General features: G+C 58.3%; 112 protein-coding genes, 6 tRNA genes and 4 rRNA genes (2 of these 122 running past the window's edge). 36 read left to right on the forward strand and 86 right to left on the reverse strand.

The window, feature by feature from the left end:
* On the forward strand, positions 1–312 hold the 3' portion of the coding sequence (locus ACSPX5_RS20400) for a lysylphosphatidylglycerol synthase domain-containing protein (RefSeq protein WP_439820168.1). The gene continues 675 nt to the left of window position 1, outside the view; only the last 312 of its 987 coding nucleotides appear in the window; its start codon lies off the left edge, out of view; the stop codon is at positions 310–312.
* A 49-nt stretch (positions 313–361) separates the two neighbouring features.
* Here the strand turns inward: ACSPX5_RS20400 and ACSPX5_RS20405 are convergent, their stop codons facing one another.
* The 3 genes from ACSPX5_RS20405 to ACSPX5_RS20415 form a co-directional block, all read right to left on the reverse strand.
* Positions 362–1120, reverse strand: coding sequence for an alpha/beta hydrolase family protein (locus tag ACSPX5_RS20405; RefSeq protein ID WP_039771958.1), 759 nt, complete (start codon positions 1118–1120; stop codon positions 362–364).
* Positions 1110–2219, reverse strand: a complete 1110-nt coding sequence (locus ACSPX5_RS20410; protein WP_439820169.1) for a DUF3182 family protein — start codon at positions 2217–2219, stop codon at positions 1110–1112. Before ACSPX5_RS20410 ends, ACSPX5_RS20405 begins: the two co-directional genes overlap by 11 nt.
* Before the next feature lie 178 nt (positions 2220–2397).
* A complete protein-coding gene (locus ACSPX5_RS20415) occupies positions 2398–3393 on the reverse strand; it encodes a GlxA family transcriptional regulator (RefSeq protein ID WP_207864569.1) in 996 nt (331 codons plus the stop codon).
* Between the two features lie 100 nt (positions 3394–3493).
* On the opposite strand from ACSPX5_RS20415, the gene ACSPX5_RS20420 reads away from it, so the two are divergent.
* From ACSPX5_RS20420 to ACSPX5_RS20450, 7 genes are all read left to right on the forward strand, one after another.
* Positions 3494–4048 (forward strand): cysteine hydrolase family protein, encoded by a 555-nt coding sequence (locus ACSPX5_RS20420; protein ID WP_439820170.1) that lies wholly within the window; start codon positions 3494–3496, stop codon positions 4046–4048.
* Between the two features lie 241 nt (positions 4049–4289).
* A complete protein-coding gene (locus tag ACSPX5_RS20425; protein ID WP_439822048.1) occupies positions 4290–4871 on the forward strand; it encodes a YjfI family protein in 582 nt (193 codons plus the stop codon).
* 17 nt (positions 4872–4888) lie between these two features.
* Positions 4889–5587: a PspA/IM30 family protein gene (locus ACSPX5_RS20430; protein WP_439820171.1), complete on the forward strand. Its 699-nt coding sequence runs from the start codon at positions 4889–4891 to the stop codon at positions 5585–5587.
* A gap of 124 nt (positions 5588–5711) precedes the next feature.
* Positions 5712–6350 (forward strand): DUF2491 family protein, encoded by a 639-nt coding sequence (locus ACSPX5_RS20435; protein WP_207864565.1) that lies wholly within the window; start codon positions 5712–5714, stop codon positions 6348–6350.
* Between the two features lie 13 nt (positions 6351–6363).
* Complete coding sequence (locus tag ACSPX5_RS20440; RefSeq protein ID WP_169432128.1) at positions 6364–6789, forward strand: DUF350 domain-containing protein; 426 nt, start codon at positions 6364–6366, stop codon at positions 6787–6789.
* Between the two features lie 17 nt (positions 6790–6806).
* The gene (locus ACSPX5_RS20445) at positions 6807–7493 is read left to right on the forward strand and encodes a DUF1190 domain-containing protein (RefSeq protein WP_207864561.1); all 687 of its coding nucleotides are present in this window, start codon (positions 6807–6809) and stop codon (positions 7491–7493) included.
* Positions 7493–8650, forward strand: a complete 1158-nt coding sequence (locus tag ACSPX5_RS20450; RefSeq protein ID WP_439820172.1) for a glutathionylspermidine synthase family protein — start codon at positions 7493–7495, stop codon at positions 8648–8650. The genes ACSPX5_RS20445 and ACSPX5_RS20450 overlap by 1 nt, the downstream gene beginning before the upstream one ends.
* Positions 8651–8725: 75 nt before the next feature.
* Here the strand turns inward: ACSPX5_RS20450 and ACSPX5_RS20455 are convergent, their stop codons facing one another.
* Positions 8726–9244, reverse strand: coding sequence for a single-stranded DNA-binding protein (locus ACSPX5_RS20455; RefSeq protein ID WP_003228709.1), 519 nt, complete (start codon positions 9242–9244; stop codon positions 8726–8728).
* 9 nt (positions 9245–9253) lie between these two features.
* Complete coding sequence (locus tag ACSPX5_RS20460) at positions 9254–10651, reverse strand: MFS transporter (RefSeq protein ID WP_169432131.1); 1398 nt, start codon at positions 10649–10651, stop codon at positions 9254–9256.
* 191 nt (positions 10652–10842) lie between these two features.
* Here ACSPX5_RS20460 and uvrA point away from each other — a divergent pair, with 191 nt between their 5' ends.
* Positions 10843–13677 (forward strand): excinuclease ABC subunit UvrA, encoded by a 2835-nt coding sequence (gene uvrA / locus ACSPX5_RS20465; protein WP_323161137.1) that lies wholly within the window; start codon positions 10843–10845, stop codon positions 13675–13677.
* Between the two features lie 65 nt (positions 13678–13742).
* On the opposite strand, the gene bfr is transcribed toward uvrA, so the two are convergent.
* The 57 genes from bfr to tyrS all read right to left on the reverse strand — a co-directional run bounded on the left by bfr (position 13743) and on the right by tyrS (position 57644).
* Positions 13743–14210, reverse strand: coding sequence for a bacterioferritin (bfr, locus tag ACSPX5_RS20470; RefSeq protein WP_065259514.1), 468 nt, complete (start codon positions 14208–14210; stop codon positions 13743–13745).
* A gap of 149 nt (positions 14211–14359) precedes the next feature.
* Positions 14360–15814: a catalase gene (locus ACSPX5_RS20475; RefSeq protein WP_323161136.1), complete on the reverse strand. Its 1455-nt coding sequence runs from the start codon at positions 15812–15814 to the stop codon at positions 14360–14362.
* Between the two features lie 237 nt (positions 15815–16051).
* Positions 16052–16438: a 50S ribosomal protein L17 gene (gene rplQ / locus ACSPX5_RS20480; protein WP_007955635.1), complete on the reverse strand. Its 387-nt coding sequence runs from the start codon at positions 16436–16438 to the stop codon at positions 16052–16054.
* Positions 16439–16480: 42 nt separating this feature from the next.
* Positions 16481–17482, reverse strand: coding sequence for a DNA-directed RNA polymerase subunit alpha (locus ACSPX5_RS20485; RefSeq protein WP_003186012.1), 1002 nt, complete (start codon positions 17480–17482; stop codon positions 16481–16483).
* A 22-nt stretch (positions 17483–17504) separates the two neighbouring features.
* Positions 17505–18125, reverse strand: coding sequence for a 30S ribosomal protein S4 (gene rpsD / locus ACSPX5_RS20490; protein WP_003176404.1), 621 nt, complete (start codon positions 18123–18125; stop codon positions 17505–17507).
* Positions 18126–18143: 18 nt separating this feature from the next.
* Positions 18144–18533: a 30S ribosomal protein S11 gene (gene rpsK, locus ACSPX5_RS20495; protein WP_002555466.1), complete on the reverse strand. Its 390-nt coding sequence runs from the start codon at positions 18531–18533 to the stop codon at positions 18144–18146.
* A 30-nt stretch (positions 18534–18563) separates the two neighbouring features.
* Entirely contained in the window at positions 18564–18920 is a 357-nt protein-coding gene (gene rpsM / locus ACSPX5_RS20500) for a 30S ribosomal protein S13 (protein ID WP_003186020.1), read from the reverse strand.
* A gap of 130 nt (positions 18921–19050) precedes the next feature.
* Entirely contained in the window at positions 19051–19167 is a 117-nt protein-coding gene (gene rpmJ, locus ACSPX5_RS20505; protein ID WP_002555468.1) for a 50S ribosomal protein L36, read from the reverse strand.
* Between the two features lie 27 nt (positions 19168–19194).
* Entirely contained in the window at positions 19195–20523 is a 1329-nt protein-coding gene (gene secY / locus ACSPX5_RS20510; protein ID WP_003228718.1) for a preprotein translocase subunit SecY, read from the reverse strand.
* On the reverse strand, positions 20524–20961 hold the full coding sequence (rplO, locus tag ACSPX5_RS20515) for a 50S ribosomal protein L15 (protein WP_003228720.1): 438 nt from the start codon (positions 20959–20961) through the stop codon (positions 20524–20526). It lies immediately after the preceding gene.
* Between the two features lie 3 nt (positions 20962–20964).
* Complete coding sequence (gene rpmD, locus ACSPX5_RS20520; RefSeq protein ID WP_003176408.1) at positions 20965–21141, reverse strand: 50S ribosomal protein L30; 177 nt, start codon at positions 21139–21141, stop codon at positions 20965–20967.
* 2 nt (positions 21142–21143) lie between these two features.
* The gene (gene rpsE, locus ACSPX5_RS20525) at positions 21144–21644 is read right to left on the reverse strand and encodes a 30S ribosomal protein S5 (RefSeq protein ID WP_007955637.1); all 501 of its coding nucleotides are present in this window, start codon (positions 21642–21644) and stop codon (positions 21144–21146) included.
* Between the two features lie 3 nt (positions 21645–21647).
* Complete coding sequence (gene rplR / locus ACSPX5_RS20530; protein ID WP_022641372.1) at positions 21648–21998, reverse strand: 50S ribosomal protein L18; 351 nt, start codon at positions 21996–21998, stop codon at positions 21648–21650.
* A 10-nt stretch (positions 21999–22008) separates the two neighbouring features.
* Positions 22009–22542 carry a 50S ribosomal protein L6 gene (gene rplF, locus ACSPX5_RS20535; RefSeq protein WP_065259511.1) on the reverse strand — a complete coding sequence of 178 codons (534 nt, stop codon included), beginning with the start codon at positions 22540–22542 and terminating at the stop codon, positions 22009–22011.
* Between the two features lie 12 nt (positions 22543–22554).
* Entirely contained in the window at positions 22555–22947 is a 393-nt protein-coding gene (rpsH, locus tag ACSPX5_RS20540; protein ID WP_011336171.1) for a 30S ribosomal protein S8, read from the reverse strand.
* Between the two features lie 208 nt (positions 22948–23155).
* Positions 23156–23461 carry a 30S ribosomal protein S14 gene (rpsN, locus tag ACSPX5_RS20545; protein ID WP_003228726.1) on the reverse strand — a complete coding sequence of 102 codons (306 nt, stop codon included), beginning with the start codon at positions 23459–23461 and terminating at the stop codon, positions 23156–23158.
* 13 nt (positions 23462–23474) lie between these two features.
* Positions 23475–24014, reverse strand: a complete 540-nt coding sequence (rplE, locus tag ACSPX5_RS20550; protein WP_003210069.1) for a 50S ribosomal protein L5 — start codon at positions 24012–24014, stop codon at positions 23475–23477.
* A 20-nt stretch (positions 24015–24034) separates the two neighbouring features.
* Complete coding sequence (gene rplX / locus ACSPX5_RS20555) at positions 24035–24349, reverse strand: 50S ribosomal protein L24 (RefSeq protein ID WP_003186046.1); 315 nt, start codon at positions 24347–24349, stop codon at positions 24035–24037.
* Between the two features lie 11 nt (positions 24350–24360).
* Complete coding sequence (rplN, locus tag ACSPX5_RS20560; RefSeq protein WP_002555479.1) at positions 24361–24729, reverse strand: 50S ribosomal protein L14; 369 nt, start codon at positions 24727–24729, stop codon at positions 24361–24363.
* A gap of 23 nt (positions 24730–24752) precedes the next feature.
* Positions 24753–25019, reverse strand: coding sequence for a 30S ribosomal protein S17 (gene rpsQ / locus ACSPX5_RS20565; protein WP_003194644.1), 267 nt, complete (start codon positions 25017–25019; stop codon positions 24753–24755).
* Positions 25020–25021: 2 nt separating this feature from the next.
* A complete protein-coding gene (gene rpmC, locus ACSPX5_RS20570) occupies positions 25022–25213 on the reverse strand; it encodes a 50S ribosomal protein L29 (protein ID WP_002555481.1) in 192 nt (63 codons plus the stop codon).
* Positions 25213–25626: a 50S ribosomal protein L16 gene (gene rplP / locus ACSPX5_RS20575; RefSeq protein WP_003228729.1), complete on the reverse strand. Its 414-nt coding sequence runs from the start codon at positions 25624–25626 to the stop codon at positions 25213–25215. The genes rpmC and rplP overlap by 1 nt, the downstream gene beginning before the upstream one ends.
* 12 nt (positions 25627–25638) lie before the next feature.
* Positions 25639–26325: a 30S ribosomal protein S3 gene (gene rpsC, locus ACSPX5_RS20580; RefSeq protein ID WP_085688068.1), complete on the reverse strand. Its 687-nt coding sequence runs from the start codon at positions 26323–26325 to the stop codon at positions 25639–25641.
* 13 nt (positions 26326–26338) lie between these two features.
* Entirely contained in the window at positions 26339–26671 is a 333-nt protein-coding gene (gene rplV, locus ACSPX5_RS20585; protein ID WP_003103908.1) for a 50S ribosomal protein L22, read from the reverse strand.
* A gap of 11 nt (positions 26672–26682) precedes the next feature.
* Positions 26683–26958, reverse strand: a complete 276-nt coding sequence (rpsS, locus tag ACSPX5_RS20590) for a 30S ribosomal protein S19 (protein WP_011336172.1) — start codon at positions 26956–26958, stop codon at positions 26683–26685.
* Positions 26959–26974: 16 nt separating this feature from the next.
* A complete protein-coding gene (gene rplB, locus ACSPX5_RS20595; protein ID WP_016772943.1) occupies positions 26975–27799 on the reverse strand; it encodes a 50S ribosomal protein L2 in 825 nt (274 codons plus the stop codon).
* A gap of 14 nt (positions 27800–27813) precedes the next feature.
* Complete coding sequence (gene rplW, locus ACSPX5_RS20600; RefSeq protein ID WP_002555488.1) at positions 27814–28113, reverse strand: 50S ribosomal protein L23; 300 nt, start codon at positions 28111–28113, stop codon at positions 27814–27816.
* Positions 28110–28712 carry a 50S ribosomal protein L4 gene (rplD, locus tag ACSPX5_RS20605; RefSeq protein ID WP_003228735.1) on the reverse strand — a complete coding sequence of 201 codons (603 nt, stop codon included), beginning with the start codon at positions 28710–28712 and terminating at the stop codon, positions 28110–28112. The genes rplW and rplD overlap by 4 nt, the downstream gene beginning before the upstream one ends.
* A 12-nt stretch (positions 28713–28724) precedes the next feature.
* On the reverse strand, positions 28725–29360 hold the full coding sequence (rplC, locus tag ACSPX5_RS20610) for a 50S ribosomal protein L3 (protein WP_007955641.1): 636 nt from the start codon (positions 29358–29360) through the stop codon (positions 28725–28727).
* A gap of 80 nt (positions 29361–29440) precedes the next feature.
* Positions 29441–29752 carry a 30S ribosomal protein S10 gene (gene rpsJ, locus ACSPX5_RS20615; protein ID WP_003186070.1) on the reverse strand — a complete coding sequence of 104 codons (312 nt, stop codon included), beginning with the start codon at positions 29750–29752 and terminating at the stop codon, positions 29441–29443.
* Between the two features lie 157 nt (positions 29753–29909).
* A complete protein-coding gene (tuf, locus tag ACSPX5_RS20620) occupies positions 29910–31103 on the reverse strand; it encodes an elongation factor Tu (protein ID WP_010220303.1) in 1194 nt (397 codons plus the stop codon).
* A 31-nt stretch (positions 31104–31134) separates the two neighbouring features.
* Positions 31135–33240, reverse strand: a complete 2106-nt coding sequence (fusA, locus tag ACSPX5_RS20625; protein WP_085712351.1) for an elongation factor G — start codon at positions 33238–33240, stop codon at positions 31135–31137.
* A 30-nt stretch (positions 33241–33270) separates the two neighbouring features.
* Entirely contained in the window at positions 33271–33744 is a 474-nt protein-coding gene (gene rpsG / locus ACSPX5_RS20630; protein WP_007957592.1) for a 30S ribosomal protein S7, read from the reverse strand.
* A 109-nt stretch (positions 33745–33853) separates the two neighbouring features.
* Positions 33854–34225 (reverse strand): 30S ribosomal protein S12, encoded by a 372-nt coding sequence (gene rpsL, locus ACSPX5_RS20635; protein WP_003186084.1) that lies wholly within the window; start codon positions 34223–34225, stop codon positions 33854–33856.
* Between the two features lie 215 nt (positions 34226–34440).
* Entirely contained in the window at positions 34441–38640 is a 4200-nt protein-coding gene (rpoC, locus tag ACSPX5_RS20640; protein WP_169432134.1) for a DNA-directed RNA polymerase subunit beta', read from the reverse strand.
* A gap of 63 nt (positions 38641–38703) precedes the next feature.
* Positions 38704–42777 (reverse strand): DNA-directed RNA polymerase subunit beta, encoded by a 4074-nt coding sequence (gene rpoB, locus ACSPX5_RS20645; protein WP_169432135.1) that lies wholly within the window; start codon positions 42775–42777, stop codon positions 38704–38706.
* A gap of 221 nt (positions 42778–42998) precedes the next feature.
* The gene (gene rplL, locus ACSPX5_RS20650) at positions 42999–43364 is read right to left on the reverse strand and encodes a 50S ribosomal protein L7/L12 (protein WP_007957596.1); all 366 of its coding nucleotides are present in this window, start codon (positions 43362–43364) and stop codon (positions 42999–43001) included.
* Between the two features lie 79 nt (positions 43365–43443).
* Positions 43444–43944, reverse strand: a complete 501-nt coding sequence (gene rplJ, locus ACSPX5_RS20655) for a 50S ribosomal protein L10 (protein ID WP_169432136.1) — start codon at positions 43942–43944, stop codon at positions 43444–43446.
* A 198-nt stretch (positions 43945–44142) separates the two neighbouring features.
* Complete coding sequence (rplA, locus tag ACSPX5_RS20660) at positions 44143–44838, reverse strand: 50S ribosomal protein L1 (protein WP_011336175.1); 696 nt, start codon at positions 44836–44838, stop codon at positions 44143–44145.
* Complete coding sequence (rplK, locus tag ACSPX5_RS20665; protein WP_003228756.1) at positions 44838–45269, reverse strand: 50S ribosomal protein L11; 432 nt, start codon at positions 45267–45269, stop codon at positions 44838–44840. Before rplK ends, rplA begins: the two co-directional genes overlap by 1 nt.
* A gap of 117 nt (positions 45270–45386) precedes the next feature.
* Positions 45387–45920 (reverse strand): transcription termination/antitermination protein NusG, encoded by a 534-nt coding sequence (nusG, locus tag ACSPX5_RS20670; protein ID WP_007957598.1) that lies wholly within the window; start codon positions 45918–45920, stop codon positions 45387–45389.
* 9 nt (positions 45921–45929) lie between these two features.
* Positions 45930–46298, reverse strand: coding sequence for a preprotein translocase subunit SecE (secE, locus tag ACSPX5_RS20675; protein ID WP_007916493.1), 369 nt, complete (start codon positions 46296–46298; stop codon positions 45930–45932).
* Between the two features lie 45 nt (positions 46299–46343).
* Positions 46344–46419, reverse strand: a tRNA-Trp gene (locus tag ACSPX5_RS20680).
* A 53-nt stretch (positions 46420–46472) separates the two neighbouring features.
* Positions 46473–47666: an elongation factor Tu gene (tuf, locus tag ACSPX5_RS20685; RefSeq protein ID WP_010220303.1), complete on the reverse strand. Its 1194-nt coding sequence runs from the start codon at positions 47664–47666 to the stop codon at positions 46473–46475.
* Positions 47667–47750: 84 nt separating this feature from the next.
* A tRNA-Thr gene (locus tag ACSPX5_RS20690) sits at positions 47751–47826 on the reverse strand.
* A gap of 26 nt (positions 47827–47852) precedes the next feature.
* Positions 47853–47926, reverse strand: a tRNA-Gly gene (locus ACSPX5_RS20695).
* 25 nt (positions 47927–47951) lie between these two features.
* A tRNA-Tyr gene (locus ACSPX5_RS20700) sits at positions 47952–48036 on the reverse strand.
* Positions 48037–48178: 142 nt separating this feature from the next.
* Entirely contained in the window at positions 48179–48616 is a 438-nt protein-coding gene (locus tag ACSPX5_RS20705) for a hypothetical protein (protein WP_169432137.1), read from the reverse strand.
* Between the two features lie 7 nt (positions 48617–48623).
* Positions 48624–49373, reverse strand: a complete 750-nt coding sequence (locus ACSPX5_RS20710) for a pantothenate kinase (RefSeq protein WP_439820173.1) — start codon at positions 49371–49373, stop codon at positions 48624–48626.
* Positions 49363–50316: a bifunctional biotin--[acetyl-CoA-carboxylase] ligase/biotin operon repressor BirA gene (gene birA, locus ACSPX5_RS20715; protein ID WP_169432139.1), complete on the reverse strand. Its 954-nt coding sequence runs from the start codon at positions 50314–50316 to the stop codon at positions 49363–49365. Before birA ends, ACSPX5_RS20710 begins: the two co-directional genes overlap by 11 nt.
* Before the next feature lie 131 nt (positions 50317–50447).
* Positions 50448–50563 (reverse strand): 5S ribosomal RNA (gene rrf / locus ACSPX5_RS20720).
* Positions 50564–50669: 106 nt separating this feature from the next.
* A 5S ribosomal RNA gene (gene rrf, locus ACSPX5_RS20725) occupies positions 50670–50785 on the reverse strand.
* Positions 50786–50950: 165 nt separating this feature from the next.
* Positions 50951–53844 (reverse strand): 23S ribosomal RNA (locus ACSPX5_RS20730).
* Positions 53845–54091: 247 nt separating this feature from the next.
* Positions 54092–54167: transfer RNA gene (locus ACSPX5_RS20735), tRNA-Ala, on the reverse strand.
* A gap of 30 nt (positions 54168–54197) precedes the next feature.
* Positions 54198–54274 (reverse strand) — tRNA-Ile (locus tag ACSPX5_RS20740).
* 81 nt (positions 54275–54355) lie between these two features.
* Positions 54356–55891: ribosomal RNA gene (locus tag ACSPX5_RS20745) — 16S ribosomal RNA — on the reverse strand.
* Together the 16S, 23S and 5S rRNA genes with 2 tRNA genes alongside form the textbook arrangement of a ribosomal RNA operon.
* Positions 55892–56444: 553 nt before the next feature.
* Positions 56445–57644: a tyrosine--tRNA ligase gene (gene tyrS, locus ACSPX5_RS20750; protein WP_439820174.1), complete on the reverse strand. Its 1200-nt coding sequence runs from the start codon at positions 57642–57644 to the stop codon at positions 56445–56447.
* A 210-nt stretch (positions 57645–57854) separates the two neighbouring features.
* Between tyrS and ACSPX5_RS20755 the strand changes: the two genes are divergently transcribed.
* Both ACSPX5_RS20755 and ACSPX5_RS20760 read left to right on the forward strand, forming a co-directional pair.
* Complete coding sequence (locus ACSPX5_RS20755) at positions 57855–59279, forward strand: peptidoglycan DD-metalloendopeptidase family protein (RefSeq protein ID WP_207863689.1); 1425 nt, start codon at positions 57855–57857, stop codon at positions 59277–59279.
* Positions 59280–59282: 3 nt separating this feature from the next.
* On the forward strand, positions 59283–60374 hold the full coding sequence (locus ACSPX5_RS20760; RefSeq protein WP_439820175.1) for an anhydro-N-acetylmuramic acid kinase: 1092 nt from the start codon (positions 59283–59285) through the stop codon (positions 60372–60374).
* 74 nt (positions 60375–60448) lie between these two features.
* On the opposite strand, the gene erpA is transcribed toward ACSPX5_RS20760, so the two are convergent.
* Both erpA and argC read right to left on the reverse strand, forming a co-directional pair.
* The gene (erpA, locus tag ACSPX5_RS20765; RefSeq protein ID WP_003228776.1) at positions 60449–60799 is read right to left on the reverse strand and encodes an iron-sulfur cluster insertion protein ErpA; all 351 of its coding nucleotides are present in this window, start codon (positions 60797–60799) and stop codon (positions 60449–60451) included.
* Between the two features lie 166 nt (positions 60800–60965).
* Positions 60966–62000, reverse strand: a complete 1035-nt coding sequence (argC, locus tag ACSPX5_RS20770) for an N-acetyl-gamma-glutamyl-phosphate reductase (protein ID WP_115079390.1) — start codon at positions 61998–62000, stop codon at positions 60966–60968.
* 135 nt (positions 62001–62135) lie between these two features.
* Between argC and hemJ the strand changes: the two genes are divergently transcribed.
* The 6 genes from hemJ (at position 62136) to coq7 (ending at position 66633) form a co-directional block, all read left to right on the forward strand.
* Positions 62136–62564, forward strand: a complete 429-nt coding sequence (gene hemJ / locus ACSPX5_RS20775) for a protoporphyrinogen oxidase HemJ (protein WP_169432142.1) — start codon at positions 62136–62138, stop codon at positions 62562–62564.
* Between the two features lie 33 nt (positions 62565–62597).
* A complete protein-coding gene (locus tag ACSPX5_RS20780; RefSeq protein ID WP_169432143.1) occupies positions 62598–63566 on the forward strand; it encodes an NAD(P)H-dependent flavin oxidoreductase in 969 nt (322 codons plus the stop codon).
* A 93-nt stretch (positions 63567–63659) separates the two neighbouring features.
* Positions 63660–64610: a DUF805 domain-containing protein gene (locus ACSPX5_RS20785; RefSeq protein ID WP_439820176.1), complete on the forward strand. Its 951-nt coding sequence runs from the start codon at positions 63660–63662 to the stop codon at positions 64608–64610.
* Between the two features lie 61 nt (positions 64611–64671).
* Positions 64672–65460, forward strand: a complete 789-nt coding sequence (locus tag ACSPX5_RS20790; RefSeq protein ID WP_007956321.1) for an SDR family NAD(P)-dependent oxidoreductase — start codon at positions 64672–64674, stop codon at positions 65458–65460.
* Positions 65461–65540: 80 nt separating this feature from the next.
* The gene (locus ACSPX5_RS20795; RefSeq protein ID WP_003228789.1) at positions 65541–65879 is read left to right on the forward strand and encodes a histidine triad nucleotide-binding protein; all 339 of its coding nucleotides are present in this window, start codon (positions 65541–65543) and stop codon (positions 65877–65879) included.
* 106 nt (positions 65880–65985) lie between these two features.
* The gene (gene coq7 / locus ACSPX5_RS20800; protein WP_007956317.1) at positions 65986–66633 is read left to right on the forward strand and encodes a 2-polyprenyl-3-methyl-6-methoxy-1,4-benzoquinone monooxygenase; all 648 of its coding nucleotides are present in this window, start codon (positions 65986–65988) and stop codon (positions 66631–66633) included.
* 61 nt (positions 66634–66694) lie between these two features.
* Here the strand turns inward: coq7 and speD are convergent, their stop codons facing one another.
* Both speD and ACSPX5_RS20810 read right to left on the reverse strand, forming a co-directional pair.
* Positions 66695–67489, reverse strand: coding sequence for an adenosylmethionine decarboxylase (gene speD, locus ACSPX5_RS20805; protein WP_007956315.1), 795 nt, complete (start codon positions 67487–67489; stop codon positions 66695–66697).
* A gap of 237 nt (positions 67490–67726) precedes the next feature.
* On the reverse strand, positions 67727–68149 hold the full coding sequence (locus ACSPX5_RS20810) for an OsmC family protein (protein ID WP_003228794.1): 423 nt from the start codon (positions 68147–68149) through the stop codon (positions 67727–67729).
* 236 nt (positions 68150–68385) lie between these two features.
* Between ACSPX5_RS20810 and crp the strand changes: the two genes are divergently transcribed.
* On the forward strand, positions 68386–69030 hold the full coding sequence (crp, locus tag ACSPX5_RS20815; protein WP_169432146.1) for a cAMP-activated global transcriptional regulator CRP: 645 nt from the start codon (positions 68386–68388) through the stop codon (positions 69028–69030).
* A 10-nt stretch (positions 69031–69040) separates the two neighbouring features.
* On the opposite strand, the gene ACSPX5_RS20820 is transcribed toward crp, so the two are convergent.
* From ACSPX5_RS20820 to ACSPX5_RS20835, 4 genes are all read right to left on the reverse strand, one after another.
* Positions 69041–69739 carry a lipoate--protein ligase family protein gene (locus ACSPX5_RS20820; RefSeq protein ID WP_169432147.1) on the reverse strand — a complete coding sequence of 233 codons (699 nt, stop codon included), beginning with the start codon at positions 69737–69739 and terminating at the stop codon, positions 69041–69043.
* A 135-nt stretch (positions 69740–69874) separates the two neighbouring features.
* Positions 69875–70711, reverse strand: coding sequence for an indole-3-glycerol phosphate synthase TrpC (gene trpC, locus ACSPX5_RS20825; RefSeq protein ID WP_439820177.1), 837 nt, complete (start codon positions 70709–70711; stop codon positions 69875–69877).
* Positions 70708–71757: an anthranilate phosphoribosyltransferase gene (gene trpD / locus ACSPX5_RS20830; protein WP_169432148.1), complete on the reverse strand. Its 1050-nt coding sequence runs from the start codon at positions 71755–71757 to the stop codon at positions 70708–70710. Before trpD ends, trpC begins: the two co-directional genes overlap by 4 nt.
* A 9-nt stretch (positions 71758–71766) precedes the next feature.
* Positions 71767–72360 (reverse strand): aminodeoxychorismate/anthranilate synthase component II, encoded by a 594-nt coding sequence (locus ACSPX5_RS20835; protein ID WP_025113531.1) that lies wholly within the window; start codon positions 72358–72360, stop codon positions 71767–71769.
* Between the two features lie 403 nt (positions 72361–72763).
* Between ACSPX5_RS20835 and estP the strand changes: the two genes are divergently transcribed.
* A complete protein-coding gene (gene estP / locus ACSPX5_RS20840; protein ID WP_439820178.1) occupies positions 72764–74674 on the forward strand; it encodes an esterase EstP in 1911 nt (636 codons plus the stop codon).
* Between the two features lie 69 nt (positions 74675–74743).
* Here the strand turns inward: estP and trpE are convergent, their stop codons facing one another.
* The 10 genes from trpE to ACSPX5_RS20890 form a co-directional block, all read right to left on the reverse strand.
* The gene (gene trpE, locus ACSPX5_RS20845; protein ID WP_323159849.1) at positions 74744–76222 is read right to left on the reverse strand and encodes an anthranilate synthase component I; all 1479 of its coding nucleotides are present in this window, start codon (positions 76220–76222) and stop codon (positions 74744–74746) included.
* 71 nt (positions 76223–76293) lie between these two features.
* The gene (locus tag ACSPX5_RS20850; protein WP_169432151.1) at positions 76294–77112 is read right to left on the reverse strand and encodes a phosphoglycolate phosphatase; all 819 of its coding nucleotides are present in this window, start codon (positions 77110–77112) and stop codon (positions 76294–76296) included.
* The gene (rpe, locus tag ACSPX5_RS20855; protein ID WP_003228808.1) at positions 77109–77783 is read right to left on the reverse strand and encodes a ribulose-phosphate 3-epimerase; all 675 of its coding nucleotides are present in this window, start codon (positions 77781–77783) and stop codon (positions 77109–77111) included. The genes ACSPX5_RS20850 and rpe overlap by 4 nt, the downstream gene beginning before the upstream one ends.
* 114 nt (positions 77784–77897) lie before the next feature.
* A complete protein-coding gene (locus tag ACSPX5_RS20860) occupies positions 77898–79046 on the reverse strand; it encodes an iron-containing alcohol dehydrogenase (protein ID WP_011336197.1) in 1149 nt (382 codons plus the stop codon).
* A gap of 108 nt (positions 79047–79154) precedes the next feature.
* Positions 79155–79979: an ABC transporter permease gene (locus ACSPX5_RS20865; protein ID WP_085688449.1), complete on the reverse strand. Its 825-nt coding sequence runs from the start codon at positions 79977–79979 to the stop codon at positions 79155–79157.
* A 12-nt stretch (positions 79980–79991) separates the two neighbouring features.
* Positions 79992–81239: an ABC transporter permease gene (locus ACSPX5_RS20870; RefSeq protein WP_085709229.1), complete on the reverse strand. Its 1248-nt coding sequence runs from the start codon at positions 81237–81239 to the stop codon at positions 79992–79994.
* 165 nt (positions 81240–81404) lie between these two features.
* On the reverse strand, positions 81405–82448 hold the full coding sequence (locus ACSPX5_RS20875) for an ABC transporter substrate-binding protein (RefSeq protein ID WP_322845005.1): 1044 nt from the start codon (positions 82446–82448) through the stop codon (positions 81405–81407).
* Between the two features lie 48 nt (positions 82449–82496).
* Positions 82497–83621, reverse strand: a complete 1125-nt coding sequence (locus ACSPX5_RS20880; RefSeq protein ID WP_007959931.1) for an ABC transporter ATP-binding protein — start codon at positions 83619–83621, stop codon at positions 82497–82499.
* 218 nt (positions 83622–83839) lie between these two features.
* Positions 83840–84469 carry a response regulator gene (locus ACSPX5_RS20885; protein ID WP_007959929.1) on the reverse strand — a complete coding sequence of 210 codons (630 nt, stop codon included), beginning with the start codon at positions 84467–84469 and terminating at the stop codon, positions 83840–83842.
* Entirely contained in the window at positions 84470–86869 is a 2400-nt protein-coding gene (locus tag ACSPX5_RS20890) for a PAS domain-containing sensor histidine kinase (protein ID WP_169432153.1), read from the reverse strand.
* 73 nt (positions 86870–86942) lie between these two features.
* Here ACSPX5_RS20890 and ACSPX5_RS20895 point away from each other — a divergent pair, with 73 nt between their 5' ends.
* Positions 86943–87932 (forward strand): alpha/beta hydrolase family protein, encoded by a 990-nt coding sequence (locus tag ACSPX5_RS20895; RefSeq protein WP_439820179.1) that lies wholly within the window; start codon positions 86943–86945, stop codon positions 87930–87932.
* A 48-nt stretch (positions 87933–87980) separates the two neighbouring features.
* Here the strand turns inward: ACSPX5_RS20895 and ACSPX5_RS20900 are convergent, their stop codons facing one another.
* From ACSPX5_RS20900 to ACSPX5_RS20910, 3 genes are read right to left on the reverse strand one after another with little or no spacing between them, the layout of a single operon-like run.
* Positions 87981–88748 (reverse strand): TerB family tellurite resistance protein, encoded by a 768-nt coding sequence (locus ACSPX5_RS20900; protein ID WP_169432155.1) that lies wholly within the window; start codon positions 88746–88748, stop codon positions 87981–87983.
* Between the two features lies 1 nt (position 88749).
* The gene (gene murU / locus ACSPX5_RS20905) at positions 88750–89421 is read right to left on the reverse strand and encodes an N-acetylmuramate alpha-1-phosphate uridylyltransferase MurU (protein WP_439820180.1); all 672 of its coding nucleotides are present in this window, start codon (positions 89419–89421) and stop codon (positions 88750–88752) included.
* Positions 89418–90437: an aminoglycoside phosphotransferase family protein gene (locus ACSPX5_RS20910; RefSeq protein WP_169432157.1), complete on the reverse strand. Its 1020-nt coding sequence runs from the start codon at positions 90435–90437 to the stop codon at positions 89418–89420. Before ACSPX5_RS20910 ends, murU begins: the two co-directional genes overlap by 4 nt.
* 130 nt (positions 90438–90567) lie before the next feature.
* On the opposite strand from ACSPX5_RS20910, the gene ACSPX5_RS20915 reads away from it, so the two are divergent.
* The 11 genes from ACSPX5_RS20915 (at position 90568) to ACSPX5_RS20965 (ending at position 104774) form a co-directional block, all read left to right on the forward strand.
* Entirely contained in the window at positions 90568–93390 is a 2823-nt protein-coding gene (locus ACSPX5_RS20915) for an LPS-assembly protein LptD (RefSeq protein ID WP_439820181.1), read from the forward strand.
* Entirely contained in the window at positions 93371–94687 is a 1317-nt protein-coding gene (gene surA / locus ACSPX5_RS20920; RefSeq protein WP_169432159.1) for a peptidylprolyl isomerase SurA, read from the forward strand. The genes ACSPX5_RS20915 and surA overlap by 20 nt, the downstream gene beginning before the upstream one ends.
* Positions 94684–95673, forward strand: coding sequence for a 4-hydroxythreonine-4-phosphate dehydrogenase PdxA (gene pdxA / locus ACSPX5_RS20925; protein ID WP_119427644.1), 990 nt, complete (start codon positions 94684–94686; stop codon positions 95671–95673). Before surA ends, pdxA begins: the two co-directional genes overlap by 4 nt.
* On the forward strand, positions 95670–96488 hold the full coding sequence (rsmA, locus tag ACSPX5_RS20930; RefSeq protein WP_207863701.1) for a 16S rRNA (adenine(1518)-N(6)/adenine(1519)-N(6))-dimethyltransferase RsmA: 819 nt from the start codon (positions 95670–95672) through the stop codon (positions 96486–96488). Before pdxA ends, rsmA begins: the two co-directional genes overlap by 4 nt.
* 113 nt (positions 96489–96601) lie before the next feature.
* Positions 96602–96982, forward strand: coding sequence for a Co2+/Mg2+ efflux protein ApaG (apaG, locus tag ACSPX5_RS20935; RefSeq protein ID WP_169432162.1), 381 nt, complete (start codon positions 96602–96604; stop codon positions 96980–96982).
* Positions 96982–97863 carry a symmetrical bis(5'-nucleosyl)-tetraphosphatase gene (locus ACSPX5_RS20940; protein ID WP_439820182.1) on the forward strand — a complete coding sequence of 294 codons (882 nt, stop codon included), beginning with the start codon at positions 96982–96984 and terminating at the stop codon, positions 97861–97863. The genes apaG and ACSPX5_RS20940 overlap by 1 nt, the downstream gene beginning before the upstream one ends.
* A gap of 33 nt (positions 97864–97896) precedes the next feature.
* A complete protein-coding gene (glpE, locus tag ACSPX5_RS20945) occupies positions 97897–98226 on the forward strand; it encodes a thiosulfate sulfurtransferase GlpE (RefSeq protein WP_007959911.1) in 330 nt (109 codons plus the stop codon).
* Positions 98227–98524: 298 nt separating this feature from the next.
* The gene (locus ACSPX5_RS20950) at positions 98525–100447 is read left to right on the forward strand and encodes a PrkA family serine protein kinase (protein WP_064599839.1); all 1923 of its coding nucleotides are present in this window, start codon (positions 98525–98527) and stop codon (positions 100445–100447) included.
* 203 nt (positions 100448–100650) lie between these two features.
* Positions 100651–101922, forward strand: a complete 1272-nt coding sequence (locus ACSPX5_RS20955; RefSeq protein ID WP_169432164.1) for a YeaH/YhbH family protein — start codon at positions 100651–100653, stop codon at positions 101920–101922.
* Positions 101919–103481 carry a SpoVR family protein gene (locus ACSPX5_RS20960; RefSeq protein ID WP_169432165.1) on the forward strand — a complete coding sequence of 521 codons (1563 nt, stop codon included), beginning with the start codon at positions 101919–101921 and terminating at the stop codon, positions 103479–103481. Before ACSPX5_RS20955 ends, ACSPX5_RS20960 begins: the two co-directional genes overlap by 4 nt.
* Positions 103482–103544: 63 nt before the next feature.
* Positions 103545–104774: a multifunctional CCA addition/repair protein gene (locus ACSPX5_RS20965; protein WP_207863703.1), complete on the forward strand. Its 1230-nt coding sequence runs from the start codon at positions 103545–103547 to the stop codon at positions 104772–104774.
* A gap of 41 nt (positions 104775–104815) precedes the next feature.
* On the opposite strand, the gene folK is transcribed toward ACSPX5_RS20965, so the two are convergent.
* Together folK and folB are read right to left on the reverse strand one after the other, a co-directional pair.
* Positions 104816–105337 (reverse strand): 2-amino-4-hydroxy-6-hydroxymethyldihydropteridine diphosphokinase, encoded by a 522-nt coding sequence (gene folK / locus ACSPX5_RS20970; RefSeq protein ID WP_439820183.1) that lies wholly within the window; start codon positions 105335–105337, stop codon positions 104816–104818.
* Positions 105328–105684, reverse strand: a complete 357-nt coding sequence (folB, locus tag ACSPX5_RS20975; RefSeq protein ID WP_034155079.1) for a dihydroneopterin aldolase — start codon at positions 105682–105684, stop codon at positions 105328–105330. The genes folK and folB overlap by 10 nt, the downstream gene beginning before the upstream one ends.
* 74 nt (positions 105685–105758) lie before the next feature.
* Between folB and plsY the strand changes: the two genes are divergently transcribed.
* The gene (gene plsY, locus ACSPX5_RS20980) at positions 105759–106328 is read left to right on the forward strand and encodes a glycerol-3-phosphate 1-O-acyltransferase PlsY (RefSeq protein WP_207863705.1); all 570 of its coding nucleotides are present in this window, start codon (positions 105759–105761) and stop codon (positions 106326–106328) included.
* Positions 106329–106348: 20 nt separating this feature from the next.
* Here plsY and tsaD read toward each other — a convergent pair whose 3' ends face one another.
* On the reverse strand, positions 106349–107377 hold the full coding sequence (gene tsaD / locus ACSPX5_RS20985) for a tRNA (adenosine(37)-N6)-threonylcarbamoyltransferase complex transferase subunit TsaD (protein ID WP_207863706.1): 1029 nt from the start codon (positions 107375–107377) through the stop codon (positions 106349–106351).
* A 199-nt stretch (positions 107378–107576) separates the two neighbouring features.
* Here tsaD and rpsU point away from each other — a divergent pair, with 199 nt between their 5' ends.
* From rpsU to ACSPX5_RS21005, 4 genes are all read left to right on the forward strand, one after another.
* Positions 107577–107792 (forward strand): 30S ribosomal protein S21, encoded by a 216-nt coding sequence (gene rpsU, locus ACSPX5_RS20990; RefSeq protein ID WP_002551877.1) that lies wholly within the window; start codon positions 107577–107579, stop codon positions 107790–107792.
* Between the two features lie 484 nt (positions 107793–108276).
* Positions 108277–110244, forward strand: coding sequence for a DNA primase (gene dnaG / locus ACSPX5_RS20995; protein WP_323159844.1), 1968 nt, complete (start codon positions 108277–108279; stop codon positions 110242–110244).
* A gap of 67 nt (positions 110245–110311) precedes the next feature.
* The gene (rpoD, locus tag ACSPX5_RS21000) at positions 110312–112159 is read left to right on the forward strand and encodes an RNA polymerase sigma factor RpoD (RefSeq protein ID WP_039768067.1); all 1848 of its coding nucleotides are present in this window, start codon (positions 110312–110314) and stop codon (positions 112157–112159) included.
* Positions 112160–112284: 125 nt separating this feature from the next.
* Positions 112285–114696: the 5' portion of a bifunctional diguanylate cyclase/phosphodiesterase gene (locus tag ACSPX5_RS21005; RefSeq protein ID WP_439820184.1), read on the forward strand. 1335 nt of this gene lie beyond the right edge of the window; 2412 of the gene's 3747 nt are visible here — the first part of the coding sequence; its start codon is at positions 112285–112287; its stop codon lies beyond the right edge, outside the window.

Raw genomic sequence — 114696 nt, forward strand, 5'->3', positions numbered from 1 at the left:
CTGAACTGGTCGCTGATGGCAGCGGTGATTTTCACTTTGCTGCCGAGCAAGCTCGACTACCCGCTGGTGCTCGGGGTGCTGTTGATCAGCGCGATTGCCGGCGTCATCACCCACATTCCCGCCGGGCTCGGCGTGCTGGAAGCGGTGTTCGTGGCGCTGCTGCAACACGAGGCTTCGCGCGGCAGCCTGGTGGCGGGGCTGCTGGCGTATCGGGCGATCTATTTCCTGTTGCCGCTGCTGATCACCGTGCTGATGTACCTGGTGGTGGAAGCCAAGGCCAAGGCGCTGCGGATCGAGAAGAAGCCGTCCTGATTTTTTTGTTATGGCTTGCTCGCGAAGGCGTCCGAAGAGACACCACAAATCATGTGGACTGAATGATGCTCAACCGCTCGCCCACCACCATTTCGGTGATCCAGTCGACGAGGATCGAGGTGTAGGCCTGCTGTGAGGTTGGATCGCTCAGGGCATGGTCGGCGCCGTCGATGATGCGGTGGGTCAGCGAGTGGGTCTGCTGGCACGCAGCGCGGTAACTCATGATCGTCGCGTGGGGCACGTAGTCATCGGTTTCCGACTGCACCAGCAGCACATCCCCGGTGAATTGCGAGCAGGCGTGCAAGGCGCGGTTGCTGTCGGCGCGTATCAGCGTGCTGCGATAATCGCGCAGGTCGGCCTTGTCCAGGTCGCGTTTGGGCGTGTGCCATTGCTCGTCGCGATACAGCGCCGGCACTCGCAGCGCCAACCAGCGCACCGGGCGCAATGAAGTCAGGATCGAGGCGAGATAACCGCCATAGCTGGTGCCCACCACCGCGATGGCCGAAGTGTCCAGCGCCGGGTGGGCGAGCAGCCGGTCATAGGCCGCCAGCAAGTCACGCAGGTTATCTTCGCGGGTGACCCGGCTCAGCGGAATGCCGGTGCCGCCGGTGTGCCCGCGCAGGTCGAACGTCAGGCACACACAGCCCAGGCCGGCGATGCCTTTGGCCCGTTCCAGATCCCGCTCCTGACTGCCGCCCCAACCGTGCACGAACAATACGCCGGGGACTTTCGATTTGGGACTGAGGAATGTCCCGCTCATCTGCTCGTCATCAATGTCGATTTGAATGCTTTCGCTTCTAGCCGTCATAGGATTGGACCGTTACGTATTTGAGAAGAAAGTCGCTGTTCTCGGCCGGGCCGCGATAGACCTCGATGGCGTCCGCCGGCAGGGCACGGTCGATATAGGTTTCCACCGACGAGACGCGGATCGCGCGCATCGAAGGGTCATTGACGAAACTCTGCAACGCCGCCACTTCCGCGCTGCTGGCGCCGCCCATGCGCCAGGACTGTTCGAGGACGCCGCTGCGCGGCTGGCCTTCATTGTCCAGGCCCTGGGCGATGTCATAGTTGCGTCGCGAAGCGTAGAACCGTGGATAGGCTTCATCCGCCGCCCGGTCAAAAACCTGTGCCTGCTCGATGGCCAACCGCACATCGTCCGGCAGATCCAGTTTCAGCAAGTCGTCATAACCGCCCTGCACCACCAGCAGGTTTGAACCGCCATAGACCTCTTCGCCGCGGGCATCTTCGGTCAAGTATTGATCACCACAGTAACTGAGCACCCGGTCGCCGATGAACGACTGGCCGACGCTGTGGGTGACGACCTGGCTCAGGTCCTGCTCCAGCACCACGCCTTCGCTGAACAGCGTTGCAGCCTCGGGTCGGGCGAGGATTTCGTCGAACGCATCCAGGCTCTTGACCACTTCCTGACCGCGACCGGCACAGGCGTGGATCGGCTTGAGGCGAATCGGCCCGCTGTAGAGCAAATGTTCGGCGGCAGGTCGTGCATCTTCCAGGGCAAACACACTGAGCCCGTCGAGCACGACATTGCGAATGCGTTCGGAAAACAGCGGCGACCAGCCTTGCGGTGCGTTGGCCTGATGGCTGCGCAAGCCATGGCTGATGGCTTTGGTGCAGATGAAATCGTGTTCGACGAAACCGCCCCACAGATCGTCCGGGCCCTTGATCCCCATTTCCAGAGCTTTGGCGGCGCCGACGATGGTTTGGGTCGGCAACAGATACAGGTCACGGCCCTTGTGCTTTTGCGCGTCGTAACTGCCGCCGAATTTCAACCCGAGAATCTGCGCCAGCCAACGGGCCAGCGCCTTGTTGGTCTGCACTTCGTGTTGCGGCGCGTCGGGGCGTACGGAATGGGCGACCACTATTTTGTTGCGAGGTATCGGGGTCATGCGCCCCCCTTCCAGCGGCTCGGTGAATGTAGGTGAGAGGGTGCAGAGATCAGGCCAACCGACGGCAGCGGCAAAACCCTTGCAGATCAGTCATTTAGTCTTTTCGTACTGGCCTTGCGCCCGTTTCAATCTGCACGATGGCCGCCATGATCGCGGCATTTTGCACGACCGCGTGGTGCTATCTCGCCAGCGCCGGCGGCGGGCTCACGCCGAACCGATTGCGGTAGTCACTCGGCGCCAGCCCGGTGATTTTCTTGAAGATGGCGCGAAACGCTCCCGGATCCTGATACCCCACCGTCCACGCGATGTGGTCGATGGTGCCGTTGGTGAACTCGAGCATTTCCCGGGCCTTGCCAACCCGCAGGTGCTGGCAGTACTCGGTGGGTTTCAGGCCGGTCGCGGCCCGGAACCGGCGCAGAAAGGTGCGTTCTTCCAGGCCCGAGCGCCCGGCCATCGCCGCCAGCGACACGTCGGTCGCGCCAGTACTTTGCAGCCAGTGCTGGACCTTGAGAATCGCGGCATCGCCATGACTGAGAATCGGCGCAAAATTGCTGCCGCAGGCACTGGCGCTGTCGCTGTGATCCATCACCAGAAACCGCGCGGTGGCGCTGGCGATGCTCGGCCCCAACAAACGATCAACCAGCCGCAACCCCAATTCCGACCAGGCCATCAGACCGGCCGTGGTGATCAGGTCGCCATCATCGACAATCGGTGTATCCGCCTTGAGATTGATATCCGGATAGCGCTCGGCAAAGGCCTTGGCCGAGGTCCAGTGAGTGGTGGCACTGCGACCATTGAGCAGTCCGCTTTCAGCCAGCAACCACGAGCCTACGCAAACGCCGCCCAGCGTCGCACCACGGGCATGCTGGGCGCGCAGCCATTGCAGCAGCCCAGCCGATGCCTGCTCTGCGCTGAACCCGGCGATCGAAGGTGGGATCAGCACCGCCAGCAAACCCGTTTCTTCCGCGGGATGACTGTCGTAAACCCTGACCGGAGCCTGCTCGTTCTCGACCTGCCAGTGACTCACGCGCAGCCGCGGCAATTGTACGGTCTGATGCTCGACAGCGATCCGGTCGGCCACGCCGAACAGGTCGGTCAAGCCATGCACCGCCGCCATTTGCGCGCCGGGATAAATCAGCACGCCCAGCTCGGCAACGGCCCTTTCAACGCCCATTGTCAGTTTTCCCCTGTCTATTGTCGGTGCGGCCAATCCTCGAAACCGTGACCAGCGCCAATACTCAATCCACTGCCAACAACACTTCGAGGACACCCCCATGGCCAAGCAAGCACTCATCGTAGTCGATATCCAGAACGACTACTTCCCCCAAGGCAAGTGGCCGCTGACAGGCGTCGATGCCGCCGCCGACAATGCCGCCCGGCTGATCGCCGCGTTCCGTGAAGCGGGTGATCTGGTGATCCACATCCGTCACGAATTTACCTCGGCGGATGCCCCGTTCTTTACCCCGGGCTCCGAGGGCGCAAGGCTGCACCCCAAGGTACTCAACCGCGCCGATGAACCCGTGGTGCTCAAGCACTTTGTCAACGCGTTCCGCGAAACCGAGCTGCAATCGATCCTGGACGAACAAGACATCAAGGAACTGGTGGTGGTCGGCAGCATGAGCCACATGTGCATCGACGGCGTGGTCCGGGCAGCGGCAGACCTGGGCTATACGGTCACAGTGATCCACGATGCCTGCGCCACCCGCGACCTGGAATTCAATGGCCTGACCGTGCCGGCCGCTCAGGTGCATGCGGCATTCATGTCTTCGCTGGCGTTCGCCTACGCCAGCGTGGTTTGCGCGCAGGAGTTCCTCTCCAACAGTCGTTGAGCGCCTGTCGCACGTTTGTGAAATGAAACCCGGCCCGCCCTGTTGCGGGCTTTTTTTCGTGGGCTGAGAAAATCTCACGCGTGAGCCATTGATGGCACTTTGAATTGATTGTAGTGTGGCTCACGCGTGAGATGTTCATAACGGAGTCATCGCCATGAAAAGCAACTCCCCGCCAACAAAATCGGAGAGCCCGAAGGGAGTGCGCTCGACAACGTCCGTGAAAAAACCATCCAGCTTCTACATGAAGCAGATGCGCGCGGGCCTGGCTGCCGCCGGTTATGTGAAACACGAAACTTGGGTGCTTCCCGAAAACCGAAGCTTGCTCAAGCAAATGGAGCAACAGCTACGCCAACCGATTCTGGCTGGCTCATTCATGTCGGAGAATTACATGAGCGCAGGCAACAACTGGAACATCGATAGCCTCTACAACGCTTTCAAGGCACTGGACGAGGTGGTTTCCCAGGAGATCACGCTGTCCCTGATCCAGAGCTCCGAACCCAGCCTCAAGCTGGAAATGAACGAATTCGGCGGCCTGCCGATTCATATCGCCATCGCGGGTCAGCAGATCATCGTCGACACCGTACTGGTGGACATCGATTCGATCACCGACGTGCGCGCCTTCAACGACGCGGTACTGCGCAGCCGGGAAATGTTCCCACTGTCGTCGATCGGCATCGAAACCATGCCCAACGGCCAGACCGTCTACAACATGTTCGGCGCGCTGAGTGCGGATTCGAGCCTGACCAACGTGGTCACCGAGGTGAAAACCCTGGTCGATAACGTGCAGCGCGCCAGCGAAGCCTTCGAACACTTCTTCAAGTAATCAACAGGGAAAATCCAATGACTCAGTCCATCTGGAGCAAGTTGTTCACCGCACTGCGCGGCGGCGCCAATGAAGTCGGCGAAGCGATTGTCGACCAACAAGCCCTGCGCATCCTCGATCAGGAAATCCGTGACGCCGACAGCGCGCTGTCCAACGCTCGTCGCGAACTGGTCACCATCATGGCCAAGCACAAACTGTCCGCCGATCGCGTGAGCGAGTACGACGCCAAGATCAAGGACCTGGAAGCCAAGGCGGTCTCCGCCCTGAATGCCGGCCGTGAAGACCTGGCGATGGACGTGGCCGAAGCGATTTCGACCCTGACCAACGACCTGGCCACCGAGAAAGCCCAGAGCGACGAGTTCGGTACCTACGCCGACAACATGCGCAAGGACATCAACAAGGCCGAAGCGCGGATCAAGAGCCTGCGTCAGCAAGTGGACATGGCCAAGGCCCGTGACAGCGTGCAGAAAGCGCAGGTCAGCGCATCCATCGCCAGCGGCGGCGCCAATGGCAAGCTGGAAACGGCGGTCGGCACCCTGAACCGTCTGCAAGAAAAGCAAAAGCAGCGCGCCGCCGAGCTGAACGCTCAGGACGAACTGGCCGATGCCACAACCGGCAACGATCTGGAGCGCAAACTGCGCGAGGCCGGCATCACGCCGAACGAGGGCAGCGCCAACGCAATCCTCGAACGCCTGAAGCAGAAGTCGGCCCAGTAAGGGCAGCCAGAAGAAAAGAAGGGCACCGGGTGCCCTTCTTTTTTGCCTGCTCGTTCGTCGCGAGGCCGGTACACTAGCGGCGTTTTGCCAACGAACACTTCCACCCGCTTCAAGGAATGTACCCATGGGATGGTTAAAGAACTTGCTCGGCACCGGCTCGACACCCGCACGCGAGGCGGCCAGCGGCCCGCTGGGTCTGGCGCAGGGCAAGGCGATCCGCTTCGATACGACCCTCGCTCTGCTGCTCGACGGCAGCACCTCGGTACGGGTTCCCGATGCCCAGGCGATCTGGAGCGCCGGCTGGATCGACCTCGGCCAGTCGAACAAGCTGTATCGCTATTACCTGAACAACGAAGACTTCTGGCTGCAGGTCCATGTCACCGGCGACGATCAGATCGAATCAGTGACGCTGTTCAATTACCTCAGCTACGTCACGGTCAACAGCGATGCCGAGCTGCAGCGCCTGGCGGGCCCGAACAGCCTGATCGGCCTGCCGGCCTACACCCATGACGGCGTGTCCTTCACCCGGGAATGGGGCACCGAACGCGGCCAGACCGAACTGGTCCCGCTCACCGAGCAGGTGATCAATCCCGACGAGTCCTACACCATCGAACACCATTCGATGCTGTATGCCCGGGAAACCGGCCTGACCGACCGTCGCGAACTGTTGCTGTTCTCCGTCGAACAGGATGAAGAAGGCACTGTCAGCCTGAGCACATCGCTGGGCATCTCGCTGTACACCACCGATCTGAGCACCATTTAAAAGGAAGTTCCCCATGCTGGAAGTGTTGTCCGTTTCCCTGAACAAGGCCGCGCTGGTCGGATTCGCCGCCTACCTGATAGGCGCCGTGCTGCTGTTCATGCTGTTTCAATTCGTCTACACGCGCATTACGCCGCACAAGGAATTCGAGCTGATTCGCTCCGGCAACAACGCAGCGGCCATTGCCCTGTCGGGCGCGATCATCGGTTTCGCGATACCGGCAAGCAACATCATCGCCCACTCGATCAACGTCCTCGACTTCGTCCTCTGGGCCGTGATTGCGGCCGCGGTGCAACTGCTGGCATTTCTGGCCACCGGGCTGGTGCTCAAGGGCACGTCCCAGCGCATCGCCAACGGTGAAGTGGCCGCCGGCATCTACGTGGCAGCGGTGGCGATCAGCGTCGGCATGCTCAACGCCGCCTGCATGACCCCGTCCTACTGATCGGCAGGAAGCCCGAGATGAAACGAAGCAAGTACGTTCAACTGTCCCTGGCCGCTTCGGTGGCCCTGGCGATTTCCGGTGAAGCGGCCGCGCAGGAACAACAGCGCACCTTCCAGAGCGTGGAACAGTGCGTCGACGCCGAAGTGGCAGCCGATGCCTGCTCGAATGCCTACGTCGCAGCCCTGGCCGAGCACCGGCGCATCGCTCCGGCCTATGACGACAAAGCGAAGTGCGACGCAGACTTTGCCGCCGGCTGGTGTCAGAAGAATTCCGACGGCCGCTTTGCACCGAAACTCGGTGGTTTCAAGGTGGCGCAAAATTCCGAACCGGCACAGAACCTCGATGCGATTGCCAATGCGCAGATGCCGGCGGGCAATGCCGAACCTGCCCAGACAACTCAGAGCACGACCCACGTTTCCAGCGGTGGCGGGTCGAGCAACGGCTGGCTCACCGGATGGCTGATCGGCAATGCCATGAGCAACAACTCGCGGACGGTGTATCGCGACCGCGATACGCGCCAGACGTACGACACTTCGACGCTGAACCGGCGTATCGAATCGGCGCCGACCACTCGCAGCAATTCGGACTACACCAGCTCCCGGAGCAAACCGGTCAACGTGGCGTCCTCTACTTCCCGTGGTGGTTTCGGCAGCCAGTCCAGCGCACGCAGCGGTTGGGGCGGCTGGGGCAGTTCGAGCAGCTGATGAAGAAGATCCATTGCGCCGAGCGCCACGACTGGAAACAGACGGCCGAAAGCCTCGGCTTTCTGTTCCACACCATCGACGATGAGCCTTACTGGGACGAGCGCGCGTATTATCAGTTCACGCTCGCACAGATCGAAAACGATCTCGAGGATCCGACCGCCGAACTGCACGAGATGTGCATGGATCTGGTGGACCGGGTCGTGCACAGCGAGGAACTGCTCGATCGCCTGAGCATCCCCACGCCGTACTACGACATGATCCGAACGTCGTGGCTGGAAGGTCATCCGCATCTGTATGGGCGCATGGACTTCTCCTACAACGGCACCGGGCCGGCGAAGTTGCTGGAGCTCAACTACGACACCCCCACCAGCCTGTACGAGGCCGCGGCGTTCCAGTGGGGCTGGCTGGAACAATGCATCGAGCGCGGGATGCTGCCGCGCCATGCCGACCAGTTCAACAGCATCGATACCCGACTGCATGAAGCCTTTGCCGCGCTGAAACTCAAGCGCCCGTTCTACTTTGCCTCGATGAAAGGCTCCGTCGAGGACAAGGGCACCACCGACTATCTGCGCCTGATCGCGGAGAAGGTCGGCATCGAATCCCGACACATCGATATCGAAGACATCGGCCTGACAGCCGATGGACGCTTCGTCGATCTCGAAGATCGCTGGATCCCGCATCTGTTCAAGCTGCATGCCTGGGAGTTCATCTTCCACGAACCGTTCGGTGCGGCCATTGCCGATTGCGATACGCAGTTTTTCGAACCGGCGTGGAAGGCCATTCTTTCCAATAAAGGCGCCCTGCCTCTGCTCTGGGAATTGCACAAGGGCCATCCGAATCTGCTGGCCGCCCATCTCGATCCGAATCCGGGCAGCGCTGTACCGAAAGGCTGGGTGCGCAAACCGTACTTCTCCCGGGAAGGTGCCAACATCGAGTTGCAAACAGCCGAAGGCCTGATCGTCAAAGAGGACGGCCCCTACACGGATGCGCCTTTCATCCTGCAGGAATTTGCGCCGCTGCCGAAGTTCGATGACAGCTACACGCTGATCGGTTCCTGGGTTATAGGCGATCAGGCGGCGGGGATTGGCGTGCGCGAAGACAACAGCTTGATCACCAAGGATTCGAGCCGGTTCTTGCCGCACCTGATTCTTGACTGAAAAACCTGCGCCCATGAAAAAGGCCCGTCGTGTTCAGCGACGGGCCTTTTTATTCAAAGCGGATACAGCGAAGAATCAGAACGGAATGTCGTCATCGAAGCTGTCGAAATCCGGGGCTGGTTGCGGTGCGGCTTGCTGTGGAGCCGGGGCCGAACGCTGCTGAGGAGCCGACTGCTGCGGACGCGGAGCCTGTTGGCGTGGCGCCTGCTGCTGATAGTTGTTGCCACCGCCTTGCTGGTCGCCCTGTTGCGGACGGCCGCCCAGCAGTTGCATGGTGCCTTGCATGTCGACCACGATTTCGGTGGTGTAACGCTTGATACCGTCTTTTTCCCACTCGCGGGTCTGCAGCTTGCCTTCGATGTACACCTGCGAACCCTTGCGCAGGTATTCGCCGGCGATTTCGGCAACCTTGCCGAACATCGATACGCGGTGCCACTCGGTCTTCTCGACCTTCTGACCAGTCTGCTTGTCGGTCCACTGTTCGCTGGTTGCCAGACTCAGGTTGGTCACGGCGTTACCGTTAGGCAAGTAGCGAACTTCGGGATCCTGGCCGCAAGTGCCGACCAATATGACTTTGTTAACCCCACGGGCCATAACGTTCTCCTAGGCTTCGCAAGCAGCCTCGGCCGGGTTGTTCACCAGGCGTTCGAGGGTGTCGCGATCCACTAATTCTTTATCCAGTTTGATGTAAACAGCCGCTTCATCGGCGACTATCACTGCATCTGTTACCCCCACGAGGGCCCTGAGGCGCTCGACCAGACCCGCTTCGCGGATCGCCTCGGGCGACAACGGCAAGCGCAGGCTCGTCACGTAGGGAGGTTCGCGCATGGTAACAGCAAAGGCCAGCCAGATGGCAGCCAGCCCGGCACATCCGAGGAACACAACCGACAGACCGCCATGCTGGAACATCCAGCCGCCGAGAATCCCGCCGAGTGCCGAACCGAGGAACTGGCTGGTGGAGTACACGCCCATCGCCGTGCCCTTGCCACCTGCCGGTGAAACCTTGCTGATCAGCGACGGCAGCGAAGCTTCCAGCAGATTGAACGCGGTAAAGAACACCACCGTCCCGATCACCAGAGCCCGCAGGCTGTCACCGAACTGCCAGAAGAATAGCTCAGTGAGCATCAACGTCATGACGGCGCCGAGCAAAACTCGTTTCATTTTGCGTTTCTTCTCGCCATAGATGATGAACGGGATCATGGCGAAGAACGAGATCAGCAAGGCTGTGAGGTAGACCCACCAGTGCTGTTCCTTGGGCAGCCCGGCTTTTTCCACCAGGGCCAGGGGCAGTGCGACGAAGCTCGACATCAACATCGCATGTAATACAAAAATGCCCAGATCCAGGCGCAGCAGGTCCGGGTGCTTGAGCGTCGGCATCAATGCCTGACGCGCAACACCGGATTCCCGATGACTCAGCGGCCCGGTGGACTTCGGCACCATGAACAGCACGATCACGATCCCGACCAGCGCCATGCCGCCGGTGGCCAGGAACAGGCCGGAAAGTCCAAATGCGCGAGTCAGCAACGGGCCGACCACCATGGCCACGGCAAACGACAGGCCGATGGTCATGCCGATCATCGCCATCGCTTTGGTGCGGTGCTGTTCGCGGGTCAGGTCGGAAAGCAGTGCCATGACCGCAGCGGAAATCGCCCCGGCGCCTTGCAGGACACGACCGGCGATCACGCCCCAGATCGAATCGGCCTGGGCCGCCAGCACGCTGCCGAGGGCGAAGACGATCAGTCCCAGGTAAATCACCGGACGACGGCCGATACGGTCGGAAATGATCCCGAACGGAATCTGGAAAATCGCCTGGGTCAGGCCGTAAGCGCCAATCGCCAGCCCGATGAGGGCCGGGGTCGCTCCCGCCAGATCCATGCCATAGGTTGCCAGCACCGGCAGCACCATGAACATGCCAAGCATACGGAAGGCGAACACCAGGGCCAGACCGCTCGCCGCGCGGGTCTCGCTGCCACTCATGCGTTCGCTGTGGGGATCGTGCATGGAAAAACCTCGTGTGAACCGGCGGCGATTCTACCAGTCCCATCGAAAGACGGGGTATATCGCGACGCTATGACGCGTATAGATGAAACTCTCTTCATGCAAGGCAGAAAACCCTTCATTTGATAGTGTGCATCCATCCAGTATTTGGCCGTATACTCCTGTGTTTTCGACGCCCGCCGAGCGAGGCCATTTTGGACAAGATCCTGATTCGTGGGGCCCGCACCCACAACCTGAAGAACATCGACCTGACCCTGCCACGGGACAAACTGATCGTCATCACCGGCCTGTCCGGATCCGGCAAGTCGTCCCTGGCCTTCGACACGCTGTACGCCGAAGGTCAGCGCCGCTATGTCGAATCCCTGTCGGCCTATGCCCGGCAGTTCCTGTCGATGATGGAAAAACCCGACGTCGACACCATCGAAGGCCTGTCGCCGGCGATCTCCATCGAACAGAAGTCGACCTCGCACAACCCGCGTTCCACGGTCGGCACCATCACCGAAATCTACGACTACCTGCGCCTGCTTTATGCCCGCGTCGGTACGCCGCGCTGCCCGGATCACGACATTCCGCTGGAAGCGCAGACCGTCAGCCAGATGGTCGACCTGGTGCTGGCACAGCCGGAAGGCAGCAAGCTGATGTTGCTGGCGCCGGTGATCCGTGAGCGCAAGGGCGAGCATCTGTCGGTGTTCGAAGAGCTGCGTGCCCAGGGATTCGTCCGGGCCCGGGTCAACGGCCGGCTCTGCGAGCTGGACGAGCTGCCGAAACTGGACAAACAGAAGAAGCACTCGATCGAGGTGGTAGTCGACCGTTTCAAGGTTCGCGCCGATCTGCAGCAACGTTTGGCCGAATCCTTCGAGACCGCACTGAAACTGGCGGACGGCATCGCTCTCGTGGCACCGATGGACGACGAGCCGGGCGAAGAGATGATCTTCTCCGCGCGCTTCGCCTGCCCGATCTGCGGCCATGCGATCAGCGAGCTGGAACCCAAGCTGTTTTCCTTCAACAACCCGGCCGGTGCCTGTCCGACCTGCGACGGTCTGGGGGTGAAACAGTTCTTCGACATCAAGCGTCTGGTCAACGGTGAACTGACGCTGGCCGAAGGCGCAATACGCGGCTGGGACCGGCGCAACGTCTATTACTTCCAGATGCTCGGCTCATTGGCCGCGCACTACGGTTTCAGCCTGGAAAAACCCTTCAACGAACTGCCGGCCGATCAGCAGAAATATATTCTGCATGGCAGCGGCTCGCAGAATGTCGACTTCAAATACCTCAATGACCGCGGCGATATTGTCAAACGTTCGCACCCATTCGAGGGCATTGTGCCGAACCTCGAGCGTCGCTACCGCGAAACCGAATCGGCGAGCGTACGCGAAGAACTGGCGAAGTTCCTCAGCACCCAGTCGTGCCCGGACTGTCGCGGCACGCGCCTGCGTCGTGAAGCGCGACATGTGTGGGTTGGCGAGAAAACCCTGCCGGCGGTGACCAACCTGCCGATCGGCGATGCCTGCAACTACTTCGGCGAGCTGAAGATGACCGGCCGCCGTGGCGAAATCGCCGACAAGATTCTCAAGGAAATCCGCGAGCGTCTGCAGTTCCTGGTCAACGTGGGCCTGGACTACCTGTCGCTGGATCGCAGCGCCGACACACTGTCCGGCGGCGAGGCACAGCGGATTCGTCTGGCCAGTCAGATCGGCGCGGGCCTGGTCGGGGTGCTGTACATCCTCGATGAGCCGTCCATCGGCCTGCACCAGCGTGACAATGATCGCCTGCTCGGCACCCTCAAGCATCTGCGCGATATCGGTAACACGGTGATCGTGGTCGAGCACGATGAAGACGCAATCCGTCTGGCCGACTACGTAGTGGATATCGGCCCTGGCGCCGGGGTCCATGGCGGGCAAATCGTCGCCGAAGGCACACCGGACGAAGTCATGGCCCACCCGGACTCGCTCACCGGCAAATACCTGTCGGGCCGAGTGAAGATCGAAGTGCCGGCCAAGCGCACACCGCGCAACAAGAAGCAGGTGCTGTCGCTCAAGGGCGCGCGGGGCAACAACCTGCGCAATGTCGACCTGGAGATCCCGATCGGCTTGCTGACTTGCGTGACCGGCGTTTCCGGCTCAGGCAAATCGACATTGATCAACAACACGCTGTTCCCGCTGAGCGCCACGGCACTCAATGGCGCGACCACTCTCGAAGCAGCAGCCCACGACAGCATCAAGGGCCTGGAGCATCTGGACAAGGTCGTCGATATCGACCAGAGCCCGATCGGTCGTACGCCACGCTCCAACCCGGCGACCTACACCGGCCTGTTCACGCCGATTCGCGAACTGTTTGCCGGCGTGCCGGAATCCCGCTCTCGTGGTTATGGCCCGGGGCGCTTTTCGTTCAACGTCAAGGGCGGTCGTTGCGAGGCTTGCCAGGGCGACGGTCTGATCAAGGTTGAAATGCACTTCCTGCCGGACATCTACGTCCCGTGCGACGTGTGCAAGAGCAAGCGCTATAACCGCGAAACCCTGGAGATCAAATACAAGGGCAAGAGCATCCACGAAACCCTCGAGATGACGATCGAGGAAGCGCGGGAGTTCTTCGACGCGGTGCCGGCGCTGGCGCGCAAACTGCAGACGCTGATGGATGTGGGCCTGTCGTACATCAAGCTCGGGCAATCAGCCACGACACTGTCTGGTGGCGAAGCACAGCGGGTCAAGTTGTCCCGTGAGCTGTCCAAGCGCGATACCGGCAAGACCCTGTACATCCTCGACGAGCCGACCACCGGTCTGCACTTCGCGGATATCCAGCAACTGCTCGACGTACTGCATCGCCTGCGCGACCACGGCAACACCGTGGTGGTGATCGAGCACAACCTCGACGTGATCAAGACCGCCGACTGGCTGGTGGACCTTGGCCCCGAGGGAGGTTCGAAAGGTGGACAGATCATCGCCACCGGTACGCCGGAGGAAGTGGCCGAGATGAAACAGTCTCATACAGGTCATTACCTCAAGCCGCTGCTGATCCGCGATCGGGCCTGATCACCGGGCATGAAAAAGCCCCTGTCACTTCGTCAGTGATAGGGGCTTTTTTATATCTGACGCAATCAGGATGTGTGAGATTGCAGGTAGTTCTGAATGCCGATCAGCTTGATCAGGCCCAACTGCTTTTCAAGCCAGTAGGTATGATCTTCTTCAGTGTCGTGCAACTGAAGCTTGAGGATGTCACGGCTGACGTAGTCGCCATGCTTCTCGCACAGTTCAATGCCTTTGCACAGTGCAGCACGCACCTTGTACTCAAGACGCAGATCCGCTTCGAGCATGGTTTCCACTGTGGTGCCGACATCCAGGTCATCCGGACGCATGCGCGGGGTGCCTTCGAGCATCAGAATCCGGCGCATCAGCGCATCGGCATGACCGGCTTCCTCTTCCATCTCGTGGTTGATTCGTTCGTAGAGCTTGGTGAATCCCCAGTCCTCATACATCCGCGAGTGAACGAAATATTGGTCACGGGCGGCCAGTTCGCCGGTCAGCAACGTGTTGAGGTAATCGATAACGTCTGGGTGGCCTTGCATCGCCCTACATCTCCCTTCTTGAAAGTCTGTAGTTTGAACCAACATGACTGCAAGGTCACTCACTTCGCGCAATAAAAGCGAAGATATTCTGAGAAAAGCAGGTTAAATAACGCAAAAACCGCCCCAATGAGGGCGGTTCTGCTTCTCGTTTAGACTTCGTTAAGCTGTACGTTGAGCAGCTTTGCGATTGCTTCTCCATACGCCGGATCGGCCTTGTGGAAATGCTGTAACTGGCGGTCGATGACATCACTGGAAACACCCGCCATGGCACCTGCGATATTGCCCACCAGCAAAGCTTTCTGCTCGTCGCTCATCAAACGGAACAGCGCGCCCGCATGGCTGTAGTAGTCGGCGTCTTCGCGATGATCGTAACGGTCAGCCGCACCGCTCAAGGCCAGTGCAGGTTCGGCGTAGTGTGGCGCTTGTTTCGGCGACTCTACGTAGCTGTTCGGCTCGTAATTCGGTGCCGCGCCACCGTTACTGCCAAAAGCCATCGAACCATCACGCTGGTAGGTGTTGACCGGGCTGCGCGGGGCGTTCACCGGCAGTTGCTGGTGATTGGTGCCTACGCGATAGCGATGCGCATCGGCATAGGCGAACACGCGACCTTGCAACATGCGGTCCGGTGAAAGACCGACACCCGGAACCATGTTGCTTGGACCGAACGCCGCCTGCTCGACTTCTGCAAAGTAGTTCAGCGGGTTGCGATTCAACTCCAGCTCACCGACTTCGATCAGCGGGAACTCTTTCTGCGACCAGGTCTTGGTCACGTCGAACGGGTTCTCGTAATGCGCCGCGGCCTGGGCTTCGGTCATGATCTGGATGCACACACGCCATTTCGGAAAATCACCGCGCTCGATAGCCTCGAACAGGTCACGCTGCGCGTAATCCGGATCAGTGCCCGCCAGGCGCGCTGCGTCAGCCGGCGCAAGGTTCTTGATCCCTTGCTTGGTCTTGTAATGCCACTTCACCCAGTGACGCTCGCCTTGAGCGTTGATCAGGCTGTACGTGTGACTGCCGAAACCGTGCATGTGGCGATAGCCGTCAGGAATGCCTCGGTCAGAAAACAGAATGGTGACCTGATGCAGCGCCTCGGGCGAGTGCGACCAGAAATCCCACATCATCTGCGCACTTTTCAGGTTGCTTTGTGGCAGGCGTTTCTGGGTGTGGATAAAGTCAGGGAATTTCAGCGGATCGCGAATGAAGAACACCGGTGTGTTGTTGCCAACAATGTCCCAGTTGCCTTCTTCGGTGTAGAACTTCAGAGCGAATCCACGAGGGTCACGCTCGGTGTCGGCCGATCCGCGCTCACCGCCTACTGTGGAGAATCGCAGGAAAGTCGGGGTCTGCTTGCCTACGGCAGAGAACAGCCTGGCGCTGGTGTACTGCGTGATATCGCGAGTGACGGTGAAAGTACCGTAGGCGCCCGAACCCTTGGCATGCACGCGGCGCTCAGGGATGTTTTCGCGGTTGAAATGGGCAAGCTTCTCGATCAAGTGAAAGTCATCGAGCAACAACGGACCACGCGGCCCAGCGGAGCGGGAGTTCTGGTTGTCGGCGACTGGCGCGCCGCTGGCAGTCGTAAGCGTCTTGTTCTGGCTCATGCGATCTTCGTCCTCTGTAGTCTTGAACTGCCGGCTAATCGGCTTGTTGGGGAGTATCGATCATCAACATGACAGCCACAAATTCATTAACTTATGGCAGTCAATAGAAAAAAACTAACGAAAGATCCCCACACATAGTGCAGACCCAGACAGGGTAGAAGCTTGTACGAACCGCGCATTTCTTACGGGCACAAAAAACCGGGCACTAGGCCCGGTTCTTTGTTTCAGACTGACGTCTTACTCAGCGGATACAGCTTCACCGCCAACAGCACGATCAACCAGTTCGACGTACGCCATAGGCGCGTTGTCGCCAGCGCGGAAACCGCACTTGAGGATGCGCAGGTAGCCACCCTCACGGGTAGCGTAACGCTTGCCCAGGTCGTTGAAGAGCTTACCAACGATAGCTTTCGAACGAGTACGGTCGAAAGCCAGACGACGGTTAGCAACGCTGTCTGTCTTGGCCAGAGTGATCAGCGGCTCGGCAACGCGGCGCAGTTCTTTGGCTTTTGGCAGAGTAGTTTTGATCAGCTCGTGCTCGAACAGCGACACAGCCATGTTTTGGAACATGGCCTTGCGGTGCGAGCTGGTGCGGCTCAGGTGGCGACCACTTTTACGATGACGCATGGTTCATTCCTTACCAAACACTACGTTCGGTGATTACGACGATCAGGCAGTCGCCTTGTCGTCCTTCTTAAGACTTGCAGGCGGCCAGTTGTCGAGGCGCATGCCGAGGGACAGACCGCGGGAGGCCAGAACGTCCTTGATTTCAGTCAAGGATTTCTTGCCCAGGTTCGGAGTCTTCAACAGCTCTACTTCGGTACGCTGAATCAGGTCACCGATGTAGTAGATGTTTTCCGCCTTAAGGCAGTTAGCCGAACGTACAGTCAGTTCCAGATCGTCAACCGGGCGAAGCAGGATCGGATCGATCTCGTCTTCCTGCTCGACAACCACTGGCTCACTGTCACCTTTGAGATCGACGAACGCAGCCAACTGCTGTTGCAGAATGGTTGCAGCACGACGGATAGCCTCTTCAGGATCCAGAGTACCGTTGGTTTCCAGATCAATAACCAGCTTGTCCAGGTTTGTACGCTGTTCGACACGGGCGTTTTCCACCACGTATGCGATACGACGAACCGGGCTGAACGAAGAGTCGAGCTGCAAGCGACCGATGCTGCGGCTTTCGTCTTCATCGCTCTGACGCGAGTCGGCTGGTTCATAACCACGACCACGAGCTACGGTGAGCTTCATGTTCAGGGCGCCGTTAGACGCCAGGTTAGCGATTACGTGATCGGGATTAACGATCTCGACATCATGATCCAGCTGAATATCGGCAGCGGTAACCACCCCCGAACCCTTCTTCGACAAGGTCAGCGTAACTTCGTCACGGCCGTGCAGCTTGATAGCCAGACCTTTAAGGTTCAACAGGATTTCAATTACGTCTTCCTGTACACCTTCGATGGCGCTGTACTCGTGGAGCACACCGTCAATCTCGGCCTCGACTACTGCGCAGCCGGGCATTGAGGACAACAGGATGCGGCGCAGCGCGTTGCCCAGGGTGTGGCCGAAACCACGCTCGAGAGGCTCGAGAGTGATCTTGGCGCGGGTTGGACTGACAACCTGCACATCAATATGGCGGGGTGTCAGGAACTCATTTACCGAAATCTGCATGGATGCACCTATTTTCTAGCCCTTACTTGGAGTAGAGCTCGACAATCAGGCTTTCGTTGATGTCGGCGGACAGATCACTGCGAGCAGGAACGTTCTTGAAAACGCCCGACTTCTTCTCAGTGTCTACTTCTACCCACTCTACGCGGCCACGTTGAGCACACAGATCGAGAGCTTGGACAATGCGAAGTTGATTTTTTGCTTTCTCGCGAACAGCGACCACGTCACCAGCACGAACCTGGTACGAAGGAACGTTTACGGTCTGACCGTTAACGCTGATCGACTTGTGCGATACCAGCTGACGGGATTCGGCACGAGTCGAACCAAAGCCCATACGGTATACGACGTTGTCCAGACGGCATTCGAGCAGTTGCAGCAGGTTTTCACCGGTTGCACCTTTCTTGCCAGCAGCTTCTTTGTAGTAGCCGCTGAACTGACGCTCGAGAACGCCGTAGATACGACGAACCTTCTGCTTCTCACGCAGTTGGGTGCCGTAGTCGGACTGGCGACCGCGGCGTTGGCCGTGGATACCAGGTGCTGCTTCAATGTTGCACTTCGATTCGATCGCGCGCACGCCGCTCTTCAGGAAGAGATCGGTGCCTTCGCGACGAGCGAGTTTGCATTTTGGACCAATGTAACGAGCCATTCTTTACAATCTCCTGGATTACACGCGGCGCTTCTTCGGCGGACGGCACCCGTTGTGCGGGATTGGCGTCACGTCGGTGATGCTGGCGATCTTGTAGCCACAGCCGTTCAAAGCGCGGACTGCGGATTCACGACCTGGACCTGGGCCCTTGACGTTTACGTCGAGGTTTTTCAGGCCGTATTCCAGCGCAGCTTGACCAGCACGCTCAGCAGCTACTTGAGCAGCGAACGGGGTGGACTTGCGGGAACCGCGGAAACCCGAACCACCGGAGGTAGCCCAGGAAAGAGCGTTACCTTGACGGTCGGTAATGGTCACGATGGTGTTGTTAAAAGAAGCATGGATGTGGGCGATGCCATCAACCACTGTCTTTTTAACTTTTTTACGAGGACGAGCAGCAGGTTTTGCCATGATTAAATTCCTGTCGATTCGCTGGGGCGATTACTTGCGGATCGGCTTACGCGGACCTTTACGGGTACGCGCGTTGGTCTTGGTACGCTGACCGCGTACTGGCAGACCACGACGATGACGCAGACCGCGATAGCAACCGAGGTCCATCAAGCGCTTGATTTTCATGTTGATTTCGCGACGCAGGTCACCTTCAGTGGTGAACTTCGCCACTTCGCCACGCAGCTGTTCAATTTGCTCGTCGCTCAGATCCTTGATCTTTGCTGCTGGGTTTACCCCAGTCACTGCACAGATTTTCTGCGCAGTAGTGCGACCAACACCATAGATGTAGGTCAGCGAGATAACAGTATGCTTGTTATCTGGAATGTTAACGCCTGCAATACGGGCCATTCAGTGGGACTCCAATTGACAGCTACCTACGCCCCGGAAGCCAAGAAATAGGGCGCGAGATAATATCGCTGTAATAACAAATAATCAACCCGGCAGCGCACTAGCTGCCGGGCTTGAAGCACAATCACACTCAGCCTTGGCGCTGTTTGTGACGCGGTTCCGCGCTGCAAATTACTCGAACAACACCTTCGCGGCGAATAATCTTGCAGTTACGGCACAGCTTTTTCACCGATGCACGAACTTTCATCACCAACTCCTCGAACCTTATGGGTACTCAGCGCAACATGCCGCTGCCGTAACCCTTCAGGTTGGCTTTCTTCATCAGGGATTCGTACTGGTGCGAAACGAGGTGCGATTGTACTTGGGACATGAAGTCCATCACAACCACGACCACGATCAGCAACGAGGTCCCGCCAAGGTAGAACGGAACGTTTGCTGCAACCACCAGGAACTGGGGCAACAGGCACACGGCCGTCATGTAAAGAGCACCGAACATGGTCAAGCGAGTCAGAACGCCATCAATGTAGCGCGCAGACTGCTCACCTGGACGGATGCCCGGAATAAAGGCACCGGACTTCTTCAGGTTTTCCGCTACGTCTTTCGGATTGAACATCAACGCCGTATAGAAGAAGCAGAAGAAAATAATCCCTGCACTAAACAGCAGAATATTCAACGGCTGACCAGGAGCGATCGACTGCGAGATGTCCTGCAACCAGCCCATACCTTCAGACTGACCAAACCAGGCACCCAACGAAGCCGGGAACAGCAAAATGCTGCTCGCGAAAATAGCCGGAATAACACCGGCCATGTTCACCTTCAGCGGCAAGTGGCTAGTCTGCGCAGCGAAAACCTTGCGGCCTTGCTGACGCTTGGCGTAGTGAACAGCGATACGACGCTGACCACGCTCAATGAACACCACGAAACCGATAATCGCTACTGCCAGCAAACCGATGGCAACCAGGGCGAAGATATTGATATCACCCTGACGCGCAGACTCGAAAGACTGCCCGATTGCTCTCGGAAGACCGGCGACGATACCCGAAAAAATCAACATCGAGATACCGTTGCCTACACCACGCTCAGTAATCTGCTCACCCAGCCACATCATAAACATCGCACCAGCCACAAACGTGGATACCGCGACGAAATGGAAGCCAAAGTCACCAGTGAACGCAACGCCCTGCCCTGCCAGACCAATGGACATGCCAATGGCCTGGACGAGAGCGAGGACGACGGTGCCGTAGCGGGTGTACTGGCTGATCTTGCGACGGCCAGCTTCACCTTCCTTCTTCAACTGCTCCAGCTGCGGGCTGACGGCAGTCATCAGTTGCATGATGATCGATGCCGAAATGTACGGCATGATCCCCAGTGCAAAGATGCTCATCCGCTCCAGCGCGCCGCCGGAAAACATGTTGAACAAGCTAAGAATGGTCCCCTCATTCTGTCGAAACAGGTCCGCGAGTCGGTCCGGGTTGATACCTGGAACCGGGATGTGTGCGCCTATTCGGTAGACGATAATCGCCAGGAACAGAAAACGCAGACGAGCCCAGAGTTCAGACATACCGCCTTTGCCGAGCGCAGAGAGAGCACCTTGCTTAGCCATTTATTCCTCGAACTTGCCGCCAGCTGCTTCGATAGCCGCACGCGCACCTTTGGTGGCGCCGATTCCCTTGCCGATAGTGACAGCGCGAGTCACTTCACCGGACAGCATGATTTTCACACGCTGTACGTTGACGTTGATCACGTTGGCATCTTTCAGGGACTGCACAGTGACGATGTCGCCTTCCACTTTAGCCAGCTCGGACAGACGCACTTCTGCGCGATCCATGGCCTTCAGGGAAACGAAACCGAACTTCGGCAGGCGACGATGCAGCGGCTGTTGACCGCCTTCAAAGCCTGGAGCAATGGTGCCACCGGAGCGAGAGGTCTGACCTTTGTGACCACGGCCACCAGTCTTACCCAAACCACTACCGATACCACGGCCCGGACGATGCTTTTCGCGACGGGAACCCGGCGCTGGACTCAGATCATTGAGTTTCATCGATTAACCCTCGACACGCAGCATGTAGTAAGCCTTGTTGATCATCCCGCGATTCTCGGGAGTATCCTGGACTTCTACAGTGTGACCGATGCGACGCAGACCCAGACCCTTAACGCACAGTTTGTGGTTAGGGATGCGGCCGGTCATGCTTTTGATCAGCGTAACTTTAACGGTAGCCATGATTACTTGATCTCCTCAACACGCAGGCCACGCTTGGCTGCAATGGATTCAGGAGACTGCATGGCTTTCAGACCCTTGAAAGTGGCGTGAACCACGTTTACAGGGTTAGTCGAGCCGTAGCACTTGGCCAGAACGTTCTGAACGCCAGCAACTTCGAGGACAGCACGCATAGCGCCGCCAGCGATGATACCGGTACCTTCAGAAGCAGGCTGCATGTACACCTTCGAAGCGCCGTGAGCGGACTTCATTGCGTACTGCAGGGTAGTGCCGTTCAGATCAACCTGGATCATGTTGCGGCGAGCAGCTTCCATTGCCTTCTGGATCGCAGCAGGCACTTCACGCGACTTGCCACGGCCGAAGCCAACACGGCCCTTACCATCACCAACCACGGTCAACGCGGTGAAAGTGAAGATACGGCCACCTTTAACGGTTTTGGCTACGCGGTTAACTTGAACCAGCTTCTCGATGTAACCTTCGTCGCGCTTTTGGTCGTTATTTGACATAACTTAGAACTCCAGCCCAGCTTCACGAGCAGCCTCAGCCAGCGCTTTTACGCGGCCGTGGTACTTGAAGCCAGAGCGGTCGAAAGCCACCTGCGAGACGCCAGCGGCCTTAGCACGCGTAGCGACCAGCTGGCCAACCTTAGTGGCCGCGTCGATGTTGCCAGTGGCGCCATCACGCAGTTCTTTATCCAAAGTCGAGGCACTTGCCAGGACTTTGTTGCCGTCGGCCGAAATGACCTGGGCGTAGATGTGCTGCGAAGAGCGGAACACGCAGAGACGCACGACTTCGAGTTCGTGCATTTTCAGGCGTGCTTTGCGAGCGCGACGCAGTCGAGTAACTTTTTTGTCGGTCATTTGCTATGCCCTACTTCTTCTTGGCTTCTTTACGACGGACGACTTCGTCCGCGTAGCGCACACCTTTGCCTTTGTACGGCTCTGGTGGACGGAAGTCGCGGATCTCGGCGGCCACTTGACCTACCAGCTGCTTGTCGATGCCCTTGATCAGGATATCGGTCTGGCTAGGAGTCTCAGCGGTGATGCCTTCCGGCAGTTCGTAATCCACTGGGTGCGAGAAGCCAAGAGCCAGGTTCAGCACCTGACCTTTTGCTTGCGCCTTGTAACCAACACCGACCAGCTGGAGCTTGCGCTCGAAGCCTTGGCTTACGCCCTGGACCATGTTGTTTACCAACGCACGAGTGGTACCGGCCATTGCGCGAGTCTGTTGATCGCCATTGCGAGCAGCAAAACGCAGCTCACCGGCTTCTTCAACGATCTCAACGGACGAATGGACGTTCAGTTCAAGAGTACCCTTGGCACCCTTCACCGAAAGCTGTTGGCCTGCGAATTTTACTTCGACACCGGCTGGCAGCTTAACGGGGTTCTTAGCGACGCGAGACATGCTTATCCCCCCTTAGAACACAGTGCAAAGAACTTCGCCGCCGACACCGGCAGCGCGCGCAGCACGATCAGTCATCACACCTTTGTTGGTGGAGACGATAGACACGCCGAGACCGCCACGTACTTTTGGCAGCTCTTCGACGGACTTGTACTGACGCAGGCCTGGACGGCTAACGCGCTTGACTTCTTCGATAACCGGACGGCCTTCGAAATATTTCAGCTCGATAGACAGCAGTGGTTTGGTTTCGCTGCTGATCTGATAACCCGCGATGTAACCTTCGTCCTTCAGGACTTTAGCTACAGCCACCTTCAACGTGGAAGAAGGCATGCTTACGACGGACTTTTCAGCCATCTGGGCATTACGGATTCGAGTTAGCATGTCCGCTAACGGGTCCTGCATACTCATGGGCTAGACGCTCCTAATACAGAAAAATTAGCCTTGCGGCTACTACTTGTCGCCGAGAAATTCCGGGCAGAAAAACACGGGCTCAGGCGAGCCGGTCATTCTAGACACACCCCAGAAATGAATCAAGCCCCAAAAGGGGCTTGATTCATTTTCAAGGCCACCGATGGTCAGGTTCTTGCGATCCTGACCATCGAGACTTTGACAGCAATTACCAGCTGGCTTTAACCAGACCTGGAACGTCACCACGCATGGCAGCTTCACGCAGCTTGTTACGGCCCAGGCCGAACTTGCGGTAAACGCCGTGCGGACGACCAGTCAGGCGGCAGCGGTTACGCATGCGCGAAGCGCTTGCGTCACGTGGCTGCTTCTGCAGAGCTACGGTAGCTTCCCAACGCGCTTCTGGACTTGCGTTCAGATCAACGATGATAGCTTTCAGCGCTGCACGCTTGGTGGCGTACTTGGCAACGGTGAGCTGACGCTTCAGCTCACGGTTTTTCATGCTCTTCTTGGCCATTTTCCTACTCCAATCAGTTGCGGAACGGGAATTTGAAAGCACGCAGCAGAGCGCGGCCTTCGTCATCGTTCTTGGCAGTGGTGGTCAGGGTAATGTCCAGACCGCGGAGAGCATCGATCTTGTCGTAGTCGATTTCCGGGAAAATGATCTGCTCTTTCACGCCCATGCTGTAGTTGCCACGACCATCGAAGGACTTGGCATTCAGGCCGCGGAAGTCGCGAACCCGAGGCAGGGAGATCGACAGCAGACGATCCAGGAACTCGTACATACGCTCACGGCGCAGGGTCACTTTGACGCCGATCGGCCAACCTTCACGGACTTTAAAGCCAGCGATGGATTTGCGAGCGTAGGTCACAACGACTTTCTGGCCGGTGATCTTTTCCAGGTCAGCAACAGCGTGCTCGATGACTTTTTTGTCGCCGATCGCTTCGCCCAGACCCATGTTCAGGGTGATTTTGGTAACGCGCGGAACTTCCATCACGTTCGAAAGCTTAAGTTCTTCCTTAAGTTTCGGTGCGATTTCCTTCCGGTAAATCTCTTTTAGTCGTGCCATGGTCTTCTACCTAGCAGTGTTCAAGCATCAACCGCTTTTTGGGTCGACTTGAAGACACGAATTTTCTTACCGTCTTCTACTTTGAAACCAACGCGGTCAGCCTTGTTGGTTTCGCCGTTGAAGATGGCGACGTTGGAAGCGTGCAGTGGCGCTTCTTTCTCGACGATACCGCCCTGTACGCCCGACATCGGGTTAGGCTTGGTATGACGCTTGACCAGGTTCAGACCACCAACAACCAGACGGTTGTCAGCAAGAACCTTCAGCACCTTACCGCGCTTACCTTTGTCTTTGCCGGCGATCACGATGATCTCGTCGTCACGACGAATCTTTTGCATGTCGGATCTCCTTACAGCACTTCTGGGGCGAGCGAGACGATCTTCATGAACTTCTCAGTACGAAGTTCACGGGTCACTGGCCCAAAGATACGGGTGCCGATCGGCTCTTGCTTGTTGTTCAGAAGAACAGCAGCGTTGCCATCAAAGCGGATAATGGAGCCATCAGCACGACGTACGCCGTGACGAGTGCGGACTACGACAGCAGTCATCACTTGGCCTTTTTTCACCTTACCGCGAGGAATTGCTTCCTTCACGGTAACTTTGATGATGTCACCGATACCAGCGTAACGACGATGGGAGCCACCCAGCACCTTGATGCACATAACACGGCGAGCGCCGCTGTTATCGGCCACATCGAGCATGGATTGAGTCTGAATCATATAATTTCTCCGACCCCTAGCCCTTAGACTTCCACAGCGCGTTCGAGAACATCAACCAGCGCCCAAGACTTGGTCTTGGCCATCGGACGAGTTTCACGAATAGTGACTTTGTCGCCGATGTGGCACTGATTGGTTTCGTCGTGCGCGTGCAGCTTAGTCGAACGCTTAACGTATTTACCGTAGATCGGGTGCTTAACGCGACGCTCGATCAGAACGGTGATGGTTTTGTCCATCTTGTCGCTGACAACACGGCCAGTCAGCGTACGGACAGTTTTTTCGGCTTCAGCCATGATCACTTACCTGCCTGCTGGTTGAGCACAGTCTTCACGCGAGCGATGTCACGCTTAACTTGCGAGAGCAGATGAGACTGCCCCAACTGGCCAGTTGCTTTCTGCATGCGCAGATTGAACTGGTCGCGCAGCAAGCCGAGCAGTTGCTCGTTCAGCTGCTGTGCGGATTTTTCACGAAGTTCATTCGCTTTCATCACATCACCGTCCGTTTAACAAAGGAGGTGGCGAGCGGCAGCTTTGCAGCAGCCAGGGCGAAAGCCTCACGCGCCAGCTCTTCAGAAACACCCTCGATTTCATACAGGACTTTGCCTGGCTGAATCTGGGCAACCCAGTACTCCACGTTACCCTTACCTTTACCCATACGAACCTCGAGAGGTTTCTTGGAGATCGGCTTGTCCGGGAATACACGGATCCAGATCTTGCCGCCACGTTTTACGTGACGGGTCAGAGCACGACGCGCTGACTCGATCTGACGAGCGGTGAGACGACCACGAGCAACAGACTTCAGCGCGAACTCGCCGAAGCTGACTTTGCTACCGCGCAGTGCCAGACCACGGTTGTGGCCGGTCATCTGCTTGCGGAACTTCGTACGCTTTGGTTGCAACATTTGGCGTACCCCTTACTTAGCAGCTTTTTTACGAGGCGCTGGTGCTTGTGGTTTAAGTTCTTCTTGGCGACCACCAATTACTTCGCCTTTGAAGATCCAAACCTTTACACCGATCACACCGTAAGTGGTGTGAGCTTCGTAGGTGGCATAGTCGATATCGGCACGCAGGGTGTGCAGTGGCACACGACCTTCGCGATACCATTCAGTACGTGCGATTTCAGCACCGCCGAGACGACCGCTCACTTGGATTTTGATGCCTTTGGCACCAATGCGCATGGCGTTCTGTACGGCGCGCTTCATGGCGCGACGGAACATCACACGACGCTCCAGCTGCTGAGCTACGCTCTGGGCAACCAGCATACCGTCGAGTTCCGGCTTGCGGATCTCTTCGATATTGATGTGCACAGGCACACCCATTTGCTTGGTCAGGTCCTGACGCAGTTTTTCAACATCTTCACCTTTCTTCCCGATAACGATACCTGGACGAGCGGTGTGGATGGTGATGCGTGCAGTTTGAGCCGGACGATGGATATCGATACGGCTTACGGACGCGCTTTTTAGTTTGTCTTGGAGATACTCACGCACCTTCAGATCTGCGAGCAAATAGTCCGCATAAGTCCGACCGTCTGCGTACCAGACGGAGGTGTGCTCCTTGACGATTCCCAGGCGAATGCCAATGGGATGTACTTTCTGACCCATCTCTTCGACTCCGTTACTTGTCAGCAACCTTGACAGTGATATGGCAAGACCGCTTGACGATGCGATCAGCACGGCCTTTGGCACGTGGCATGATGCGCTTCAGCGAACGCCCTTCGTTGACGAAAACGGTGCTGACCTTCAGGTCATCAACGTCTGCGCCTTCGTTATGCTCGGCGTTGGCTACGGCCGACTCCAGCACTTTTTTCATGATCTCGGCGGCTTTCTTACTGCTGAAAGCCAACAGGTTGAGCGCTTCGCCCACCTTCTTCCCGCGGATCTGGTCGGCGACCAAGCGGGCTTTCTGGGCGGAGATTCGAGCGCCCGACAACTTAGCGGCTACTTCCATTTCCTTACCCCTTAACGCTTGGCTTTCTTGTCTGCCACGTGCCCGCGATAGTTGCGGGTACCGGCGAACTCGCCCAGTTTGTGGCCGACCATGTCTTCGTTAACGAGAACTGGGACGTGCTGACGACCGTTGTGTACTGCGATGGTCAGACCGACCATTTGTGGCAGGATCATCGAACGGCGCGACCAAGTCTTAATTGGTTTGCGATCGTTCTTTTCCGCCGCCACTTCGATCTTCTTCAGTAGGTGAAGATCAATAAAAGGACCTTTTTTCAGAGAACGTGGCACTGTCGTATCCCTCTATTTACTTGCGACGACGGACGATCATTTTGTCGGTACGCTTATTACCACGAGTCTTCGCGCCCTTAGTCGGGAAGCCCCATGGCGATACCGGATGACGACCACCAGAGGTACGACCTTCACCACCACCATGTGGGTGGTCAACCGGGTTCATGGCAACACCACGAACGGTTGGGCGAACGCCACGCCAGCGCTTGGCACCAGCTTTACCCAGCGAACGCAGGCTGTGCTCGGAGTTCGAGACTTCGCCCAGGGTCGCACGGCACTCAGCCAGCACTTTACGCATTTCACCGGAACGCAGACGCAGGGTAACGTACACACCTTCACGAGCGATCAGCTGAGCCGAAGCACCAGCGGAGCGAGCGATCTGTGCGCCTTTACCTGGCTTCAGTTCGATGCCGTGTACGGTAGAACCGACTGGAATGTTGCGCAGTTGCAGAGCGTTGCCTGGCTTGATTGGAGCCAGAGCGCCTGCGATCAGCTGGTCGCCAGCACTCACGCCTTTAGGGGCGATGATGTAGCGGCGCTCGCCGTCTGCGTAGCACAGCAGTGCGATGTGAGCAGTACGGTTTGGATCGTATTCGATACGCTCGACAGTGGCGACGATGCCATCTTTGTCGTTGCGACGAAAATCGACCATACGGTAATGCTGCTTATGACCACCACCGATGTGACGAGTGGTAATACGGCCATTGTTGTTACGACCACCAGACTTCGATTTTTTCTCGAGCAGCGGTGCGTGAGGAGCGCCTTTATGCAGCTCCTGGTTGACCACCTTGACCACAAAACGGCGGCCAGGGGAAGTCGGTTTGCATTTAACGATTGCCATGATGCACCCCTTCCTTACTCAGCACTGCTGCTGAAATCGAGATCTTGGCCTGGCTGAAGGGAGATAACTGCCTTCTTCCAGTCATTACGCTTGCCCAGACCGCGAGCGGTGCGCTTGCTCTTACCCAGAACGTTCAGGGTAGTAACACGCTCAACTTTCACGCTGAACAGGCTTTCGACGGCCTTCTTGATTTCCAGCTTGGTTGCATCAGTAGCAACCTTGAAAACGAACTGGCCTTTCTTGTCTGCCAGAACCGTAGCCTTCTCGGAAACGTGCGGGCCAAGCAGAACTTTAAATACGCGTTCCTGGTTCATCCCAGCAGCTCCTCGAATTTCTTCACGGCCGACACGGTGATCAACACCTTGTCGTATGCGATCAGACTAACTGGATCGGAACCTTGCACGTCACGTACATCTACGTGTGGCAGGTTGCGAGCAGCCAGGTACAGGTTCTGATCAACAGCGTCAGACACGATCAGAACGTCGGTCAGGCTCATGTTGTTCAGTTTGCCCAACAGGTCTTTGGTTTTCGGAGTTTCAACTGCGAAATCCTGAACCACGACCAGACGATCAGTACGCACCAGCTCAGCAAGGATGGAACGCATTGCTGCGCGATACATCTTCTTGTTCAGCTTCTGGGAGTGATCTTGTGGACGAGCTGCGAAAGTGGTGCCGCCGCCGCGCCAGATTGGGCTACGGATAGTACCGGCACGAGCACGGCCAGTACCTTTCTGACGCCATGGGCGCTTACCGCCACCACGAACGTCGGAACGGGTCTTTTGCTGCTTGCTACCTTGACGGCCGCCAGCCATGTAGGCCACGACTGCTTGGTGAACCAGCGTCTCGTTGAACTCGCCGCCAAATGTCAGTTCGGAAACTTCGATCGCTTGAGCGTCATTTACATTTAATTGCATGTCAGCTTCCCCTTAACCGCGAGCCTTGGCTGCTGGACGTACAACCAGGTTGCCGCCAGTAGCGCCAGGAACAGCACCCTTGACCAACAACAGATTGCGTTCAGCGTCCACGCGCACTACTTCCAGGGACTGCACGGTCACGCGCTCAGCGCCCATATGACCGGACATTTTTTTGCCCTTGAATACACGACCAGGAGTCTGGCACTGGCCGATAGAGCCTGGGACGCGGTGGGATACGGAGTTACCGTGGGTGTTATCTTGCCCGCGGAAGTTCCAACGCTTGATCGTACCCTGGAAGCCTTTACCTTTGGACTGACCGGTTACATCAACCAGTTGACCAGCAGCGAAGATTTCAGCGTTGATCAGATCGCCGGCCTGGTACTCGCCTTCTTCAAGACGGAATTCCATTACGGTACGACCAGCGGCAACGTTCGCCTTGGCGAAGTGGCCAGCCTGAGCAGCTGTTACACGGGAAGCACGACGCTCGCCGACAGTGACTTGCACTGCACGATAGCCATCGGTTTCTTCAGTTTTGAACTGGGTGACGCGATTCGGCTCGATCTCAATGACCGTGACCGGAATGGAGACACCTTCTTCGGTGAAAATACGGGTCATACCCGCTTTACGACCGACTACACCAATAGTCATGTTGTAAACCTCATGAGTGTACGGGGCTTTCACCCGCTATGGCCGCCCATTTCAGAGCGTTACACGACCAAGACCGAGTCTTAGCCGAGGCTGATCTGCACTTCCACACCGGCCGCAAGATCAAGCTTCATAAGTGCATCAACGGTTTTATCCGTTGGCTGGACGATGTCCAGAACGCGCTTATGAGTGCGGATTTCGTACTGGTCACGCGCGTCTTTGTTGACGTGCGGGGAAACCAGAACGGTGAACCGCTCTTTACGGGTAGGCAGTGGAATTGGACCACGCACTTGAGCACCAGTACGTTTCGCGGTTTCCACGATTTCCTGGGTTGATTGGTCGATCAGGCGATGGTCAAAAGCCTTCAACCTGATACGGATTTGCTGATTTTGCATTGGATTTCAGACTCCGGCTGCTATTCCCACCGGGCGCAATACGCCCGTTAAAAGGAGGCGCAATTCTATAGACGCCCCAGATAGGTGTCAACCCAATAAAAAAGCCCCCGCTAAGCGGGGGCTTTTTCAACTCATCGAAGCTATCTCAAAAAAGAGATTACTCGATGATTTTGGCTACGACGCCAGCGCCGACGGTACGACCGCCTTCACGGATAGCGAAACGCAGACCGTCTTCCATCGCGATGGTTTTGATCAGGGTAACAGTCATCTGAATGTTGTCACCTGGCATTACCATTTCAACGCCTTCTGGCAGCTCGCAGTTACCGGTCACGTCAGTAGTACGGAAGTAGAACTGCGGACGGTAGCCTTTGAAGAACGGAGTGTGACGACCGCCTTCTTCCTTGCTCAGAACGTAAACTTCTGCGGTGAACTTGGTGTGCGGCTTAACCGAACCCGGCTTAACCAGAACCTGACCACGCTCAACGTCGTCACGCTTGGTACCACGCAGCAGAACGCCGCAGTTCTCGCCAGCACGACCTTCGTCCAGCAGCTTGCGGAACATCTCAACACCGGTGCAGGTGGTGGTGGTGGTGTCACGCAGACCAACGATTTCCAGGGCGTCTTGAACGCGAACGATACCGCGCTCGATACGACCGGTCACAACAGTACCGCGACCCGAGATCGAGAACACGTCTTCGATTGGCATCAGGAAAGGCTTGTCGATAGCACGCTCTGGCTCTGGGATGTAGCTGTCCAGAGTTTCCACCAGCTTCTTAACAGCAGTGGTGCCCATTTCGTTGTCGTCTTTGCCTTCCAGCGCCATACGAGCCGAACCGATGATGATCGGAGTGTCGTCGCCTGGGAAGTCGTAGGTGGACAGCAGGTCGCGAACTTCCATCTCAACCAGTTCCAGCAGCTCAGCGTCGTCTACCAGGTCTGCCTTGTTCAGGAAAACCACGATGTACGGAACGCCTACCTGACGGGACAGCAGGATGTGCTCACGGGTTTGTGGCATCGGACCATCAGCGGCCGAGCAAACCAGGATCGCGCCGTCCATCTGGGCAGCACCAGTGATCATGTTCTTCACGTAGTCAGCGTGACCTGGGCAGTCAACGTGAGCGTAGTGACGAATGTTCGAGTTGTACTCAACGTGCGCGGTGTTGATGGTGATACCGCGAGCTTTTTCTTCTGGAGCGCTGTCGATCTTGTCGAATTCAACTACGGCCGAACCGAAAACTTCGGAGCAGACGCGAGTCAGAGCAGCGGTCAGAGTGGTTTTACCGTGGTCAACGTGGCCGATGGTGCCAACGTTTACGTGCGGTAGGGAACGATCAAATTTTTCTTTAGCCACGACAATTAACTCCTAGCCTAAAGGGGCTGAATCAGCCTTGTTTTTTGGTAACGGATTCGACGATGTGCGACGGAGCCGTATCGTATTTTTTGAATTCCATAGAGTAGCTTGCGCGACCCTGGGACATGGAGCGAACGTCGGTCGCATAACCGAACATCTCACCCAGTGGAACCTCGGCACGGATAACCTTGCCGGACACTGTGTCTTCCATACCCTGGATCATGCCGCGACGACGGTTAAGGTCGCCCATCACATCACCCATATAGTCTTCAGGCGTAACAACCTCTACCGCCATGATCGGCTCGAGCAACTCACCACCGCCCTTCTGGGCCAGTTGCTTGGTCGCCATGGAAGCAGCCACTTTAAACGCCATCTCGTTGGAGTCGACGTCGTGGTAAGAACCATCGAACACGGTAGCCTTCAGGCCGATCAGCGGATAGCCGGCAACAACGCCGTTCTTCATCTGCTCTTCGATACCCTTCTGGATAGCCGGGATGTATTCCTTAGGAACCACACCACCCACTACTTCGTTCAGGAATTGCAGACCTTCCTGACCTTCGTCAGCAGGAGCAAAGCGAATCCAGCAGTGACCGAACTGGCCACGACCGCCGGACTGACGAACGAACTTGCCTTCGATTTCGCAGTTCTTCGTGATGCGCTCACGGTACGAAACCTGTGGCTTGCCGATGTTGGCTTCGACGTTGAACTCACGGCGCATCCGGTCAACCAGGATGTCCAGGTGCAACTCGCCCATGCCGGAGATGATCGTTTGACCAGTCTCTTCATCAGTTTTGACGCGGAAAGACGGGTCTTCCTGAGCAAGCTTGCCCAGAGCGATACCCATTTTCTCCTGGTCATCCTTGGTCTTAGGCTCTACGGCAACCGAAATAACCGGCTCCGGGAAGTCCATGCGAACCAGGATGATTGGCTTGTCAGCGTTGCAGAGGGTTTCACCAGTGGTGACGTCCTTCATGCCGATCAGGGCCGCGATGTCGCCAGCGCGCACTTCCTTGATCTCTTCACGGGCGTTTGCGTGCATTTGCACCATACGACCCACGCGCTCCTTCTTGCCTTTAACCGAGTTGATCACGCCGTCGCCGGAGTTCAACACGCCCGAGTAAACGCGGACGAAGGTCAAGGTACCCACGAATGGGTCGGTAGCGATCTTGAACGCCAAGGCCGCGAACGGCTCGTCGTCGCTTGCATGACGCTCCATCTCTTCTTCCTCGTTATCAGGGTTGGAACCCTTGATAGCAGGAATGTCGGTCGGAGCAGGCAGAAAGTCGATAACGGCGTCGAGAACCAGGGGAACACCCTTGTTCTTGAACGAAGAACCGCAAACAGCCAGAACGATTTCGCCAGCGATAGTACGCTGACGCAGAGCTGCCTTGATCTCGGCGATCGACAGTTCTTCACCTTCCAGGTACTTGTTCATCAGCTCTTCGCTGGCTTCGGCCGCAGCCTCAACCATGTTGCTGCGCCACTCAGTAGCCAGCTCGAGCATGTCCGCAGGGATTTCCTTGCGAACCGGAACCATACCCTTGTCAGAGTCGTTCCAGTAGACAGCTTGCATGTTGATCAGGTCGATCTGGCCCTGGAAGTTGTCTTCCGAACCGATAGCCAGCTGGATCGGCACCGGAGTGTGACCCAGACGCTGTTTGATCTGACCGATCACGCGCAGGAAGTTGGCACCAGCACGGTCCATCTTGTTTACGTAAACAAGACGTGGAACGCCGTATTTGTTGGCCTGACGCCATACGGTTTCCGACTGAGGCTCAACACCCGAAGTACCGCAGAACACAACGACAGCGCCGTCGAGTACGCGCAGGGAACGCTCTACTTCAATGGTGAAGTCTACGTGGCCCGGGGTATCGATTACGTTGAAGCGATGCTCGTGAGGGTACTGCTTCTCGGAACCTTTCCAGAAGGCGGTAATGGCAGCAGAAGTAATGGTAATACCACGCTCCTGCTCCTGAACCATCCAGTCTGTGGTCGCGGCGCCGTCATGCACCTCGCCCATTTTGTGACTTTTGCCAGTGTAAAAAAGGACGCGCTCGGTGGTGGTGGTTTTACCAGCATCCACGTGAGCGACGATACCGATGTTACGGTAGCGACTAATCGGAGTAGTACGAGCCATAAAGCCCTCGCAAAATTAGTGAAGCTAAAATTAGAAGCGGTAGTGCGAGAAAGCTTTGTTAGCTTCGGCCATACGGTGCACGTCTTCACGCTTCTTAACAGCAGCACCTTTACCTTCAGCAGCATCCAGCAGCTCGCCAGCCAAGCGCAGAGCCATAGACTTCTCGCCACGCTTGCGGGCGAAGTCTACCAACCAGCGCATTGCCAGAGCGTTACGACGGGACGGACGAACTTCGACCGGAACCTGGTAAGTAGCACCGCCAACGCGGCGCGACTTCACTTCGACCAGCGGAGCGATGGCGTCGAGTGCTTTTTCGAAGAGTTCCAGGGGATCGGTGCCGGTCTTGCGAGCCGCAACGGTTTCCAGGGCACCATAAACGATACGCTCGGCAACGGCTTTCTTGCCGCTTTCCATAACGTGGTTCATGAATTTGGCGAGGATTTGGCTTCCGTATTTCGGATCGTCCAGAATCTCACGCTTTGCTGCTACGCGACGTCTTGGCATTGATAAGCCCTCAAACGGTCTTCAGGTTAGTTCGGGACAGATCCTTGAGGATTCGCGCCCGACCTTACTCTTATCGACTCAATAAAATGAAAATCTGCAAAACGGCCGATTACTTCGGACGCTTGGTACCGTACTTCGAACGACCCTGGTTACGGCCTTTAACGCCGGAAGTATCCAAGGAGCCGCGAACGGTGTGGTAACGAACACCTGGCAAGTCTTTTACACGACCGCCGCGGATCAGTACCACGCTGTGCTCTTGCAGGTTGTGGCCTTCACCACCGATGTACGAGGAAACCTCGAAACCGTTGGTCAGACGCACACGGCATACTTTACGCAGTGCCGAGTTAGGTTTTTTCGGCGTAGTGGTGTACACACGGGTGCACACGCCACGACGTTGCGGGCAGTTCTGCAGCGCAGGTACGTCGGATTTCTCGACGATACGCTTACGCGGCTGACGTACCAGCTGGTTGATAGTTGCCATCTACTAGCTCCACTGTTGTCTTGCGACGCTATTGTCTTGCAAGAAAAGCAAAATGGCAGGAACGGATTCCCGCCAAATTTAGGGGATCAAGAGTCTAAAGAGGATCTTGCCCCCAGTCAAGGCAAGGCCCCGACCTCCCCGCTCGTCGAACCTCGACAAATTGTCTCGATTCGATGAACGGCGCGATCAGGGCCTCAGCTCACTTATCGCAGAACTCAGTTACCGCTCGAGTTCAGCGCTTCGGTCAGTGCAGCTTCCACTTCACTGGCGCTTACGCGCAACGGTTTGTCTGCATCACGACGACGCTTGCGCTCGCTGTGATAAGCCAGACCGGTACCGGCCGGGATCAGACGACCCACGACCACGTTTTCCTTCAGGCCGCGCAGGTAATCGCGCTTGCCGGTTACGGCCGCTTCGGTCAGTACACGGGTGGTTTCCTGGAAGGAAGCCGCCGAGATGAACGATTCGGTCGACAATGACGCCTTGGTGATACCCAGCAGAACGCGGGTGAACTTGGCGACAAACTTGTCTTCCGCGTTCAGACGCTCGTTCTCTACCAGCACGTGAGTCAGTTCCATCTGGTCGCCCTTGATGAAGCTGGAATCGCCGGATTCGGAGATCTCAACCTTACGCAGCATCTGACGCAGAATGGTCTCGATGTGCTTGTCGTTGATCTTCACGCCTTGCAGACGGTAAACGTCCTGGATCTCGTTCACGATGTACTTGGCCAGCGCGCTAACACCCAACAAACGCAGGATGTCGTGCGGATCGCTCGGACCGTCGGAGATAACTTCGCCGCGGTTTACCTGTTCGCCTTCGAACACGTTCAGGTGACGCCACTTCGGAATCAGCTCTTCGTACGGATCGCTACCGTCGTTCGGGGTGATGACCAGACGGCGCTTGCCCTTGGTCTCTTTACCGAACGCGATGGTGCCGCTGACTTCAGCCAGAATCGACGCCTCTTTCGGACGACGGGCTTCGAACAGGTCAGCAACACGCGGCAGACCACCGGTGATGTCACGAGTCTTCGAAGTTTCCTGCGGGATACGAGCGATAACATCACCGATCGCAATCTTCGCACCGTCCGCAACGCCGACCAGGGCGTTGGCTGGCAGGAAGTACTGAGCAATAACGTCAGTGCCTGGCAGCAACAGATCCTTGCCGTTGTCATCGACCATCTTCACGGCAGGACGAATGTCTTTGCCGGCAGCCGGACGATCTTTCGGATCAAGTACTTCAATGTTGGTCATACCGGTCAATTCGTCAGTCTGACGCTTGATCGTGATGCCTTCTTCCATGCCCACGTAGGTCACGGTACCTTTCATTTCGGTAACGATCGGGTGAGTGTGCGGATCCCACTTCGCCACGATGGCGCCAGCGTCGACCTTGTCACCTTCTTTAACCGAAATCACGGCACCGTACGGCAGCTTGTAACGCTCGCGCTCACGACCGAAGTCGTCAGCAATCGCCAGCTCACCGGAACGGGACACGGCAACCAGGTTGCCATCCACACGCTCAACGTGCTTCAGGTTGTGCAAACGGACGGTACCGCCATTCTTCACCTGAACGCTGTCGGCTGCGGAAGTACGGCTTGCCGCACCACCGATGTGGAACGTACGCATCGTCAGCTGAGTACCCGGCTCACCGATGGACTGGGCAGCGATTACGCCGACCGACTCACCGATGTTCACCTGGTGACCACGAGCCAGGTCACGGCCGTAGCACTTGGCGCAGATGCCGTAGCGGGTTTCACAGCTGATCGGCGAACGCACGATCACTTCGTCGATGCTGTTCAGCTCGATGAACTCGACCCACTTCTCGTCTACCAGAGTGCCTGCAGGAACGATGACGTCCTCGGTACCCGGCTTGAATACGTCACGGGCAATGACACGACCCAATACGCGCTCACCCAACGGCTCTACAACGTCACCGCCTTCAATGTGCGGAGTCATCAGCAGGCCGTGTTCGGTGCCGCAATCGATCTCGGTCACGACCAGATCCTGCGCCACGTCTACCAGACGACGAGTCAGGTAACCGGAGTTCGCGGTTTTCAACGCGGTATCCGCCAGACCTTTACGAGCACCGTGAGTCGAGATGAAGTACTGGAGTACGCTCAGACCTTCACGGAAGTTCGCAGTAATCGGCGTTTCAATGATGGAACCGTCCGGCTTGGCCATCAGACCACGCATACCGGCCAGCTGACGAATCTGTGCTGCGGAACCCCGCGCACCCGAGTCGGCCATCATGTACATCGAGTTGAACGATTCTTGATCGACTTCGACGCCGTGACGGTCGATGACTTTCTCTTTCGAGAGGTTGGCCATCATCGCCTTGGAGACTTCGTCGTTCGCTTTCGACCAAAGGTCGATCACTTTGTTGTACTTCTCGCCCTGGGTTACCAGGCCGGAGGCGTACTGGCTCTCGATCTCTTTCACTTCGTCGGTGGCTGCACCGATGATGCGGGCTTTTTCATCCGGGATTACGAAGTCGTTAACACCGATGGAAACGCCGGAAATGGTCGAGTAGGCAAAACCGGTGTACATCAACTGGTCGGCAAAGATCACGGTCTCTTTCAGACCAACCACGCGGTAGCACTGGTTGATCAGCTTGGAGATCGCCTTCTTCTTCATCGGCAGGTTGACGACGTCGAACGACAGACCTTTTGGCACAACCTGGAACAGCAGCGCACGACCGACAGTAGTGTCGACGATACGAGTGTTGTTCACGCTGTTGCCGTCACGATCGTTCACGGTTTCGTTGATACGAACCTTGACCTTGGCGTGCAGTGCGGCTTCGCCGGCACGGAACACACGGTCAACTTCCTGCAGATCCGCGAACACACGACCTTCGCCCTTGGCGTTGATCGCTTCGCGAGTCATGTAGTACAGACCCAATACAACGTCCTGCGACGGAACGATGATTGGCTCACCGTTGGCTGGCGACAGAATGTTGTTGGTCGACATCATCAACGCACGTGCTTCGAGCTGGGCTTCCAGCGTCAGCGGTACGTGCACGGCCATTTGGTCGCCGTCGAAGTCGGCGTTGTACGCGGCGCAGACCAGAGGGTGCAGCTGGATAGCCTTGCCTTCGATCAGTACCGGCTCAAACGCCTGGATACCCAGACGGTGAAGGGTTGGTGCACGGTTGAGAAGAACCGGGTGTTCGCGAATCACTTCAGCGAGAACGTCCCAAACTTCCGGCAGCTCGCGCTCGACCATTTTCTTGGCCGCTTTGATGGTGGTCGCCAGACCACGCATTTCCAGCTTGCCGAAAATGAACGGTTTGAACAGCTCGAGAGCCATCTTCTTCGGCAGACCGCACTGATGCAGACGCAGGGTCGGACCTACGGTAATTACCGAACGACCGGAGTAGTCAACACGCTTACCGAGCAGGTTCTGACGGAAACGACCTTGCTTACCCTTGATCATGTCAGCCAGGGATTTCAGAGGACGCTTGTTGGAACCGGTGATAGCGCGGCCACGACGACCGTTGTCGAGCAGTGCATCGACAGCTTCCTGCAACATGCGCTTTTCGTTGCGCACGATGATGTCCGGAGCGGACAGATCCAGCAGGCGCTTCAAACGGTTGTTACGGTTGATCACTCGACGATACAGATCGTTGAGGTCGGAAGTCGCGAAACGACCGCCATCCAGCGGAACCAGTGGACGCAGATCCGGCGGCAGAACCGGCAGAACGGTCAGTACCATCCACTCTGGCAAGTTGCCGGAACCCTGGAAGGCTTCCATCAACTTCAGACGCTTGGACAGCTTCTTGATCTTGGTTTCGGAGTTGGTTTGCGGAATTTCTTCACGCAGACGGCCAATCTCGTGTTCCAGGTCGATAGCGTGCAGCAGTTCGCGGACAGCTTCGGCACCCATGCGGGCGTCGAAATCGTCACCGAACTCTTCCAGCGCTTCGAAGTACTGCTCGTCGTTCAGCAGCTGACCTTTTTCAAGAGTGGTCATGCCCGGATCGATAACGACATAGCTCTCGAAGTAGAGAACGCGTTCGATATCACGCAGGGTCATGTCCATCAGCAGGCCGATACGGGACGGCAGCGATTTCAGGAACCAGATGTGGGCAACCGGCGAAGCCAGTTCGATGTGCGCCATGCGCTCACGACGAACCTTGGCCAGTGCAACTTCAACGCCGCACTTCTCGCAGATCACACCACGGTGCTTCAAGCGCTTGTACTTACCGCACAGGCACTCGTAATCCTTTACCGGGCCAAAGATCTTGGCGCAGAACAGACCGTCACGCTCAGGCTTGAACGTACGATAGTTGATGGTTTCCGGCTTTTTAACTTCACCGAACGACCACGAGCGGATCATCTCAGGCGAGGCCAATCCGATACGGATGGCGTCGAACTCTTCGACTTGACCCTGGTTTTTCAGCAAATTCAGTAGGTCTTTCAAGGCCTTTCCTCCTGGCGGAGCAGAGAGCGGGCAATCCTGCCCCGCTCTCGATCGCGTCACGTGTTATTCGGTTTCCAGATCGATATCGATGCCGAGGGAACGAATTTCCTTGATCAACACGTTGAAGGACTCGGGCATGCCCGGCTCCATACGGTGATCGCCGTCCACGATGTTTTTGTACATCTTGGTCCGGCCGTTCACATCGTCCGACTTCACTGTGAGCATTTCTTGCAGAGTGTAAGCAGCACCGTATGCTTCCAGTGCCCAGACCTCCATCTCCCCGAAACGCTGACCACCGAACTGCGCCTTACCACCCAGCGGCTGCTGGGTAACCAGGCTGTACGAACCGGTAGAACGCGCGTGCATCTTGTCGTCTACCAAGTGGTTCAGCTTCAGCATGTACATGTAGCCAACGGTAACTGGACGCTCGAACTTGTTGCCGGTACGACCGTCGGTCAGCTGCATCTGGCCGCTTTCTGGCAGGTCCGCCAGTTTCAGCATGGCCTTGATTTCGCTTTCCTTGGCACCGTCGAACACTGGAGTGGCCATTGGAACGCCGCCACGCAGGTTCTTCGCCAGATCGAGGATTTCCTGATCGGAGAAGCTGTCCAGATCTTCGTTACGACCGCCGATCTGGTTGTAGATCTCGTCCAGGAAGGTGCGCAGTTCAGCGACCTTGCGCTGCTCTTCGACCATCCGGTTGATCTTCTCGCCCAGACCTTTGGCCGCGAGACCCAGGTGGGTTTCAAGGATCTGACCAACGTTCATACGCGAAGGTACGCCCAGCGGGTTGAGGACCACGTCGACCGGGGTGCCATTGGCATCGTGCGGCATGTCTTCAACCGGCATGATCACAGAGACCACACCCTTGTTACCGTGACGACCGGCCATCTTGTCGCCCGGCTGGATGCGACGACGGATTGCCAGGTAAACCTTGACGATCTTCAGCACGCCTGGAGCCAGGTCATCGCCCTGCTGCAGTTTGCGCTTCTTGTCTTCGAACTTGTCGTCCAGCAGACGGCGACGATCAACGATATAGGCCTGAGCCTTCTCGAGCTGCTCGTTCAGAGCATCTTCAGCCATGCGCAGTTTGAACCACTGACCATGCTCAAGACCGTCGAGTACTTCGTCGGTGATGTCCTGACCTTTCTTCAGACCTGCGCCGCCTTCAGCCTTGTGGCCTACCAGAGCGGAACGCAGACGTTCGAAGGTCGCGCCTTCAACGATGCGGAACTCTTCGTTCAGATCCTTGCGGATCTCGTCCAGCTGGGACTTCTCGATCGACAGTGCACGAGCATCACGCTCAACGCCGTCGCGAGTGAAGACCTGCACGTCGATGACCGTACCTTTGGTACCGGTAGGTACGCGCAGGGAAGTGTCTTTAACGTCGCTGGCTTTTTCACCGAAGATCGCACGCAGCAGTTTTTCTTCCGGGGTCAGTTGGGTCTCGCCTTTCGGAGTGACCTTGCCTACCAGGATGTCGCCTGCGCCAACTTCGGCACCTACGTAAACGATACCGGCTTCGTCCAGCTTGTTCAGTGCAGCTTCACCCACGTTCGGGATGTCCGCAGTGATTTCCTCTGGGCCAAGCTTGGTGTCACGAGCCACACAGGTCAGTTCCTGGATGTGGATCGTGGTAAAGCGGTCTTCCTGAACCACACGCTCGGACAGGCAGATGGAGTCTTCGAAGTTGAAGCCGTTCCACGCCATGAACGCGATGCGCATGTTCTGACCCAGAGCCAGCTCACCCATGTCGGTGGACGGGCCGTCAGCCATGATGTCACTACGCTGAACGCGATCACCTTTGCTCACCAGCGGACGCTGGTTGATGCAGGTGTTCTGGTTCGAGCGGGTGTACTTGGTCAGGTTGTAGATGTCGACACCAGCCTCACCGGTTTCAACTTCGTCATCGGCAACACGAACCACGATACGGCTGGCATCAACGGAGTCGATCACGCCGCCACGACGAGCCACGACGCAAACGCCGGAGTCGCGAGCCACGTTACGCTCCATGCCGGTACCTACCAGCGGCTTGTCGGCACGCAGGGTTGGTACAGCCTGACGCTGCATGTTCGAACCCATCAACGCACGGTTGGCGTCGTCGTGCTCGAGGAACGGAATCAACGACGCTGCAACCGAAACTACCTGCTTCGGCGAAACGTCCATCAAGGTGACTTCTTCAGGCGCCTTGACGGTGAATTCGTTCAGGTGACGTACAGCTACCAGTTCGTCGACCAGGACTTTCTGCTCGTTCATGGTCGCCGAAGCCTGCGCGATCACGTGATCGGCTTCTTCAATAGCGGACAGGAACACGATATCGTCGGTGACCACACCCTCTTTCACCACACGGTACGGGCTCTCAAGGAAGCCGTACTGGTTGGTACGCGCATAAGCGGCGAGGGAGTTGATCAGACCGATGTTCGGACCTTCCGGCGTTTCAATCGGGCAGACACGACCGTAGTGAGTCGGGTGTACGTCACGGACTTCGAAGCCTGCGCGCTCACGAGTCAGACCGCCAGGGCCGAGTGCGGAGACACGACGCTTGTGGGTGATCTCGGACAGCGGGTTGTTCTGGTCCATGAACTGCGACAGCTGGCTGGAACCGAAGAACTCTTTCACCGCCGCAGCCACTGGCTTGGCGTTGATCAGGTCTTGCGGCATCAGGCCTTCGCTTTCTGCCATCGACAGACGCTCTTTGACCGCACGCTCAACACGTACCAGGCCAACGCGGAACTGGTTCTCGGCCATTTCGCCTACGCAGCGAACACGACGGTTACCCAGGTGGTCGATGTCATCGACGATGCCTTTACCGTTACGGATGTCGACCAGAGTCTTCAGTACCGCGACGATGTCTTCCTTGCACAACACGCCCGAACCTTCGATCTCGGTACGACCGATACGACGGTTGAACTTCATCCGACCGACCGCAGACAGGTCATAGCGCTCAGGGCTGAAGAACAGGTTGTTGAACAGGGTCTCGGCAGCATCCTTGGTTGGCGGCTCGCCCGGACGCATCATGCGATAGATTTCGACCAGCGCTTCCAATTGGTTGCTGGTGGAGTCGATCTTCAGTGTGTCGGAGATGAACGGACCGCAGTCGATATCGTTGGTATACAGAGTTTCGATACGAACGACACCGGCCTTGGCGACCTTCGCCAGAACTTCAGTGCTCAGTTCGGTGTTGCACTCTGCCAGGATCTCACCGGTAGCCGGGTGCACGATGGCCTTGGCGGTGGTACGACCCAGAACGTAATCCAGAGGCACGTCCAGCTCTTTGATCCCGGCTTTTTCCAGCTGGTTGATGTGGCGGGCAGTAATACGACGACCCTGCTCGACAATCACCTTGCCTTTGTCGTCCTGGATGTCGAGAACAGCAACTTCACCACGCAGGCGCTGAGGCACCAGCTCCAGGCTCAGGCCTTCGCCTTTCACGTGGAATACGTTGGTGGTGTAGAACGCGTCCAGCACTTCCTCGGTGGTATAACCGAGCGCGCGCAGCAGTACCGAGGCCGGCAGCTTGCGACGACGGTCGATACGCACGAATACGCAGTCTTTCGGGTCGAATTCGAAGTCCAGCCACGAACCGCGGTAAGGAATGATGCGCGCGGAGTACAGCAGTTTGCCGGAGCTGTGCGTCTTGCCACGGTCGTGGTCGAAGAACACGCCCGGGGAGCGGTGCAACTGGGAAACGATCACACGCTCGGTACCGTTGATTACGAAGGTACCGTTCTCAGTCATCAATGGGATTTCACCCATGTAGACTTCTTGCTCTTTGATGTCCTTGATCGCTTTGTTCGACGATTCTTTGTCGAAAATGATCAGGCGCACTTTTACCCGCAAAGGTACGGCGAAAGTTACACCGCGCAATACGCATTCTTTGACATCAAATGCCGGTTCGCCCAGGCGATAACCGACGTACTCCAGCGCAGCATTGCCGGAGTAGCTGATGATCGGGAAAACGGATTTGAAGGCCGCATGCAGGCCCACGTCGCGGAACTGATCTTTAGTCGCTCCCGCTTGCAAGAATTCACGATACGAATCCAGCTGGATGGCCAGGAGGTAAGGCACATCCATGACGTCCGGCAACTTGCTAAAGTCCTTGCGGATACGTTTTTTCTCAGTATATGAGTAAGCCATCAGCGTTCCCCAGCTTGGTCACCTGCTTGTTTGGCCCCTCCCGACGGGAGCAGCCAGAAAATCGTGCAAACCCCATGGTTTGCGCCACCGCATCGGGTGGTTACAGCGCCTTTATCAGCACCGACCCAGTCGGCTGCCAATAACGGAAAAAGGCCGGTGGCAAGAGCCACCAGCCATCAGCCTGTCGCTTGACGCTCGGGCTGGAGGAGCAAAGTCGATGCTTACTTCAGCTCGACTTTAGCGCCTGCTTCTTCCAGCTTCTTCTTGGCGTCTTCAGCAGCTTCTTTCGAAACGCCTTCAGCTACAACCTGAGGAGCGCCGTCGACTTTCTCTTTGGCTTCTTTCAGGCCCAGACCGGTCAGCTCACGAACTGCCTTGATCACGTTTACTTTCTTCTCGCCGGCTTCAACCAGAACAACGTTGAACTCGGTTTGCTCTTCAACAACAGCGGCAGCAGCAGCTGGACCAGCAGCAGCAACAGCAGCGGTCACGCCGAAGGTTTCTTCCATTGCTTTGATCAGCTCAACAACTTCCAGAACGGTTTTCTGGCCGATTGCTTCGATGATTTGTTCGTTAGTCAGAGACATGACTCAATTCCTGATTTGGTGGACAGCCTGTACGGCCGTCGAAATAAACAAAAATACGCGAGAGTGGAAACGCTCAGCCTCAGGCTGCAGCTGCTTCTTTCTGATCGCGAATTGCCGCCAGAGTACGAGCCAGCTTGCTGGTAGCGCCTTGAATCACGCTCATCAGTTTCGCAATAGCTTCGTCGCGAGTTGGCAGGCTTGCCAGCACGTCGATCTCATTCGCTGCGAGGAACTTGCCCTCGAACGAAGCTGCCTTGATCTCGAACTTGTCCTGACCCTTGGCAAATTCCTTGAACAGACGAGCAGCAGCGCCCGGGTGTTCGTTGGAGAATGCAATCAGGGTCGGGCCGGTGAACACGTCATTGAGGACACTGTATTGAGTGTCAGCAACAGCGCGCTTGAGCAGGGTGTTACGTACAACACGTACGTAAACGCCAGCTTCACGAGCCTCTTTACGGAGTCCGGTCATTGCGCCTACTGTTACGCCACGGGCATCAACCACGACAGCGGACAGAGCGACTTTGGCAGCCTCGTTGACTTCAGCGACGATGGCCTTCTTGTCTTCGAGATTAATTGCCACGGGTTTAACTCCTGCTTGTTACCGTTTCATTCGATCGAAACCGAATGTCGTTTTGGTGTCTGATTCGGTAAGGAACCGGGAGCACCATCTGCGTAGGCTTGAGGTTTAAGACTTGCGTCGCCTACGGTCTTGGATAGCCCCCGCCAGGCAGGGACCCCAATCTTTCAATTGGCGCAGTCAACTGCGCCAATTTTTGTCTTACGCGTCCAGCGAGCTCTGGTCGATGACCAGACCTGGGCCCATAGTGGTGCTCAGGGTAACGCGCTTGACGTAGATACCTTTCGAGGAAGCTGGCTTGATACGCTTCAGATCAGCGATCAGGGCTTCAACGTTTTCCTTCAGCTTGACGGCATCGAAGCCGATCTTGCCAACGGAAGTGTGGATGATGCCGTTTTTGTCGGTGCGATAACGAACCTGACCAGCCTTGGCATTTTTAACCGCGGTAGCGACGTCTGGGGTAACAGTGCCGACTTTCGGGTTAGGCATCAGACCACGTGGACCGAGGATCTGACCCAGCTGACCTACAACGCGCATGGCATCCGGGGATGCGATCACTACGTCATAGTTCAGGTCGCCGCCTTTCATTTCGGCGGCCAGTTCGTCCATACCTACACGGTCAGCGCCGGCAGCAAGAGCGGCCTCAGCAGCTGGACCCTGGGTGAACACAGCAACGCGAACAGTCTTGCCAGTACCGTGTGGCAGCACAGTAGCGCTACGAACGACCTGGTCGGATTTACGCGGGTCTACACCCAGGTTTACAGCTACGTCGAACGACTCGACGAATTTGGCAGCTGGCAGCGAAGCCAGCAGAGTTGCGGCCTCTTCGAAGTTGTAGGACTTGCCCGCTTCGATTTTTTCAGCGATAGCCTTTTGGCGCTTGGTCAGCTTAGCCATTACACACCCTCCACGTTAAGGCCCATGCTACGAGCAGAACCGGCGATAGTGCGCACGGCTGCATCCATATCAGCTGCAGTCAGATCCGCGTTTTTGGTTTTCGCGATTTCTTCCAGCTGAGCACGGGTAACAGTGCCAACCTTAACGGTGTTCGGACGAGCGGAACCGCTGGTCAGACCGGCCGCTTTCTTCAGTAGAACCGAAGCAGGGGTGGATTTGGTTTCGAAAGTGAAGCTACGGTCGCTGTAGACAGTGATGATCACTGGAGTCGGCAGACCAGCTTCCAGACCCTGGGTACGGGCGTTGAAAGCTTTGCAGAATTCCATGATGTTCACGCCGTGCTGACCCAAAGCAGGACCAACAGGTGGGCTTGGGTTAGCCTGAGCGGCCTTCACTTGCAGCTTGATGTAAGCGGTAATCTTCTTGGCCATGAGGCACTCCAATTACGGGTTCGAACGCCTCGAAAGGCTCCCCGGTTACTTGCGCGTTTATCCCAGTGACGACAAAACCCCACAGCCTAGGGCTGCGGGGTTGGGATGCTTGCTCAGCTAGACCTTTTCGACCTGACTGAACTCCAACTCTACCGGAGTAGAGCGTCCGAAAATGAGCACCGCCACTTGGATCCGGCTCTTTTCGTAGTTAACTTCTTCAACAACACCGTTAAAGTCAGCGAACGGGCCGTCATTGACTCGAACGGTTTCGCCTGGCTCGAACAACGTCTTCGGCTTCGGCTTGTCGCTACCGTCAGCAACGCGACGCAGGATCGCCTCTGCTTCTTTATCAGTGATTGGCGCAGGCTTGTCAGCAGTACCGCCGATAAAACCCATCACCCGAGGAGTATCCTTGACCAAGTGCCAAGTACCCTCGTTCATATCCATCTGTACCAGCACATAACCAGGGAAGAACTTACGTTCGCTTTTGCGCTTCTGGCCATTACGCATCTCAACCACTTCTTCAGTGGGAACCAGAATTTCGCCGAAGCCATCTTCCATGCCAGCCAGCTTTACGCGCTCGATCAACGAACGCATGACATGCTTCTCGTAACCCGAGTAAGCATGCACAACGTACCAACGCTTAGCCACGGGACACCCTTAGCCGACAATCAAGGAAACAAGCCAGCCGAGCAGGGAATCGAGCCCCCACAACAGCAACGCCATAACCAGAACAACAGCCACAACAATAAGCGTGGTCTGCGTGGTTTCTTGGCGAGTTGGCCATACGACTTTACGAATCTCGGTACGAGCTTCCTTAACCAGTACAAAGAAAGACTTGCCCTTGGCAGTCTGCAGACCTACAAAGGCAGCTACAGCAGCAATGACAAGCAATGCGAGTACACGGTACAGGATCGGCGAAGCAGAGTAATACTGATTGCCTACAACGCCAACCACCACCAAAGCGACCACTACAAGCCACTTGAGCAGATCGAAGCGAGAGCCTTGAGCTTCAGCCTTAGGAGTCATCTATGAAGATCCTGTGAAAAGAAAGCCAGACACACCGAGTGAATCTGGCAGGTCAGGAGGGAATCGAACCCCCAACCTACGGTTTTGGAGACCGTCGCTCTGCCAATTGAGCTACTGACCTAAAACAAAATCAGGCCGACCATTATGCCGGCCCGAAAAATACATTACAACTACTTACTCGATGATTTTGGCTACGACGCCAGCGCCGACGGTACGACCGCCTTCACGGATAGCGAAACGCAGACCGTCTTCCATCGCGATGGTTTTGATCAGGGTAACAGTCATCTGAATGTTGTCACCTGGCATTACCATTTCAACGCCTTCTGGCAGCTCGCAGTTACCGGTCACGTCAGTAGTACGGAAGTAGAACTGTGGACGGTAGCCTTTGAAGAACGGAGTGTGACGACCGCCTTCTTCCTTGCTCAGAACGTAAACTTCTGCGGTGAACTTGGTGTGCGGCTTAACCGAACCCGGCTTAACCAGAACCTGACCACGCTCAACGTCGTCACGCTTGGTGCCACGCAGCAGAACGCCGCAGTTCTCGCCAGCACGACCTTCGTCCAGCAGCTTGCGGAACATCTCAACACCGGTGCAGGTGGTGGTGGTGGTGTCACGCAGACCAACGATTTCCAGGGCGTCTTGAACGCGAACGATACCGCGCTCGATACGACCAGTCACAACAGTACCGCGACCCGAGATCGAGAACACGTCTTCGATTGGCATCAGGAAAGGCTTGTCGATAGCACGCTCTGGCTCTGGGATGTAGCTGTCCAGAGTTTCCACCAGCTTCTTAACAGCAGTCGTGCCCATTTCGTTGTCGTCTTTACCTTCCAGCGCCATACGAGCCGAACCGATAATGATCGGAGTGTCGTCGCCTGGGAAGTCGTAGGTGGACAGCAGGTCGCGAACTTCCATCTCAACCAGTTCCAGCAGCTCAGCGTCGTCTACCAGGTCTGCCTTGTTCAGGAAAACCACGATGTACGGAACGCCTACCTGACGGGACAGCAGAATGTGCTCACGGGTTTGTGGCATCGGACCATCAGCGGCCGAGCAAACCAGGATCGCGCCGTCCATCTGGGCAGCACCAGTGATCATGTTCTTCACGTAGTCAGCGTGACCTGGGCAGTCAACGTGAGCGTAGTGACGAATGTTCGAGTTGTACTCAACGTGCGCGGTGTTGATGGTGATACCGCGAGCTTTTTCTTCTGGAGCGCTGTCGATCTTGTCGAATTCAACTACGGCCGAACCGAAAACTTCGGAGCAGACGCGAGTCAGAGCAGCGGTCAGAGTGGTTTTACCGTGGTCAACGTGACCGATAGTTCCGACGTTGACGTGCGGTAGGGAACGATCAAATTTTTCCTTAGCCATCGATATCACCCCTAACAGAAGAAATAAGCAAACAACCCTAGCCATTAAAACAAAGGCAGATATTTTCATATCTGCCTTGTTATATGGAGCTCTTGAGCGGATTTGAACCGCTGACCTCACCCTTACCAAGGGTGTGCTCTACCAACTGAGCTACAAGAGCGTAACGCCTTGCACAACCTGCAAACTTGGAGCGGGTAGCGGGAATCGAACCCGCATCATCAGCTTGGAAGGCTGAGGTTTTACCACTAAACTATACCCGCGGAGCCTGCAGCTCACGCTAAAATCTGGTGGAGGGAGAAGGATTCGAACCTTCGAAGTCGTAGACGTCAGATTTACAGTCTGATCCCTTTGGCCGCTCGGGAACCCCTCCTAATCAGGCCGGCATTCTATACTATGCCAAACCCCTGTCAAGCATTTTCTCATTTAAAAACCTGAGGTTAGCTGCATTGACATCGCTCTGCCGCGTTAACCTATTTGGTCTTCGCTGTGGAGCGGGCGCCATTCTATGCAAACTATTCCGCAGGTGCAACCCCCTCGCACAGCATTATTTTGTGTTTTAACTCATTGAATTCCTTGGAAAGGTTTTGCAATTGGACATCCCCCAACAAACGCTGGGTTTCGGACGAAACTCGGAACCAGTACAGCCCCCCGGAAAGCTCTCTGGATACCGGCAACGCCTTCGCCCCAAGTTCTGTCAAACGCTGCTCCAACGCCTGAGCGGAGTCAGGGCGCGCCAAACCACCTATATATAGACACTGCCCGTCGACCTTCCCGCCAGATCGTCTTTCACGCGAAGCATCGCTTGTCTCGCTCAACAAACGAATATCCTGCTGCGAACCCCGATAGAGACTGAGAGGTGTCACATCCTTTGCGCGCAGAGGTGCTTCTTGCTGATGCCAGACGTAATAAAAAATATTGAGTACCAGAAGCAGGAGGAACAACCAACGCATACAAACCTCAGGATAAAGGACACGCCATAGCCAAACCCACGAACACCAGATCGGAGACGACCCGAGCCCCTGGCGCAACATCAGAAACCAGCTCTGCGTCCCCACCAGTGATGAAAACAGTGAAGGAGTCCCCCCAATAGGACCGCGCCATTTCCAGTTGAGTCAAAACGAACCCTCTCAACATCAGCAAACAACCGCGCTCCACTGCTTCAACCGTGTTTCGCCCTGGAGCCTGACTGGCCAATGCCTGCTCCGCAGCTTGATCCCCATAGCGAATCTTGCGCGTGTGCGTACGTAACTGGTTTCGCATCAGCGGCATGCCAGGACAAATGAACCCCCCCAGATGCTCACCATCCGGCGAAATGAAATCTGCCGTCACTGCAGTTCCGAAATCCAGGACCACACAAGCGCCATTGGCCAAATGAAAACCACCCAGCATAGCCAGCCAGCGATCGAGTCCAAGACGCTCGTAGTCTTCATAACCATTCTTGACACCGGACATCTCACGGGCGGGCGCCGCACAAACAACGGAAATACCGAACTCCCGCTTGAGTAGCGCAATAAGATCACCGGTCTCCTCGTCCGCTCTTACGCTGACAAGGCGGCACTTACTCAACGAGAGCTTCACTGGCGAGCGAAGCGCATCGACCAATGCCTTATCAGTGTCAACCACACCCTCAGCGATCAAAGCACCGACTTCAGCGTGCAACACCCGCCATTTGATAAAGCTGTTACCGCAATCGAGCTCAAGAATCATCACGCAACCTCAAGCTGAGCTCACCGCCACTAAAGACTTTTTCCACTCCATCAACCTTCAGCCGCAACGCACCCTGATTATCGATACCCAGGACCACACCATCCACCTGAGTGACACCCGCCGTTAGCGAAACTGGCTGTGCTTGCCAGAGATGATTCGCTTCCCACTCTGCCTGAAGCGAAGTAAAACCATCTGACTGATGGCGCTGCAAATAGAGCTGCAACTGCTTGCTCAACTCCACCACCAGATTATTACGATCGCAATTTCGACCCGATTCCAAGCGAACCGAAGTCCACTGCTGATCGACCTCATCAGTGGCCTGCATATTCACGTTGATACCAACCCCCAGTACCACGTGACACACATCTGCCGGATCCCCTACGAGCTCGAGCAGAATCCCGGCGATCTTTTTTCGACCGACGAGAACGTCATTAGGCCATTTCAACCCGGCACCAGAGACCCCAACCGAGCGCAGGGTTTGCATGACAGCGAGCCCCACAACCAGGCTTAAGCCCTCGAGCTGACGCATTCCGCCATCAATGCGCAATACGAGACTGTAATAAAGGTTTTCGGCAAATGGGCTGACCCACTTTCGCCCCCTGCGCCCACGCCCGGCAATCTGTCGCTCAGCTAAAACTAGAAAAGGCGCCACTTGGCCACGATCGACCGCGCGTAATGATTCGGCGTTAGTAGAGTCGATTGAGTCAAAGAGGCTGATAGGCCAGCCGGCAAGATTCGCCTCAATTCTGTGCAAATCAAGCAAGGTGAGAGGCGCAGCCAATTGGTAACCCCGACCTCGAACTTTATGTATGGTCAATCCGAGCTCGGCCTCCAAGTGCTGTAGCTGCTTCCAGACTGCACTTCGACTAATACCCAGGGCAACTCCCAGAGCCTGACCAGAATGGAATCGACCATCCTTCAGAAGGTTCAACAACGTCAGCATGCAGGTCTCGCCTCACAATGAGGCCCGAATAATAGCCATGCACCGAGCCGTTGCATAGAAATCAAACGGCTGTTTTTTTGCGGACAAAACAAAACCCCAACTGCTTTCGCAATTGGGGTTTCGGAATTTAATCTTGACGATGACCTACTCTCACATGGGGAAACCCCACACTACCATCGGCGATGCATCGTTTCACTTCTGAGTTCGGGATGGGATCAGGTGGTTCCAACGCTCTATGGTCGTCAAGAAATTCTGTGACCAGCCCGTTACCACAGTAACGTTCCGGCAAAAAACGGTGACTTCTACTAAAACAAAACCCCAACTGCTTTCGCAATTGGGGTTTCGGAATTTAATCTTGACGATGACCTACTCTCACATGGGGAAACCCCACACTACCATCGGCGATGCATCGTTTCACTTCTGAGTTCGGGATGGGATCAGGTGGTTCCAACGCTCTATGGTCGTCAAGAAATTCGGGTACTGACTCGTGACCGGACGGCCTCGCTTCAGCAAATTGGGTATGGGATAGTTTTCGGTGCTTTGTGAGCGTCGAACTTTCGGTTCGTTTCGTCTTCACACACCGCAATCTGGTTGCTCTGGTTTAGAGAGCCGACGCAAATTGCTTGGGTGTTATATGGTCAAGCCTCACGGGCAATTAGTATTGGTTAGCTCAACGCCTCACAGCGCTTACACACCCAACCTATCAACGTCGTAGTCTTCGACGGCCCTTCAGGGAACTCAAGGTTCCAGTGAGATCTCATCTTGAGGCAAGTTTCCCGCTTAGATGCTTTCAGCGGTTATCTTTTCCGAACATAGCTACCCGGCAATGCCACTGGCGTGACAACCGGAACACCAGAGGTTCGTCCACTCCGGTCCTCTCGTACTAGGAGCAGCCCCTCTCAAATCTCAAACGTCCACGGCAGATAGGGACCGAACTGTCTCACGACGTTCTAAACCCAGCTCGCGTACCACTTTAAATGGCGAACAGCCATACCCTTGGGACCGGCTTCAGCCCCAGGATGTGATGAGCCGACATCGAGGTGCCAAACACCGCCGTCGATATGAACTCTTGGGCGGTATCAGCCTGTTATCCCCGGAGTACCTTTTATCCGTTGAGCGATGGCCCTTCCATACAGAACCACCGGATCACTAAGACCTACTTTCGTACCTGCTCGACGTGTCTGTCTCGCAGTCAAGCGCGCTTTTGCCTTTATACTCTACGACCGATTTCCGACCGGTCTGAGCGCACCTTCGTACTCCTCCGTTACTCTTAGGAGGAGGAGACCGCCCCAGTCAAACTACCCACCATACACTGTCCTCGATCCGGATAACGGACCTGAGTTAGAACCTCAAAGTTGCCAGGGTGGTATTTCAAGGATGGCTCCACGCGAACTGGCGTCCACGCTTCAAAGCCTCCCACCTATCCTACACAAGCAAATTCAAAGTCCAGTGCAAAGCTATAGTAAAGGTTCACGGGGTCTTTCCGTCTAGCCGCGGATACACTGCATCTTCACAGCGATTTCAATTTCACTGAGTCTCGGGTGGAGACAGCGCCGCCATCGTTACGCCATTCGTGCAGGTCGGAACTTACCCGACAAGGAATTTCGCTACCTTAGGACCGTTATAGTTACGGCCGCCGTTTACCGGGGCTTCGATCAAGAGCTTCGCGTTAGCTAACCCCATCAATTAACCTTCCGGCACCGGGCAGGCGTCACACCCTATACGTCCACTTTCGTGTTTGCAGAGTGCTGTGTTTTTAATAAACAGTCGCAGCGGCCTGGTATCTTCGACCGGCATGAGCTTACGGAGCAAGTCCTTCACCCTCACCGGCGCACCTTCTCCCGAAGTTACGGTGCCATTTTGCCTAGTTCCTTCACCCGAGTTCTCTCAAGCGCCTTGGTATTCTCTACCCAACCACCTGTGTCGGTTTGGGGTACGGTTCCTGGTTATCTGAAGCTTAGAAGCTTTTCTTGGAAGCATGGCATCAACCACTTCGTGTTCTAAAAGAACACTCGTCATCAGCTCTCGGCCTTAAGATCCCGGATTTACCTAAGATCTCAGCCTACCACCTTAAACTTGGACAACCAACGCCAAGCTGGCCTAGCCTTCTCCGTCCCTCCATCGCAATAACCAGAAGTACAGGAATATTAACCTGTTTTCCATCGACTACGCTTTTCAGCCTCGCCTTAGGGACCGACTAACCCTGCGTCGATTAACGTTGCGCAGGAAACCTTGGTCTTTCGGCGTGGGTGTTTTTCACACCCATTGTCGTTACTCATGTCAGCATTCGCACTTCTGATACCTCCAGCAAGCTTCTCAACTCACCTTCACAGGCTTACAGAACGCTCCTCTACCGCATCACTTACGTGATACCCGTAGCTTCGGTGTATGGTTTGAGCCCCGTTACATCTTCCGCGCAGGCCGACTCGACTAGTGAGCTATTACGCTTTCTTTAAAGGGTGGCTGCTTCTAAGCCAACCTCCTAGCTGTCTAAGCCTTCCCACATCGTTTCCCACTTAACCATAACTTTGGGACCTTAGCTGACGGTCTGGGTTGTTTCCCTTTTCACGACGGACGTTAGCACCCGCCGTGTGTCTCCCATGCTCGGCACTTGTAGGTATTCGGAGTTTGCATCGGTTTGGTAAGTCGGGATGACCCCCTAGCCGAAACAGTGCTCTACCCCCTACAGTGATACATGAGGCGCTACCTAAATAGCTTTCGAGGAGAACCAGCTATCTCCGAGCTTGATTAGCCTTTCACTCCGATCCACAGGTCATCCGCTAACTTTTCAACGGTAGTCGGTTCGGTCCTCCAGTCAGTGTTACCTAACCTTCAACCTGCCCATGGATAGATCGCCCGGTTTCGGGTCTATTCCCAGCGACTAGACGCCCTATTAAGACTCGCTTTCGCTACGCCTCCCCTATTCGGTTAAGCTCGCCACTGAAAATAAGTCGCTGACCCATTATACAAAAGGTACGCAGTCACAGAACAAAGTCTGCTCCCACTGCTTGTACGCATACGGTTTCAGGATCTATTTCACTCCCCTCTCCGGGGTTCTTTTCGCCTTTCCCTCACGGTACTAGTTCACTATCGGTCAGTCAGTAGTATTTAGCCTTGGAGGATGGTCCCCCCATATTCAGACAAAGTTTCTCGTGCTCCGTCCTACTCGATTTCATGACTAAGAGACTTTCGCGTACAGGGCTATCACCCACTATGGCCGCACTTTCCAGAGCGTTCCGCTAATCTCAAAGCCACTTAAGGGCTAGTCCCCGTTCGGCCCCAACTACTAAGGGAATCTCGGTTGATTTCTTTTCCTCAGGGTACTTAGATGTTTCAGTTCCCCTGGTTCGCCTCTTGCACCTATGTATTCAGTACAAGATAACCATCTTATGATGGCTGGGTTCCCCCATTCAGACATCTCCGGATCAAAGTCTGTTTGCCGACTCCCCGAAGCTTTTCGCAGGCTACCACGTCTTTCATCGCCTCTGACTGCCAAGGCATCCACCGTATGCGCTTCTTCACTTGACCATATAACCCCAAGCAATCTGGTTATACTGTGAAGACGACATTCGCCGAAAATTCGAATTTCTCAACTAAGAGAACTCACAAATTTTACCTTAGCCTGATCCGTTACCAGTGAAAGTAACGTTCAGTCTATCTTTCTATCACATACCCAAATTTTTAAAGAACGATCTAGTCAAAGACTAGAAATCAACATTCATCATCACACTGATGGAATGCTCATTTCTAAGCTTTCAAACTTCAGAAGCAGTAGTGGTGGAGCCAAGCGGGATCGAACCGCTGACCTCCTGCGTGCAAGGCAGGCGCTCTCCCAGCTGAGCTATGGCCCCGTATTTCTACAGGCGTTTCCCACACAAAATTGGTGGGTCTGGGCAGATTCGAACTGCCGACCTCACCCTTATCAGGGGTGCGCTCTAACCAACTGAGCTACAGACCCAATTTCGGGCTGCTTCTATCGTCTTCTTCAATGAATCAAGCAATTCGTGTGGGAACTTATGGAGCAGCTGATGTCGTCGATTAAGGAGGTGATCCAGCCGCAGGTTCCCCTACGGCTACCTTGTTACGACTTCACCCCAGTCATGAATCACACCGTGGTAACCGTCCCCCCGAAGGTTAGACTAGCTACTTCTGGTGCAACCCACTCCCATGGTGTGACGGGCGGTGTGTACAAGGCCCGGGAACGTATTCACCGCGACATTCTGATTCGCGATTACTAGCGATTCCGACTTCACGCAGTCGAGTTGCAGACTGCGATCCGGACTACGATCGGTTTTATGGGATTAGCTCCACCTCGCGGCTTGGCAACCCTTTGTACCGACCATTGTAGCACGTGTGTAGCCCAGGCCGTAAGGGCCATGATGACTTGACGTCATCCCCACCTTCCTCCGGTTTGTCACCGGCAGTCTCCTTAGAGTGCCCACCATTACGTGCTGGTAACTAAGGACAAGGGTTGCGCTCGTTACGGGACTTAACCCAACATCTCACGACACGAGCTGACGACAGCCATGCAGCACCTGTCTCAATGTTCCCGAAGGCACCAATCCATCTCTGGAAAGTTCATTGGATGTCAAGGCCTGGTAAGGTTCTTCGCGTTGCTTCGAATTAAACCACATGCTCCACCGCTTGTGCGGGCCCCCGTCAATTCATTTGAGTTTTAACCTTGCGGCCGTACTCCCCAGGCGGTCAACTTAATGCGTTAGCTGCGCCACTAAGAGCTCAAGGCTCCCAACGGCTAGTTGACATCGTTTACGGCGTGGACTACCAGGGTATCTAATCCTGTTTGCTCCCCACGCTTTCGCACCTCAGTGTCAGTATCAGTCCGGTGGTCGCCTTCGCCACTGGTGTTCCTTCCTATATCTACGCATTTCACCGCTACACAGGAAATTCCACCACCCTCTACCATACTCTAGCTCGCCAGTTTTGGATGCAGTTCCCAGGTTGAGCCCGGGGATTTCACATCCAACTTAACGAACCACCTACGCGCGCTTTACGCCCAGTAATTCCGATTAACGCTTGCACCCTCTGTATTACCGCGGCTGCTGGCACAGAGTTAGCCGGTGCTTATTCTGTCGGTAACGTCAAAATTGCAGAGTATTAATCTACAACCCTTCCTCCCAACTTAAAGTGCTTTACAATCCGAAGACCTTCTTCACACACGCGGCATGGCTGGATCAGGCTTTCGCCCATTGTCCAATATTCCCCACTGCTGCCTCCCGTAGGAGTCTGGACCGTGTCTCAGTTCCAGTGTGACTGATCATCCTCTCAGACCAGTTACGGATCGTCGCCTTGGTGAGCCATTACCTCACCAACTAGCTAATCCGACCTAGGCTCATCTGATAGCGCAAGGCCCGAAGGTCCCCTGCTTTCTCCCGTAGGACGTATGCGGTATTAGCGTTCCTTTCGAAACGTTGTCCCCCACTACCAGGCAGATTCCTAGGCATTACTCACCCGTCCGCCGCTGAATCCAGGAGCAAGCTCCCTTCATCCGCTCGACTTGCATGTGTTAGGCCTGCCGCCAGCGTTCAATCTGAGCCATGATCAAACTCTTCAGTTCAAACATCTTTGGGTTTTTAAGAAACCCTAAACTTGGCTCAGCAATCGTTGGTTACATCTTTGATTTCTCGCGGAGTAACTTGTGATGCTGATAATCTTGTTGACTATCAGTCTGACTCCACAAGCACCCACACGAATTGCTTGATTCAGTTGTTAAAGAGCGGTTGGTTAAGAGCTTTCGTCTCAACCGAGGCGCGCATTCTACAGCAGCCTCATTTGCTGTCAAGTGATTATTTTCAGAAGTTTTCGAAGATTTCCTCAACAACTTCAACCACTTGCGCTTCCGATCTCTCGTCAGCGGGAGGCGAATTCTACAGCGTTACACGCTGCTGTCAACACCTCTTTTTCTCCGCTTTCGACCGAGAAGATCGAACCGTTGAAAGCGCCAGAAAAACCGGCATTTTCAACTCCTTCCAGGCTTCGATGACCTGAAGCAAACCGCTATCGAAAACCGTGTAACTCATTGAATCTCAAGGAGTTTTCCGTTTCGACTGCGCCGGAAGTGGGGCGAATTATAGACCTCCAGAATCTGCCGTCAACCCCTATTTTCAACTTTACTCGGATTTCAGCGTAATCCGTGCAAATGCCTTCTTCCCAGCCTGGCAGACGTGAGTCGCGCCCAGTACATATATAAAGGAGCGATCAACAACCTCACCATCTATACGCACACCACCGGAAGCCAACAGATCACGAGCAGCCGCCGAGTTTCTCACCAGGCCTGCCTTATTAAGGACAGCAGCAATCGGCATATCTTCGGTAGCAGTCAGCTCGACCTCTGGCAAATCATCCGGCAGCTCGCCATCCTTCATCCGGTTACCCGCACCACGGTGAGCATTGGCAGCAGCTTCTTCCCCATGGAAACGGGCAACAATTTCTTCAGCCAGCTTGATCTTGATGTCGCGAGGATTGGCACCCACCTCCACGTCAGCACGGAAGGCATTGATCTCATCCATCGAACGGAAGCTGAGCAACTCGAAATAGCGCCACATCAACGCATCCGGAATCGAAACCAGCTTGCTGTACATGACACCCGGCGCTTCCTGGATACCGACGTAGTTGCCCAACGATTTGGACATCTTCTTCACACCATCAAGACCTTCGAGCAACGGCATCGTCAGAATGCACTGCGCCTCCTGACCGTAACCACGCTGCAACTCGCGCCCCATCAGCAGATTGAACTTCTGATCGGTGCCACCCAGTTCCACATCAGCGCGCAAGGCAACCGAGTCATACCCCTGAACCAGCGGATAGAGGAACTCGTGAATGGCGATTGGCTGATTAGTGGTGTAGCGCTTGTCGAAGTCGTCACGCTCGAGCATGCGAGCAACGGTGTATTGAGAAGTCAGGCGAATGAAATCCGCAGGCCCCATCTGATCCATCCAGGTGGAGTTGAACGCCACCTCGGTTTTCGCCGGATCAAGAATCTTGAATACCTGAGTCTTGTAGGTTTCAGCGTTTTCCAGAACCTGCTCACGAGTCAGCGGAGGACGAGTTGCACTTTTGCCGCTCGGATCACCGATCATTCCAGTGAAATCACCAATAAGGAAGATCACCTGATGCCCCAATTCCTGGAACTGGCGCAGCTTGTTAATGAGCACAGTGTGTCCAAGGTGCAGATCCGGCGCTGTTGGATCGAAGCCAGCCTTGATTCGCAGCGGCTGGCCACGCTTGAGCTTTTCGATCAGCTCGGACTCGACCAACAGTTCTTCCGCACCACGTTTAATCAGCGCTAGCTGCTCTTCAACCGACTTCATAACAGACCCGCAAGGCTCAGATTCAAAGGGAACCAACCATACAAGATCGCGCACCAATTACAAGTTTTGCCCGGCACACGGACACTAATCCATAGACGAGACGCCTGCGGACTTGCCTCAGAGATGATTTGGTTATATTTTATACAGTTATTTCATCTTCATCATGTCATTCATCTTTTCCAATTCATCTTTTCAAAGCCAAAATTACTTATGACCACTGAACCGTCTAAAGCGCCACCGCTTTACCCGAAGACCCACCTGCTCGCCGCAAGTGGGATCGCCGCCCTTCTCAGCCTGGCGCTCCTGGTGTTCCCTTCCAGTGATGTTGAAGCCAAAAAGACGACCCTGAGCCTTGAACTGGAAAGTCCCGCTGAACAACTGACACAAGATCAAGACGCTGCTGACGCGGCTCAAGCCACAAATGAACCAGTAGCTTCGCCCTTCGCACAAGTCGAAAACAGTGCAGACGATGCACCCGAAACCGCCCAGGCCGCGCCGGCGCCGGCACCGGTTACTCCTGAAAAGAAAGCTCCAGGCCACAGGGAGGTGATCGTATCCAAGGGTGACACCCTTTCGACATTGTTCGAGAAGGTCGGCCTCCCTGCCGCTGCCGTGCACGAAGTACTGGCAAGCGACAAACAGGCCAAGCAGTTCAGCCAGCTCAAACACGGCCAGAAACTCGAATTCGAACTCAATCCGCAAGGCCAACTGACCAACCTGCACAGCAAAGTCAGTGACGTCGAAACCATTACCCTGACCAAGAATGACAAGGGGTATGTCTTCAATCGCGTTACCGCCAAACCCACCGTTCGTACCGCCTATGTCCACGGCGTGATCAACAACTCGCTGTCCCAGTCCGCCGCGCGCGCCGGTCTGTCCCACAGCCTCACCATGGATATGGCCAGTGTGTTCGGCTACGACGTCGACTTCGCCCAGGATATCCGCCAGGGTGACGAGTTCGACGTGATCTACGAACAGAAAGTGGTCAATGGCAAAGCCGTCGGCAACGGCCCGATCCTGTCCGCCCGCTTCACCAACCGCGGCAAGACCTACACCGCCGTGCGCTACACCAACAAACAGGGCAACAGCAGCTACTACACCGCCGATGGCAACAGCATGCGCAAGGCGTTCATCCGTACTCCGGTGGACTTCGCCCGCATCAGCTCCAAGTTTTCCATGGGCCGCAAACATCCGATTCTCAACAAGATCCGCGCCCACAAAGGTGTCGACTATGCCGCTCCACGCGGCACGCCAATCAAGGCGGCCGGCGACGGCAAAGTGTTGTTGGCCGGTCGCCGTGGTGGTTACGGCAACACCGTGATCATTCAGCACGGCAACACCTACCGCACGCTGTACGGTCACATGCAAGGCTTCGCCAAAGGTGTGAAAACCGGCGGCACGGTCAAGCAGGGCCAAGTCATCGGCTACATCGGCACTACCGGCCTGTCTACCGGTCCGCACTTGCACTATGAGTTCCAGGTCAACGGCGTTCACGTCGATCCATTGGGCCAGAAGCTGCCGATGGCCGACCCGATCGCCAAATCCGAGCGAGCTCGCTTCCTGGCGCAGAGCCAGCCGTTGATGGCTCGCATGGATCAAGAGAAGGCCACCATGCTGGCCTCGAGCAAGCGTTAAGCCATGGCTCTCTACATCGGCGTGATGTCCGGAACCAGCCTCGATGGCCTGGACATCGCCCTGATCGAGCAGACCTCGGCGATCCACCTGATCGCCACACACTACATTCCCATGCCTGAATCCCTGCGCGCCGAGCTGCTTGGCTTGTGCGCCAGCGGCCATGACGAGATCGCCCGTTCGGCCATCGCCCAACAGAATTGGGTGAAGCTTGCGGCCGAAGGTATCCACGTCCTGCTCGAACAGCAACAGCTCAAACCCGCAGCCATTCGCGCGATCGGCAGCCACGGCCAGACCATTCGCCACGAACCGGCACGTGGTTTTACCGTACAGATCGGCAACCCTGCCCTGCTGACCGAGCTGACCGGGATCACCGTTGTCAGTGACTTCCGCAGCCGTGATGTAGCCGCCGGCGGCCAGGGAGCTCCTCTGGTTCCAGCCTTCCATGAAGCCTTGTTCGAAGAGCGTACCGGCAACCGCGCCGTTCTGAATGTCGGCGGTTTCAGCAATCTAAGCCTGATTGAGCCGAACAAACCTGTAGCCGGATTCGACTGTGGGCCTGGGAATGTTCTGATGGACGCGTGGATTCATCGGCAGCGTGGCGAGAACTATGATCGTAACGGTCAATGGGCAGCCAGCGGCAAGGTGGATCCAACCCTCCTCAAGGCATTGCTCAGTGACCCCTTCTTCTCGACCAAAGGCCCAAAGAGCACCGGCCGGGAAGTGTTCAACCTGCCCTGGCTTGAACAGCAACTGTCCCACCAGCCGAGTTTCGCACCCGAAAACGTACAGGCAACGCTGCTCGAACTGACAGCGCTGACCATCGTCGAATCGCTGCAAAGCGCTCAATCGAATACTGAAGAGCTTCTGGTCTGCGGCGGCGGCGCCCACAACGCTACGCTGATGAAGCGCCTGGCCGACCTCCTGCCCAACGCGAAAGTCGCCAGCACCGTGACCCACGGCGTAGATCCAGACTGGGTTGAAGCCATGGCCTTCGCCTGGCTGGCCCATTGCTGCCTGGAGGGCATCACCGCCAATCGCCCCAGCGTCACCGGTGCAAGAGGCCTGCGCGTACTTGGCGCCATCTACCCCAACTAAGACAAAACACAGATGACAAAACGCCGCAGAAGCCTGAGGCTCTGCGGCGTTTTGTTGTGTTCGGTGAGGCGGAATCAGATCGAGAACGAAGAGCCACAGCCACAAGTCGTGGTTGCGTTCGGGTTCTTGATCACGAACCGCGAACCTTCCAGACCTTCCTGGTAGTCCACCTCGGCACCTGCCAGATACTGGAAGCTCATCGGATCAACCACCAGACTCACACCTTCGCGCTCGACGATGGTGTCGTCCTCGGCCACATCTTCATCGAAGGTGAAGCCGTACTGAAACCCTGAACAACCGCCGCCCGTAACGAATACGCGCAGCTTCAAGCGATCATTCCCCTCTTCATCGACCAGGCTCTTCACCTTGTGCGCGGCACCCTGGGTGAATTGCAAAGCCGTGGGGGTGAAGGATTCGACGCTCATGCTGACTTTCTCCCGGCGTTACGCCGCCATAATGCGTGATGACGCGCATTATCCGCTTGTCCTAGAAAATCGGTCAACTATTGTTACGGTATATCAATCAAGCTGATCAACCACCAGAATGCAAAAAGGCCCATTCAACGGGCCTTTTCACGAGTACAACAAGCCGTTACGGCAGCATGCCCGCGTGGGACAGACCAAAGCGCTCATCCAGACCGAACAGAATGTTCATGTTCTGCACCGCCTGACCCGACGCGCCCTTGACCAGATTGTCGATCACCGACAGCACCACCACCAGATCACCATCCTGTGGACGATGAACCGCGATACGGCAAACGTTCGCGCCACGCACACTGCGGGTTTCCGGGTGGCTGCCAGCCGGCATCACATCGACGAACGGTTCATTGGCATAACGCTTCTCGAACAACGCCTGCAGATCCACCGAGCGATCAACCACGGTCGCATAAAGCGTGGAATGAATGCCGCGAATCATCGGCGTCAGGTGTGGAACGAAGGTCAGGCCGACATCCTTGCCCGCCGCACGACGCAGCCCCTGACGAATTTCCGGCAGATGACGGTGACCTTTCACCGCATAGGCCTTCATGCTTTCCGACGTCTCGGAGTACAGCGAGCCTACGGCAGCACCACGACCGGCACCGCTGACGCCGGATTTGCAGTCAGCGATCAGGTGAGAAGCATCGGCAATGCCCGCCTCGAGCAATGGCAGGAAACCCAGCTGGGTTGCGGTCGGGTAGCAACCCGGCACCGCGATCAGGCGTGCTTTCTTGATTTGCTCACGATTGACTTCCGGCAAGCCGTAAACGGCCTCGTCCAGAAGCTCCGGCGCACCGTGCGGCTGGCCGTACCACTTGGCCCACTCATCGGCATCCTGCAGACGGAAGTCCGCGGACAGGTCGATGACCTTGGTGCCCGCTGCCAGCAATTCACCGGCCAATGCGTGGGCAACGCCGTGCGGAGTCGCGAAGAACACCACGTCGCAAGCGCCCAGGGTCTTGATGTCAGGCACACTGAACGCCAGGCCATCGTAGTGGCCGCGCAGGTTCGGGTACATGTCAGCCACGGCCAGCCCGGCCTCGGATCGGGAAGTGATCACAACCACTTCTGCCTGCGGATGCTGTGCCAACAGACGCAGCAGTTCGACACCGGTGTAACCCGTGCCGCCGACGATACCGACCTTGACCATAAACCTGCCCTCAACGAACCCACTGGAAAGGCGTCGATAATAGGGGCCGCGCGTCCCTGCGACAACCGTCAAGGTGACGTGCGGATGCTCAAGCCTCTACTATCCGGCCTACCGTGAATGAGGGAATAACCAAAAATGCTCTATCTATGGATCAAAGCGCTTCATATCGTCAGCATCGTTTGCTGGTTTGCCGGACTGTTCTACCTGCCGCGACTGTTCGTTTATCACGCACAAAGTGAAGACTCGATCAGCAAGGAACGCTTCAGCGTCATGGAACGCAAGCTGTATCGCGGCATCATGGGCCCGGCGATGATCGCCGCGCTGATCTTCGGCGGCTGGCTGATTTACCTGAACCCGAGCATTTTCAGCACAGGTGGCTGGATCCACGCCAAGCTGACCCTGGTCGTACTTTTGATCGGCTATCACCACATGTGCGGCGCGCAGGTAAAACGTTTTGCCCGTGGCGAGAACACCCGCAGCCATGTCTTTTATCGCTGGTTCAATGAAGTGCCGGTTCTGATATTGCTGGCTATCGTAATTCTGGTCGTGGTCAAGCCGTTCTAACTCCAACGAGTTCAACTTTCCGGGGTACTTCCGATGTCGCTGCCCGCTCTGCTCGAACAACGTCTGCGTTTGCCCGTCGTGGCCGCGCCGATGTTCCTGATTTCCAATCCAGAACTGGTGCTCGCCTGCTGTCGCAATGGCGTGGTCGGCAGCTTTCCGGCGCTCAACCAACGCGAGAGCAGCGGGTTCAAGGCCTGGCTGGAACAGATCGAAGCGGGACTGGCGACATTGGATAACCCGGCGCCTTATGCCGTGAACCTGATTGTTCACAAGAGCAACCCGCGTCTGGAGGCGGATCTGAACATCTGCGTCGAGCACAAAGTCCCCATCGTGATCACCAGCCTCGGCGCGGTGAAGGAAGTGGTGGATGCAGTGCACAGCTACGGCGGCCTGGTATTCCACGACGTGACGACTCGCCGCCATGCGGAAAAAGCCGCCGAAGCCGGCGTCGATGGTTTGATCGCCGTTGCGGCCGGCGCTGGTGGACATGCCGGTACCTGGAGCCCGTTCTCGCTGATCGCCGAGATTCGTCAGTTCTTCGACAAGACGCTGCTGCTTGCAGGATGTTTGAACCACGGCCATGAGATTCTCGCCGCACAACTGCTCGGCGCGGATTTGGCCTACTTCGGTACGCGATTCATCGGTACGACTGAAAGCCATGCGCCCGACGCCTACAAGGAGATGCTGCTGACAGCCAAGGCTGCGGACATCATTCATACTCCTGCCGTGTCTGGAGTCCCGGCCAGCTTCATGCGCCAAAGCCTGGAAGCTGCCGGTTTCGATATGGCGGCATTGCAAGGCAAGGGTGAAGTGAACTTCGGCGACAAACTCAAACCGATCAACGATGAAGCCAAAGCCTGGAAAACCGTGTGGTCGGCGGGTCAGGGGGTAGGCGAAATCGAAGATCTGCCGAGTGTGGACCAACTGGTGGCGCGCCTTGATGCCGAGTATCGCCAGGCCCTGGAACACGCAGCACAGCTCCCGGACCGCTGGCCGCGTTGAGAAAATTCCGGCCGGTCGCTGCCTGACTGGCCTTACACTCGGCGGCTGCGACACGTATCAACCCCATTTTTTCGCGACAAGGATGCCTCGGCCATGAGCGAAACCCGCTACAAGATCGTTTTCGACGGAGCCCTGCAGCCCGGTGTCGATATCACCACGGCCAAACTCAATCTGGCCGAGCTGTTCAAGAGCGACGTGGCCGCCATCGAACGCCTGTTCAATGGCCGCGCGGTTGCCCTCAAACGCGACCTGTCACACAGCGATGCCCAGACTTATCTGCAAGCGCTAAACAAAACAGGGATCGACGCCCGGATCGAGACGGAAACAGCCATCGAACTGAATCTGGCCGATGTCCAGGAACATTCCGCCACCGTGACCGAGCCTGATTCGCCTTATGCACCGCCTCGAGCCAGTGTTGGAGAGCAACTGCCGGAGTTCGCCGCGCTCAAGCCATTGAGTGTCGAGGGACGAATCGGACGTCTGCGCTACCTGGCATGGTCAATGGTCCTGAGTCTGGTGACCCTGCCAATCATCGGTGTGTTTGCGCTGATCGGTCTGGGCCTGGTGAGCGCCGACTCGACGTCGGGGCTGATCATTGGCGGTATCTTCGCCTTCTTCCTGTTCCTGGCCTTCGCAATCATCGGCATCCTGTTCAGCGTTCAGCGTCTGCACGATATCGGCTGGTCGGGCTGGCTCTGGCTGCTGACCCTGGTACCGTTCGTGGGCAGTTTCTTCCCGCTGGTGATCATGGTCATGCCGGGCAATACCGGCGCCAATCGCTATGGCCCGCCACCTCCACCGAACAGCACCGCCGTCAAAGTACTGTGTTCCCTGTGGATCGTCTTTATCGGTCTGTTCTTCGTCGGCGGCATGCTGGGCGGGATCTCCGCCATCCAGCAGGAGTACGAAACCAGCCTCGAAAGCAGTTATGAGAGTGGTTCGGTGACCGCCGATGAAGTCGATGTCGAAGTCGAGCCCGTGCCGAATTCGGTGGACGATGCAGCCGAAGCCGCACCGGCCCCTGTAGACTCTGCGAAAGAATGAACAGCGCTCCCCGCCGTGACACCTGCGTCCACGGCGCGGAGCTGTTGCGATGGAGAACTGCATGACCCGTTACGCTCTGATCACTGGTGCCTCCAGCGGCATCGGTCTGGCCATGGCCGAAGCTCTGGCCCGCCGTGGCCGCAGCCTGATTCTGGTGGCCCGACAGCGTGATCAGCTGGAAAGCATTGCGATTGAACTGACCCAGCGTTTCGGCGTGGAGGTACTGTTCCGGGCCTGCGATCTGGGCGAGCCGCTGCGCCTGTCCGGATTCCTGCTGGAGCTTGAAGAAGGCGACCGGCAGATCGATCTGCTGGTGAACTGTGCCGGCATCGGAACCTGCGGGCCTTTCCTGGCCCAGGACTGGATGACCGAGCAGGACCTGATCGAGGTGAACATCCTCGCCCTCACCCGCCTGTGCCACGCGATCGGCAACAGCATGGCCCTGCAGGGTGGCGGGCAGATTCTCAACGTGGCGTCGGTCGCCGCGTTCAATCCCGGCCCGTGGATGAGCACTTACTACGCCAGCAAGGCCTACGTCCTGCACTTCTCCGAAGCGCTGCGGGTGGAACTGAAAAAGTGTGCCGTGAAAGTCTCCGTGCTCTGCCCAGGCCCGACGCGCACGGCGTTCTTTCGCACAGCGCAACTGAACAACGACAAACTCAACGCCAGCAAACTGCTGATGAGCCCCGAAGAGGTCGCGCTATACACCGTGCGCGCCCTGGAGAAAAACCGCGCAATCATCATTCCCGGGCGCCGGAACCGCTGGTTCGCCTTTCTGCCGCGACTGGGTTCGCGCTGGCTCAACCGCACCATCGTCGGCATGGTCAACAAAGCTTACTGCCCCCGCTGAAGGGCCGGCAGGCAAATGGCTGGGCGCGGTGTTCCCTCGTGGGTACACTCAGCCCAGCTCACACAACGGAGAAAACAGCTGTGGATACTCTGTTCACCAAGATCATCAACCGGGAGATCCCGGCGAAGATCATCTACGAGGACGACCAGGTTCTGGCGTTCCACGACATCGCCCCACAGGCACCGGTGCATTTTCTGGTGATCCCGAAGAAACCGGTGCGCACCCTCAACGACCTGACCGAAGACGACAAGGCACTGGCCGGGCATATCCTGTTCACCGCCCAGCGTCTGGCGCTGGAGCTGGGTTGCGAAGAAGGTTTCCGGGTGGTGATGAACTGCAATGAAAAGGGTGGGCAGACGGTCTACCACATTCATATGCACGTACTCGGTCAACGCCAGATGAACTGGCCACCGGGCTGATCCACCTCAAAATCTGTGGGGGCGCCCTGCTCCCACATGACCCAGCGCAAACCTTCCCCGGCCGATTCGGTTAAACTGGTCGCCGAGATTCTTCCCGGAGGTCAGCATGACTACCCAACGTCACTATTCGCCAATTGACCGTCTTCTGCTGCAAGCCGATGCCGCGATGCGAACCCTGCTGCCCTTCAGCGGCCAACCGTACCGTCCGTCGCCCGCCATCGTGCAGCCCGACGTGCAGATGAGCGACGAAGACACCCGCCACGTCGCCGGCCTGATGCGCATCAACCATACCGGTGAAGTCTGTGCCCAGGCGCTGTATCAAGGTCAGGCACTGACCGCCAAGCTGCCGCAGGTGCGCGAAGCCATGGAACATGCGGCCGAAGAAGAGATCGATCATCTGGTCTGGTGTGAACAGCGCATTCATCAGTTGGGCAGCCACACCAGCGTACTCAACCCGCTGTTCTACGGCATGTCGTTCGGGATTGGCGCGGTTGCGGGGCTGATCAGCGACAAGGTCAGCCTCGGTTTTGTCGCAGCTACCGAGCATCAGGTGTGCAAGCACTTGAACGAGCATCTGGAGCAACTGCCGGCCGAGGACGAAAAGTCCCGGGCAATTCTTGAGCAGATGCGTATCGATGAAGAACATCACGCGGAAAGTGCACTGGAGGCCGGCGGATTCCGCTTCCCGGCGCCGGTGAAGTTCGGCATGAGCCTGTTGGCCAAAGTGATGACCAAGAGCACCTACCGAATCTGAAAAACGCCCATAAAAAAGGCGACTGCCGCAAAGCAGTCGCCTTTTTTTGTGCCTGGATTTCTTAGCTCGGCATATTGCGCGCGTAGAAGATTTCCAGCATTTCGTGTTTCACGCGCTCGGTCACCTGGGCGCGTTGCTCGGACGACAGGTTACTGGTGGCATCGCCGAACAGGTAGTTATCCAGTTCGAAGTTCTTCAGTAGCATTTTGGTGTGGAACAGGTTTTCCTGATACACGTTCACGTCGGTCATCTGGTACGCGTCGCGAGTGTCTTCGGAGAGGTAGTTCTGGATCGAATTGATCTCGTGGTCGATGAAGTGCTTGTTGCCTTCAACGTCACGGGTGAAGCCGCGCACACGGTAATCCACGGTCACGATGTCCGAATCGAACTGGTGAATGAGGAAGTTGAGCGCTTTGAGCGGTGAAATGACGCCACAGGTCGACACGTCGATGTCCACACGGAACGTCGCAATACCGGCGTCCGGATGGATTTCCGGGTAGGTATGCACCGTGATGTGACTCTTGTCGAGGTGGGCCAGGATGATTTCCGGCAGCGGCCCCGGGGACTCTTCGATCTGGCTTTCGGTCGGGGTCACCGGCTCTTCCGAGATCAGAATCGTGACGCTGGCACCCTGAGGCTCATAGTTCTGACTCGCAATGTTCAGAATGTTGGCACCAATGATTTCGACAACTTCCGTGAGGATCTGCGTCAGGCGTTCGGCGTTGTACTCTTGATTGATGTACTCGACGTAAGCCTGCTGGTCTTGCGGGGTTTCCGCGTAGCAGATGTCATAGATGTTGAAGCTCAAGGTCTTTGTCAGGTTATTGAACCCGTGGAGCTTGAGTTTGCTTTTCACCGTTAAAAACTCTCTATGTATGCGGCCCGGCCGCGTGATCAAGCATGCCCGTCAAGTGCGAACGACGCACCTGCGTAGGACGGTTAACACCTCTTCGCGATGGCGATTTTGGTTATCTGTTCAGGCGGATGACCCGTCGGCTGACCGATCACTGCCCTGAAAAAAGTGGCGCATTATGCAGACGTCAGCGGGGGATCGCCAGAGTCTGCACTGCTTTTATGATAGTTGAATGTCGGTTCAGCCGAGTTCGACGATTTCATAGTCATGGGTGATTGCCACGCCGGCCGCGCCGAGCATGATCGAGGCCGAGCAATACTTCTCGGCAGACAGTTCGATGGCGCGTTTGACCTGGGCTTCTTTCAGGCCACGACCCTTGACCACGAAGTGCATGTGGATCTTGGTGAATACCTTCGGATCTTCGGTCGCGCGTTCGGCTTCCAGGAAAGCTTCGCAGCTTTCAACGGCCTGACGGGACTTCTTCAGGATGCTGACCACGTCGAAATTGCTGCAACCGCCAACGCCCAGCAGGAGCATTTCCATCGGGCGAACACCCAGATTACGACCACCGGCGTCCGGCGGACCGTCCATGACCACGACATGACCGCTGCCGGATTCGCCGAGGAACATGGCTTCGCCAGCCCATTGGATGCGTGCCTTCATCGCCAAGACTCCACTGTAGAAAAAAGGGTCGCCAGCTTAGCACAGGGCCCCGGTTGGACTGCGAGCGGTGATCCTAGGACGGATACCCTTACTGCGTAGGTAATTTCTCGAATTTTCGACGAAGTGTCTGGTAAGCTGGCGCCAATTCACTGGCGCCCAGTCAGTATTTGTAGCGATCGCCTCAGCGCCTCATATAAAAACCAAATATAACCGTGCAGTCTTTTCGGGATACAACCATGGTTGGTATTACCCCCACACCCAAAATCAAGAACCTCGACAAGCTGCTGATGCATTGCCAGCGCCGGCGTCATGCGGCCAAGAGCAACATCATCTGCGCCGGGGACCGCTCGGACACGCTGTACTTCATCATCCGCGGTTCGGTCACGATCCTGATCGAGGATGACGACGGCCGCGAAATGATCATTGCGTATCTGAATGCCGGGGACTTCTTCGGTGAACTGGGCCTGTTCGAACAGGCCGGCCAGGAACAGGAGCGCAGTGCCTGGGTACGGGCCAAGGTCGAGTGCGAAGTCGCAGAAATCAGCTACACCAAATTCCGTGAGTTGTCGCAGCAGGATCCAGACATTCTTTACGTGCTCAGCGGACAAATCGCACAACGCCTGCGCAACACCACGCGCAAGGTCGGCGATCTGGCGTTCTTCGACGTCACTGGCCGTGTCGCTCGCTGCCTGCTGGAGCTGTGCAAACAGCCTGACGCGATGACCCACCCGGACGGTATGCAGATCAAGGTCACCCGCCAGGAGATCGGGCGGATTGTCGGTTGTTCGCGGGAGATGGTCGGTCGCGTGCTCAAGGATCTTGAAGAACGCAACCTGGTAGATGTGAAAGGCAAGACCATGGTGGTCTTCGGCACTCGCTGAGTTCGAAAGCTCAGACGGCGTAGATCTGCGCCAGCCTCAAACGAAAGAGTTCATCGAGTCGCGCCAATGCATGGGGCGCCGGAAATTTTTCATGCAGCGCGATGTGGCTGGCAGCACGTACCCGCTGCTCCAGGCCACACGCCTCATTGAAGCGGTTGACCGCCGCGACCATCGATTCGCGCTCGTCATCCAGCAGCATCGCACCGTGCACCAGGCCCACCGGGCGCTGACCGCCTTGACTCTGGCGCCAGCGCTGCGCGGTGCCAACCATCTTGCGGCCGTCGAGGTTGACGTTGAAGCGACCGTCGCAGAATGCACCGTCAATTTCACCCAGCGAAGACACGCCGCCCAACTCATCCAGCAACTGACAGATCGGATCACACAGGCGCCGGTAACCGGTTTCGATGCGATTCAGATCGCCTTCGCTGCGAGGCGGTGCGTAGACCAGTGCAATGTTGATCGTCGACGCCGATTGCGGAACAGGTTCACCGCCGGTTTCGCGCAGCAACACCGGCCAGCCGGCCGCAGCGGAGACTTCGCAAGCGTGATCGAATCCGGGGAGGCGATTCAAGCGGCGGGGCATGACCAGCGCTCGATCACTGGGCTGCCAGAACAGCAGGCCGCACTCTGCATCGCCGGCGCAGACCGAGGCCAGCAGATCCTGTTCGGCTTGCAGGCCGGCTTCGATGGGCAGGGAAACTGGAGTCATAAAGAAGTCCGTTAGACGATCAGTCTGTGGTGAATCTTATGGCCTCTTCGCGAGCAAGCCCGCTCCCACATCAGGAATGCATTTCTCCTGCGGGAGCGGGCTTGCCCGCGAACGAGTCGACTCGGTCTGAAGGAATCAGTCGAGGGTCGAACCGCTCACCGGAACGCCGCGCTCAGGGAAGAACAGACGTTGCAGTTCAATGCCCGGGCTTTCGGCGCGCATGAACGCTTCACCGACCAGGAAGGCATAAACATCACTGATTTCCATCAGTTCGACATCGGCACGGTTGAGAATCCCGCTCTCGGTGATCACCAGACGATCGCGCGGAATCCGTGGCAGCAGGTCGAGGGTGGTTTCCAGACTCACGTCGAAGGTGTGCAGGTTACGGTTGTTGACCCCGACCAGCGGCGTGTCCAGGGTCTTCAATGCGCGTTCGAGTTCATCGCCGTCGTGGACTTCTACCAGTACATCGAGGCCGACGTCTTTGGCCACCGACGCCAGTTCGGCCATCTTCACATCATCCAGCGCGGAAACAATCAGCAGCACGCAATCGGCGCCCAGCGCACGGGCTTCGACGATCTGGTACGGATCGATCATGAAGTCCTTGCGAATCACCGGCAGCGAGCACGCGGCGCGGGCCTGTTGCAGGTAGGCATCGGCGCCCTGGAAGTAGTCGATGTCGGTCAGTACCGACAGGCAGGTCGCCCCGCCCTTCTCGTAGCTCTTGGCGATGTCGGCGGGAACGAAGTTTTCGCGGATCACGCCTTTGCTCGGCGAAGCCTTCTTGATTTCGGCAATCACGGCCGGCTGTTTCTTCTTGGCCTGCGCCAGCAATGCCTGGGCAAAACCACGGGGTGCATCGGCCGCCTTGGCCAGACTTTCCAGCTCGCTCAGGCTCACACGGGAGCTACGCTCGGCGACCTCCTGAACCTTGCGGGCCAGAATGTTTTCCAGAACCGTCGGTACACTCATCCCTCATTCTCCACTTTGAATACCGCGGTAAAGGCACCCAACTCCTCGAGCTTTTCCCGAGCAAGACCGGTGTGCAGAGCGTCGTGGGCCAGTGCCACGCCTTCTTTCAGACTTGTTGCCAGATCGGCTGCGTACAGCGCCGCACCGGCATTGAGCACGATCATTTCCGCAGCCTTCTGGCCGTTCTCGGTCTTGCGCTTGCCCAGTGCATCGCGGATCAGCGCCAGCGACGCTTCCGGACCTTCGACCGACAGGCCGTGCAGACTCTGGCTCTTCATGCCCAGATCTTCCGGCTCGACCCAGTATTCGGTGATTTCGTTGTTCTTCAGCTCGGCCACGTAGGTCGGCGCGGCGAGACTGAACTCGTCCAGACCGTCCTTCGAATGCACCACCAGCACATGCTGGCTGCCCAGACGTTGCAAGACTTCGGCCAATGGCCGGCACAGGGCCTGGGTGAAAACGCCGACTACCTGATGTTTAACGCCGGCCGGATTCGTAAGCGGGCCGAGCATGTTGAACAGGGTACGCAGGCCCAGATCGCGGCGTGGACCGGCGGCGTACTTCATGGCTTTGTGATGAGTCTGGGCAAACATGAAACCGATGCCGACGTTGTCGATGCAGCGTGCCACCTGAACCGGCGTCAGGTTGAGGTAGATGCCGGCGGCTTCGAGCAGGTCGGCGCTGCCGCTCTTGCCCGACACCGCACGGTTGCCGTGTTTGGCCACGGTGCAGCCGGCAGCGGCAACGACAAAAGCCGAAGCCGTGGAAACGTTGAAAATGTTGGCCCCGTCACCACCGGTGCCGACCACGTCGACCACGCCGTCGAGGGTCTTGAGTTCAACCTGGTCCGCCAGCTCGCGCATCACCGACACCGCGCCGACGATTTCGTCGATGCTTTCGCTCTTCATGCGCATGGCCATCATGAACGCGCCGATCTGCGCGTCGCTGCATTGGCCGGTCATGATTTCGCGCATCACGTCGCGCATTTCTTCGGTGCTGAGGTCGAGGTGATCGACGATACGGCTCAAGGCTGTCTTGATATTCATGGAGAGTCCTTAGCGCGTGCCGCCGGTTTGTTTGAGGAAGTTGGCGAACAGTTCATGGCCCTGCTCGGTGAGGATCGATTCCGGGTGGAACTGTACGCCCTCGATGTTCAGGGTCTTGTGACGCAGGCCCATGATTTCGTCGACCGAGCCGTCATCGTGTTGCGTCCACGCGGTCAGTTCCAGGCAATCGGGCAAAGTATCGTGCTTGACGATCAACGAGTGGTAACGAGTGACGGTCAGCGGATGGTTCAAGCCGGCAAAAACACCCTTGTCCTCGTGGAATACCGGGCTAGTCTTACCGTGCATCACCTGGCGGGCACGCACCACGTCGCCGCCAAAAGCCTGGCCGATGGACTGGTGACCGAGGCAGACGCCGAGGATCGGCAGTTTGCCGGCAAAGTGTTTGATGGCTTCGATGGAGATACCGGCTTCGGTCGGTGTGCACGGACCGGGGGACACCACGATGCGCTCAGGATTGAGCGCTTCGATTTCGGCGATGGTCAGCTCGTCGTTGCGCACAACCTTGACCTCGGCACCCAGCTCGCCGAGGTATTGCACAACGTTGTAGGTAAAGGAGTCGTAGTTGTCGATCATCAGCAACATGGCGTTTCGAACCTCTTGAATTCTGACTTGAAACAGCCTTCGGAAGACTTGCCGCGACGCTGCGCGATGTCGGACGCGCAAGTGGCGACGGCAAGGCGGCATTTCAAACGGGCAAGGAAGGCAAAGCGATACAGATCCGGCGGGGCCGGCAGAAAAGATTCAGGCGCGCCAACGCCAGCGGGCGTGGGCCTTGATGACTTGATCCAGAAGTTTGCTGGTGATCAACACGGGGAAGGTCTCATTCATACGTCTCGGCACAGTAACTTAGCTGGGCAGAGCGTGCAATATGGCCGGGCCTGAAGGGGGGGAAAACTATGGGAGGGTTGACGACCGATGGCAAAACGCCGGAAGTTTTTGGTACTGTCGTTTCGTTCCATACAACAATAAATAAACGGACTTGCTCATGATCAAACAGACGTTGTTTGTACCGCTTGCCGGATGCCTGCTCGCGATGGCCTGCGCCCAGGCGAACGCCGCACCCAATCCTTATTCGAATTTCGTGGTCTTCGGCGACAGCCTGAGCGATGCGGGGACTTTCACCGACAGCGGCGGCCCGGCCGGCGCCACCCAGCGCTACACCAACCGCACCGGCCCGGTCTATCTGGACGGCAGCGGTGAACTGCGCTCGTTGAATTCGACGCAACTGCTTGGAGGCCGCCTCGGCTTCACACCGGATCAGACCGCCTCCTCGTCCTCAGCGGTACGTGCCGGCCAAGGCCAGCCGGACGGTAACAACTGGGCCGTGGGCGGTTACCGCACCGACCAGATTCTCGACTCGATCACCAGCCAGTCCGCCACCGGGGAACGCACCCGCGCCGGTTATCTGCCGTCGAACGGTTTCCGTGCCGACCCCAATGCCCTGTATTACCTCAGCGGGGGCGGCAACGACTTCCTCCAGGGCCGCGTCACCAGCCTGCCTCAGGCCAACGCCGCCGCCGACCGCCTGGTCGACAGCGTACGCACACTGCAAGGCGCCGGTGCCCGCTACATCATGGTCTGGCTGCTGCCGGACATCGGCCTGACGCCAGCCATCAACGGCTCGCCGCTGCAAGCCTTCACCTCGCAACTCAGCGCCCAGTTCAACACCGAACTGGTCAGCCAGTTGCAGAGCGTCAACGCCAACGTCATCCCGCTGAACGTTCCGGTATTGCTAAAAGAGGCGTTCGCCAATCCGGCACAGTTCGGTCTGGCAACCGACCAGAATCTGGTCGGCACCTGCTTCAGCGGCAGCGGCTGCACCGAGAACGCCCGTTACGGGATCAACAGCGCCACACCGGATCCGACCAAACTGATCTACAACGACGCTGTGCACCCGACCGAAGCCGGGCAACGTCTGATTGCCGATTATGCCTACTCGCTGCTGGCCGCCCCATGGGAACTGACCCTGCTGCCGGAAATGGCCCAGGGCACGTTACGTGCGCATCAGGATGAACTGCGCAATCAATGGCTGGCCGACTGGGAGAACTGGCAAGGTGTTGGCCAATGGCGGGCGATTGTCTCCGGCGGCGGTCAGCATCAGGATTTCGATGACCAGCACGCCGCGGCAAGCGCCGACGGCAACGGATATAACCTGAACATCGGCGGCAGCTACCGCCTCGACGATGCCTGGCGCGTCGGTGTGGCAGCCGGTCTCTACCATCAGAAAATCGAAGCCGGCGACAACGACTCCGAGTACAAACTCAACTCCTACATGGGCACCGCGTTCGCCCAGTACCAGCAGAACCGCTGGTGGGGTGACCTGGCCGTTACCGCCGGACATCTGGACTACGACAGCCTGAAGCGCAAGTTCCAGCTGGGGGTCAACGAACGTGGCGAGAAAGGCGATACCGACGGCTATGTGCTGGCCATCGGTGGCCGCGTCGGCTACGACATCGCGCCAGAGGCCAGCAGTCCGTGGCACTTGTCGCCCTTCGTCAGCGCCGATTTCGGCAAGGTGGAAGTCGATGGTTACTCGGAAAAAGGCGCGGACTCTACTGCGCTGACCTTCGATGACCAGTCGCGCAACTCCCGTCGTCTCGGCCTCGGCATCCAGGGCAAATACCAGATCACCGCACAGACCCAGGTCTTCGGCGAATTCGCCCACGAGCGCGAATACAACGACGACGCGCAGGATCTGACGATGAACCTCAACAGCCTGCCGAACAATCGCTACACCCTGGAAGGCTACACACCGCAAACCAACCTCAACCGCCTGAACCTGGGCGTCAGCCACAACCTCACCAAGGAGGTGGCCCTGCGCGCCAGCTACAACATTCGCAAGGATGACGACTTTTCCCAGCAAGGGGTCAATGTTGGCGTAAGTCTGGACTTCTGATCAGAAGGCAATAAAAAACGCGGCGCCCTCACAGGCGCCGCGTTTTTTTGTGGCTGAGTCCCACGTCACTCAGTCCGGGGTTTGCTCGGCCAGTGCAACAGCACGGAACATCGCACGACGCTTGTTGATGGTTTCTTCCCATTCCAGCGCCGGCACCGAGTCGGCAACGATGCCGCCACCGGCCTGCACGTGCAGCTCGCCGTTCTTGATCACCGCGGTGCGGATCGCAATGGCCGTATCCATGTTGCCGTTCCAGGCGAAGTAACCGACCGCACCGCCATAAACGCCACGCTTGACCGGTTCCAGCTCGTCGATGATTTCCATCGCACGGATCTTTGGTGCGCCGGACAAGGTACCGGCCGGCAGGATCGCCCGCAGCGCGTCCATCGCCGTCAGCCCGGCCTTCAACTGGCCGGTGACGTTGGACACGATGTGCATCACGTTGGAATAACGCTCGATGACCATCTTCTCGGTGAGTTTCACCGAACCGATTTCCGAAACACGACCGGTGTCGTTGCGACCGAGGTCGATCAGCATCAAGTGCTCGGCGATCTCCTTGTCGTCGGACAGCAGGTCTTCTTCCAGCGCCACATCTGCTTCTTCGGTAGCCCCACGAGGGCGGGTGCCGGCAATCGGGCGCACGGTGATCAGATTGTCCTCTACCCGCACCAGCACTTCCGGCGAACTGCCGACGACGTGGAAATCGCCGAAGTTGAAGAAGTACATGTACGGCGTCGGGTTGAAGCAACGCAGCGCGCGGTACAGATCGATCGGGGCAGCCTTGAAGTCGATCGACATGCGCTGGGACGGCACGACCTGCATGCAGTCGCCGGCGAGGATGTATTCCTTGATGGTGTCGACGGCTTTTTCGTAGTCGTCCTGGGTGAAACTGGAGCGGAACACCGGCTCGGCCGCCTGCTGCTTGCTGAAGTCCAGGCCACGGCGCGGGGTGATCGGCTGACGCAGTTTTTCCAGCAGTTGCTGCAATTGCGCCTGGCCCTGCTCGTAGGCATCGGGCTGCGCCGGGTCGGCCAGCACGATCGCGTGCATCTTGCCGGCGAGGTTATCGAACACCACCACCGCATCGGAAACCATCAGCAGGATGTCCGGCACACCCAGCGGATCCGGGTTCGGGCATTTGCCCAGGCGCTTCTCTACATAACGCACGCAGTCGTAGCCGAAGTAACCCACCAGGCCGCCATTGAAGCGCGGCAGACCGGCAATGGTCGGCACGTTGTAGCGGGACTTGAAGGTTTCGACAAAGGCCAGCGGGTCTTCGACGTCGTGGCTTTCGGTCTCGACGCCATCGACGGTGATGCTGACGTGATGGTCATGAACCCGCAGCACGGTGCGGCACGGCAGGCCGATGATCGAGTAACGGCCCCATTTCTCGCCGCCCTGCACCGATTCGAGCAGGTAGGAGTTGGGCTGGTCGGCCAGTTTCAGGTAGATCGACAGCGGCGTGTCGAAGTCAGCCAGGGTTTCGCAGGCCAGCGGGATGCGGTTGTAGCCGTCAGCGGCCAGACGCAGGAATTCTTCGCGGATCATAGGGTGCCTCGTGGTGTGAGGGGCAAATCAGTCAGGTGTGCAAACGCGCCGGCAGGCCGGCCAGGAACAAGTCAGGCGCGCCAACGCCAACGGGCCAGGGCCTTGATGACTTTCATCCAGAGTTTGCGGGTGACCACCACGATGGCGTTTCCAGAAGGGGGTTGAGAAGCGTCGGGCAACGTTATCTCAGCGGCCGTATCCAGGCAACCGGGAATTAGCTTGCGCAGATCGTCGATCACCAGCGCCGGGGATTCCTCGGCAATCGGCCGGCCATGGTTGTAGCCATAACTGAGCCCAACGCATTTGACCCCCGCCGCTTTCGCCGCCAGCACATCGCTGCGCGAATCGCCGACGAACAGTGATTGCGAGGCAGGAATGCCGGACATCTTCATGACGAAGAACAGCGCCGCCGGGTCAGGTTTCTTCTGCGGCAAGGTGTCGCCGCCAATGATCCACTTGAAGTAGCGGCCGATCTTCATCTGATCCAGCAGCGGCGCGACGAAGCGCTCCGGCTTGTTGGTGATCAGCGCCATGGCCACGCCCTGCTTGTGCAGCCATTTCAGGGTGTCGCGCACGCCGGGATAGACCACGGTCAGCTCATGGCTGGCGCCGTAGGCCTCCATGAACACCTCCAGCGCATGCTCGGCTTCGACGTCATCCACGCTGGCATGGTCGATGCCGCCCGCCAGCGCCCGGCGCACCAGCACCGGCGCGCCGTTGCCGACCCACTCACGTACCGACTCGATACCGGCAGGCTTGCGCCCGAGGGTGAGCAGCATGTTATCCACCGCCGCCGCCAGATCGGGGACCGAATCGATCAGCGTGCCATCCAGATCGAACATCACCAACCGCGGCAGTTGCCCCGGGAACAGCTGCTCAAATCCGCTCATGGGCGGGCCAGCGCCAGTTCGGAACGCATCTTGTCGATGACTTCCTGATAGTTCGGCGCATTGAAGATCGCCGAGCCGGCCACGAAGGTGTCGGCGCCGGCAGCGGCGATTTCACGGATGTTGTTGACGTTGACGCCGCCGTCGATTTCCAGGCGGATGTCACGGCCCGAGGCATCGATGATCGCCCGCGCTTCACGCAGCTTGTCGAGGGTGCCGGGGATGAATTTCTGCCCGCCGAAGCCCGGGTTGACGCTCATCAGCAAGACCATGTCGACCTTGTCGATCACGTACTTGAGCACGTCCAGCGGGGTCGCCGGGTTGAACACCAGGCCGGACTTGCAGCCGCCTTCACGGATCAATTGCAGCGAACGATCGACGTGCAGCGTGGCTTCCGGGTGGAAGGTGATGTAGGTGGCGCCCGCCTCGATGAAGTCACCGACGATGCGATCCACCGGGCTGACCATCAGGTGCGCGTCGATCGGCGCGGTGATGCCGTACTTGCGCAGCGCGGCGCAGACCATCGGGCCGATGGTCAGGTTCGGCACGTAGTGGTTGTCCATGACATCGAAGTGGACGAAGTCGGCACCGGCGGCCAGCACGTTGTCCACTTCCTCGCCCAGGCGGGCGAAGTCGGCGGAGAGAATCGACGGAGCAATAACGAAGGGCTGCATGACGCACCTTTTCTGAGCTAAATCACGATGGCGCGCATTGTATACCTCAAGTTTCCGCGCGCGCACCGTGACCGCGATGATTGGGTTGTGCCATGACCGATGACTGGCGGGTTCTCAGTACGCCGCCCGGTAGATCTTCTCGATGTCGGCGGCGCTGAGCTTGCGCGGGTTATTGCGCATCAGGCGCTCGATGCCGGCGGCCTCCACGGCCATGGCCGGGATCGCTTCTTCGGGCACGCCGAAACTGCGCAGACCCAGCGGGATTTCTACCGCCGCGCACAGTTCGGTCATCGCCGCGACGGCGCTATCGGCGGCTTCATTGAGACTCAGATGAGCGGTCTTCACTCCCATGGCTTCGGCAATATCCTGCATCCGCTCGACGCAGGCCATCTTGTTCCAGGTCATGACATACGGCAGCAGCAGCGCATTGCTGACGCCGTGGGCAATGTTGAAGCGCCCGCCCAGCGGGTACGCCAGCGCATGTACCGCGCCAACCCCGGCATTGCCGAACGCCATGCCGGCCATCAGGCTGGCGGTGGCCATGTCTTCCCGGGCCTGCAGGTTGGAGGGATTGGCGTAGGCCTTGGGCAACGACCGGGCAATCAACTTGATTGCGCCGATGGCCAGCGAATCGGTGATCGGCGAAGCATTCAGCGAAAGGTAGGATTCGATGGCATGTACCAGCGCATCGACGCCACTGGCGGCCGTCACGCTGCGCGGACAAGTCAGGGTCATTTGCGGACTGACCAGCGCCACGTCCGGCAGCAGGTAGTCACTGACGATGCCTTTCTTCAGTTGCGCGACCTTGTCCGAAAGAATGGCGACGTTGGTCACTTCAGACCCCGTGCCGGCGGTGGTCGGGATGGCGATCAGCGGCGGGCCTTTGCGCGGCACCTGATCGACGCCGAACAGATCTTCCAGCGCACCGTGATAACCGGCGTACGCCGCGACACTCTTGGCGATGTCGATGGCACTGCCGCCGCCCAGGCCGATCAACCCGTCATGCCCGCCCTCTCGGTAGACGCGCATGCAGTCCTCGACGATGGCGATTTCCGGATCCGGCAATACCCGGTCGAAAATCTCATACTCGCGCTCGCCAATCTGCGCCAGCGCCAGCTCCACCGTACCGGACTTGACCAGCGCGGCGTCGGTGACGATCAACGGGTTGTCGATATCCAGCCGCGTGAGCTCGGCCGCCAGTTGCTCGATGGCCCCGGCGCCGGTGATCAATTTGTGAGCGATCTTGAACGAGGAAAGACTCATCGTGCGCAGCCTCTTATAGATGTGGGAGCTGAGCACAAGCGTAGCTGGGGAATTCGAGTTGTCTGTCATTCAGCGCATGAATGGCAGACAACCCGGAACTTGCAGTCGTCAGACTTGAGCAGTACGCAGCTTCTCACTCCGCCCACGCAACCACTCCAGCGTCAGCAACAGAATCACCGAGAAGGCAATCAACAACGTCGCAGCCGCCGCAATCGTCGGGCTCAGGTTCTCGCGAATCCCGCTGAACATCTGCCGAGGCAGCGTCGCCTGCTCGGGACCGGCAAGAAACAGCGTCACCACCACTTCATCGAACGAGGTCGCAAAGGCAAACAACGCACCGGAAATCACCCCCGGCGCAATCAGCGGCAAGGTCACCCGGCGGAACGTCACCAGCGGTGAAGCCCCAAGACTGGCCGCCGCCCGCACCAGGTTATGGTTGAACCCCTGCAACGTCGCCGACACCGTGATGATCACGAACGGCACACCCAGCACCGCGTGCACCACGATCAGCGAGAAGAAACTGTTGCCCAGGCCCAGCGGCGCGAAGAACAGGTAACTGGCCACACCGATGATCACCACCGGCACCACCATCGGCGAAATCACCAGCGCCATCACCAGCGGCTTGCCGGGGAAGTCGCCACGGGTCAGGCCGATGGCCGCCAGTGTGCCGAACACCATCGCCAACACGGTCGCGGCCGGGGCGACGATGATGCTGTTCTTCAGTGAGCGCATCCATTCCGCCGAGGCGAAGAAGTCCTGATACCAGTGCAGCGAAAAGCCCTGCAGCGGGTACACCAGGAAACTGCCCGAGTTGAACGACAGCGGCACGATCACCAGCACCGGCAGGATCAGGAACAACAGGATCAAGCCGCAGAGGATCCGCAAGCTGTAGAACCACACCCGCTCGACGGGCGACATATAAGGACTCAGCATTTCAAATTCCCCTTAGCTCAGGCGCAGGCGACTGGCGCCCACCAGCCAGCTGTAAATCAGATAAAGCACCACGGTCGCCAGCAGCAACAGCCCGCCGAGTGCAGTGGCCATGCCCCAGTTGATGCTGGTGTTGGTGTAGAACGCGACGAAGTAGCTGACCATCTGATCATTCGGGCTGCCCAGCAGCGCCGGGGTGATGTAGTAGCCGATGGCGAGGATGAACACCAACAGACAACCGGCGCCGACACCGGCGTAGGTCTGCGGGAAGTACACCCGCCAGAAACTGGCGAACGGATGGCAGCCCAGAGAAATCGCGGCGCGCATATAGGTTGGCGAGATGCCTTTCATCACGCTGTAGATCGGCAGGATCATGAACGGCAGCAGGATGTGCACCATCGAGATGTAGACCCCGGTACGGTTGAACACCAGCTCCAGCGGTTTATCGATGATGCCCATCGCCATCAGCGCGCTGTTGATCAATCCGCCGGATTGCAGCAACACGATCCACGCGGCGACCCGCACCAGGATCGACGTCCAGAACGGCAGCAGCACCAGAATCATCAGCAGGTTGCTTTGACGCGACGGCAGGTTGGCCAGCAGGTAGGCCAGCGGATACGCCAGCACCAGGCAGATCACGGTGATGATCAGGCCCATCCAGAAAGTCCGGGCGAAGATGTCGAGGTAGATCGCCTGATCCGGCGTGGCCGGGGCCAGCTCACCGAGGTCATCGATGCGATGATCCACCGCCGCCAGCAGGTAGAACGGCGTGATGCTGCTGGTGTTGCGCTTCACCGCTTGCCAGTAGGCCGGATCACCCCAACGCTCGTCGAGGCCTTCCAGCGCTTCTTTATAAGAGGCCGGTTCGCTGGCGAATGGCAGCGAGCGGGCGGTTTTGGTCAGCAGGCTGCGATAGCCGGCCAACTCCATGTTCAGGCGCTTGGACAGATCGCCCAGGGTCTGGTTTTTGCGCGCTTCGGCGAGGTCTTCGCCGGCGGCCTTGTAGACCGGCTCAGCGGGCAGGCCGCGACCGTCCCAACTGGCAATGGCCGCCACGGTGCGCGGCATGCCACCGACCACTTCCGGGTTGCCGACACTTTTATAGAGCAGCGCCACGATCGGCACCAGGAACACCAGCAACAGAAACAGCACCAGCGGCGCGATCAGCGCCTGGGCCTTCCAGCGGTTGACCCGCTCGGCGTGCTTGAGCCGCTGCTTCAAGGTGGGGCTGTTGCCCTCGTTCAGGGGAACGGCGATGGCCATGACGTACTCCGCAAATCTTTGATCGTTACAGAGGCGGCAAGCCACCTCGAACTTTTAATGTGGGAGCGGGCTTGCTCGCGAAGGCGGCGTGTCAGTCGACATCAATGTGAATGTGCTGACGCTTTCGCGAGCAAGCCCGCTCCCACAGGAGGGCAAGCCCTCTGGTTACTTCGCAGCCCAGGAATTGAAGCGCTGCTCCAGTTGCTCGCCGTTGTCAGCCCAGAAGCTGACGTCGATCTGCACCTGGTTGGCGATGTTTTCCGGGGTGGTCGGCATGTCCTTCAGGACATCCTTGGCCAGCAGCGGCACAGCCTGGGTGTTGGCCGGGCCGTAGGCGATGTTTTCCGAGTAGGTCTTCTGTTGTTGTGGCTGCACCGAGAACGCGATGAATTTCTTCGCCGCTTCGGCGCGCTTGGCGTCCAGGCCTTTCGGGATGGCCCAGGCGTCGAAGTCGTAGATGCCGCCGTTCCACACCACTTTCAGGTTGGATTCTTTCTGCACCGCAGCGATACGACCGTTGTAGGCCGAGCTCATCACCACGTCGCCGGAAGCGAGATACTGCGGCGGCTGAGCGCCGGCTTCCCACCACTGAATGTTCGGTTTCAGCTCATCCAGTTTCTTGAATGCGCGGTCCTGTCCGCCCTTGCTCGCCAGTTCCTTGTAGACGTCTTTCGGCGCAACGCCGTCGGCCATCAGTGCGAATTCGAGGGTGTACTTGGCGCCCTTGCGCAGGCCCCGCTTGCCCGGGAATTTCTTGGTGTCCCAGAAATCCGCCCAGCTGGTCGGTGCGGTTTTCAGCTTGTCGGCGTTGTAGGCCAGCACGGTCGACCACACGAAGAAGCCCACGCCACACGGCTGGATCGCGCCTTTGACGTAGTCTTCGGTCTTGCCGAACAACGCGGGGTCGAGTTGTTCGAACATGTCTTCGTCGCAGCCACGGGACAGCTCCGGCGATTCAACCTCTACCAGATCCCAGGATACGCTTTTGGTGTCGACCATGGCTTTGACCTTGGCCATCTCACCGTTGTACTCGCCGGCGACGATCTTGCCGTTGCCCGCCGCTTCCCAAGGTGCGTAGAAGGCTTTGACTTGCGCCGCCTTGTTCGCCCCGCCAAACGACACCACGGTCAGATCCGGCCCAGCGGCCATTGCGCTTGCCGCACCCATCAGGCCCAGGGTCAGGGCTGTGAACTTCAGGGATCTCAACATTTATTGTTCTCTCCACGTGCAGGGTTGGTGTTGGTATTGCCGGGGCGCTTAGTGCGCCTCTAGAAGTGGATCGAGCGCGCGAACGTGCTCGACCTGCCAGCCAAGCGGAACCACGTCACCGACTGCGAGCGCTGGATCGAGCTCGGCAATCGGTTGTTTCACGAAGAAGTCGGTCTTGCCGCAGACTTCCAGGCGCACCCGGACGTGGTCGCCCAGATAGATGAATTCGGCCACCCGCCCGGAGAAGCGGTTGACGCATTGGTCGCTCGAACCGTTGAGGCTGACGCGCTCCGGACGGATCGACAGGGTGACCGGCTCGCCGGTCTGGCCGATGTTGACCGCCAGCGCCTCGACCTTTTCCCCACGCCCCAGCTCGACCACGCAACGCTCGCCGTTCTGGCTGAGCAGGCGACCGTTGAGGCGGTTGTTCTCGCCGATGAAGTTGGCGACGAAGGTATTTTTCGGTTCTTCGTAGAGGGTGCGCGGCGGGGCGATCTGCTGGATCTCGCCCTGGTGGAACACGGCGACACGGTCGGACATGGTCAGGGCTTCGCCCTGGTCGTGGGTCACATAGACCACCGTCACGCCGAGACGCTGGTGCAGGTGTTTGATTTCCATCTGCATGTGTTCGCGCAGTTGCTTGTCGAGAGCACCGAGGGGTTCGTCCATCAGCACCAGCTGCGGCTCGAACACCAGCGCACGGGCCAAAGCCACACGCTGTTGCTGGCCGCCGGACAGTTGCGCCGGGTAACGCGATGCGAAAGCGTCGAGCTGAACCATGCTCAGGACTTTCTTGACCTTGTCGCTGACATCGCTCTTGTTCAGGCCGCGCACGGTCAGCGGAAACGCCAGGTTTTCAGCAACGGTCATGTGCGGAAACAGCGCGTAGTTCTGGAACACCATGCCGATGTCGCGCTTGTGCGGCGGCACGTTGTTGATCGCCCGCCCGGCAAGGAGAATTTCGCCGGCGGTCGGCGTCTCGAAACCGGCGAGCATCATCAGGCTGGTGGTCTTGCCGGAGCCGGACGGTCCGAGCAAGGTGAGGAATTCGCCCTTGCGAATGTCCAGGTTGAGGTCTTTGACGATCAGGTTCTCGCCGTCGTAGCTCTTCTGCACTCCACGAAAGCTGACCAGCACATCGCTGGCCCCTGCGTTTGATTCGACCTGGCTCATACCCACACCTTTGTTATTGATGACTGCTGTGGGAGTAAGCCTAGTGGCTGCTTGCAGTCACGCAAATCGGGGCGCAGGAGAGAATCGCCTCAGCCGGATGGAAGGCCGGGGGTAGGGATTGCCCTACAAGGATGGCGCGTTTTGGCAAACCCGACGCAAGGGTCGGGGCTCAAGCCGCCAGAACCGGTAAAAGTGCCTGTCGCTATTGGATATGTCGCTCAGAGGAGCTTGTGTTCCATCGCGTACTTCACCAGCTCGGCGAGCGAAGTGATGTTGAGTTTCTGCATCAACCGCGCCTTGTGGGTGCTGATGGTCTTGCTGCTCAGGGCCAGTTGCTGGGCGATGTCATTGACGTTGGCGCCTTGCGCCAGGCGCTCGAACACCGAGAACTCGCGCTCGGACAGCAACGAATGCAGCGGTCGCGCATCGGTCAGGCCGACTTCGAAGACCATCCGGTCGGCCAGCTCCGGATCGATGTAGCGCCCGCCCGCCGCGACCTTGCGGATTGCCGTCAACAGCAGCGCCGGATCGCTGTCCTTGGTCGCATACCCGGCGGCGCCGACCTTCAGCGCCCGGGCGGCCATCTGCGCTTCGTCATGCATCGACAGCACCAGAATCGCCGGCGGATGGTTCAGCGCGCGGATCCGAGGAATCGCTTCGAGCCCGTTGACGCCAGGCATCGAGATATCCAGCAACACCACTTCGCAGGGCACGTTGCGCAGGGTTTCCAGCAATTGCTCGCCGTTGCTCGCCTCCCCCACCACTTGCAGATCCTTGGCCAGGCCGATCAATTGCTTGATGCCTTCGCGAACGATGGTGTGGTCTTCGGCTACCAGTACACGGATCACTTACTTCTCCTCATCCAATGGCACCCTCACGCTCAGCGTGGTGCCCTCGCCCGGCTCGCTGTCGAGTGACAGTTGCCCGCCCATGATCAACACCCGCTCGCGCATGCCCACCAGTCCAAAGGATGTCGGCCTGCCGGCAGCGGCGACAAATCCTACGCCATCATCGCTGACCGTCAGACACAATTCGTCGCCTTCCTGCGCCAGCGTCAGTTCTACAGTATGCGCCTGGGCATGGCGCATGACGTTGGTCAGCGCCTCCTGCAGAATGCGGAACAGGCCGATGGCCTTGGCATCGCTGAGCGGCGGCAGATTGTCCGGCACCTGCACCAGACACGGAATCTGCGTGCGCGCCTCGAATCGCCGGGCCTGCCACTCGATGGCCGAGGCAATCCCGGCATCAAGGATCGGCGGGCGCAATGCCGTCGCCACATCGCGCACCAACTGGAACAACTGGGCGATCAGGCGCTTCATGCTGTTCAGGCGTTCGTTCAGACCCGGATCGAGTTGCGCGTAGGCCAGTTCGCACATCGATGTCTCCAGCTTCAGCACCGTCAGCATCTGCCCCAGCTCATCGTGGACCTCGCGGGCGATGCGCGCCTTCTCTTCTTCCCGCACGCTTTCGAGGTGCGCCGACAATTCGCGCAGTTGTTCGCGCGATGCCGCCAGCTCCAGCTCGATGCGTTTGCTTTCAGTGATGTCCCAGACAATGCCGTCCCAGACGTAGGTGCCGTCCTCCAGTTGCCGGGTGATGGCCTTGATCTCGGCCCAGCGCTGTTCGCCCTGTCGCGTAAGGATCCTCCCCTGCCACGACCAGTCGCTGTCGGTGTCCAGCGCCTGATCCTGGGTCTGGTGATAAGCGGCCCGGTCATCCGGATGCACCAGACTGCGCAGGCCCATGTCGCGATGGGCGATGGCGGCCGGCGCGTAGCCGACCAGACTCTCGCTGCCCTCGCTGATGTAGGCAAAGTCGATCTGCCCGGTCACCGGCGCCCGCTCCAGGCGGAACACCAGCCCCGGCACGTTGGCGGCGATGCCTTGCAGGCGCGCCTCGCTTTCCTGCAACGCGGCCAGGGCACGTCGGCGTTCGGTCACGTCGGTGAGGTAGACCACCAGATACTCGCTGTCGCGAAAGCGCAGGAAACTCAGCGACACATCCGCCGGCAACACGCTGCCATCGGCTCGCACACAGCTGGTTTCAAAGCTGAGGGGTCCTTCTTCGCTGGCCCGGGCGCGTTTCCACAGGTTGAGCCAGCGATCCATGTGCAGACCGGGTTCGAAGTCGATCAGCGGTCGCTCGATCAGCGCGCCCTGTGGATAACCGAGCATGTGTTCCGCCGCGCGGTTGGCGTAGCGCACGTGGCTGTCCCAGTTGACCCAGAGAATGCCGACGGTGCTCTGGTCGATGGAAAACTGGGTCAGGCGCAGGGCCTCTTCACTGGCGGCGCGCAGGGCGATGTCTTCCCGGGCGGCCAGCAGGCGTAACTCGAGGCTGTGTTGCTGACGCCGCTGCCAGACGATGATCGCCGCGCAACTGAGCAGCAACAAGGCCAGCAGCAGGGTCAGGTTCTGCCAGAACCCGGGCGATTCCGAGAACCGTGGGTATTTGGGTTGCAGCCATTGGGTGTGCAGGCGTTCCAGATCTTTCGCCGGGATCGCCCGCAAGGCACTTTCGACGATCCCGGCCAGCTCGGGCCAGTCACGACGGGTGGCGACCCGCAGCAGTTGCGGCAGACCGATGTCGCCGACCACCACCAGCCCGGCAAACTCCGGCTCTGTCGACAGACGCCCCAGTTGCGCTTCATCCACCACGGCGTAAGACGCCTGCTGACTCAACAACAACTGCAACGCCTGACGCTCCAGCGGCACGCCTTGCAGATTCAGATGGGGATAGTTGCCGCGCAAATAATCGGCCGTGACGCTGGGCATGCGTACCGCAACCCGGACCTGAGTGTCGAGTTTTTCCAGCTCCACCGAACCGCTGGCCTTCTGGTCGCTGACCACCAGTTGCGGCACGCGCATGTAGGGATCGGAGAACTGCCAAAGGCGCAGCGCACCCGGCGTCTGGGTCAGACCCGGGGCGAGATCGATCTCACCATCACGTGCGGCGGCTTCAAGCTGCTCCAGGTCTGGAAAATTGCGCCAGCTGAGCTCAATGTCCAGCGCCCTGGCCAGCCATTTCATCAACTCGACGTTGACCCCGGACAAGCGCTGCAGGCGCCGGTCGTATTGCGCGTACGGCGCCTGCAACACCAGGCCGACCCGCAATTCATGGTGCTGCGCCAGCCATTGACGCTCGCTCGCCGACAACTGCGCGACATGACTCGCAGGCGCAGGTGCCGCCCACCCCATCAAGGGAAACGCCAGACAGCCGATAACCCACAGGCAGCAAAACCGCATCATTGACATCTCATAACCTGACAAATTCTGACCAACCCTTTAGGCTGCCGGGATACTTTCTGGCCTGGAATAACCGATGCTCCCTGTCTCTCGCCTGGCAATGCCAGCATTGTGCCTGTCGCTGATCCTGCCTTGTGCGTTTTCCGTCGAAGCCGCCGATCCGGCGCCCGCCCCTTCCGCAGAAAAACCGGCTGAAGAAAAACCGGTCGAACGCCAGCCGCTGCTTGAGCGTAGTCAGGAAGAGGCCTCGGCACTCGAACGCAAAGTCCCGGCGCAGGAACAACAACAGTTGCAGGCCGGCAGCGACACCTTCCTCGCCCTGTGGAAACCGGCCAACACCGCCGAGCCCAAAGGCGCGGTCATCATCATCCCCAGTGTCGGTGAAACCGCCGACTGGCCCCGGGTGGTCGGCCCGCTACGCCGCAAGCTGCCGGATGCGCAGTGGAACACGCTGAGTATCACCTTGCCCGACCTGCAAAGCGACACCATCGCTCCCCGCGTGATCGAGGCGCCAGCTGCGGCGAAAACCGCCGACTCCGGCAGCAAGGACGCCACCACCGCCCAACCTATCGAACAGGCTGCCGGCGGTGAAGCGGAGGTCGCCGACAAAGTCGTCGCCGAGACCGCCGAAGAACAGTCCAAGGCCGACGCCGAGCGAATCTTCGCCCGCATCGACGCCGCGATCGGCTACGCCGAACAACAGGGCGCGCGCAGCATCGTTGTGCTCGGGCACGGCACCGGCGCCTATTGGGCGGCCCGTTTCCTGAACGAAAAACAGACCGCACAAGTGGAAAAACTGCTGATGGTCGCCGCGCAGATGCCGCCCAAGGCCACGCCGGAACTGGCGGAACTGACACCGCTGCTGAAGCTGCCGACCGCCGACATCTTCTATATGGACAAGCCTCAGGATCGCAACGCCGCACTGGAGCGCCTGCAGGCCAGCAAGCGCCTGAAGACCACAGCGTTCAGCCAGGTGGCGCTCAAGGCCTTGCCGGACAACAAGGCTGAGCAGGAGCAACTGTTCCGTCGAGTGCGCGGTTGGTTGAATCCGCAAAACCCGGACTGACCGACCACCCAAAAAGATCGCAGCCTGGGCTGCGATCTTTTTTTTCGTCTAGCGGAAATCCCGCCGCTCGCGAATCAAGGTGTAGGCATTGTGCAATTCGCGGGTCTTTTCGGTCGCTTCAAGCACCTGGGCCGGTGTCGCCCCGGTGCCGGCGATCTTGTCCGGATGATGGCGACTGAGCAGACGGCGGTAGGCACGCTTGATCTGCGCCGGTTCGCTGGTTGCCGACACCCCGAGCAGTCGCATCGCATCCTGATAGCTCACGGCCGCACTGACGATCGGACGCTTGTGCGGTTCGTAATCCGCTGCCAGCGCCTGGATCTGGTGAGTCGTCCAGCCCAGCCACTTGCCCCACTGCGCCAGCAGTTCGCGCTCACTGCTACCGGCCCGGCCATCGGCCCAGACCATCCGCCAACAGGCTCGCAACACCCCTTCGGCGGCGTGAGGCTGAGTGCTCAGGCGACGCAGATAACCGCGCAGGCGATCCCCACCGGACTTGCCGCGATTGAACGCAGCAATCGCACGGCGCTGTGCCGGCTCGCTCATGTCCAGCGCGCGCATCTCCTGACGCGCCTGCTGGATATGACCATCGGTGACCCGCCCGTCGCTCTTGGCCAGACGCCCGAGCAGGACGAACAAGAGTTCGTCGTTGCGCAGCACCGGCCGACCGCCGAGTCTTTCCCGCAAATGCCCCCAGCTCTGCAGATGCAGGCGCCGATCCAGCGCCTGCCCCAACAAAGCCCCAAGCATGGCCCCCGGAATGCTGGCGATAGCAAAACCCGCTCCGGCTCCAATCAGAGTCCCTGGCCACAACATATCAGCGACTCGCTTCTATCAAGGATTCGGCTTCAGCCAGCCGCTCGTGCGTGCCGACATCGACCCAGTGACCTTTCAGCCGCTCGCCGGTGACCTGCCCCTGCGCCATGGCTTTACGCAGCAGCGGCGCCAGCTTGAAGGCACCGTCGGTGCAGCCGTCGAACAACTGCGGATGCAGTACGGCAATGCCACTGTAGGTCAGGGTCGCCGCATCGGCCTGGCCATCACGCACCTGGCCGTCGGTCAGGGTGAAATCGCCTGTCGGGTGATGCGCCGGATTGTCCGCCAGCACCAGATGCGCCAGTCCGGTGATCGCCTGGTTCAGCATGCTGAAGTCGTAATCGGTCCAGATGTCACCGTTGACCACCAGGAACGCCTCGTCACCAAGCAGCGGCAAGGCGCGGAAGATACCGCCACCGGTTTCCAGCGGCTCGCCTTCGGGCGAGTAGCGGATGCTCAGGCCGAACTGCGAGCCGTCACCCAGGTAATCTTCGATCTGTTGGCCGAGCCAGGCATGGTTGATCACGATTTCGCTGAAACCTGCCGCCGCGAGGGCCCGCAGGTGGTATTCGATCAAGGGCACGCCAGCGGCGCGCACCAGCGGCTTGGGGGTGGTCAGGGTCAGCGGGCGCATGCGCTCGCCTTTGCCTGCCGCCAGAATCATTGCCTTCATGCAGTCACTCCGGCACGCAGGCTGCCCAGCAGCGCCTGCAGTTCTGCAAGCTCGGGACGGCGTGCGATCACCGCATCTATATAGGAGAAGAAGCGTGGCACGTCAGCGAGGTAGCGGGGTTTGCCATCGCGGTGACAGATGCGGGCGAAAATGCCGATGACCTTCAAATGGCGTTGCACACCCATCAGGTCGCTGGCGCGCAGGAAGTCTTCGAAGTCCGGCTGTACCGGAATGTTCAGCGCCGTCGCCTGCCGCCAGTAGCTTTCGAGCCAGCCGCGTACACGTTCTTCAGGCCAGCTGAGGAACGCGTCCTTGAACAGGCAGGTCACGTCGTAGGTCACCGGACCATATACCGCGTCCTGGAAGTCCAGCACGCCGGGGTTCGGCTCGCTGAGCATCAGGTTGCGCGGCATGTAGTCACGGTGCACCAGCACCTTGGGCTGGGCCAGAGCGCTATTGATCAGCAGATCGCTGACCTGTTGCCATTGCTGCTGTTGGGCGGCATCGAACTCGATGCCCAGCTCACGCTTCACGTACCACTCGGGGAACAGTTCCAGCTCGCGACGCAGCAGCGCGACGTCGTAACTCGGTAGCGGTGCCACCATCGGCAACTGCTGAAATGCCAACAGAGCCTGCAAGGCGTCGCTGAACAACAGTTCGGCATTTTCGCCATTGATCACGTCGAGATAGGTCTTGTTGCCCAGGTCATTGAGCAAAAGAAATCCGCGATCGAGGTCTTGCGCATAAATTTTCGGCACGTTGATACCGGATTTCGCCAGCAAAAAGGCGATATCCACGAAGGGTTTGCAGTTTTCCTGGGGTGGCGGTGCGTCCATCACGACGAAACTGCGACCCGCGCCTTCCCAGCGGAAGTAACGGCGAAAACTCGCGTCGCTGCTGGCCGCAGTCAACGTGGCCGGGGGTACGGCCCCCCAGCCCTGGTCAGCGAAAAGGATTGCCAACTGCTCATCGAGCCAAACTTTCAGGTGTTGCAAGCGTACATCTTGGTCAGGCATTGCAAGGGTCTCCGACGGCGCTAGCCGTCAAGCGGGTCATGCTTTATTATCCAGCATCTTTTTCAGACCATCGAGAGGCGTGCGGCCCACACCGCGGGCAGATGGCACGCAGGAAGCCCGGACTAATAAGATGGCATTGAAATCCCCCGCGTTTCGTAAAAAATTTCCGTTGTTGGTAACCGGCAGTCTGCTGGCTATGCAACCTCTGGCCAGTTCATTCGTTGTCGCCGCCGAGCAGTATGACTGCGCCGTCTCGGCTACGGGCGGCTGGGCCTGTTCGCCGAAGACGCCGGCAGCGGCATTGCCGCCGCGTCCGGTGCATGATGGCAGTGCCGTCAGCGCCGCTGGCGAAGCCCCGGCCGAGAACGGTACGGTTTCGGACGCCGGGCCAAAACCCGTGCTCGTCACCGAGTCCAAGGGCCGTGGCCTGAAATCCCGTAGCGAAGACTACAGTCACCTCGACTGGGTTCCGCGCGAGAAGCTCACCGCCGCCCAACTGGCCGAGACCGGTCCTTACTGCTCTGGTTCCTATATCGAACCGATTCGTCCTGGCATGAATGACAAGACGAATAAAAGTGACGCCCCGACCTTCATCGGCGCGAAAGCCTCGCGCTACAACACCGAAGATCAGGTCGGCACACTGGCCGGTGACGTGGTTCTGCGCCAGGGCAGCATGCAGGTCGAATCCCAGGAAGCGAGCCTCTACCAGGCCGAGAGCCGCGCCGAACTCAAGGGCGACGTGCGCATCCGTGACAACGGCGCGCTGATCGTCGGCGACCACGCCGATGTGCAGCTCGACACCGGTGAAGCGAAAGTCGACAACGCCGAATACGTGATGCACAAGTCGCGCATCCGCGGTAACGCGCTGTACGCCAAGCGCGCCGAAAACGCGATCATCCGCCTGAAGGACGGCACGTACACCACGTGCGAACCGAACAGCAACGCCTGGCAGCTCAAGGGCAATAACATCACCCTGAACCCTGCCACCGGCTTCGGCACCGCGACCAACGTGACGCTGCGGGTCAAGGACATTCCGATCCTTTACACCCCGTACATCTACTTCCCGATCGACGACCGTCGTCAGTCGGGCTTCCTGCCGCCGACCATCGGCACCAGCACCGACACCGGCTTCATGCTGGTGACCCCGTACTACTTCAACCTGGCGCCGAACTACGATGCCACGTTGTACCCGCGCTACATGAGCAAGCGCGGCATGCTGGTGGAAGGCGAATTCCGTTACCTGACCAAGTCCAGCGAAGGTCAGTTCGGTGCTGCGTTCCTCAACGACGAGGACCACGACCGCGACCTGCAGACCGACTCCAAGCAAACCCGATACATGTACAACTGGCAACACAAGGGTGGCCTGGATTCGCGCGTATTCACGCAGGTCGACTACACCAAGATCAGCGATCCGTATTATTTCCAGGATCTGGAAACCGATCAGATCGGCGTGAAGAGTGCCGACTATGTGAACCAGCAGGGTTCGATCTCTTATCGTGGCGACAGCTACACGGCCCGTCTGAATGCCCAGGCCTACCAGCTGGCGACCGTGTCGAGCATCACCCCGTATGACCGCCTGCCGCAGATCACCTTCAATGGTCAGCTGCCGTTCCATCCGGAAGGATTGAATTTCGATTACGAGACGGAGCTGGTTCGCTTTGATCGGGATCTGCTGACTGGCAACTATACGGATAAGGACGGCGGCCCATTCAATGCTGACGGCACCGTCGGTACGCCTCGTCTCGATACCAACGTAGCAGGCCTGGATCGCGCCAACGGCACGCGTCTGAATCTGAAACCGGGCGTCAGCCTGCCGATGAACTGGACGTATGGCTTCATCAAGCCATCGCTGAAGTACCAGTACACCCAGTATGACCTTGACCTCGACGGCCAAGGCAAAAACGACCTGGTGACCAACCGCAACAATGCATCCAAGCTGGGCGAGTCGTTCAACAGCTCGCAGAACCGTGGTGTTCCGATTGCCAGTATCGATAGCGGTCTGTACTTCGACCGCAACACGTCCTACTTCGGCAAGAACTACCGTCAGACCCTCGAGCCTCGTCTGTTCTATCTCTATGTTCCGGAGAAAGACCAGAAAGACATCCCGGCGTTCGACACCAGCGAATACACCTTCAGCTACGCGTCGCTGTTCCGCGACAACCGCTTCTCCGGTGCCGACCGTGTCGGTGACGAGAACAAGCTGTCGCTGGGCGTGACCAGCCGCTGGATCGAAGACGACGGTTTCGAACGTCAACGCATCAGCGTCGGCCAGGCCCTGTACTTCAAGGATCGCAAGGTTCAACTGCCGGGCGTCGACTTCGCCGATCGCGACGACGCACGCTCCAACGTTTCGCCTTACGCACTGGAATACGAATATCGCTGGAACCGCGACTGGCGCACCACGGCCGACTACAACTGGGATCCGGACAGCCACAGCCCGCGTTCGGGCAGTGCGATGTTCCACTACCAGCCTGAAGACAACCCGAACAAGGTGGTCAACGTCGGCTATCGCTATCGCAACGACCAGGTCCGTTACGACCAGAACACCGGTAAATGGACAGTGGGTGGTGGCGACTACGGTCGTCCGGGCGACGCCAATTACGTGAAGGACTACTACAAGATCGAGCAGCATGACTTCTCGGTCATCTGGCCGATCGTTCCACAGTGGAGCGCCATCAGCCGCTGGCAGTATGACTACAACCGCAATCGTACGCTGGAAGCCTTCGGTGGTTTCGAATACGACAACTGCTGCTGGAAACTGCGCCTGATCAACCGTTACTGGGTGTCCTACGACGAGTTCAGTCAGCAGGCCCCGGAAAACGAAAAAGGCGACCACGGCGTCTTCCTCCAAATTGTTCTGAAGGGACTCGGCGGCCTCACTGGCGCCAAGACTGAGAGCTTCCTCGACAAAGGCATCCAAGGTTATCGTCAACGTGAAGACCAAGCTTTCTGATTGTCTGCGCCCGCTGATGCTGGGCGCGCTGTTCCTGGGTACCGCGGCCAACGCCGCGGTACAGCCCATCGACAAAGTGGTGGCCATCGTCGACAACGACGTGGTCATGCAGAGCCAGCTGGATCAACGTGTCCACGAAGTTCAGCAAACCATCGCCAAGCGTGGCGGCGGCTTGCCGCCTCCGGGCGTGCTGGATCAACAGGTGCTCGAGCGCCTGATCGTCGAAAACCTGCAACTGCAGATCGGCGAACGCTCCGGCATCCGCATCACCGATGAAGAACTGAACCAGGCTGTCGGCACCATCGCCCAGCGCAACAACATGACTGTCGACCAGTTCCGCGCGGCCCTGGCCCGAGATGGCCTGAGTTACGACGGCGCCCGTGAGCAGATCCGCAAGGAAATGATCATCAGCCGTGTGCGTCAGCGTCGTGTTGCAGAACGCATTCAGGTATCGGAGCAGGAAGTGAAGAACTTCCTCGCCTCCGACCTTGGCAAGATGCAACTGTCCGAAGAACTGCACCTGGCCAACATCCTGATTCCTACCCCGGAAAGCGCCAGCTCCGAAGCGATTCAGAGCGCTGCACGCCAGGCGATGGAGGTTTACCAGCAACTCAAGCAAGGCGCTGACTTCGGTCAACTGGCCGTTGCCAGGTCCGGTAGCGACAACGCCCTCGAAGGCGGCGACATGGGCTGGCGTAAAGCCGCTCAACTGCCACCACCGTTCGACCGCGAGCTGAGCAGCATGTCGCCGGGCGACATCACTCAACCGGCACGTACTCCGGGTGGTTTCATCATCCTGAAGCTGCTGGAAAAACGCGGTGGCGAAAGCCAGATGCGCGACGAAGTGCATGTGCGCCACATTCTGGTCAAGCCAAGTCCGGTCCGCGACGAAGCCAAGACCAAGGAACTGGCCCAGTCGCTGTATAACCGCATCGAAGCCGGTGAAGATTTCGCCGAACTGGCGAAAAAATACTCGGAAGACCCGGGTTCCGCCCTCAATGGTGGCGACCTGAACTGGATCGACCCGAACGCACTGGTACCGGAATTCCGCGCCGTGATGGCCAAGTCCCCACAGGGTCAGCTGTCCAAGCCGTTCCAGACCCAGTATGGCTGGCACGTTCTGGAAGTCCTTGGCCGTCGCGCCACCGACAGCACCGAACAGGCCCGCGAGCAGCAAGCTATGACCGTACTGCGTAACCGCAAATACGACGAAGAGCTGCAGACCTGGCTGCGTCAGATCCGTGACGAAGCGTACGTAGAAATCAAACTCCCTGGTGCAGACCAGGCAGCGCAGTGAAACCCAAGCGTTTCGCGCTGACTCCCGGTGAGCCAGCCGGCATCGGTCCCGACCTGTGCCTGCTGCTCGCCTCGCAAGCCCAGCCACATCCCCTGATTGCCATCACCAGCCGCGACCTGCTCCAAGAGCGGGCCGCGCAGTTGGGGCTGGCCGTCAGTCTGCTGCCCGTTTCGCCCGGTCACTGGCCGGATGCTCCGGCGCCAGCCAACAGCCTTTATGTCTGGGATACTCCGCTCAGCGCCCCTGTGGTCGCCGGGCAACTGGACAAGGCCAACGCCGCATTCGTTCTTGAAACCCTGACCCGCGCCGGCAATGGCTGCCTGAACGGCGACTTCGCCGGGATGATCACAGCGCCAGTACACAAGGGCGTGATCAACGAGTCCGGTATCGCCTTTTCCGGCCACACGGAATTCCTCGCCGACCTGACCCACACCGCCCAAGTGGTGATGATGCTTGCCACCCGCGGTTTGCGTGTGGCGCTGGTCACCACTCACCTGCCCTTGCGCGACATCGCCGATGCGATCACGCCGGAGCGACTGGAACGGGTCACGCGGATTCTGCACGCCGACCTGCAAGACAAATTCGGCATCGCCCAACCGCGTATCCTGGTCTGCGGGCTTAACCCGCACGCCGGTGAAGGCGGACACCTGGGCCATGAAGAAATCGACATCATCGAACCCACCCTGGAGCGCCTGCGCGGCGAGGGCATGGACCTTCGTGGCCCGCTGCCTGCCGACACTCTGTTTACCCCCAAATATCTGGAGCACTGCGACGCGGTGCTGGCGATGTACCACGATCAGGGCCTGCCCGTGCTGAAATACAAAGGCTTCGGCGCCGCAGTCAATGTGACCCTGGGCCTGCCGATCATCCGCACTTCGGTCGACCACGGCACCGCCCTGGATCTGGCCGGCAGCGGCAAGATCGACACCGGCAGCCTGCAGGTCGCCCTGGAAACCGCCTACCAGATGGCCGAGACCCGTTTATGACCGAGCAATACCAACACAAGGCGCGCAAACGCTTTGGCCAGAACTTCCTGCACGATGCCGGCGTCATCGACCGCATCCTGCGCTCCATCAGTGCCAAGGCCGGCGACCGCATGCTTGAAATCGGGCCGGGCCAGGGTGCACTGACCGCCGGCATCCTCAACTCCGGCGCACAGCTGGACGTAGTTGAACTGGACAAGGACCTGATCCCGATCCTCAACCAGCAGTTTGCCGGCAAGAGTAACTTCAACCTGCATCAGGGCGACGCACTGAAGTTCGACTTCAATACCCTGAATGCTGCGCCGAACAGCCTGCGCGTGGTCGGTAACCTGCCGTACAACATCTCCACGCCGCTGATTTTCCACCTGCTGAGCAATGCCGCGATCATTCGTGACATGCACTTCATGCTGCAGAAGGAAGTGGTCGAGCGTCTGGCCGCAGGCCCGGGTGGCGGCGACTGGGGCCGCCTGTCGATCATGGTTCAGTATCACTGCCGGGTCGAACACCTGTTCAACGTTGGCCCTGGCGCATTCAATCCTCCGCCGAAGGTCGACTCCGCCATCGTGCGCCTGGTGCCGCACGCGGTCTTGCCACACCCGGCCAAGGATCACCGCCTGCTGGAGCGCGTCGTGCGCGAAGCCTTCAACCAGCGCCGCAAGACCCTGCGCAACACCCTCAAGCAATTGCTGAGCAACGCCGAAATCGAGGCCGCCGGTGTCGATGGCAGCCTGCGTCCCGAGCAACTCGATCTGGCTGCCTTCGTGCGTTTGGCCGACCAGCTCGCCGATCAGCCGGCACCGGCACCGGCAGCCGACTGACAGGCAAGGACCGCTCCCGGGCAGGACGCCGCTCTGGTCTCCTGCCCGATACTTGCCTAGACTCAACCCACCGGCGACACCCCGCGTCTCGCTTAGTCCTTAAGGCCTCTTGCATGTCCGATCCTCGTTATCAGGTCGATGTCAGCGTCGTTACTCACTATCTGGCAGACCAATCGCAACCCGAGCACGACCGCTTCGCCTTCGCCTACACCATCACCGTGCAGAACAATGGCGAACAACCGGCCCGACTGATGTCCCGGCATTGGGTAATCACTGATGGCGACGGGCATGTCGAAGAAGTGCGCGGCGCCGGTGTGGTAGGCCAGCAACCGCTCATCGATGCGGGAAAAAGCCACACTTACAGCAGCGGTACGGTCATGACCACCAAGGTCGGCACCATGCAGGGCAGCTATGAAATGGTCGCCAGTGACGGCAAGCATTTCGATGCGATCATCAAACCCTTCCGCCTCGCCGTGCCCGGAGCCCTGCACTGATGGCGACGTATGCCGTCGGCGACCTGCAGGGCTGCCTGGAACCGCTCAAGTGCCTGCTCAGGCAGGTCGCGTTCGACCCGGCGGTGGATCGGCTGTGGCTGGTGGGCGATCTGGTCAACCGCGGCCCGCAATCGCTGGAAACCCTGCGCTTTCTGTATGGCATGCGCGATTCGCTGGTCTGCGTGCTCGGCAACCACGACCTGCACCTGCTGGCGGCGGAGAAGAACATCGAGCGCATGAAGAAGTCCGACACGCTGCGTGAAATCCTTGAAGCACCGGACTGCGCCGATCTGATGGAGTGGCTGCGCCAGCAGAAACTCATGCATTACGACGAACAGCGCGAGGTGGCCATGGTGCATGCGGGCATCCCACCACAATGGTCGCTGCGCAAAGCGCTCAAATACGCTGAAGAAGTCGAGACCGCATTGCGTGACGATAACCTGCTGCCCCTCTTCCTGGATGGCATGTACGGCAACGAACCGGCGAAGTGGGACAGCGAACTCAAAGGCGTGGCCCGCCTGCGGGTCATCACCAACTACTTCACGCGCATGCGCTTCTGCACCGCCGAAGGTAAGCTCGACCTCAAGAGCAAGGAAGGTCTGGACACCGCGCCACCGGGCTACAAGCCGTGGTTCCAGCACAAGGAACGCAAGACCCGCGGCCTGCGGATCATTTTCGGCCACTGGGCGGCGCTTGAGGGCGACGTCCACGAGCCAGGCATTTCAGCCCTCGACACCGGTTGCGTGTGGGGCGGCAGCCTGACCCTGATGAACGTGGACAGCTTTGAACGGCTGTCGTGCAAATGCGACGAACACGGCGGCGCCCTGCCTACCGTCGCACCACCGATCACCGAAACTTCACCAGTCAGCGCCCCGCGTTAGACTGTGCTTTCAGCCGTGCCACAGGAACCCGCCATGAGCGAATTCAAACGAATCCCCCCGGAACAGGCCCAGGCCCTGCGCGAGCAAGGTGCCGTAGTGGTCGACGTCCGCGATCCAGCCACATTTGCTGCGCTGCACATCAGCGGCTCGAAGCATCTGGACAATCATTCCCTGCATGCCTTCATCCAGGGGGCCGACCTCGACGCACCGACTGTCGTGGTCTGCTACCACGGCAACTCGAGTCAGGGCGCCGCGGCTTATCTCGTCAGTCAGGGCTTCTCCGACGTCTACAGCATGGACGGCGGCTTCGAACTGTGGCGTACGACTTTTCCTTCGGAAACCGCGCAAGGCACCTCTGAATAATTTTTTTGTAGCGTGCGAGGCCCCGGCTTCCGTGGGCTCGCGCGGTGGCAGACGAACGGTCTGCCACACATTATTACGTATCTCGCCTTTACCTCCCGAATTCCCAACTATCCTTAAGCCCAGGCCATCCAAAACAGGGGAGAGCCGGTACACCGGCGCACGGGTCATCGGGAGTGACTTTCGCGGTTGTCGATCGCGAAAGGGTTCTGGGGGGTAAACAACAGCTGCCATCGCGGCTGCTTGCCAGCATCGACTGAGTGATCCGGCGTCGGCTCCACGTATCGAGCGAGGTGACGTCATGAGTATCTTTAGCCACTTCCAACAACGCTTCGAGTCCACACGCCAGGAAGAATTCTCGCTGCAGGAATACCTGGAACTGTGCAAAAAGGATCGCAGCGCCTACGTTTCCGCCGCCGAGCGTCTGTTAATGGCTATCGGCGAACCGGAGCTGCTCGACACCTCGACCAACTCGAGGCTGTCGCGAATCTTCTCCAACAAGGTGATCCGCCGCTATCCGGCCTTTGAAGACTTCCACGGGATGGAAGAATGCATCGACCAGATCGTGTCGTATTTCCGCCATGCCGCCCAGGGACTCGAGGAGAAGAAACAGATCCTCTACCTGCTCGGCCCTGTCGGTGGCGGTAAATCGTCCCTGGCCGAGAAGCTGAAGCAGCTCATGGAAAAAGTGCCCTTCTACGCCATCAAGGGCTCACCGGTATTCGAGTCCCCGCTGGGTCTGTTCAACGCCACCGAAGATGGCGCGATCCTCGAAGAGGACTTCGGCATTCCCCGGCGCTACCTGAACACCATCATGTCGCCATGGGCCACCAAGCGCCTGGCCGAATTCGGTGGCGACATCAGCCAGTTCCGCGTGGTCAAGCTGTACCCGTCGATCCTCAACCAGATCGCCGTGGCCAAGACCGAACCGGGCGACGAGAACAACCAGGACATCTCCGCGCTGGTGGGCAAGGTCGATATCCGCAAACTTGAAGAATTCCCGCAGAACGATGCCGACGCCTACAGCTACTCCGGTGCGCTGTGCCGGGCCAACCAGGGCCTGATGGAATTCGTCGAAATGTTCAAGGCACCGATCAAGGTGCTCCATCCATTGCTGACCGCCACCCAGGAAGGCAACTACAACAGTACCGAAGGCCTCGGCGCGATTCCGTTCACCGGGATCCTGCTGGCCCACTCCAACGAATCGGAGTGGCACACCTTCCGCAACAACAAGAACAACGAAGCCTTCATCGACCGGATCTACATCGTCAAGGTGCCGTACTGCCTGCGGGTCAGCGACGAAGTGAAGATCTACGACAAGCTGCTGTTCAACAGTTCTCTGTCCAAGGCTCATTGCGCGCCGGACACCCTGAAGATGCTGGCGCAGTTCACCGTACTGTCACGCCTGAAGGAGCCGGAAAACTCCAACATCTATTCGAAGATGCGCGTGTATGACGGCGAAAACCTCAAGGACACCGATCCGAAGGCCAAGTCGATCCAGGAATACCGCGATGCAGCAGGTGTCGACGAAGGCATGAACGGACTGTCGACCCGCTTCGCGTTCAAGATCCTGTCCAAGGTCTTCAACTTCGATCCCCATGAAATCGCCGCCAACCCGGTACACCTGCTCTATGTACTGGAACAGCAGATCGAACAGGAACAGTTCCAGGCCGAGACCCGCGAACGCTATCTGCGTTACCTGAAAGAGTACCTGGCACCGCGTTATATCGAGTTCATCGGCAAGGAGATCCAGACCGCCTACCTCGAGTCCTACAGCGAGTACGGCCAGAACATCTTCGACCGCTACGTGCTGTATGCGGACTTCTGGATTCAGGATCAGGAATACCGCGATCCGGAAACCGGGGAGATCCTCAACCGCGTCGCCCTCAACGAGGAACTGGAAAAAATCGAGAAACCGGCCGGCATCAGCAATCCGAAGGATTTCCGCAACGAAATCGTCAACTTCGTATTGCGCGCACGGGCCAACAACAACGGCAAGAACCCGACCTGGCTCAGCTACGAAAAACTGCGGGTGGTCATCGAGAAGAAAATGTTCTCGAACACCGAGGACCTGCTGCCGGTCATCAGCTTCAATGCCAAGGCCAGCAAAGAGGATCAACAGAAACACAACGACTTCGTTACACGAATGGTCGAGCGCGGCTACACCGACAAACAGGTACGACTGCTTTCCGAGTGGTATCTGCGGGTCAGAAAATCACAGTAAACCGCGGCCGGTCAGACCGGTTGTCGTCAGCCCGAGGTCTGTGCACGCATTTTCTGCTACACAGGCCTCTGGAAGGTGTTCAAAAGGCGTTAGCAAGGTTCAGGCAGCACCCAAAGCGCTTGGGGGAGCGTTTGCGTCCCCAGTCTTCGGTTAAATGCTGCATGACCGCTCGCCCTTTGCAGGACAGCTTCTAAGGAGCAGTCATGAGTTATGTGATCGACCGACGTCTCAATGGCAAGAACAAGAGCACGGTGAACCGTCAGCGCTTCCTGCGGCGTTACCGTGACCACATCAAGAAGGCTGTCGAAGAGGCGGTCAGCCGGCGTTCCATCACCGATATGGAGCACGGCGAGCAGATCAGCATTCCCGGTCGCGATATCGACGAACCGGTGCTTCACCATGGTCGCGGCGGCAAGCAGACCGTGGTTCATCCCGGCAACAAGGAATTCACCGCAGGCGAACACATCGCGCGTCCTCCAGGAGGTGGCGGAGGCCGCGGACCGGGCAAGGCCGGCAACTCCGGGGAGGGCATGGATGAATTCGTCTTCCAGATCACCCAGGAAGAATTCCTCGAGTTCATGTTCGAAGACCTTGAACTGCCGAACCTGGTCAAACGCAATCTGACCGGTACCGATACATTCAAGACTGTGCGTGCCGGGATCAGCAATGAAGGCAATCCGTCCCGGATCAACATCATCCGCACCCTGCGCTCGGCTCATGCCCGACGAATCGCGCTGTCCGGCAGCAGTCGCGCCAAACTGCGCGAGGCCAAGGAAGAGCTGGCGCGCCTGAAACGCGAAGAACCAGACAATTTCGGCGACATTCAAGACCTGGAAGCGGAAATAGAGAAACTCAGCGCGCGCATTCATCGCGTGCCCTTCCTCGACACCTTCGACCTCAAGTACAACCTGCTGATCAAGCAGCCAAACCCCAGCTCCAAGGCCGTGATGTTCTGCCTGATGGACGTTTCCGGCTCCATGACCCAGGCGACCAAGGACATCGCCAAACGCTTTTTCATCCTGCTGTACCTGTTCCTGAAGCGCAACTACGACAAGATCGACGTCGTGTTCATTCGCCACCACACCAGCGCCAGGGAAGTGGACGAAGAAGAATTTTTCTATTCCCGGGAAACCGGCGGCACCATCGTCTCCAGCGCCCTGAAACTGATGCAGGAGATCATGGCCGAGCGCTACCCGAGCAACGAATGGAACATCTACGCGGCCCAGGCTTCCGACGGCGACAACTGGAACGACGATTCGCCGATCTGCCGTGACATCCTGATCAACCAGATCATGCCGTTCGTGCAGTACTACACTTACGTAGAGATCACCCCGCGCGAACATCAGGCCCTGTGGTACGAATACGAACGCATCGCCGAAGCCTTTTCCGACACTTTTGCCCAGCAGCAGCTGGTCTCGGCCGGAGATATCTATCCGGTCTTCCGTGAACTCTTCCAGCGCAGGTTAGTGACATGACCGCCAAAGAGCAGAAGCGCCAACCGATATCCACCGGCTCCGAATGGACATTCGAGCTGATCCAGGCCTACGACCGCGAAATCGCCAGGATCGCGGCCGGCTACGCCCTGGACACCTATCCCAACCAGATCGAAGTGATCACCGCCGAACAGATGATGGACGCCTATGCTTCGGTCGGCATGCCGCTGGGCTATCACCACTGGTCCTACGGCAAACACTTCCTCAGTACCGAGAAATCCTATAGCCGCGGGCAGATGGGACTCGCCTACGAGATCGTGATCAACTCGGACCCGTGCATCGCTTATCTGATGGAAGAGAACACCATCTGCATGCAGGCACTGGTCGTGGCCCACGCCTGTTATGGCCACAACAGCTTCTTCAAGGGCAATTACCTGTTCCGCACCTGGACCGATGCCAGTTCGATCATCGACTATCTGGTGTTCGCCAAGCAGTACATCATGCAGTGCGAAGAGCGCCACGGCATCGACGCAGTAGAGGACCTGCTCGACTCCTGCCATGCCTTGATGAACTACGGCGTCGACCGCTACAAGCGCCCATACCCGATTTCCGCCGAGGAAGAGCGGCGTCGGCAGAAGGACCGTGAAGAGCATCTGCAGAAACAGATCAACGACCTGTGGCGCACCATCCCCAAAGGCGCGGACAAGTTCAGCGACAAGGACAACGCACGCTTCCCGGCCGAGCCCCAGGAAAACATCCTGTACTTCATCGAGAAACACGCGCCGCTGCTGGAGCCGTGGCAACGGGAAATCGTGCGGATCGTGCGCAAGATCGCCCAATATTTCTATCCACAGCGCCAGACCCAGGTGATGAACGAAGGCTGGGCGACTTTCTGGCACTACACGCTGATGAACGACCTTTACGACGAAGGGCTGGTCACCGACGGTTTCATGATGGAATTCCTGACGTCCCACACCAGCGTGGTATTCCAGCCGGGATTCGACAGCCCCTACTACAACGGCATCAACCCCTATGCCCTGGGTTTTGCGATGTACCGCGATATTCGGCGCATGTGCGAAGAGCCTACGGAGGAAGACCGCCGCTGGTTCCCGGAAATCGCCGGCAGCGACTGGCTGTCGACCATCAAGTTCGCCATGAGCAGCTTCAAGGATGAGAGTTTCATCCTGCAGTACCTGTCGCCGAAGGTGATCCGCGACCTGAAGCTGTTCAGCATCCTCGATGACGACCAGAAAGACGATCTGCTGGTACCCGCCATTCATGACGAGGGCGGTTACCGGATCATTCGCGAAACGCTTGCTGCGCAATACAACCTGGGCAACCGCGAGCCGAACGTGCAGATCTACAGTATCGACCGCCGCGGCGACCGCTCACTGACCCTGCGTCACCAACAGCACGACCGAAAACCGCTGGGCGATTCCACCGAAGAGGTACTCAAACATCTGCATCGGCTATGGGGTTTCGACATTCATCTGGAGACCCTGCAGGGCGACCAGATCATGAAAACCCACCACGTTCCACCCCGCAGCGAACACGGTGAAGGGGATTACGGTCGGCTCGATCTGGCTGTCATTCATCTTTGATCCCGTCCTGGCCTCCGAAAGTCCGGCGCAAGGGTTATCCTGTCGGGCCAACGGAGGTTTTTTATGCAGATTTACAAGGTCGGCGGCGCAGTACGTGATCGCTTGCTGGGCAAACCGGTCACCGATATCGATTGGGTGGTGGTCGGTGCCACCACCGAAGAAATGCTCGCCAAGGGCTTTCGCCCGGTAGGTGCGGATTTCCCTGTCTTTCTTCACCCGAAAAGCGGTGAGGAGTACGCCCTGGCCCGCACCGAGCGCAAAAGCGGTCGCGGTTATGGCGGCTTCACCTTTCACGCCAGCCCCGAGGTCACGCTTGAAGAAGACCTGATCCGCCGCGACCTTACGATCAATGCCATGGCCGAAGACGATCAGCAGAACCTGACCGATCCCTTCCACGGCCAGCGCGATCTCGCAGACCGGGTTCTGCGTCATGTTTCCCCCGCTTTCGCCGAAGATCCGCTGCGAGTCCTGCGTGTTGCGCGCTTTGCCGCCCGTTATGCGGGAATGGGTTTTACGGTGGCCCCCGAAACGATGGACCTGATGCGCCAGCTCAGTGAGTCCGGCGAACTCGAAGCGTTGACTGCCGAGCGTAGCTGGAAAGAGATTTCCCGTGCCTTGATGGAAGACCAGCCTCAGATTTTCATTCAGGTATTGCGTGATTGCGGCGCCCTGAAGGTGCTGATGCCAGAGGTCGATGCATTATTCGGGATCCCGCAACCGGAAGTTCATCACCCGGAAATCGACAGCGGTATTCACACACTGAGCGTGCTTGAGCAAGCCGCCCTGCACAAACAACCACTGACGGTACGCTGGGCCTGCCTGCTGCATGATCTCGGCAAGGGCCTGACCCCGGAAGAGCAATGGCCGCGGCACATCGCCCACGAACACAAGGGCTTGAAGCTGATCACGGCCGTGAATGAACGCTTCAAGGCGCCGAAGGACTGCCAGGAACTGGCTCTTCTGGTCGGTCAGTACCACACTCACGGCCATCGCGCGCTGGAACTGAAGGCTTCGACCTTGCTGGAGTTGCTGCAAAGTTTTGATGTTTATCGTCGACCGCAGCGCTTCGAAGCATTCATCGTGGCGTGCGAGATGGACGCCCGGGGACGCAAAGGACTTGAACAGCGAAGTTATCCACAGGCGGATTACCTGCGCGGCGCCGCCAGCGCTGCCCGGGCCGTTGCGGTTCAACCGTTGCTGGAAAAGGGTTTCAAAGGCCCGGAGCTGGGCGAAGCACTCAAGCGTGAAAGGCTCAAGGCGTTGAAGGCTTACAAGGAGTCAGCGTCTTCTTGAGAGCATCTGATGCCATCGCGCACCGGTCGCGATGGCGTCAGTCAGTTCAATAAATCCGAAGAGGTGAGTTGAATACCGCGCCATTCAAATCCGACCGGTGCCAGTACCTGATCGATCTGCGCCTCGGACCACAAGGTGGCAAAGCTTTTTCCCACCCCAGGATGTACCCGATCCGGCGCAATCAGCGACAGCGGCCACAACACAAAAGCATTTTTCAGAATCTCGGCCCGAGGCAGGATCAGCCCGTCGAAATTGCCGGCCAGCTCGCCGTACAGCAGGACATCGATGTCCAGCGGCAATCCCTTGCGATCCGGGGCGTAGCGACCGTTATCCGCCTCGATGAATTTCAGCCGGCGATCCAGCTCCATCAGGGGCAGATCGGTGTAGGCCGAGACCACAAAGTTGAAGAACGGCCCACTCTTGATCCCCACCGGCTGGCTTTCGAACACCGCCGAACAGCGGATATCCACCAGAAAACCGTCCAGGGCATCCAGACCTGCGCGCAGATGGGTTTCGCGCTCGATATTGCTACCGAGCCCGAGATAGACCTGAGTCAGCGACATCCGCGCTCGATCTCCACACCGACACCACCCTTGGCGGCTGGAACCGCGCCAGGCTTGGTCAGCTTCAGGCGCACCCAGGTGATCTTGAATTCGTTCATCAGCACTTCGACCAGGCGCTCGGCGAAGGTTTCGACCAACTGGAACTGAGCCTGCTCGGCAAAAGCCTGGATCCGCGTGGAAACACTGGCGTAATCGAGCGCCAGGGTCAGGTCGTCACCGGCTGCGGCCGGACGGTTGTCCCAGGCGAAGCTCAGATCAAGACGCAGGCACTGTCGGATGCCGCGCTCCCAGTCGTAGGCACCGATCACGGTGTCGACTTCCAGGCCCTCGATAAACACTCTGTCCAAGCACTTCTCTCCACTGCACGACAAGGGCGCAATGCGCCGTTAGAATCAGGGCGTCCTCGCCCGGAATAGTTAGCATGTTTTGGTTACTGGCGATCCTCGCCTACCTGCTCGGCTCTCTGTCCTTCGCCATTTTGCTCAGCCGCCTGACCGGAAATCCGGACCCGCGAATGAGTGGCTCGGGTAATGCCGGTGCCACCAACATGCTGCGCCTGGCCGGCCGCAAACTCGCGATCCTGACCCTGCTGGGCGATCTGTGCAAAGGCCTGCTGCCGGTGCTGATCGCTTCGGCATCGGGCCTCTCGCTGCAGGATCAGGCGTGGATCGGCGTCTTTGCCGTGATCGGTCACCTGTTCCCGCTGTACTTCCGCTTTCGCGGTGGCAAGGGCGTCGCCACGGCCGCCGGCATGCTGCTGGGCCTGTATCCGCCTGCCGCTCTGCTGGCCGTGTGTGCCTGGCTGCTGACGTTCTACCTGACCCGCACCAGCTCGCTGGCGGCCCTGATCGCCACGCCCCTGACCCTGCCATTGCTGGCCTGGCAGGAACCGGCGGCGCTGTTGCCGATGAGCACGCTCACGCTGCTGATCGTCTGGCGTCACCGGGGCAATCTACGCGACCTGTTTGCCGGGCGCGAACGGCATTTTTAAATAGCACACGTGAGCGTCGCTCATCCCAGCGCCGACAATTGCTCCATCGGCCAGCGCGCCTGCACGCTGATCGCCAGGCTTTCCTGCTGGCCGGCCTGCAAACGCTGGCAACCGGCGAACGCAATCATCGCGCCGTTATCGGTACAGAATTCGGGGCGGGCGTAGAACACATCGCCCTTCATGTCGCCGAGCATTTTCTCGAGCGAAACCCGCAACGCCTTGTTGGCACTCACGCCACCGGCGATCACCAGACGCTTCATGCCGGCCTGTTTCAGCGCACGCTTGCACTTGATGGTCAAAGTCTCCACCACGGCCTGCTGGAACGCCAGCGCGATGTCGCAACGGGCTTGCTCGCTGTCGTCCCCGGCGCTGACGCATTGCTGCCAGGTGTTGAGGGCGAAGGTCTTCAGACCGCTGAAGCTGAAATCCAGGCCCGGGCGATCACACATCGGACGCGGGAAAGTGAAACGTCCTGCGACGCCCTTCTCCGCCAGCTTGGCGATTTCCGGCCCGCCCGGATAATTGAGGCCCATCATCTTCGCAGTCTTGTCGAAGGCTTCGCCTGCAGCATCATCGAGAGTCTCGCCAAGCAGGCTGTACTGGCCGATACCATCGACCTGAACCAACTGCGTATGACCACCGGACACCAATAAAGCGACGAACGGAAACTCCGGCGGTTTTGGCTCCAGCATCGGTGCCAGCAAGTGGCCTTCCATGTGGTGCACGCCGAGTGCCGGAATACCCCAGGCAAATGCCAGCGCCTGGGCGCAGGAGGCCCCGACCAACAAAGCCCCGACCAGGCCGGGACCCGCGGTATAGGCGATGGCGTCGATCTCGGTCGGCACGCAGTCAGCCTCTGCCAACACCTGACGGATCAAGGGCAGCATGCGCTTGACGTGATCGCGCGATGCCAGCTCCGGCACGACGCCGCCGTAGACGCGGTGCAGGTCGATCTGGCTGAACAGTGCGTCGGCCAGCAGGCCGCGCTCACTGTCGTATAAAGCGACGCCGGTTTCGTCGCAGGAAGTTTCTAATCCCAGTACTAGCATGGGTTTGCGCCTTGTTTAGGCTGAATTCGAAGGCGCGCATAATAGTCGCCACTGGATGCCCCGACCAGCGGTTTTCGATCAGAGGCTTTGCATTCCGAGCGTTGAGGGGTTAACATCCGCAACCCTTAAAAACCGACGTCTTCAAGTGCTCTTTTGCCGCGAGGATGTTGACCCCGGTAATGAATGAAGGTAGCTCTGGATGCCAGCCGTCAAAGTTAAAGAGAACGAACCCTTCGACGTAGCTCTGCGTCGTTTCAAGCGCTCCTGCGAAAAAGCCGGTGTACTGGCTGAAGTTCGTAGCCGCGAATTTTACGAGAAGCCAACTTCCGAGCGTAAGCGCAAGGCAGCAGCCGCTGTCAAGCGTCACGCCAAGAAAGTTCAGCGCGAACAGCGCCGCGCCGTTCGTCTGTACTAATACACAGACGATCGTAGCAAGCTTCTGCCAAGCCCGGCCCTCAGCCGGGCTAATGGCATTTGCGTAAAACGCTTGATGCTTCACCGTCGAAGCCGCACACGCGACCGAGACAAATCCGCTTCACCGCGTCAGGCCTGGCTCTTTTGCCAGCGGTGCACGTCTTTTCTGACGAGCCTTTCAAGGCTACTGACGAGCACACCCACTGATTCCTCTTACGACGATCAGCCCAAGGCACCTGCTTGCGTGCCCGCTTTATTGAGCTATCCGAGGCCATCAACCGGCCGTCAGCGGATTCAGCGCAACACTTTCAAATAGTCGAAGACTGATAGGTACTAACGTCAGTGGATTTTCGGCAGATACACTTCCCGACAGCGATTACGCAGACGACACCGGTCGAGCCGCACTCTTCGTGCGCTTTCAAGCATGACCCGCGTCCGGCCGCCCTTCGCATCGGACTCATTACAGCGCAGACGACGAGAACGCCATGGCCGGGCTGATTCCCCAGAGCTTCATTGACGACCTGCTGAACCGCACCGACATCGTCGACGTGGTCAGCTCGCGCGTGCAATTGAAGAAGGCCGGCAAGAACTACACCGCCTGCTGCCCGTTCCACAAAGAGAAAACCCCGTCGTTCAGCGTCAGCCCCGACAAGCAGTTCTATTACTGCTTCGGCTGCGGCGCAGGTGGCAACGCTCTCGGCTTTCTCATGGATCACGACAACCTGGACTTCCCCCAGGCCGTCGAGGATCTGGCCAAAGCCGCCGGCATGGAAGTGCCGCGCGAAGAAGGCGGCCGCTCGCACAAACCGCGCCAGCCGACCGACTCACCGCTGTACCCGCTACTCAGCGCCGCCGCCGACTTTTATCGGCAGGCGCTCAAGAGCCATCCGGCACGCAAGGCGGCAGTGGATTACCTCAAGGGTCGCGGCCTGACTGGCGAGATCGCCCGGGACTTCGGCCTCGGCTTCGCTCCCCCGGGCTGGGACAATCTGTACAAGCACCTGAGCAGCGACACCCTGCAGCAGAAGGCCATGATCGATGCCGGCCTGCTGATCGAGAACGCCGAAACAGGCAAGCGCTATGACCGCTTCCGTGATCGCGTGATGTTCCCGATCCGCGACACTCGCGGGCGCATCATCGCCTTTGGCGGCCGGGTCCTCGGCGACGATAAGCCGAAATACCTGAACTCGCCGGAAACCCCGGTATTCCATAAAGGCCAGGAACTCTACGGCCTGTATGAAGCCCGCAAGAACAACCGCAACCTCGACGAAATCATCGTCGTCGAGGGCTACATGGACGTCATCGCTCTGGCCCAGCAAGGCCTGCGCAATGCCGTCGCGACGCTGGGTACAGCCACCAGCGAAGAGCACCTGAAGCGTCTTTTTCGCGTAGTGCCGAACGTCTTGTTCTGCTTCGACGGCGACCAGGCCGGCCGCAACGCCGCATGGCGCGCACTGGAAGCGACACTGAGCAGCCTGCAGGACGGTCGCCGCGCACGGTTCCTGTTCCTGCCCGAAGGCGAGGACCCGGACACCCTGATCCGCGCCGAGGGCACAGACGCCTTCCGTGCACGGATCAATCAGCACGCGCAGCCCCTGGCAGACTACTTCTTCCAGCAACTGACCGAAGAGGCCGACCCACGTTCGCTCGAAGGCAAGGCGCATATGGCGACGCTTGCCGCACCGCTGATCGATAAAGTGCCGGGGGCCAATCTGCGGATCCTGATGCGCCAGCGCCTGACCGAAATCACCGGTCTGAGCAACGAGACCGTCAGCCAGCTTGCTCAGAGCGCGCCGCAGGAAGCGCCGCCCGCCTACGATCCGGGCATCGATTACGACGCGATGCCGGACTTCAGCGACTACCATCAGCCACAGGCACAGGACATGTATGTGCCGCAGCAGGAATGGACCCCGAAAAAACCCGGCGCCGGCGGCAAGAAATGGGACAAAAAAACCTGGGACAAGAACGGCAAGCGTGGCGGTGATCGCGATCAACCGCGCGCACCAAGAGTACCGGCCCCGGTCGAGCCACCGATCATGGCCGCCCTGCGAACGGTGATCCATCACCCGCAACTGGCGCTGAAGGTCGAGACGGCCAGCCATTTCGCGGATGAAGACAATACCAATACCCAACTGCTGGTGGCCTCACTGGAAGCCGTGCAAAAGAATCCTCAGCTAAACTCTTTTCAGTTGATCTCGCGATGGCATGGCACCGAACAAGGTCGATTGCTGACCCGCCTGGCAGAAAAGGAGTGGTTGATCAACGGAGAAAACCTTGAACAACAGTTTTTCGACACCATAACTAGCTTGTCAGCCCGCCAGCGCGAGCGAAAGCTGGAACAACTTCTCAGGAAATCACGTCAAAGCGATCTGAGCACCGAAGAAAAATCTTTGCTGCTCGAATTGCTCAAACGGGATGTTCCTGCATCAAACCCGACCTCAACTGGCGCGTGAGGTCATAGCTCAGGTATAATCCTCGGCTTGTTTTTTGCCCGCCAAGACCTTCAGTGGATAGGGTGTTATGTCCGGAAAAGCGCAACAGCAGTCTCGTATTATTGAGTTGATCAAACTGGGTCGTGAGCAGAAGTATCTGACTTACGCCGAGGTCAACGACCACCTGCCCGAGGATATTTCAGATCCGGAGCAGGTGGAAGACATCATCCGCATGATTAACGACATGGGGATCCCCGTACACGAGAGTGCTCCGGATGCGGACGCCCTTATGTTGGCCGACGCCGATACCGACGAGGCCGCTGCGGAAGAAGCAGCCGCTGCGTTGGCGGCGGTGGAGACCGATATCGGTCGCACCACTGACCCAGTGCGCATGTACATGCGTGAAATGGGTACGGTCGAGCTTCTGACTCGTGAAGGCGAAATCGAAATCGCCAAACGTATCGAAGAGGGCATCCGTGAGGTGATGAGCGCAATCGCGCACTTTCCCGGCACGGTTGACCACATTCTCTCCGAGTACACTCGGGTCACCACCGAAGGTGGTCGCCTGTCCGACGTTCTGAGCGGTTACATCGACCCGGACGACGGCATTGCGCCGCCTGCCGCCGAAGTGCCGCCGCCGATCGACGCGAAAGCGGCGAAAGCCGAAGAATCCGACGACGATGACGATGCCGAAGCTTCCGATGACGAAGAAGAAGCCGAAAGCGGTCCGGATCCGGTCATTGCCGCACAGCGCTTCGGTGCTGTCGCCGATCAGATGGAAATCACCCGCAAGGCCCTGAAAAAGCACGGTCGTCACAACAAGGCGGCGATTGCCGAACTGTTGGCGCTGGCCGAGCTGTTCATGCCGATCAAACTGGTGCCGAAGCAATTCGAAGCCCTGGTCGAGCGTGTTCGCAGCGCCCTGGATCGTCTGCGTCAGCAAGAGCGCGCGATCATGCAACTGTGCGTACGTGATGCACGTATGCCGCGCGCCGACTTCCTGCGTCAGTTCCCGGGCAACGAAGTCGACGAAAGCTGGTCCGACGCCCTGGCCAAAGGCAAGAGCAAGTACGCCGAAGCCATCGCCCGTGTGCAACCGGACATCATCCGTTGCCAGCAGAAGCTGACCGCGCTGGAAACCGAGACCGGCCTGACCATCGCCGAGATCAAGGACATCAACCGTCGCATGTCGATCGGTGAGGCGAAAGCTCGCCGTGCAAAGAAAGAGATGGTTGAAGCGAACTTGCGTCTGGTGATTTCCATCGCCAAGAAGTACACCAACCGTGGCCTGCAATTCCTCGATCTGATCCAGGAAGGCAACATCGGCCTGATGAAAGCGGTGGACAAGTTCGAATACCGTCGTGGTTACAAGTTCTCGACTTATGCCACCTGGTGGATCCGTCAGGCGATCACTCGCTCGATCGCCGACCAGGCCCGCACCATTCGTATTCCGGTGCACATGATCGAGACGATCAACAAGCTCAACCGTATTTCCCGCCAGATGCTGCAGGAAATGGGTCGCGAGCCGACCCCGGAAGAGCTGGGCGAGCGCATGGAGATGCCTGAGGACAAGATCCGCAAGGTATTGAAGATCGCCAAGGAACCGATCTCCATGGAAACCCCGATCGGTGATGACGAAGACTCTCATCTGGGTGACTTCATCGAAGACTCGACCATGCAGTCGCCAATCGATGTCGCCACTGTCGAGAGCCTGAAAGAAGCGACTCGCGAAGTACTGTCCGGCCTGACTGCCCGTGAAGCCAAGGTACTGCGCATGCGTTTCGGTATCGACATGAACACCGACCATACGCTCGAAGAAGTGGGCAAACAGTTTGACGTGACCCGTGAACGGATCCGTCAGATCGAAGCCAAGGCGCTGCGCAAGCTGCGCCACCCGACGCGAAGCGAACACCTGCGTTCGTTCCTCGACGAGTGATACCAGAACCCCCGGCCCAGGCCGGGGGTTTTGTTTTTCAGGGCATATTAAATACCTCGCACTCCCCCCCTCGCGCACAGCCCGTCTACACTCGAAACATTCCCCCGAGCCATACCGAGACCGTTATGCCCAGACTGGCGTCCGTGCTCTTTTTGCTGTCACTGATGATCTGGACCGCAACGGCTGACGCGCTGACTCTGACCGACGAAGAACGTAGCTGGCTGGCGGCTCACCCGGATTTGCGCCTGGGTGTCGATGCTTCGTGGCCGCCATTCGAGTTTCGCGACGACCAGAACCGCTATCAGGGCCTGGCCGCGGACTATATCGACGTGATCCGCCAACGCCTGGCCATCAAACTTACGCCCGTCGAACCCTCAAGCTGGACAGCCGTGCTCGAACAGGCCAAAAACGGCACGATCGATCTGCTGCCGGGCATCATGTCCACCCCGGAACGTCAGAACTATCTGGCATTCACTCGCCCTTACCTGGACTTTCCGATCGTCATCCTCGCCCACGTCGGCGGTCCACAACCGCGCAAGATCGAGGAGCTGTATGGGCTGAAGATCGCGGTCGTCGAAAACTACGCCCCCCATGAGCTCCTGCGTACCCATCATCCCGATCTGAATCTGGTGGCCATGCCTAATGTCAGCTCGGCGTTGCAGGCCCTGGCCACCGATGAGGTGGACGCGGTGGTCGGCGACCTCGCCTCCAGTGTCTGGAGCCTGCGCCAGCTCAAGCTCGACGGGCTGTATGTCAGCGGCGAAACCCCTTATCGCTATCAATTGGCAATGGGGGTTCCCCGCGACAGCAAAATGCTGGTGGGCATTCTGGACAAAGTCCTGGCCGACATGTCCCCTGAGCAGATCAGCAGCATCCAGGAACACTGGGTGGGCAACGTCCTCGATCATCGGACATTCTGGTCGGATCTGCTGGTCTATGGCCTGCCAGGCCTGTTGCTGCTGGTGATCGTGCTGGCGGTGGTGATCCGTATCAACCGCCGCCTGAGCTCGGAAATCGCTCGACGTATCGACCTTGAACAGGAACTGCGCAGCAGCGAATACCACTATCGCGGGCTGGTGGAGAGCCTGTCGGCCATTGCATGGGAGGCACGGATCAGCGACTTCACCTACAGCTACGTGTCGCCCCACGCCGAGGATCTGCTCGGCTACCCCCTGTCGCACTGGCTGATCCCGGGTTTCTGGCGCAACATCATCCATCCCGCCGACCTGACCCGCGCACAGAGTTTCTGCGATCACGAGGTCCTCGCCGGGCGCGATCACAGTCTCGATTACCGGGTGATCACCGCTGATGGCCGCTGCCTGTGGGTGCGCGACATCGTCAGCCTCATCGAGCATGGCCACGAGCCGGTGATGCGCGGCCTGATGATCGATATCAGTGAAACCAAGCGTACCGAAGAGGCCCTGCGCCTGTCGGAGCAGAAGTTCGCCTCCGTGTTCCAGCAATGCCCGGATATTCTGGTCATCGCCCGGCTATCCGACGGCTGCCTGCTGGAAGTGAACGAAGCCTTTGAGGAACAGATCGGGCTCAAAGCCAAAGACGTCATTGGCCAGACCGCCACCGAACTCAATATCTGGGGCATTCCCGGCGTGGGTCCCGGCCTGCTGCAACGCCTGCAGGCCGGCAGCATTCGCAACCTGGAGATGCCCTTTCGTCGCAACAATGGGCAGGTGTTCACCGGGCTGATTTCCGCCGAACCGTTCGAACTCGACACGACACCGGCGCTGGTCGTCGTGGTGCGCGACATTACGCAGCTCAAGGAAACCCAACAGCAGTTGCAAACCTCCGAAGAAAAGTTCGCCAAGGCCTTTCACGCCTCGCCGGACGGCCTGCTGCTGTCACGCCAGAGTGATGGTCTGTTGCTGGAGGTCAATGAAGGTTTCAGCCGCATCACCGGTTTCAACAGCGCCATGTCGGTGGATCGTTCGGCACTGGATCTGGGGATCTGGGTCAACCTCAACGAACGCAAACAGATGCTCGATCTGTTGCACCGTGACGGTTTCGTCCGTGACTTCAGTTGTCACATCCGCCGCAGCGACGGGCAGATCCGCCTCTGCGAAGTGTCCAGCCGGCCGCTGCCGATCGGCGACGAAGACTGCATGCTGACCATTGCCCGTGACATCACCGAACGCCACCTGATGCAGGAAAAATTGCAACAGGCCGCAACCGTCTTCGAAAGCACCGCCGAGGGCGTGCTGATTACCGACACCCAGCAGCACATCAGCGCAGTGAACCGCGCATTCACGGAAATTACCGGCTACAGCGAAAGCGAAGCGCTAGGCCATACCCCACGCCTGTTGGCTTCCGGGCTGCATGACAGCGCATTTTATGCGGCGATGTGGCACCAGTTGACCGACGAAGGCCACTGGCAAGGCGAAATCTCCAACCGGCGCAAGAATGGCGAGTTGTACCCCAGCTGGCTGACCATCAGCGCCGTGCGCAACCGCGACCGGTTCATCACTCACTTCGTCGCGGTGTTTGCCGATATTTCCAGCCTCAAGCACGCTCAGGCCAAACTC

Source organism: Pseudomonas sp. HLG18, assembly GCF_051903985.1.
Lineage (GTDB): Bacteria > Pseudomonadota > Gammaproteobacteria > Pseudomonadales > Pseudomonadaceae > Aquipseudomonas > Aquipseudomonas fluorescens_BT.

Bases quoted from the DNA above. Each gene is read 5' to 3' on its own strand.
- ACSPX5_RS20405 (WP_039771958.1), bottom strand. From the start codon at position 1,120: ATGACGGCTAGAAGCGAAAGCATTCAAATCGACATTGATGACGAGCAG.
- ACSPX5_RS20410 (WP_439820169.1), bottom strand. From the start codon at position 2,219: ATGACCCCGATACCTCGCAACAAAATAGTGGTCGCCCATTCCGTACGC.
- ACSPX5_RS20415 (WP_207864569.1), bottom strand. From the start codon at position 3,393: ATGGGCGTTGAAAGGGCCGTTGCCGAGCTGGGCGTGCTGATTTATCCC.
- ACSPX5_RS20420 (WP_439820170.1), top strand. From the start codon at position 3,494: ATGGCCAAGCAAGCACTCATCGTAGTCGATATCCAGAACGACTACTTC.
- ACSPX5_RS20425 (WP_439822048.1), top strand. From the start codon at position 4,290: ATGAAGCAGATGCGCGCGGGCCTGGCTGCCGCCGGTTATGTGAAACAC.
- ACSPX5_RS20430 (WP_439820171.1), top strand. From the start codon at position 4,889: ATGACTCAGTCCATCTGGAGCAAGTTGTTCACCGCACTGCGCGGCGGC.
- ACSPX5_RS20435 (WP_207864565.1), top strand. From the start codon at position 5,712: ATGGGATGGTTAAAGAACTTGCTCGGCACCGGCTCGACACCCGCACGC.
- ACSPX5_RS20440 (WP_169432128.1), top strand. From the start codon at position 6,364: ATGCTGGAAGTGTTGTCCGTTTCCCTGAACAAGGCCGCGCTGGTCGGA.
- ACSPX5_RS20445 (WP_207864561.1), top strand. From the start codon at position 6,807: ATGAAACGAAGCAAGTACGTTCAACTGTCCCTGGCCGCTTCGGTGGCC.
- ACSPX5_RS20450 (WP_439820172.1), top strand. From the start codon at position 7,493: ATGAAGAAGATCCATTGCGCCGAGCGCCACGACTGGAAACAGACGGCC.
- ACSPX5_RS20455 (WP_003228709.1), bottom strand. From the start codon at position 9,244: ATGGCCCGTGGGGTTAACAAAGTCATATTGGTCGGCACTTGCGGCCAG.
- ACSPX5_RS20460 (WP_169432131.1), bottom strand. From the start codon at position 10,651: ATGCACGATCCCCACAGCGAACGCATGAGTGGCAGCGAGACCCGCGCG.
- bfr (WP_065259514.1), bottom strand. From the start codon at position 14,210: ATGCAAGGCCACCCAGACGTTATCGATTACCTCAACACGTTGCTGACC.
- ACSPX5_RS20475 (WP_323161136.1), bottom strand. From the start codon at position 15,814: ATGAGCCAGAACAAGACGCTTACGACTGCCAGCGGCGCGCCAGTCGCC.
- rplQ (WP_007955635.1), bottom strand. From the start codon at position 16,438: ATGCGTCATCGTAAAAGTGGTCGCCACCTGAGCCGCACCAGCTCGCAC.
- ACSPX5_RS20485 (WP_003186012.1), bottom strand. From the start codon at position 17,482: ATGCAGATTTCGGTAAATGAGTTCCTGACACCCCGCCATATTGATGTG.
- rpsD (WP_003176404.1), bottom strand. From the start codon at position 18,125: ATGGCTCGTTACATTGGTCCAAAATGCAAACTCGCTCGTCGCGAAGGC.
- rpsK (WP_002555466.1), bottom strand. From the start codon at position 18,533: ATGGCAAAACCTGCTGCTCGTCCTCGTAAAAAAGTTAAAAAGACAGTG.
- rpsM (WP_003186020.1), bottom strand. From the start codon at position 18,920: ATGGCCCGTATTGCAGGCGTTAACATTCCAGATAACAAGCATACTGTT.
- rpmJ (WP_002555468.1), bottom strand. From the start codon at position 19,167: ATGAAAGTTCGTGCATCGGTGAAAAAGCTGTGCCGTAACTGCAAGATT.
- secY (WP_003228718.1), bottom strand. From the start codon at position 20,523: ATGGCTAAGCAAGGTGCTCTCTCTGCGCTCGGCAAAGGCGGTATGTCT.
- rplO (WP_003228720.1), bottom strand. From the start codon at position 20,961: ATGAAACTCAATGATCTGAGTCCAGCGCCGGGTTCCCGTCGCGAAAAG.
- rpmD (WP_003176408.1), bottom strand. From the start codon at position 21,141: ATGGCTACCGTTAAAGTTACGCTGATCAAAAGCATGACCGGCCGCATC.
- rpsE (WP_007955637.1), bottom strand. From the start codon at position 21,644: ATGTCAAATAACGACCAAAAGCGCGACGAAGGTTACATCGAGAAGCTG.
- rplR (WP_022641372.1), bottom strand. From the start codon at position 21,998: ATGACCGACAAAAAAGTTACTCGACTGCGTCGCGCTCGCAAAGCACGC.
- rplF (WP_065259511.1), bottom strand. From the start codon at position 22,542: ATGTCTCGCGTCGCTAAGAACCCCGTTAAGCTGCCAGCCGGTGTCGAA.
- rpsH (WP_011336171.1), bottom strand. From the start codon at position 22,947: ATGAGTATGCAGGACCCGTTAGCGGACATGCTAACTCGAATCCGTAAT.
- rpsN (WP_003228726.1), bottom strand. From the start codon at position 23,461: ATGGCCAAGAAGAGCATGAAAAACCGTGAGCTGAAGCGTCAGCTCACC.
- rplE (WP_003210069.1), bottom strand. From the start codon at position 24,014: ATGGCACGACTAAAAGAGATTTACCGGAAGGAAATCGCACCGAAACTT.
- rplX (WP_003186046.1), bottom strand. From the start codon at position 24,349: ATGCAAAAGATTCGTCGTGACGACGAGATCATCGTGATCGCCGGCAAA.
- rplN (WP_002555479.1), bottom strand. From the start codon at position 24,729: ATGATTCAGACTCAATCCATGCTCGATGTGGCCGATAACAGCGGCGCT.
- rpsQ (WP_003194644.1), bottom strand. From the start codon at position 25,019: ATGGCTGAAGCCGAAAAAACTGTCCGTACGCTGACTGGCCGTGTTGTC.
- rpmC (WP_002555481.1), bottom strand. From the start codon at position 25,213: ATGAAAGCGAATGAACTTCGTGAAAAATCCGCACAGCAGCTGAACGAG.
- rplP (WP_003228729.1), bottom strand. From the start codon at position 25,626: ATGTTGCAACCAAAGCGTACGAAGTTCCGCAAGCAGATGACCGGCCAC.
- rpsC (WP_085688068.1), bottom strand. From the start codon at position 26,325: ATGGGTCAGAAAGTACATCCCATTGGCATTCGCCTGGGAATCGTCAAG.
- rplV (WP_003103908.1), bottom strand. From the start codon at position 26,671: ATGGAAGTAGCCGCTAAGTTGTCGGGCGCTCGAATCTCCGCCCAGAAA.
- rplB (WP_016772943.1), bottom strand. From the start codon at position 27,799: ATGGCAATCGTTAAATGCAAACCGACTTCCCCTGGCCGCCGTTTTGTG.
- rplW (WP_002555488.1), bottom strand. From the start codon at position 28,113: ATGAACCAGGAACGCGTATTTAAAGTTCTGCTTGGCCCGCACGTTTCC.
- rplD (WP_003228735.1), bottom strand. From the start codon at position 28,712: ATGCAATTAAATGTAAATGACGCTCAAGCGATCGAAGTTTCCGAACTG.
- rplC (WP_007955641.1), bottom strand. From the start codon at position 29,360: ATGACTATTGGTGTAGTCGGTCGTAAAGCGGGTATGACCCGTATTTTC.
- rpsJ (WP_003186070.1), bottom strand. From the start codon at position 29,752: ATGCAAAATCAGCAAATCCGTATCAGGTTGAAGGCTTTTGACCATCGC.
- fusA (WP_085712351.1), bottom strand. From the start codon at position 33,240: ATGGCTCGTACTACTCCGATTAGTCGCTACCGTAACATCGGTATCGTC.
- rpsG (WP_007957592.1), bottom strand. From the start codon at position 33,744: ATGCCAAGACGTCGCGTAGCAGCAAAGCGTGAGATTCTGGACGATCCG.
- rpsL (WP_003186084.1), bottom strand. From the start codon at position 34,225: ATGGCAACTATCAACCAGCTGGTACGTCAGCCGCGTAAGCGTATCGTC.
- rpoB (WP_169432135.1), bottom strand. From the start codon at position 42,777: ATGGCTTACTCATATACTGAGAAAAAACGTATCCGCAAGGACTTTAGC.
- rplL (WP_007957596.1), bottom strand. From the start codon at position 43,364: ATGTCTCTGACTAACGAACAAATCATCGAAGCAATCGGCCAGAAAACC.
- rplA (WP_011336175.1), bottom strand. From the start codon at position 44,838: ATGGCTAAGCTGACCAAGCGCCAAAAGGCTATCGCTGAAAAAATCGAA.
- rplK (WP_003228756.1), bottom strand. From the start codon at position 45,269: ATGGCCAAGAAGATTACCGCTTACATCAAGCTGCAAGTGAAGGCCGCT.
- secE (WP_007916493.1), bottom strand. From the start codon at position 46,298: ATGACTCCTAAGGCTGAAGCTCAAGGCTCTCGCTTCGATCTGCTCAAG.
- tuf (WP_010220303.1), bottom strand. From the start codon at position 47,666: ATGGCTAAGGAAAAATTTGATCGTTCCCTACCGCACGTCAACGTCGGA.
- ACSPX5_RS20705 (WP_169432137.1), bottom strand. From the start codon at position 48,616: ATGCGTTGGTTGTTCCTCCTGCTTCTGGTACTCAATATTTTTTATTAC.
- ACSPX5_RS20710 (WP_439820173.1), bottom strand. From the start codon at position 49,373: ATGATTCTTGAGCTCGATTGCGGTAACAGCTTTATCAAATGGCGGGTG.
- birA (WP_169432139.1), bottom strand. From the start codon at position 50,316: ATGCTGACGTTGTTGAACCTTCTGAAGGATGGTCGATTCCATTCTGGT.
- tyrS (WP_439820174.1), bottom strand. From the start codon at position 57,644: ATGAAGTCGGTTGAAGAGCAGCTAGCGCTGATTAAACGTGGTGCGGAA.
- ACSPX5_RS20755 (WP_207863689.1), top strand. From the start codon at position 57,855: ATGACCACTGAACCGTCTAAAGCGCCACCGCTTTACCCGAAGACCCAC.
- ACSPX5_RS20760 (WP_439820175.1), top strand. From the start codon at position 59,283: ATGGCTCTCTACATCGGCGTGATGTCCGGAACCAGCCTCGATGGCCTG.
- erpA (WP_003228776.1), bottom strand. From the start codon at position 60,799: ATGAGCGTCGAATCCTTCACCCCCACGGCTTTGCAATTCACCCAGGGT.
- argC (WP_115079390.1), bottom strand. From the start codon at position 62,000: ATGGTCAAGGTCGGTATCGTCGGCGGCACGGGTTACACCGGTGTCGAA.
- hemJ (WP_169432142.1), top strand. From the start codon at position 62,136: ATGCTCTATCTATGGATCAAAGCGCTTCATATCGTCAGCATCGTTTGC.
- ACSPX5_RS20780 (WP_169432143.1), top strand. From the start codon at position 62,598: ATGTCGCTGCCCGCTCTGCTCGAACAACGTCTGCGTTTGCCCGTCGTG.
- ACSPX5_RS20785 (WP_439820176.1), top strand. From the start codon at position 63,660: ATGAGCGAAACCCGCTACAAGATCGTTTTCGACGGAGCCCTGCAGCCC.
- ACSPX5_RS20790 (WP_007956321.1), top strand. From the start codon at position 64,672: ATGACCCGTTACGCTCTGATCACTGGTGCCTCCAGCGGCATCGGTCTG.
- coq7 (WP_007956317.1), top strand. From the start codon at position 65,986: ATGACTACCCAACGTCACTATTCGCCAATTGACCGTCTTCTGCTGCAA.
- ACSPX5_RS20810 (WP_003228794.1), bottom strand. From the start codon at position 68,149: ATGAAGGCACGCATCCAATGGGCTGGCGAAGCCATGTTCCTCGGCGAA.
- crp (WP_169432146.1), top strand. From the start codon at position 68,386: ATGGTTGGTATTACCCCCACACCCAAAATCAAGAACCTCGACAAGCTG.
- ACSPX5_RS20820 (WP_169432147.1), bottom strand. From the start codon at position 69,739: ATGACTCCAGTTTCCCTGCCCATCGAAGCCGGCCTGCAAGCCGAACAG.
- trpC (WP_439820177.1), bottom strand. From the start codon at position 70,711: ATGAGTGTACCGACGGTTCTGGAAAACATTCTGGCCCGCAAGGTTCAG.
- trpD (WP_169432148.1), bottom strand. From the start codon at position 71,757: ATGAATATCAAGACAGCCTTGAGCCGTATCGTCGATCACCTCGACCTC.
- ACSPX5_RS20835 (WP_025113531.1), bottom strand. From the start codon at position 72,360: ATGTTGCTGATGATCGACAACTACGACTCCTTTACCTACAACGTTGTG.
- estP (WP_439820178.1), top strand. From the start codon at position 72,764: ATGATCAAACAGACGTTGTTTGTACCGCTTGCCGGATGCCTGCTCGCG.
- trpE (WP_323159849.1), bottom strand. From the start codon at position 76,222: ATGATCCGCGAAGAATTCCTGCGTCTGGCCGCTGACGGCTACAACCGC.
- ACSPX5_RS20850 (WP_169432151.1), bottom strand. From the start codon at position 77,112: ATGAGCGGATTTGAGCAGCTGTTCCCGGGGCAACTGCCGCGGTTGGTG.
- rpe (WP_003228808.1), bottom strand. From the start codon at position 77,783: ATGCAGCCCTTCGTTATTGCTCCGTCGATTCTCTCCGCCGACTTCGCC.
- ACSPX5_RS20860 (WP_011336197.1), bottom strand. From the start codon at position 79,046: ATGAGTCTTTCCTCGTTCAAGATCGCTCACAAATTGATCACCGGCGCC.
- ACSPX5_RS20865 (WP_085688449.1), bottom strand. From the start codon at position 79,979: ATGCTGAGTCCTTATATGTCGCCCGTCGAGCGGGTGTGGTTCTACAGC.
- ACSPX5_RS20870 (WP_085709229.1), bottom strand. From the start codon at position 81,239: ATGGCCATCGCCGTTCCCCTGAACGAGGGCAACAGCCCCACCTTGAAG.
- ACSPX5_RS20875 (WP_322845005.1), bottom strand. From the start codon at position 82,448: ATGTTGAGATCCCTGAAGTTCACAGCCCTGACCCTGGGCCTGATGGGT.
- ACSPX5_RS20880 (WP_007959931.1), bottom strand. From the start codon at position 83,621: ATGAGCCAGGTCGAATCAAACGCAGGGGCCAGCGATGTGCTGGTCAGC.
- ACSPX5_RS20890 (WP_169432153.1), bottom strand. From the start codon at position 86,869: ATGATGCGGTTTTGCTGCCTGTGGGTTATCGGCTGTCTGGCGTTTCCC.
- ACSPX5_RS20895 (WP_439820179.1), top strand. From the start codon at position 86,943: ATGCTCCCTGTCTCTCGCCTGGCAATGCCAGCATTGTGCCTGTCGCTG.
- ACSPX5_RS20900 (WP_169432155.1), bottom strand. From the start codon at position 88,748: ATGTTGTGGCCAGGGACTCTGATTGGAGCCGGAGCGGGTTTTGCTATC.
- murU (WP_439820180.1), bottom strand. From the start codon at position 89,421: ATGAAGGCAATGATTCTGGCGGCAGGCAAAGGCGAGCGCATGCGCCCG.
- ACSPX5_RS20910 (WP_169432157.1), bottom strand. From the start codon at position 90,437: ATGCCTGACCAAGATGTACGCTTGCAACACCTGAAAGTTTGGCTCGAT.
- ACSPX5_RS20915 (WP_439820181.1), top strand. From the start codon at position 90,568: ATGGCATTGAAATCCCCCGCGTTTCGTAAAAAATTTCCGTTGTTGGTA.
- rsmA (WP_207863701.1), top strand. From the start codon at position 95,670: ATGACCGAGCAATACCAACACAAGGCGCGCAAACGCTTTGGCCAGAAC.
- apaG (WP_169432162.1), top strand. From the start codon at position 96,602: ATGTCCGATCCTCGTTATCAGGTCGATGTCAGCGTCGTTACTCACTAT.
- ACSPX5_RS20940 (WP_439820182.1), top strand. From the start codon at position 96,982: ATGGCGACGTATGCCGTCGGCGACCTGCAGGGCTGCCTGGAACCGCTC.
- glpE (WP_007959911.1), top strand. From the start codon at position 97,897: ATGAGCGAATTCAAACGAATCCCCCCGGAACAGGCCCAGGCCCTGCGC.
- ACSPX5_RS20950 (WP_064599839.1), top strand. From the start codon at position 98,525: ATGAGTATCTTTAGCCACTTCCAACAACGCTTCGAGTCCACACGCCAG.
- ACSPX5_RS20955 (WP_169432164.1), top strand. From the start codon at position 100,651: ATGAGTTATGTGATCGACCGACGTCTCAATGGCAAGAACAAGAGCACG.
- ACSPX5_RS20960 (WP_169432165.1), top strand. From the start codon at position 101,919: ATGACCGCCAAAGAGCAGAAGCGCCAACCGATATCCACCGGCTCCGAA.
- ACSPX5_RS20965 (WP_207863703.1), top strand. From the start codon at position 103,545: ATGCAGATTTACAAGGTCGGCGGCGCAGTACGTGATCGCTTGCTGGGC.
- folK (WP_439820183.1), bottom strand. From the start codon at position 105,337: ATGTCGCTGACTCAGGTCTATCTCGGGCTCGGTAGCAATATCGAGCGC.
- plsY (WP_207863705.1), top strand. From the start codon at position 105,759: ATGTTTTGGTTACTGGCGATCCTCGCCTACCTGCTCGGCTCTCTGTCC.
- tsaD (WP_207863706.1), bottom strand. From the start codon at position 107,377: ATGCTAGTACTGGGATTAGAAACTTCCTGCGACGAAACCGGCGTCGCT.
- rpsU (WP_002551877.1), top strand. From the start codon at position 107,577: ATGCCAGCCGTCAAAGTTAAAGAGAACGAACCCTTCGACGTAGCTCTG.
- dnaG (WP_323159844.1), top strand. From the start codon at position 108,277: ATGGCCGGGCTGATTCCCCAGAGCTTCATTGACGACCTGCTGAACCGC.
- rpoD (WP_039768067.1), top strand. From the start codon at position 110,312: ATGTCCGGAAAAGCGCAACAGCAGTCTCGTATTATTGAGTTGATCAAA.